107 protein-coding genes, 1 other RNA gene and 3 pseudogenes (1 of these 111 running past the window's edge) are annotated in these 112,652 nt (G+C 63.0%); 45 read left to right on the top strand and 66 right to left on the bottom strand.

The genetic code is table 11. The features are described from left to right. Nucleotides 1-40 precede the first annotated feature (40 nt). The 4 genes and pseudogenes from ASF04_RS28635 to ASF04_RS00015 form a co-directional block, all read left to right on the top strand. A pseudogene (locus ASF04_RS28635) lies at nt 41-380 on the top strand (IS3 family transposase); the annotation flags it as partial. A gap of 1 nt (nt 381) precedes the next feature. Next, nucleotides 382-1,692 (top strand): annotated as a pseudogene (locus ASF04_RS00010) (IS3 family transposase); the annotation flags it as partial. Between the two features lie 29 nt (nt 1,693-1,721). Next, a pseudogene (locus tag ASF04_RS28640) lies at nt 1,722-1,814 on the top strand (IS3 family transposase); the annotation flags it as partial. Nucleotides 1,815-1,913: 99 nt separating this feature from the next. Beyond that, nucleotides 1,914-2,228 carry a tyrosine-type recombinase/integrase gene (locus ASF04_RS00015; protein WP_229204870.1) on the top strand — a complete coding sequence of 105 codons (315 nt, stop codon included), beginning with the start codon at nt 1,914-1,916 and terminating at the stop codon, nt 2,226-2,228. A 30-nt stretch (nt 2,229-2,258) separates the two neighbouring features. On the opposite strand, the gene ASF04_RS27240 is transcribed toward ASF04_RS00015, so the two are convergent. From ASF04_RS27240 to ssrA, 3 genes are all read right to left on the bottom strand, one after another. Next, the gene (locus ASF04_RS27240) at nt 2,259-2,663 is read right to left on the bottom strand and encodes a hypothetical protein (RefSeq protein ID WP_156368493.1); all 405 of its coding nucleotides are present in this window, start codon (nt 2,661-2,663) and stop codon (nt 2,259-2,261) included. Between the two features lie 2 nt (nt 2,664-2,665). Then, nucleotides 2,666-3,280, bottom strand: a complete 615-nt coding sequence (locus ASF04_RS26420) for a Panacea domain-containing protein (RefSeq protein WP_082488363.1) — start codon at nt 3,278-3,280, stop codon at nt 2,666-2,668. Between the two features lie 208 nt (nt 3,281-3,488). Further along, nucleotides 3,489-3,849, bottom strand: a transfer-messenger RNA (tmRNA) gene (gene ssrA / locus ASF04_RS26425). A gap of 372 nt (nt 3,850-4,221) precedes the next feature. On the opposite strand from ssrA, the gene ASF04_RS00020 reads away from it, so the two are divergent. Genes ASF04_RS00020 through ASF04_RS00030 form a run of 3 tightly spaced genes read left to right on the top strand, consistent with a single transcriptional unit; the run spans nt 4,222 to nt 5,555 of the window. Next, nucleotides 4,222-4,869 (top strand): TetR/AcrR family transcriptional regulator, encoded by a 648-nt coding sequence (locus tag ASF04_RS00020; RefSeq protein ID WP_056138339.1) that lies wholly within the window; start codon nt 4,222-4,224, stop codon nt 4,867-4,869. Nucleotides 4,870-4,919: 50 nt separating this feature from the next. After that, nucleotides 4,920-5,219, top strand: a complete 300-nt coding sequence (locus tag ASF04_RS00025) for an antibiotic biosynthesis monooxygenase (protein WP_056137260.1) — start codon at nt 4,920-4,922, stop codon at nt 5,217-5,219. A gap of 33 nt (nt 5,220-5,252) precedes the next feature. Continuing rightward, nucleotides 5,253-5,555, top strand: coding sequence for a hypothetical protein (locus tag ASF04_RS00030; protein WP_019921752.1), 303 nt, complete (start codon nt 5,253-5,255; stop codon nt 5,553-5,555). A 70-nt stretch (nt 5,556-5,625) separates the two neighbouring features. On the opposite strand, the gene pncB is transcribed toward ASF04_RS00030, so the two are convergent. From pncB to ASF04_RS00050, 4 genes are all read right to left on the bottom strand, one after another. Continuing rightward, entirely contained in the window at nt 5,626-6,828 is a 1,203-nt protein-coding gene (gene pncB / locus ASF04_RS00035; protein WP_056137262.1) for a nicotinate phosphoribosyltransferase, read from the bottom strand. Nucleotides 6,829-6,866: 38 nt separating this feature from the next. After that, nucleotides 6,867-7,661 carry a hypothetical protein gene (locus tag ASF04_RS00040; protein ID WP_056137264.1) on the bottom strand — a complete coding sequence of 265 codons (795 nt, stop codon included), beginning with the start codon at nt 7,659-7,661 and terminating at the stop codon, nt 6,867-6,869. Nucleotides 7,662-7,667: 6 nt separating this feature from the next. Next, the gene (locus ASF04_RS00045) at nt 7,668-8,528 is read right to left on the bottom strand and encodes a hypothetical protein (protein WP_056137266.1); all 861 of its coding nucleotides are present in this window, start codon (nt 8,526-8,528) and stop codon (nt 7,668-7,670) included. Between the two features lie 102 nt (nt 8,529-8,630). After that, nucleotides 8,631-9,242 carry an FMN-dependent NADH-azoreductase gene (locus ASF04_RS00050; RefSeq protein WP_056137268.1) on the bottom strand — a complete coding sequence of 204 codons (612 nt, stop codon included), beginning with the start codon at nt 9,240-9,242 and terminating at the stop codon, nt 8,631-8,633. A gap of 114 nt (nt 9,243-9,356) precedes the next feature. On the opposite strand from ASF04_RS00050, the gene ASF04_RS00055 reads away from it, so the two are divergent. Beyond that, nucleotides 9,357-10,430, top strand: coding sequence for a LysR family transcriptional regulator (locus ASF04_RS00055; protein ID WP_056137270.1), 1,074 nt, complete (start codon nt 9,357-9,359; stop codon nt 10,428-10,430). Here ASF04_RS00055 and ASF04_RS00060 read toward each other — a convergent pair. Together ASF04_RS00060 and ASF04_RS00065 are read right to left on the bottom strand one after the other, a co-directional pair. Beyond that, nucleotides 10,408-10,725 (bottom strand): chaperone modulator CbpM, encoded by a 318-nt coding sequence (locus ASF04_RS00060; RefSeq protein WP_229204871.1) that lies wholly within the window; start codon nt 10,723-10,725, stop codon nt 10,408-10,410. The two genes, ASF04_RS00055 and ASF04_RS00060, sit on opposite strands and share 23 nt — an antisense overlap. Nucleotides 10,726-10,727: 2 nt before the next feature. Continuing rightward, nucleotides 10,728-11,666: a DnaJ C-terminal domain-containing protein gene (locus ASF04_RS00065; RefSeq protein WP_056137274.1), complete on the bottom strand. Its 939-nt coding sequence runs from the start codon at nt 11,664-11,666 to the stop codon at nt 10,728-10,730. A gap of 149 nt (nt 11,667-11,815) precedes the next feature. Here ASF04_RS00065 and ASF04_RS00070 point away from each other — a divergent pair, with 149 nt between their 5' ends. After that, nucleotides 11,816-13,207, top strand: coding sequence for an MATE family efflux transporter (locus tag ASF04_RS00070; RefSeq protein ID WP_056137277.1), 1,392 nt, complete (start codon nt 11,816-11,818; stop codon nt 13,205-13,207). 139 nt (nt 13,208-13,346) lie between these two features. After that, nucleotides 13,347-15,572, top strand: a complete 2,226-nt coding sequence (locus tag ASF04_RS00075) for a S9 family peptidase (protein ID WP_026637268.1) — start codon at nt 13,347-13,349, stop codon at nt 15,570-15,572. A 73-nt stretch (nt 15,573-15,645) separates the two neighbouring features. On the opposite strand, the gene ASF04_RS00080 is transcribed toward ASF04_RS00075, so the two are convergent. After that, the gene (locus ASF04_RS00080) at nt 15,646-15,837 is read right to left on the bottom strand and encodes a CsbD family protein (RefSeq protein ID WP_056137278.1); all 192 of its coding nucleotides are present in this window, start codon (nt 15,835-15,837) and stop codon (nt 15,646-15,648) included. Nucleotides 15,838-16,069: 232 nt separating this feature from the next. Between ASF04_RS00080 and ASF04_RS00085 the strand changes: the two genes are divergently transcribed. Continuing rightward, nucleotides 16,070-16,897, top strand: a complete 828-nt coding sequence (locus ASF04_RS00085) for an HDOD domain-containing protein (RefSeq protein WP_056137280.1) — start codon at nt 16,070-16,072, stop codon at nt 16,895-16,897. A gap of 162 nt (nt 16,898-17,059) precedes the next feature. Continuing rightward, on the top strand, nt 17,060-17,338 hold the full coding sequence (locus ASF04_RS00090; RefSeq protein WP_056137282.1) for a flagellar protein FliT: 279 nt from the start codon (nt 17,060-17,062) through the stop codon (nt 17,336-17,338). 67 nt (nt 17,339-17,405) lie between these two features. On the opposite strand, the gene ASF04_RS00095 is transcribed toward ASF04_RS00090, so the two are convergent. Next, nucleotides 17,406-18,632: an aminotransferase class I/II-fold pyridoxal phosphate-dependent enzyme gene (locus ASF04_RS00095; RefSeq protein WP_056137284.1), complete on the bottom strand. Its 1,227-nt coding sequence runs from the start codon at nt 18,630-18,632 to the stop codon at nt 17,406-17,408. Nucleotides 18,633-18,744: 112 nt separating this feature from the next. Next, entirely contained in the window at nt 18,745-20,676 is a 1,932-nt protein-coding gene (locus ASF04_RS00100; protein WP_156368494.1) for a hypothetical protein, read from the bottom strand. Between the two features lie 176 nt (nt 20,677-20,852). Between ASF04_RS00100 and fumC the strand changes: the two genes are divergently transcribed. Next, complete coding sequence (fumC, locus tag ASF04_RS00105; protein ID WP_056137287.1) at nt 20,853-22,241, top strand: class II fumarate hydratase; 1,389 nt, start codon at nt 20,853-20,855, stop codon at nt 22,239-22,241. A gap of 70 nt (nt 22,242-22,311) precedes the next feature. On the opposite strand, the gene ASF04_RS00110 is transcribed toward fumC, so the two are convergent. Further along, nucleotides 22,312-23,064 carry a hypothetical protein gene (locus ASF04_RS00110; protein WP_056137289.1) on the bottom strand — a complete coding sequence of 251 codons (753 nt, stop codon included), beginning with the start codon at nt 23,062-23,064 and terminating at the stop codon, nt 22,312-22,314. Nucleotides 23,065-23,234: 170 nt separating this feature from the next. Here ASF04_RS00110 and ASF04_RS00115 point away from each other — a divergent pair, with 170 nt between their 5' ends. Together ASF04_RS00115 and ASF04_RS00120 are read left to right on the top strand one after the other, a co-directional pair. Further along, nucleotides 23,235-23,453, top strand: coding sequence for an RNA-binding S4 domain-containing protein (locus ASF04_RS00115; protein ID WP_026637265.1), 219 nt, complete (start codon nt 23,235-23,237; stop codon nt 23,451-23,453). A 164-nt stretch (nt 23,454-23,617) separates the two neighbouring features. Then, the gene (locus tag ASF04_RS00120; RefSeq protein WP_056137291.1) at nt 23,618-23,911 is read left to right on the top strand and encodes a hypothetical protein; all 294 of its coding nucleotides are present in this window, start codon (nt 23,618-23,620) and stop codon (nt 23,909-23,911) included. Nucleotides 23,912-24,047: 136 nt separating this feature from the next. Here the strand turns inward: ASF04_RS00120 and ASF04_RS00125 are convergent, their stop codons facing one another. The 9 genes from ASF04_RS00125 to ASF04_RS00165 form a co-directional block, all read right to left on the bottom strand. Beyond that, nucleotides 24,048-25,841 carry a DUF692 family multinuclear iron-containing protein gene (locus ASF04_RS00125; protein WP_373922113.1) on the bottom strand — a complete coding sequence of 598 codons (1,794 nt, stop codon included), beginning with the start codon at nt 25,839-25,841 and terminating at the stop codon, nt 24,048-24,050. A 30-nt stretch (nt 25,842-25,871) separates the two neighbouring features. After that, entirely contained in the window at nt 25,872-26,144 is a 273-nt protein-coding gene (locus ASF04_RS00130) for a DUF2282 domain-containing protein (protein WP_056137295.1), read from the bottom strand. A 113-nt stretch (nt 26,145-26,257) separates the two neighbouring features. Next, the gene (locus ASF04_RS00135; RefSeq protein ID WP_019921731.1) at nt 26,258-26,458 is read right to left on the bottom strand and encodes a YjfB family protein; all 201 of its coding nucleotides are present in this window, start codon (nt 26,456-26,458) and stop codon (nt 26,258-26,260) included. Between the two features lie 52 nt (nt 26,459-26,510). Then, nucleotides 26,511-27,068 (bottom strand): molybdopterin-guanine dinucleotide biosynthesis protein B, encoded by a 558-nt coding sequence (gene mobB, locus ASF04_RS00140; protein WP_056137297.1) that lies wholly within the window; start codon nt 27,066-27,068, stop codon nt 26,511-26,513. 79 nt (nt 27,069-27,147) lie between these two features. Further along, nucleotides 27,148-27,351, bottom strand: a complete 204-nt coding sequence (locus tag ASF04_RS00145) for a hypothetical protein (RefSeq protein ID WP_019921729.1) — start codon at nt 27,349-27,351, stop codon at nt 27,148-27,150. A 155-nt stretch (nt 27,352-27,506) separates the two neighbouring features. Further along, on the bottom strand, nt 27,507-28,316 hold the full coding sequence (locus ASF04_RS00150; RefSeq protein ID WP_056137299.1) for a general secretion pathway protein GspB: 810 nt from the start codon (nt 28,314-28,316) through the stop codon (nt 27,507-27,509). A gap of 1 nt (nt 28,317) precedes the next feature. Beyond that, nucleotides 28,318-30,063, bottom strand: coding sequence for an AAA family ATPase (locus tag ASF04_RS00155; protein WP_056137304.1), 1,746 nt, complete (start codon nt 30,061-30,063; stop codon nt 28,318-28,320). Between the two features lie 37 nt (nt 30,064-30,100). After that, nucleotides 30,101-30,625 (bottom strand): hypothetical protein, encoded by a 525-nt coding sequence (locus ASF04_RS00160; RefSeq protein WP_082488378.1) that lies wholly within the window; start codon nt 30,623-30,625, stop codon nt 30,101-30,103. 4 nt (nt 30,626-30,629) lie between these two features. Continuing rightward, nucleotides 30,630-30,815 (bottom strand): hypothetical protein, encoded by a 186-nt coding sequence (locus tag ASF04_RS00165; RefSeq protein WP_019921725.1) that lies wholly within the window; start codon nt 30,813-30,815, stop codon nt 30,630-30,632. 143 nt (nt 30,816-30,958) lie between these two features. Here ASF04_RS00165 and ASF04_RS00170 point away from each other — a divergent pair, with 143 nt between their 5' ends. The 4 genes from ASF04_RS00170 to ASF04_RS00185 all read left to right on the top strand — a co-directional run bounded on the left by ASF04_RS00170 (nt 30,959) and on the right by ASF04_RS00185 (nt 35,929). Then, on the top strand, nt 30,959-31,873 hold the full coding sequence (locus ASF04_RS00170; RefSeq protein ID WP_056137306.1) for a BadF/BadG/BcrA/BcrD ATPase family protein: 915 nt from the start codon (nt 30,959-30,961) through the stop codon (nt 31,871-31,873). A gap of 14 nt (nt 31,874-31,887) precedes the next feature. Then, on the top strand, nt 31,888-32,985 hold the full coding sequence (gene nagA / locus ASF04_RS00175) for an N-acetylglucosamine-6-phosphate deacetylase (protein WP_056137308.1): 1,098 nt from the start codon (nt 31,888-31,890) through the stop codon (nt 32,983-32,985). Then, complete coding sequence (gene nagZ / locus ASF04_RS00180) at nt 32,982-34,508, top strand: beta-N-acetylhexosaminidase (RefSeq protein WP_082488383.1); 1,527 nt, start codon at nt 32,982-32,984, stop codon at nt 34,506-34,508. The genes nagA and nagZ overlap by 4 nt, the downstream gene beginning before the upstream one ends. Before the next feature lie 104 nt (nt 34,509-34,612). Next, entirely contained in the window at nt 34,613-35,929 is a 1,317-nt protein-coding gene (locus tag ASF04_RS00185; RefSeq protein WP_056137310.1) for a hypothetical protein, read from the top strand. Between the two features lie 51 nt (nt 35,930-35,980). On the opposite strand, the gene ASF04_RS00190 is transcribed toward ASF04_RS00185, so the two are convergent. From ASF04_RS00190 to ASF04_RS00210, 5 genes are read right to left on the bottom strand one after another with little or no spacing between them, the layout of a single operon-like run. Beyond that, the gene (locus ASF04_RS00190) at nt 35,981-36,898 is read right to left on the bottom strand and encodes an NAD(P)/FAD-dependent oxidoreductase (RefSeq protein ID WP_056137312.1); all 918 of its coding nucleotides are present in this window, start codon (nt 36,896-36,898) and stop codon (nt 35,981-35,983) included. After that, nucleotides 36,873-37,337, bottom strand: a complete 465-nt coding sequence (locus ASF04_RS00195) for an Rrf2 family transcriptional regulator (protein ID WP_056137314.1) — start codon at nt 37,335-37,337, stop codon at nt 36,873-36,875. The genes ASF04_RS00190 and ASF04_RS00195 overlap by 26 nt, the downstream gene beginning before the upstream one ends. 55 nt (nt 37,338-37,392) lie before the next feature. After that, nucleotides 37,393-39,258 carry a glycoside hydrolase family 15 protein gene (locus ASF04_RS00200; RefSeq protein ID WP_156368495.1) on the bottom strand — a complete coding sequence of 622 codons (1,866 nt, stop codon included), beginning with the start codon at nt 39,256-39,258 and terminating at the stop codon, nt 37,393-37,395. After that, nucleotides 39,255-40,025, bottom strand: a complete 771-nt coding sequence (otsB, locus tag ASF04_RS00205) for a trehalose-phosphatase (RefSeq protein ID WP_056137316.1) — start codon at nt 40,023-40,025, stop codon at nt 39,255-39,257. Before otsB ends, ASF04_RS00200 begins: the two co-directional genes overlap by 4 nt. Then, complete coding sequence (locus ASF04_RS00210) at nt 40,025-42,313, bottom strand: trehalose-6-phosphate synthase (protein WP_056137318.1); 2,289 nt, start codon at nt 42,311-42,313, stop codon at nt 40,025-40,027. The genes otsB and ASF04_RS00210 overlap by 1 nt, the downstream gene beginning before the upstream one ends. A gap of 181 nt (nt 42,314-42,494) precedes the next feature. Here ASF04_RS00210 and ASF04_RS00215 point away from each other — a divergent pair, with 181 nt between their 5' ends. Next, nucleotides 42,495-43,619, top strand: a complete 1,125-nt coding sequence (locus ASF04_RS00215) for a mechanosensitive ion channel family protein (protein ID WP_056137320.1) — start codon at nt 42,495-42,497, stop codon at nt 43,617-43,619. 41 nt (nt 43,620-43,660) lie between these two features. On the opposite strand, the gene ASF04_RS00220 is transcribed toward ASF04_RS00215, so the two are convergent. The 8 genes from ASF04_RS00220 to rpsP form a co-directional block, all read right to left on the bottom strand. Continuing rightward, nucleotides 43,661-46,399 (bottom strand): pitrilysin family protein, encoded by a 2,739-nt coding sequence (locus ASF04_RS00220; protein WP_056137322.1) that lies wholly within the window; start codon nt 46,397-46,399, stop codon nt 43,661-43,663. A gap of 95 nt (nt 46,400-46,494) precedes the next feature. Beyond that, nucleotides 46,495-46,830, bottom strand: a complete 336-nt coding sequence (locus ASF04_RS00225; protein WP_019921713.1) for a DUF3579 domain-containing protein — start codon at nt 46,828-46,830, stop codon at nt 46,495-46,497. A 189-nt stretch (nt 46,831-47,019) separates the two neighbouring features. Continuing rightward, on the bottom strand, nt 47,020-47,985 hold the full coding sequence (locus tag ASF04_RS00230) for a CobD/CbiB family protein (protein WP_019921712.1): 966 nt from the start codon (nt 47,983-47,985) through the stop codon (nt 47,020-47,022). A 93-nt stretch (nt 47,986-48,078) separates the two neighbouring features. After that, on the bottom strand, nt 48,079-48,747 hold the full coding sequence (locus tag ASF04_RS00235) for a CoA pyrophosphatase (protein WP_056137324.1): 669 nt from the start codon (nt 48,745-48,747) through the stop codon (nt 48,079-48,081). Nucleotides 48,748-48,828: 81 nt separating this feature from the next. Beyond that, on the bottom strand, nt 48,829-49,218 hold the full coding sequence (rplS, locus tag ASF04_RS00240; RefSeq protein WP_019921710.1) for a 50S ribosomal protein L19: 390 nt from the start codon (nt 49,216-49,218) through the stop codon (nt 48,829-48,831). A 121-nt stretch (nt 49,219-49,339) separates the two neighbouring features. Beyond that, nucleotides 49,340-50,086 (bottom strand): tRNA (guanosine(37)-N1)-methyltransferase TrmD, encoded by a 747-nt coding sequence (trmD, locus tag ASF04_RS00245; protein WP_056137326.1) that lies wholly within the window; start codon nt 50,084-50,086, stop codon nt 49,340-49,342. 21 nt (nt 50,087-50,107) lie between these two features. Continuing rightward, a complete protein-coding gene (gene rimM / locus ASF04_RS00250) occupies nt 50,108-50,668 on the bottom strand; it encodes a ribosome maturation factor RimM (protein WP_056137329.1) in 561 nt (186 codons plus the stop codon). Between the two features lie 18 nt (nt 50,669-50,686). After that, nucleotides 50,687-50,932, bottom strand: a complete 246-nt coding sequence (rpsP, locus tag ASF04_RS00255) for a 30S ribosomal protein S16 (RefSeq protein ID WP_019921707.1) — start codon at nt 50,930-50,932, stop codon at nt 50,687-50,689. A gap of 227 nt (nt 50,933-51,159) precedes the next feature. Here rpsP and ASF04_RS00260 point away from each other — a divergent pair, with 227 nt between their 5' ends. Both ASF04_RS00260 and ASF04_RS00265 read left to right on the top strand, forming a co-directional pair. Next, entirely contained in the window at nt 51,160-51,576 is a 417-nt protein-coding gene (locus ASF04_RS00260; protein WP_056137330.1) for an NINE protein, read from the top strand. Nucleotides 51,577-51,601: 25 nt separating this feature from the next. Beyond that, on the top strand, nt 51,602-52,192 hold the full coding sequence (locus ASF04_RS00265; RefSeq protein ID WP_056137333.1) for a glycine zipper 2TM domain-containing protein: 591 nt from the start codon (nt 51,602-51,604) through the stop codon (nt 52,190-52,192). Between the two features lie 114 nt (nt 52,193-52,306). On the opposite strand, the gene ASF04_RS00270 is transcribed toward ASF04_RS00265, so the two are convergent. From ASF04_RS00270 to ugpQ, 6 genes are all read right to left on the bottom strand, one after another. Beyond that, nucleotides 52,307-54,097: an acyl-CoA dehydrogenase gene (locus tag ASF04_RS00270; protein ID WP_056137335.1), complete on the bottom strand. Its 1,791-nt coding sequence runs from the start codon at nt 54,095-54,097 to the stop codon at nt 52,307-52,309. 105 nt (nt 54,098-54,202) lie between these two features. Then, nucleotides 54,203-55,141, bottom strand: coding sequence for an electron transfer flavoprotein subunit alpha/FixB family protein (locus ASF04_RS00275; protein WP_056137337.1), 939 nt, complete (start codon nt 55,139-55,141; stop codon nt 54,203-54,205). 10 nt (nt 55,142-55,151) lie between these two features. Beyond that, entirely contained in the window at nt 55,152-55,901 is a 750-nt protein-coding gene (locus ASF04_RS00280) for an electron transfer flavoprotein subunit beta/FixA family protein (RefSeq protein WP_056137339.1), read from the bottom strand. A gap of 196 nt (nt 55,902-56,097) precedes the next feature. Beyond that, complete coding sequence (locus ASF04_RS00285) at nt 56,098-56,325, bottom strand: sulfurtransferase TusA family protein (RefSeq protein WP_026637260.1); 228 nt, start codon at nt 56,323-56,325, stop codon at nt 56,098-56,100. 262 nt (nt 56,326-56,587) lie between these two features. Then, the gene (gene alaS / locus ASF04_RS00290) at nt 56,588-59,197 is read right to left on the bottom strand and encodes an alanine--tRNA ligase (protein ID WP_056137341.1); all 2,610 of its coding nucleotides are present in this window, start codon (nt 59,195-59,197) and stop codon (nt 56,588-56,590) included. A gap of 70 nt (nt 59,198-59,267) precedes the next feature. Continuing rightward, nucleotides 59,268-60,032, bottom strand: coding sequence for a glycerophosphodiester phosphodiesterase (gene ugpQ, locus ASF04_RS00295; RefSeq protein ID WP_056137343.1), 765 nt, complete (start codon nt 60,030-60,032; stop codon nt 59,268-59,270). Between the two features lie 106 nt (nt 60,033-60,138). Between ugpQ and ASF04_RS00300 the strand changes: the two genes are divergently transcribed. Next, the gene (locus ASF04_RS00300) at nt 60,139-61,368 is read left to right on the top strand and encodes a CaiB/BaiF CoA-transferase family protein (protein ID WP_056137346.1); all 1,230 of its coding nucleotides are present in this window, start codon (nt 60,139-60,141) and stop codon (nt 61,366-61,368) included. 8 nt (nt 61,369-61,376) lie between these two features. Here the strand turns inward: ASF04_RS00300 and ASF04_RS28545 are convergent, their stop codons facing one another. The 4 genes from ASF04_RS28545 to ASF04_RS00320 form a co-directional block, all read right to left on the bottom strand. Beyond that, complete coding sequence (locus ASF04_RS28545; RefSeq protein ID WP_056137347.1) at nt 61,377-61,670, bottom strand: type II toxin-antitoxin system HicB family antitoxin; 294 nt, start codon at nt 61,668-61,670, stop codon at nt 61,377-61,379. Between the two features lie 21 nt (nt 61,671-61,691). Then, a complete protein-coding gene (locus ASF04_RS00310) occupies nt 61,692-61,868 on the bottom strand; it encodes a hypothetical protein (protein ID WP_056137349.1) in 177 nt (58 codons plus the stop codon). 79 nt (nt 61,869-61,947) lie between these two features. Beyond that, nucleotides 61,948-62,286 carry a hypothetical protein gene (locus ASF04_RS00315; protein WP_056137351.1) on the bottom strand — a complete coding sequence of 113 codons (339 nt, stop codon included), beginning with the start codon at nt 62,284-62,286 and terminating at the stop codon, nt 61,948-61,950. A gap of 118 nt (nt 62,287-62,404) precedes the next feature. Then, on the bottom strand, nt 62,405-63,655 hold the full coding sequence (locus ASF04_RS00320; RefSeq protein ID WP_056137353.1) for an MFS transporter: 1,251 nt from the start codon (nt 63,653-63,655) through the stop codon (nt 62,405-62,407). Between the two features lie 104 nt (nt 63,656-63,759). Here ASF04_RS00320 and ASF04_RS00325 point away from each other — a divergent pair, with 104 nt between their 5' ends. After that, nucleotides 63,760-64,662, top strand: coding sequence for a LysR substrate-binding domain-containing protein (locus ASF04_RS00325; RefSeq protein ID WP_056137355.1), 903 nt, complete (start codon nt 63,760-63,762; stop codon nt 64,660-64,662). A gap of 22 nt (nt 64,663-64,684) precedes the next feature. Here ASF04_RS00325 and ASF04_RS00330 read toward each other — a convergent pair whose 3' ends face one another. Genes ASF04_RS00330 through ASF04_RS00345 form a run of 4 tightly spaced genes read right to left on the bottom strand, consistent with a single transcriptional unit; the run spans nt 64,685 to nt 67,212 of the window. Continuing rightward, nucleotides 64,685-65,575 (bottom strand): hypothetical protein, encoded by an 891-nt coding sequence (locus ASF04_RS00330; RefSeq protein WP_056137358.1) that lies wholly within the window; start codon nt 65,573-65,575, stop codon nt 64,685-64,687. 14 nt (nt 65,576-65,589) lie between these two features. Continuing rightward, on the bottom strand, nt 65,590-66,366 hold the full coding sequence (locus tag ASF04_RS00335) for a hypothetical protein (protein WP_056137360.1): 777 nt from the start codon (nt 66,364-66,366) through the stop codon (nt 65,590-65,592). A gap of 3 nt (nt 66,367-66,369) precedes the next feature. After that, the gene (locus tag ASF04_RS00340) at nt 66,370-66,870 is read right to left on the bottom strand and encodes a hypothetical protein (protein ID WP_056137362.1); all 501 of its coding nucleotides are present in this window, start codon (nt 66,868-66,870) and stop codon (nt 66,370-66,372) included. Nucleotides 66,871-66,918: 48 nt separating this feature from the next. After that, on the bottom strand, nt 66,919-67,212 hold the full coding sequence (locus tag ASF04_RS00345; protein WP_056137364.1) for a DnaJ domain-containing protein: 294 nt from the start codon (nt 67,210-67,212) through the stop codon (nt 66,919-66,921). A 173-nt stretch (nt 67,213-67,385) separates the two neighbouring features. Between ASF04_RS00345 and ASF04_RS00350 the strand changes: the two genes are divergently transcribed. The 4 genes from ASF04_RS00350 (at nt 67,386) to ASF04_RS00365 (ending at nt 71,963) form a co-directional block, all read left to right on the top strand. Further along, on the top strand, nt 67,386-69,152 hold the full coding sequence (locus tag ASF04_RS00350) for a glutamine--tRNA ligase/YqeY domain fusion protein (RefSeq protein ID WP_056137366.1): 1,767 nt from the start codon (nt 67,386-67,388) through the stop codon (nt 69,150-69,152). 139 nt (nt 69,153-69,291) lie between these two features. Further along, nucleotides 69,292-71,145: a CHASE domain-containing protein gene (locus ASF04_RS00355; protein ID WP_229204872.1), complete on the top strand. Its 1,854-nt coding sequence runs from the start codon at nt 69,292-69,294 to the stop codon at nt 71,143-71,145. A gap of 65 nt (nt 71,146-71,210) precedes the next feature. After that, a complete protein-coding gene (locus ASF04_RS00360; RefSeq protein ID WP_156368496.1) occupies nt 71,211-71,717 on the top strand; it encodes a glycine-rich domain-containing protein-like in 507 nt (168 codons plus the stop codon). Nucleotides 71,718-71,771: 54 nt separating this feature from the next. After that, nucleotides 71,772-71,963: a hypothetical protein gene (locus ASF04_RS00365; protein WP_019921687.1), complete on the top strand. Its 192-nt coding sequence runs from the start codon at nt 71,772-71,774 to the stop codon at nt 71,961-71,963. 71 nt (nt 71,964-72,034) lie between these two features. On the opposite strand, the gene ASF04_RS00370 is transcribed toward ASF04_RS00365, so the two are convergent. Together ASF04_RS00370 and ASF04_RS00375 are read right to left on the bottom strand one after the other, a co-directional pair. Further along, nucleotides 72,035-72,274, bottom strand: coding sequence for a hypothetical protein (locus ASF04_RS00370; protein ID WP_019921686.1), 240 nt, complete (start codon nt 72,272-72,274; stop codon nt 72,035-72,037). A gap of 289 nt (nt 72,275-72,563) precedes the next feature. Further along, nucleotides 72,564-73,445, bottom strand: coding sequence for an SDR family oxidoreductase (locus ASF04_RS00375; protein WP_056137369.1), 882 nt, complete (start codon nt 73,443-73,445; stop codon nt 72,564-72,566). Nucleotides 73,446-73,457: 12 nt separating this feature from the next. Between ASF04_RS00375 and ASF04_RS00380 the strand changes: the two genes are divergently transcribed. The 4 genes from ASF04_RS00380 (at nt 73,458) to ASF04_RS00395 (ending at nt 76,976) form a co-directional block, all read left to right on the top strand. Next, entirely contained in the window at nt 73,458-74,504 is a 1,047-nt protein-coding gene (locus tag ASF04_RS00380) for a CDP-6-deoxy-delta-3,4-glucoseen reductase (protein WP_056137371.1), read from the top strand. A 61-nt stretch (nt 74,505-74,565) separates the two neighbouring features. Further along, on the top strand, nt 74,566-75,816 hold the full coding sequence (locus tag ASF04_RS00385; protein WP_056137373.1) for an MFS transporter: 1,251 nt from the start codon (nt 74,566-74,568) through the stop codon (nt 75,814-75,816). A 10-nt stretch (nt 75,817-75,826) separates the two neighbouring features. Continuing rightward, nucleotides 75,827-76,486 (top strand): DUF1345 domain-containing protein, encoded by a 660-nt coding sequence (locus ASF04_RS00390; RefSeq protein WP_056137375.1) that lies wholly within the window; start codon nt 75,827-75,829, stop codon nt 76,484-76,486. Nucleotides 76,487-76,598: 112 nt separating this feature from the next. Then, nucleotides 76,599-76,976, top strand: coding sequence for an HPF/RaiA family ribosome-associated protein (locus ASF04_RS00395; RefSeq protein WP_056137377.1), 378 nt, complete (start codon nt 76,599-76,601; stop codon nt 76,974-76,976). Nucleotides 76,977-77,003: 27 nt separating this feature from the next. Here the strand turns inward: ASF04_RS00395 and ASF04_RS00400 are convergent, their stop codons facing one another. Continuing rightward, entirely contained in the window at nt 77,004-77,783 is a 780-nt protein-coding gene (locus ASF04_RS00400; protein WP_056137379.1) for a helical backbone metal receptor, read from the bottom strand. A 163-nt stretch (nt 77,784-77,946) separates the two neighbouring features. On the opposite strand from ASF04_RS00400, the gene ASF04_RS00405 reads away from it, so the two are divergent. Further along, on the top strand, nt 77,947-78,936 hold the full coding sequence (locus ASF04_RS00405) for a GGDEF domain-containing protein (RefSeq protein WP_056137382.1): 990 nt from the start codon (nt 77,947-77,949) through the stop codon (nt 78,934-78,936). Here ASF04_RS00405 and ASF04_RS00410 read toward each other — a convergent pair. Then, complete coding sequence (locus ASF04_RS00410) at nt 78,933-79,628, bottom strand: DUF5610 domain-containing protein (RefSeq protein WP_056137384.1); 696 nt, start codon at nt 79,626-79,628, stop codon at nt 78,933-78,935. The two genes, ASF04_RS00405 and ASF04_RS00410, sit on opposite strands and share 4 nt — an antisense overlap. A 79-nt stretch (nt 79,629-79,707) precedes the next feature. On the opposite strand from ASF04_RS00410, the gene sbcB reads away from it, so the two are divergent. Continuing rightward, complete coding sequence (gene sbcB, locus ASF04_RS00415) at nt 79,708-81,150, top strand: exodeoxyribonuclease I (RefSeq protein ID WP_056137386.1); 1,443 nt, start codon at nt 79,708-79,710, stop codon at nt 81,148-81,150. 27 nt (nt 81,151-81,177) lie between these two features. On the opposite strand, the gene pyrF is transcribed toward sbcB, so the two are convergent. Then, a complete protein-coding gene (gene pyrF / locus ASF04_RS00420; RefSeq protein WP_056137388.1) occupies nt 81,178-81,996 on the bottom strand; it encodes an orotidine-5'-phosphate decarboxylase in 819 nt (272 codons plus the stop codon). A gap of 110 nt (nt 81,997-82,106) precedes the next feature. On the opposite strand from pyrF, the gene ASF04_RS00425 reads away from it, so the two are divergent. The 3 genes from ASF04_RS00425 to ASF04_RS27245 all read left to right on the top strand — a co-directional run bounded on the left by ASF04_RS00425 (nt 82,107) and on the right by ASF04_RS27245 (nt 84,473). Further along, complete coding sequence (locus ASF04_RS00425; RefSeq protein WP_056137390.1) at nt 82,107-82,868, top strand: SDR family NAD(P)-dependent oxidoreductase; 762 nt, start codon at nt 82,107-82,109, stop codon at nt 82,866-82,868. Nucleotides 82,869-83,191: 323 nt separating this feature from the next. Further along, nucleotides 83,192-83,584: a VanZ family protein gene (locus ASF04_RS00430; protein ID WP_056137392.1), complete on the top strand. Its 393-nt coding sequence runs from the start codon at nt 83,192-83,194 to the stop codon at nt 83,582-83,584. A 340-nt stretch (nt 83,585-83,924) separates the two neighbouring features. After that, nucleotides 83,925-84,473: a hypothetical protein gene (locus ASF04_RS27245; protein WP_156368497.1), complete on the top strand. Its 549-nt coding sequence runs from the start codon at nt 83,925-83,927 to the stop codon at nt 84,471-84,473. A 12-nt stretch (nt 84,474-84,485) separates the two neighbouring features. Here ASF04_RS27245 and ASF04_RS00440 read toward each other — a convergent pair whose 3' ends face one another. Then, nucleotides 84,486-85,397, bottom strand: coding sequence for a TraB/GumN family protein (locus ASF04_RS00440; protein WP_056137396.1), 912 nt, complete (start codon nt 85,395-85,397; stop codon nt 84,486-84,488). A gap of 269 nt (nt 85,398-85,666) precedes the next feature. Here ASF04_RS00440 and ASF04_RS00445 point away from each other — a divergent pair, with 269 nt between their 5' ends. Continuing rightward, on the top strand, nt 85,667-86,677 hold the full coding sequence (locus ASF04_RS00445; protein ID WP_056138346.1) for an LLM class flavin-dependent oxidoreductase: 1,011 nt from the start codon (nt 85,667-85,669) through the stop codon (nt 86,675-86,677). 161 nt (nt 86,678-86,838) lie between these two features. Continuing rightward, entirely contained in the window at nt 86,839-87,987 is a 1,149-nt protein-coding gene (locus tag ASF04_RS00450) for an MFS transporter (protein WP_056137398.1), read from the top strand. A gap of 100 nt (nt 87,988-88,087) precedes the next feature. Here ASF04_RS00450 and ASF04_RS26430 read toward each other — a convergent pair whose 3' ends face one another. Continuing rightward, a complete protein-coding gene (locus tag ASF04_RS26430; RefSeq protein WP_082488387.1) occupies nt 88,088-89,902 on the bottom strand; it encodes a family 43 glycosylhydrolase in 1,815 nt (604 codons plus the stop codon). 153 nt (nt 89,903-90,055) lie between these two features. Then, nucleotides 90,056-91,687: a M28 family peptidase gene (locus ASF04_RS00460; RefSeq protein ID WP_056137400.1), complete on the bottom strand. Its 1,632-nt coding sequence runs from the start codon at nt 91,685-91,687 to the stop codon at nt 90,056-90,058. A gap of 105 nt (nt 91,688-91,792) precedes the next feature. On the opposite strand from ASF04_RS00460, the gene gluQRS reads away from it, so the two are divergent. Then, complete coding sequence (gene gluQRS, locus ASF04_RS00465) at nt 91,793-92,758, top strand: tRNA glutamyl-Q(34) synthetase GluQRS (RefSeq protein WP_056137402.1); 966 nt, start codon at nt 91,793-91,795, stop codon at nt 92,756-92,758. A 2-nt stretch (nt 92,759-92,760) separates the two neighbouring features. Next, nucleotides 92,761-94,275 (top strand): CYTH and CHAD domain-containing protein, encoded by a 1,515-nt coding sequence (locus ASF04_RS00470; protein WP_056137403.1) that lies wholly within the window; start codon nt 92,761-92,763, stop codon nt 94,273-94,275. A 178-nt stretch (nt 94,276-94,453) separates the two neighbouring features. Here the strand turns inward: ASF04_RS00470 and ASF04_RS00475 are convergent, their stop codons facing one another. From ASF04_RS00475 to ASF04_RS00485, 3 genes are all read right to left on the bottom strand, one after another. Beyond that, nucleotides 94,454-94,840 (bottom strand): hypothetical protein, encoded by a 387-nt coding sequence (locus tag ASF04_RS00475; protein ID WP_056137405.1) that lies wholly within the window; start codon nt 94,838-94,840, stop codon nt 94,454-94,456. A 47-nt stretch (nt 94,841-94,887) separates the two neighbouring features. Further along, entirely contained in the window at nt 94,888-95,487 is a 600-nt protein-coding gene (locus tag ASF04_RS00480) for a LysE family translocator (protein ID WP_082488395.1), read from the bottom strand. Between the two features lie 116 nt (nt 95,488-95,603). Continuing rightward, nucleotides 95,604-96,554, bottom strand: a complete 951-nt coding sequence (locus ASF04_RS00485) for a LysR substrate-binding domain-containing protein (protein ID WP_056137410.1) — start codon at nt 96,552-96,554, stop codon at nt 95,604-95,606. A gap of 217 nt (nt 96,555-96,771) precedes the next feature. Between ASF04_RS00485 and ASF04_RS00490 the strand changes: the two genes are divergently transcribed. The 3 genes from ASF04_RS00490 to ASF04_RS00500 all read left to right on the top strand — a co-directional run bounded on the left by ASF04_RS00490 (nt 96,772) and on the right by ASF04_RS00500 (nt 99,647). Then, entirely contained in the window at nt 96,772-97,509 is a 738-nt protein-coding gene (locus ASF04_RS00490; protein ID WP_056137411.1) for an HAD family hydrolase, read from the top strand. A gap of 100 nt (nt 97,510-97,609) precedes the next feature. Further along, nucleotides 97,610-98,167 (top strand): DinB family protein, encoded by a 558-nt coding sequence (locus tag ASF04_RS00495; protein ID WP_056137413.1) that lies wholly within the window; start codon nt 97,610-97,612, stop codon nt 98,165-98,167. Between the two features lie 94 nt (nt 98,168-98,261). Next, nucleotides 98,262-99,647 carry a DUF3422 family protein gene (locus ASF04_RS00500; protein ID WP_056137415.1) on the top strand — a complete coding sequence of 462 codons (1,386 nt, stop codon included), beginning with the start codon at nt 98,262-98,264 and terminating at the stop codon, nt 99,645-99,647. Between the two features lie 5 nt (nt 99,648-99,652). Here ASF04_RS00500 and ASF04_RS00505 read toward each other — a convergent pair whose 3' ends face one another. Continuing rightward, nucleotides 99,653-100,504, bottom strand: a complete 852-nt coding sequence (locus tag ASF04_RS00505; RefSeq protein WP_056137418.1) for an alpha/beta hydrolase — start codon at nt 100,502-100,504, stop codon at nt 99,653-99,655. A 156-nt stretch (nt 100,505-100,660) separates the two neighbouring features. Here ASF04_RS00505 and ASF04_RS00510 point away from each other — a divergent pair, with 156 nt between their 5' ends. Beyond that, on the top strand, nt 100,661-101,419 hold the full coding sequence (locus ASF04_RS00510) for an alpha/beta fold hydrolase (protein WP_255360897.1): 759 nt from the start codon (nt 100,661-100,663) through the stop codon (nt 101,417-101,419). Between the two features lie 73 nt (nt 101,420-101,492). On the opposite strand, the gene ASF04_RS00515 is transcribed toward ASF04_RS00510, so the two are convergent. The 5 genes from ASF04_RS00515 to ASF04_RS00535 form a co-directional block, all read right to left on the bottom strand. Further along, nucleotides 101,493-103,115: a methyl-accepting chemotaxis protein gene (locus ASF04_RS00515; RefSeq protein ID WP_056137422.1), complete on the bottom strand. Its 1,623-nt coding sequence runs from the start codon at nt 103,113-103,115 to the stop codon at nt 101,493-101,495. Nucleotides 103,116-103,241: 126 nt separating this feature from the next. Further along, a complete protein-coding gene (locus ASF04_RS00520) occupies nt 103,242-105,590 on the bottom strand; it encodes a glycoside hydrolase N-terminal domain-containing protein (protein ID WP_056137425.1) in 2,349 nt (782 codons plus the stop codon). A gap of 15 nt (nt 105,591-105,605) precedes the next feature. After that, nucleotides 105,606-108,482: a TIM-barrel domain-containing protein gene (locus ASF04_RS00525; RefSeq protein ID WP_056137427.1), complete on the bottom strand. Its 2,877-nt coding sequence runs from the start codon at nt 108,480-108,482 to the stop codon at nt 105,606-105,608. Between the two features lie 22 nt (nt 108,483-108,504). Continuing rightward, on the bottom strand, nt 108,505-110,151 hold the full coding sequence (locus ASF04_RS00530) for a DUF5597 domain-containing protein (RefSeq protein WP_056137429.1): 1,647 nt from the start codon (nt 110,149-110,151) through the stop codon (nt 108,505-108,507). Nucleotides 110,152-110,163: 12 nt separating this feature from the next. Continuing rightward, nucleotides 110,164-112,652, bottom strand: the 3' portion of a protein-coding gene (locus tag ASF04_RS00535; protein ID WP_056137431.1) for a TonB-dependent receptor. The gene runs 508 nt beyond the window's last position; the window shows 2,489 of its 2,997 coding nt (coding positions 509-2,997); the start codon falls outside the window, past its right edge; its stop codon occupies nt 110,164-110,166.

Here is a 112,652-nt window from a genome sequence, read left to right on the forward strand (position 1 = left end):
GGGGATGCGGACAAAATCTTGGACTATTTGGGAGTAGTCCATGTATTCATACGAAGAGCGCCTTCGGGCAGTAAAGCTTTATCTGAAGTACGGGAGGCGCCTTCAAGCGACCATCCGCGAGCTGGGTTATCCGACGAAGAATTCGCTCAAAGCTTGGTGCGCCGAATTTGAGGAAGGAGGATACTTACAGCAGAAATACATGCGCTCGCTTCCAAAATACTCGGACGAGCAGAAGAACACCGCCATCGAGCATTACGTCAATCACGGGCGGTGCTTTGCTTTTACCCGCCGGACGTTGGGCTATCCCTCTCGACAAAAGCTTTCCGAGTGGGTTGGCGAACGCTATCCAGAAACTAAGAAAACCGTTGTTGGCAAGGTGANCGGTGCTTTGCTTTTACCCGCCGGACGTTGGGCTATCCCTCTCGACAAAAGCTTTCCGAGTGGGTTGGCGAACGCTATCCAGAAACTAAGAAAACCGTTGTTGGCAAGGTGAACAAACCGGCAGCCTCATTGGACTCGAAGCGCGCAGCTGTCTACGAGTTGTGTACGCGCGAGGGCAGTGCGCAGRATGTAGCCTCAAAGCTGGACGTCGCCCGTGTGACGCTGTACAACTGGAAGAATCAGTTACTTGGCCGAGAGGCCCCGGCATCCATGAAACGAGAAAAGAGCCTGCCATCAGAATCGGACCAGAACGATCTGGAACAGCAGGTCGCCGCGCTCCAAAGTGAAATTCGCAATCTGAAGCTGGAACACGACCTTCTTACGAAAGCGAATGAACTCCTAAAAAAAGATCTGGGCGTCGACCCACGACTCCTGAGCAACCAGGAGAAGACAGTGTTAGTTGACGCCCTRAGAGARGCGTATGCCCTGCGAGAGCTGCTTGATCGGCTCGACCTGCCGCGCAGCTCCTATTTCTATCATCGGTCACCGYTACGCGTTGCCGATAAATACGCGGAAGTACGTCCGGCGATCACCGAGATCTTTGAGGATGCCCATCGCTCCTACGGCTATCGAMGGATTCAAGCTGAGTTGAAYAGACGGCGCGTGTTTATTTCGGAGAAAGTCGTGCGACGCCTGATGAAGCAGGCGGGCSACATTGCGGCTAGGCCAAAGCGCCGCAGGTATCGTTCCTACGTYGGAGAAATCAGTCCCGCCCCAGAGAACCTCATCAATCGCGATTTCCATGCGACGGCTCCCAACGAAAAGTGGCTCACGGACATCTCGGAATTCCATATCCCGGCAGGGAAGGTTTATCTGTCGCCGATGATCGACTGTTTCGATGGCATGGTCGTCAGTTGGTCGATTGGCACRAGCCCGGATGCAGAGCTTGTGAACACGATGTTGGATGCGGCCATCGATACCGTGACCGAGAGTGATGAGAAGCCGATCGTCCATTCTGATCGCGGTGGCCACTATCGATGGCCCGGCTGGTTAGCTCGGGTTGCTGATGCGAAGCTGACGCGATCAATGTCGCGCAAGGCATGCTCGCCCGACAATGCAGCTTGCGAAGGTTTCTTTGGTAGGCTGAAGACGGAGATGTTCTATCCTGGGGACTGGCGGTCGACGACGATCGAACAGTTCGTGGARGTACTCGATAAATACATTCGCTGGTACAACGAAAAGCGCATCAAGAGCTCTCTTGGCTATCTGAGTCCGATCGAGTATCGTGAAAGCTTGGGTTTAACGATGTAAACCAGTCCAAGAAAAGGTCCGCATCCCCNTACATTCGCTGGTACAACGAAAAGCGCATCAAGAGCTCTCTTGGCTATCTGAGTCCGATCGAGTATCGTGAAAGCTTGGGTTTAACGATGTAAACCAGTCCAAGAAAAGGTCCGCATCCCCGGTGGGTCAGTATTGGGTCGGCGCCAACACTGAAGGAACAGAAGCAGCACACCTGGCTCAAGGACACTGAGGTGTTCCAAAACCCGCAGACGGGTGAACGCTGGACTGGTGATCAATCGATCCGCAAAACCTTGTGGACGTGGGCGCTAAAGCGCGGCGGCGTACGCTACCGCAAACCGTACCAAACGCGCCACACGTACGCGAGCATGATGTTGTCCGCCGGTGAGCACCCGATGTGGGTGGCGAAGCAGATGGGACACAAGGACTGGACGATGATTGCTCGCGTGTATGGTCGCTGGATGCCAGATGCCGACATCAGCGCTGGCAATAAAGCCGAGTCTATATTTAGCAGAACCTCAGGTGAACTCTTGACCCGCACACTCTAATCGGCCTCGCTGCCCCGACTGCTTTCTACATTACCACAGCCCCCAGTCATCCTTAATATCTCGGCGGATACGACTTTTTTCTACTGAAAGGCCCTGCCGAATTCTTTCCAAAAGCGCAGGTGAAACAGCCTGCTTAGCCCTAAAATACCCGTCGTTTAGACGGGCAATAACATCAATCAAAGGATCAGACCGGCACTTTGAGTAAGCGATAAAACTTGCGTCAACGATAAAAGGATGCTCACCGGGACTGACAGGACAGGTCATATCATCAGTTGCGTGCCGGGCAGTACTAAAGCTAGCCAGCAGTAGGCTCTCTTTGCCATTGATAATCTTACCACCGAGAACCACTACAAATAAATGGTCGCCAGTGGGGCCACTTGGAATAAGAATAGTCGAGCCTGCCTGAACTCGGCTATCAGATGATAAACCGCCCATCGTTAAGATAATGCGAGGTTTATGCTTTCGAATGCCTTGATGCTTTCGACAAGCTGCTTTGCCTGCTCTTCACTGTTACCGAGAGCTAAAAATAAATCTTCAAGCTCTATGGGATTACTTCCATCTCCCCGCGACCATTGCCACTCTGGCGTGTGATCTGGATGATGAAGATAGCTCTCAAGCTGCTTGGACGACATCCCCCCAAATTCCTCCCAAACGGAATCAAGAAGCCCGACTTCTGCATCACTTAACTGACGAAGATCATCTACAGAGCGATACGGACAGTCTTCACGGATAGTCAAATACTGATGTTTATTGTTCTCGCGTACTGCGCTAACGACAGCACTAAATGCGCCATTACTACGTCGCTGCAGACTAGGTTTCTCAACCAAATACAAAGTGGACGAAAGCACAGGGCCGTGCTCCATTGAACAAAGAAGATCGCCGGTCAACGGCTCACCAAAGTTCGCATATGCCGCTCGCTCAGCGAGATAGAGCCATTTCATAAGACGCAGCTTAGTAACGTGGCCACGACGTTCCTTTGCACGCTTCAAGAAGTAAAACGTCACTTCTGCAGCTTTCGTCTCATTGTAATTTCTACGGTTCAACTCGGTCATATGTAAATTCTTGCGAAAACGAAGCTCAAAACAGATACGAGCGGGAGACAAGTATAGCACTTTGCCACTCGCTGATTTACGCCCTCCCGCAGGAATGGCGACGTAAAAAGGCTGTCATTTTGTTGTCATTCCGGAGCCAAAACAACCCCAAAACACCCCAACTAATGACAGCCTTCTCTTTCTAACTGCTTGATTCCAAAGTGTTTTTTGGTGGAGACGGCGGGAATCGAACCCGCGTCCGCAAGCACTCTACAGACAGTTCTACATACTTAGCACTATCATTTAATTTAACCAGTACAACACGGACGTGCACGTTTTGGACTAGCGATTCACCTTAGATTTAGCGCTCTTTGAAGTGACCCCTCCGAGCGCGAGTCCCTGTAAATGACTCCACAGCTTTTAACGGCCCACCCCAGGGACGAGGTGTTGTGGAGCTAACAGCAATTAAGCTGCCAGTGCGTACGAGTTATCGTTTGCAGTTAAGTTTTTTCAGGTTGTATTTACGAGGTAGCCCGCCCTCGGTATGCCCTGCTCTGCTTTGCAACCCACGTCGAAACCAGGTCGTCCCCACAGACTTGTGATTCTACTCCACTTTGGCGACGAACGCACTCACGACACGTCCTCCACGTCAAACGCCCGTCACAATCGGCCGCTATGATGGCTTCAGTTCTCACATGGAACGACTCATTAGCGCCCCCACGGGACGCTTCTACCGGCGCCGGCGGTCGGGAAATATACCGGCACCATCTTCCAGCAGGATCAGGTTCACGGCCTGATTCAGCTCTGCAAGGATCAAGACTGCGCAGTTGGCTGTTGCAATGCAACACAAACCGATCAACTTCTATGACAAAAGTGTCAAATTCGCGCTGATTGTTGATTGATTGGTGATTGCCTGCATTAGAATCAACGGTGACGCGACTCTCTTGATCGATTTTCCATATATGCAACTCCCCGACGTCATCGACGCATCCCGCCCGAAAAAACGCGGCAGGCCACTCAAGGGAGCAGGCGGGGGATTGCGCACCGAACTGATCGAGAAATCGGCCGAGTTGTTCCGCACCAAGGGTTACGAGAACACCACCGTGCGCGATATCGCGGCGGCGGCTGGCGTGCAGGCGGGTAGCTGGTTTTATCACTTCAAGTCCAAGCAGGACATCCTGGCCGCCATCATGGAACACGGCCTGGAACAGGCGCTGGCCGAGGTCGAGCGGATCGGCAACCAGCCGCTGCCGCCGTGCCAGATCCTGTCACAGCTGGTCGAGGCGCACTTGCACACCCTGCTGGCGCCCGATCATCACTATATTGCCGTGCTGCTGTACGAATGGCGTTCGCTCGACGAGCCGTCGCGTTCGCGGGTGGTGGCGCTCAAGGACCGCTATGAGGCGGTGTGGGATCGCGCCATCGGTGCGCTGCACAATTCCGGCGACTGGGTGGCGCCGTCGCAGTTTGACCGCTTGCTGATCTTCGGCGCTCTCAACTGGACTGTGCAATGGTACAAGCCCGATGCGGGCGCCGATGTGCCGGAGCTGGCGCGCCAGGCGCTGCGCTTCATCCTGCGCACGCCTCCAGCACCCGACGCACAGACGTAAAAGCTTGGTTTGAGGCACAATGGGATCCTCTCCACCAGGGAAGGACATCCATGATTTACGAAGTCGCCGAGCTCTATATCAAGCCCGAATCGCACACCGCCTTCCAGGCCGGCGCGGCCGAGGCAGTGCCGCTGTTCCGCGGCGCCAAGGGTTGCCTGTCGATGCGCCTCGATCGCGATATCGAAACGCCCGATACGTACCACCTGGTCATCGGCTGGGAAACACTTGAGAACCACACGGTTGATTTTCGCGGCAGCACGGATTTCCAGGCCTGGCGTGCGCTGGTGGGCGACCACTTTGCCCGTGCGCCCAAGGTGGAGCATTTCGCAACCGTGGTGGACGGCTTCTAAGCCCCATCACCCAACAATCATACGGAGGCCTTCATGACACGCACCATCCACCGCAACTTTACGGAAGTCACGGACGCCGAAAGCGCGCGCACCGCCTTGCTGTCCAAGGGTTTTCCACCGGCCAGCGTGACGCTCACCAGGCACAAGCCGCTGCCGCAAAACGGCGCCACCAGCACCGTCAGCCACCTGCTCGACAACCTGACGCCGGGCGGGCCGGATGCGGCCGAGCACGCGCGCGAACGCTCCGGCGCCATGCTCACCATCGACATCTACGATGACGACCAGGTGGAACAGGCTGACGCCATTCTTTCCAGCTTCGGCGCCCGCGCAGCCTGAAAACCGTGCACGGCAGGGGATGCGGCGCAGCTTGCGGCCGCCTCCCTGCTGCGGCAGGTTCTCAGCCGAACTACACGGCAGGATGGTGAAACACCTGCCGCAAGTAAGCGAGGAAGGTCTCGTCCTTGCACACGGTCTTGCCCGGCGAGTCGGACAGCTTGGCCACCGACTGGCCGTTGCAAGCGACGAGCTTCATGACGATATTGAGCGGCGCCAGTCCGACGTCGTTGGTCAGGTGCGTGCCGATGCCGAAGCCCGCCATGATGCGGTCGGCAAAGTGGCGATACAGCGAGATCGCCTTTTCCAGGTTCAAGCCGTCCGAAAACACCAGGCGCTTGGTCTTGGCGTCGATGCGCAGCGCGGCGTAGTGGGCCAGCGCCTTTTCGCCCCACACCACCGGGTCGCCCGAATCGTGGCGCAGCCCGTCAAACAGCTTGGCGAAGTACAGGTCGAAGTCGTCCAGGAACGCATCCATCCCCACCACGTCGGTCAGCGCGATCCCTAAATCGCCCCGGTACTCCTGCACCCACGCTTCGAGCGACGCCTTCTGAAAATCGCGCAGCCGCACGCCAAAGGCCTGGAACGATTGCATGTACTCGTGCGCCATGGTGCCGATCGGCACCAGGCCGAACTTCATCGCCTGATAAACGTTGGACGTGCCCTTGAAGTATTCGGGCACTTCGCGCGACAGGCGCTGCACCACCTCGTCGTGCCAGGCGCCGGAAAAGCGGCGGCGCACGCCAAAGTCGGAAAACTCGAACGGGTTCAAACGCTGCGGCTCGGTCAGGCCGAATTCTTTTAATAATGCGATCTTGGCGCCCAGGCGCTGGCGGCCTTCGGCCAGCGCGGCCTGCTGGTCGAAGCGGCGGAAGTACAGCTCGTTGACGATGTACAGCACGTAAATCTCGAAGCCCATCACGTGCACTTGCGGACCGGCAGCGTGGATCACCAGCGTATTGGTGGCGGCGTCGGCGCGGACATCGATGAACTTGCGCTGGAAGCGGAACACGGTCAAGAAGTCGACGAAGTCGCTCTTGATGTAACGGAGAGCGCGCAGGTAGTCGAGTTCCTCGTCGCGGAAACTCATCGAACACAGGTGGTCGAGCTCGCGCTCGATTTCTTCGATCAGCTCGGTCAGCGGATAAGCGGTCTGGTTACGGCAGACAAACTCGTACTCGGTGTGGGCGTTGGGATGGCCGTGCAGCAGGGCCTGCCACATGGTGAATTTGTATAAATCTGTCTCCAGCAGGCTGCGGACGATGGGCTGCTTCATTGGGTCTCCAAATTGCTTATGCCCATGATCTTACGCGATCATGGGCGATAGCGTGATTCACCCGTCAGAGCCTGGCCTTGTACGCGGCCAGGGCAGCGAGCAAGTGCCGCTGCACATCGCCTTGGCGCTTCAGGCGGGCCAGCCCGGCAGCCAGTGGGGGCGCCAGCGCCGCGCGCGACGCGTTCAGGTAGGCGTGGCCGGTGGTGGCCAGGACCACGCCAGCCTGCCGCATGGTGCTGGTGCCATGGCGCTGAGCGGGATCGAGAAAAAAACAGGTAATCGCCGACCGCCTCCTCCACGTCGAAGTACAGGTCGGTGCGGCCCAGCAGCAATTTCTTCACTCCCTGGGCGATGGTGGGTATGGCCGACACCTGCGTGGCCGGCAGCTCACGCAGCAGCATGCGCTCGAGTTCGACGATGCCGAGCCGGTACTCGCAGCGCACGCCGCCGGCGCGCAGCGCGTGCCAGGTGTCGAAGCGCAGGCTCGGGCGGGTAGCGTAGGCGGAAAAGCGCACGGCGTTATTGGGTTCCGGCACCCGCACCAGGGTCGGGTACAGCAACTGGTAATCGAAAGTTCTGCCCAGTTCGCCATCGACCTCGCCCAGCAGCACCAGGGCGGTTGCGCGCTTGGGCGGCACCTCGACAAAGGCAAAGCCCAGCCCCAGCTCCGTGGTGAGCTGGGTGTAAACCCGGATCAGCCATTGGGTACGCGGATTGTCCAGCGGGCGCGAGAACACGAAGCGCAGCACATCCGGCGCCGCCGGGACCGCCGGCGCGACCGCTAAAGAAGCCGACGCAGCCGAGGCGGCCAGCAGCTGGCGCCGGGTGATCATCAGGGATCAGGCGTTGGCCAGCAACTCGGGCAGCACGTCGCCCGACTGCATCAGCCGCACGCCGCGCGCGGCCATCGCCTGCAGGAAGGCCTGATACTGGGCGTCGAAGCCGTACACCGGGCTGATGCAGTCGGTCACCAGCACCAGCTTCGACGCCGCTGCGCCGAAATGGTCGGCAATGTGCTCGACCGTGGCTTTCACGCAGTGGCTGCCAGCCTCGCCTGCCACGTAAATGGTGTCGGCGGCGGCCAGGGTATCGACGAAGGCGGTGTTGAACTGGGTGGCGGGATCGTCGTCGTACGGTACTTCTGCCATCACGGCGGAATAGTGCTCGGTCCACGGATTGGAGCCCTTGGCCAGCTTGGCGACCAAGCCGAGCGCATGGTCTTCCCAGTTGTTGTAGGCAGCGCGCACGTCGTCGTGGACATTCTGGCCCCAGCTGCCGATTTCGCAGTGCACGGGCCAGACCATCAGCTTGTAGCGCCCGGCCGCTTCCAGGCGGTCGAGGTAATTCAGGGCGCGTTCCAGGTTGGCCGAATCGCGCGGCAGGTACTGGCCGCTACGCACCTGGGCGGCGGTGATTTCGGTGAAAGGTGCAACCGTCTGGCCGTCGCTGCCGGTCCAGAAGGTGGGATGAGCGATGTCGAAACGGTGGTGCGAGTCGAGTGTGACGCTGATGGCGGAGATGCCGTCGCGACCGTGGTTGATCAGCGTGGCCAGGCGCTGCATGTCGGCGTGGGCGCCAGGTACCGGCAGCGCCGGTGTGCGTGCTGCGCTGGTAACGGGGTGGACCGGTAAATACGCCGGTGGCAGATCGCAAAAATCGTTTTGCGGGTCGATGATCAACAGGTGCAGGTGGCGTTTCATGCAGGGCTCCAGGATACGTAGCCCCCATGATATATCAGCTCTCACGCGAAAACGACGAAGCCCCGTCCAGCGGGGCTTGCGTCGATAAAGCAGTGCTGAAAATTAGCCGGCGATCGCGCCGATCTGGCTGCGGGCTTTGGCAACGGCATCGGCCACTGCCGCTTCGCCCATGGCCACGCCTTCGGCCAGGATGAACGTCACGTCGGTCATGCCGAGGAAGCCCAGCGCGGCGCGCAGGTAGGTGGTGACGTGATCATAACCGGCAGCAGGGCCGGCGCTGTACACGCCGCCGCTGGCGACCACGACATACACTTTTTTACCGGTGACCAGCCCTTCCGGGCCGTTGGCGCCATACTGGAACGTGCGGCCGGCGCGGGCCACGTGGTCGATCCAGGCTTTCAGGCTCGAGCCCACCGAGAAGTTGTACATCGGGGTGCCGATGACGATGGTGTCGGCAGCGAGCAGCTCATCGACCAGCGCGTCTGAAGTTTTGATGGCGTAGGCCTGGTCGGCATTGCGCTGCTCGGCCGGGGTGAAGAAAGCGCCGATCAGCGCTTCGGTGATATGTGGCAGCGGGTTCTGGGCCACGTCGCGGCGCGCCACGGTGGCGGCTGGATTAGCTGCCTGCAACTTGGCGACGAGTTCGCCGCCCAGCTGGCGCGACAGGGAACCGGTTTGACGAGCGCTGCTATCGATATGAAGAATGGTTGCCATGATGGGCTCCTGGTAAGTGGTAAGTTGCATCCATCATAGAACGGGTTTAGTATCGAGGAAACACGCTAAATTTAAATGATATCTATCGATATTGTAGATATAAGGACTTGCATCATGCGCGACCCCGGCCTCCCCTCCCTCGACCAGCTCCGCGTGTTCATTGCCGTCATCGACCACGGCGGCTTCGCCCACGCGGCGCGGGCGCTGCACCGCACCCAGTCGGTGATCAGCTACACCATCGCCAACCTGGAAGAACAACTGAATATCGAGCTGCTCGACCGCAGCAAGCGCAAGCCGGTGCTCACCGAGGCCGGCAAGGCGCTGCTGGCGGACGCCCGCGCCGTCTCGCTCAAGGTCGATGGCATGCGGGCGCGGGCCAAGGCGCTGTCGTCGGGGCTGGAAGCGGAAGTGTCGCTGGTGGTCGATGTGATGTTTTCGACCTGCAAACTGGTGCGCATCCTGCACGCATTCCAGAAGGAATTTCCCACCGTCTCGATGCGGCTGCGCACCGAGGCGCTGGGCGCGGTCACGCAACTGGTGATGGAAAACACGTGCAAGATCGGCGTCAGCGGCTGGATGCCGGGCACGCCGGACACCATCGAGCGCCAGAGCTGCGGTTATGTGACCATGGTGCCGGTCGCCTCGCCCGACCATCCGCTGGCGCAGATCAAGGGCAAAATTCCAAGCGCAGTACTGCGCGAGCACACCCAGCTGGTGCTCACCGACCGCAGCACGTTGACCAAGGGACAGGACTTCGGCGTGATGGCGCTGCGCGACTGGCGCCTGGGCGACCTCAGTTCCAAGCATGCGCTGCTGCGCAGCGGCATCGGCTGGGGCAATATGCCGGTGGAGTTCGTGCAATGGGACCTGGACGCGGGCCGCCTGGTGCAGCTCGACGTCAGCGAGGGCAGCTCGTTCAGCTTCCCGCTGTACGTGATACGCCGGGGCGACGAGGAGCCGGGCCCGGCCACGCGATGGTTGATGCAGCAGTTCCTCGACCTCGAACATGCCGGCCACGAGATCGACCTGGCCGCGCACGCGATGCCGCACCACGCGCAGGAGGCGCCACCGCATTTTTACCGGCTGGGCAGCGACGCGCAGCCAGGCGGACATGGCCCACGGCCGCCGATGGCGGACACGCCGCCCGGCATCGCTGCGCCTGCGCCTATCGCACTCCGGCAGCGCTGAGCTTCTGGCGCAGCCGCGAGATTTCTTCGGTCAGGTCTACCACCAGCGCCGCAACGTCGTCGTTGGCTTCGAAATCGCGCTCGATCTGCCACAGGCGCCGTGCGCGCACCAGGTCGGCGCTGGTAAAGCGCCACACTGCATGATCGTCGGGCGCCGTCTCCAGCAGCACACCGGTACGCACGCGCTGCACCACCCAGCCCGGCTCCACCGCGCACGCGTGCGCCAGTTCGTCCAGGGTCAGGGCCACTTCGTCGATCACCACCGCCGTGACGATGGTTTCATTGCTTGTTGCCATGTTCATCCTCCTGCGCGCGGATTGAACGCCATGTCGCGCGCCATCTGCTGATACAGTTCTTTCGCCTTATCGGTAGTGGCCGGCGGCAGCGCCACTTCGAGCAGCAGGTACAGGTCGCCAGCCTCCTTGCCCGGGATGCCGCGCCCGCGCAGGCGCAGCTTGCGGCCCGTTTGCGACCCGGCTGGCACCGTCACATTGACCTTGCCCGATGGCGTGGTCACCTCGATCTCGCCACCGAGGGCCATTTCCCAAGGCGCCACCGGCACGGTCTGATAAACATCGCGGCCGTCGATGCGATAGCGGGCGTTGGCGCTGAACTGGATTTCCAGGTACAGGTCGCCCGGCCCCGCTTCGCCATTCTGGCCCTGGCCGGTCAAACGCAACTGCTGGCCGGCCGTCACGCCTTTCGGAATATTGACGCTGAGCGTGCGCTCGCGCGTGTGGATGCGGTCGTGCTCGTCGCGCTCGGCCACCATCAGGCTGATCTTGCGGGTGGCGCCCGTGTACGAGTCGGTCAGGTCGATGGTAATGCTGGCGTGGGTGTCGTCGCCCTTTTGCGGCTGGTAGGCCTGGCGCCGGCGTCCGCCGCCGTTGCCGAAGTTGGCAAACAGGTCCGAGAAGAAGTCGTTGGGATCGGCACCGCCGCCGAAGCCCCCTGCGCCCGGACGGCCGCCCCCTGCGCCCCAGCCCGGCGGCGGCCGGAATTCCTGGCCGGCGCGGAATTGCTGGCCGCGCCCGAGGTCGTCGTAGGCCGCGCGCTTTTCGGCGTCGCCGAGCACGCCGTAGGCTTCGTTGAGTTCCTGGGTTTTCTTTTGCGCGTCCGCTTCCTTGCTGACGTCCGGGTGGTACTTGCGGACCAGCTTGCGGTAAGCCTTCTTGATCTCGTCCTCGGAGGCCGTCTTGGCCACACCGAGGGTCTGGTAATAATCCTTGTATTCCACCTTGTTGCTCCTGTATGGGCTGTCCACCGTCCTGTCAAAACAGTCTAGCGCAGATTAAAGCTTTAATGAGTTCGTGATCCAAATGATAATCCGCAAGTTGGTGTATCTCACAGTAAAATCAAGGGTTTCTCCCATCAGGTCAGGTTTCCATGCCGCACTCGTTCACCGTTCGTAATATCCGCGCCGAAGTTTCCTCGCTGTGGCAGCTGGCCTGGCCCATGCTGATCGGCCAGCTGGCGACGGTGGGCATGGGTGTGGCGGACGTGGCCATGACGGGCCATACCAGCGCCGATGAACTGGCGGCGGTATCGCTGGGAGCGTCGATCTGGTCGATCATCCTGGTCACCGTGAGCGGCACCATGATGGCGATTAACAGCATCGTCGCGCACGATATCGGCGCCGGCCAGCTGGCGCGGGTGCCGCACGCGGTGCGCCAGTCATTGTGGAAGTCGCTGGGCGTGGGCGTGATCGCCATGGCGCTGGCCAACCTGGCCACGCTGCTGTTCGACCATCTGTACCTGACGCCACACGTCCAGCACCAGGCCGAGCTGTTCGTCCACATCATCAGCCTGGGCTTGCCGCCGTTTGCGGCGTACCGCGCGCTGTACGGCTACAGCACCAGCATCAACGAAACGCGGCCGGTAATGGTGATCGCCATCCTGGGTCTGTGCGTGAACGTGTTCGTCAACTGGCTGCTGGTGTTCGGCAACTGGGGCATGCCGCAGTTGGGCGGGGTCGGCTGCGCCGTGTCCACCGCGCTGTGCATGTGGCTGATGCTCGCTGCCATGCTGCTGTGGATACGCCGCGCGCCGGCCTACCGCGCCACCTATCCGTTCACCCACTGGGAAAGCCCGCACTGGCCCGAAATCGCTTCGATGCTGCGCCTGGGCGTGCCGATCGGCATCAGCTATTTTGCCGAGGTGAGCGCATTCGGCGCGGTGAGCCTGCTGGTGGCGCGGTATGGCGTGATACCGATTTCGGCGCACCAGATCGCGCTCAATTTTACGTCGCTGGTGTTCATGGTGCCGCTCAGCTTTGGCATTGCCCTGATCACGCGCGTGGGTCAGGCCATGGGCGAAGGCGAGCCGGCGCGGGCGCGGTTCATTTCGTGGGTGGGCGTGTGGATGTCGCTGGCCTTCGGCGTGGTGTCGGCCATTTTCATCGTGCTGTTCCGCTACCAGATCGCCCGGGCCTACACGTCGGACCCGGCGGTGCAGGACTTGTGCGCGCACCTGCTGCTGTTCGCGGCGCTGTTTCAGCTGTCCGATTCCACGCAGGTGGCGGCATCGTGCGCGATACGCGGCTACAAGGTTTCGCGCCAGCCGATGGTGATCCAGGTGACGGCGTTCTGGGGCTTCGCGCTGCCGATCGGCTGCTGGCTGGGGTTGGCGCCGCAATGGCTGCCGTTTGCACCGGCGCAGCCGATGGCGGCGTCCGGTTTCTGGATCGGGCTGGTGGTGGGGCTGACGGTGGCGGCAGTGCTGCTGAGCTGGGCCCTGCAACGGCTGTCGCTGGCGCGCCTGAAGGTGGCGCAGGCCTGATCCCCATGCTGGTGCGGTTCGCAAAAACCGCACCAAACTATAAACGGTATTGACCGTTTTATTCAGAACATTGCTACCTCGCCACGATTGGTACAGTCTGGTATCGTCACGGATTGCCCAATTTCCGAGACATTCTTCAATGCGCTTTATTCTCGCACCAATCACGCTTTGCGCCATGCTGGCCGGCGGCCACGCCACCGCCGAGAAACTCACCCTGGACCGCATCCACTCCGATCCGTCGCTCAGCGGCCCCGGCGTGCGCAACCTGAAAGTGTCGCCCGATGGCGCCCGCGTCACCTTCCTCAAGGGCCGCGACGACAACCAGTTCCAGCTCGACCTGTGGGAATACAACCTGAAGAACAAATCGACGCACCGCCTGGTCGACTCGAAAACCCTGGTGCCGGAAGAGAACCTGTCCGACGCTGAAAAAGCGCGCCGCGAACGCGCCCGCACGGCCGCCCTCAAGGGCATCCTCAACTACAGCTGGTCGCCGGACGGCAAGCAGCTGCTGGTGCCGATCGCCGGCAACCTGTACCTGATCGACGCCGCCAAGCCCGATGCCGCCCGCCTGGTCGCCAAGGGCAATGTGCTCGATCCGAAAATCTCGCCCAAAGGCCGCTACCTGTCGTTCGTGCGCGACCAGAACCTGTTCGTGATCGACCTGAGCAATAACCAGGAGCGCCAGCTGACCACCGACGGCGCCGGCACCATCCACAACGGCGAAGCCGAGTTCGTGGCGCAGGAAGAAATGCACCAGACCACCGGCTACTACTGGGCGCCGGACGATTCCGCCATCGCCTTCAAGCGCTACGACGAAGCGCAAGTGCCGGTGGTGCGCCGCTTTGAAATTTACGCCGACCGCACCGACGTGATCGACCAGCGCTACCCTGCCGCTGGCGACCCGAACGCCACCGTGCAGCTGAAAATCGTCTCGCCCAACGGCGGCGAAATCCGCAACGTCGACCTGGGCACGGAACAGGACATCTACCTGGTGCGCGCCGACTGGAGCAGCGACAGCAAAGCCCTGCTGTTCCAGCGCCAGAGCCGCGACCAGAAGAAACTCGAACTGATCTCGGTCGATGCCGCCACGCTGGCACAGCGCACCCTGATCACCGAAACCTCGCAAACCTGGGTCAACATTTTCGAAGACCTGCGCTTTTTGGCCAAGGGTAAAGGTTTTGTGTGGTCGTCGGAACGCACCGGTCGCAAGCACCTGTACCTGTACGACATGAACGGCAAGCTGCTGCACCCGATTTCGAGCGGCGAATGGGGCGTCGAGCGGCTGCTGGCCGTCGATGAAAAAACCGGCCGCGTGTTCGTGCAATCGAACCGCGACGCGGTGATCGACAGCCAGACCTACGCGCTCAAGCTCGACGGCTCCACTGCCGACAAGCCTACCCGCATCACCCAGGGCGACGGCTGGCACGATTCCAACTTCGCCGGCAATGGCGAAGTGTTTGTCGATACCTATTCCGATCCGAACACGCCACCGCAGGTCAGCATTCGCCGTCCCGACGGCACCATGATCAGCTGGCTCGAGCACAATGAACTGAACGCCAGCCACCCGTATGCGAAGTATCTCGACGCGCACCTGCGCCCCGAATACGGCACCATCAAGTCGAAAGACGGCCAGACCATGTACTACTCGATCACCAAGCCATCTGGCTTCGATCCGGCCAAGAAATACCCGGTGTACCTGTCCACCTACGGCGGTCCCGGTGCGCAGCACGTTTCGCGCAAGTGGGGCAACCTGTTTGACCAGTACATGGCGCAGCAGGGCTTCGTGGTGTGGCGCCTCGACAACCGTGGTTCGAGCCGCCGCGAACGCGCCTTTACCGACCCGATCTACCTCGACATGGGCCGCGCGGAAGTGGAAGACCAGCTGACCGGCATCGAGTGGCTGAGCCAGCAGAGCTTCATCGATCCGAAACGCATCGGCGTATTCGGCTGGAGCTACGGCGGCTTCATGACCTTGCGCCTGCTGTCGCAGGGTTCGGACAAGATCGCCATGGGCGTATCGGTAGCGCCGGTCACCGACTGGTCGCTGTACGACACCCACTACACCGAGCGCTTCATGAGCACGCCAAAACTGAACGTGGCCGGTTACAAGTCGGGCAGCGTGTTCTCGCACGTCGATGGGTTGAAATCGAAACTGCTGCTGGTGCACGGCATGGCCGACGACAACGTGCTGTTCACCAACACCACGCGCATGATCGACGCGCTGGTGGCGCGCAACGTGCAGTTCGACCTGATGACCTATCCTGGCGCCAAGCACGGCATCTCGGGCAAGGTGCCGCAGCGCCACGTGTACGGCATGATCGAAGCGTTCTTCAAGAAGAACCTGATGCCGGAAGCAACGAAATAAAGCTGAATAAACCAGCAGAACGACAAAAGGGCCGCAAATGCGGCCCTTGTTTTACCTGCACCCTAAGCGGTGCTTAGTTGCGGTTACCCTTGAGGGTGTCGTCGATGGCTTCCTTGGCGTCGCCAACGTTTTTCTGCAGCTTGCCTTCGGCTTGCTTGTTCAGGCCCTTGGCCTGCTGTTCGGACGAACCGACCATTTTACCGGCGCCTTCCTGGATTTTGCCGCCGATTTCCTTCGCCTTACCTTTGACTTGATCTTCGTTCATGATGCACTCCTTGGGTCAATGTTGAAGCTACGGGACACACAACGCTGTGTGCATGGGTTCCACTGTAGTCCGGTCGTGGCTGAGCTTCTGTGCGGTCGCCCACCCAAATGTAAAACGGCGGTCGGCAGAAAAGATACGGTCGGGCATCAAAAGGCTTCTTTCCGATGACGAATCGCTATATAGTTAACCTATAGCAACGTGCCCATAAACAGGAACAACCAGGAGATACCCGATGAAACTTGATGCACTGTTCCAGAATCCGACCGCGTTGCCCACCGCCCCGAAAGTCGTCGAAGAACTGATCAGCAGCTTCGACAAGGCCAGCGTCTCCACCGAGGAGATCGCCAAGAAGCTGTCGACGGACCCGGTGTTGAGCGCCAAGCTGCTGCGCCTGGCCAACTCGGCCTACTACCACGTCTCGCGCAGCATCGGCACGGTGGAAGATGCGGTGCTGATGCTCGGTTTCGTCACGGTGCGCACGCTGGTCATCAGCTCGGGCCTGGTCAGCGGCTTCAAGACCGTACCCGGCCTCGACCTCAAGCAATTCTGGCGCTACAGCCTGCACACCGCAGTGTCGGCCAAGTGGATCGCCAAGAAGACCAAGGAAAACACCGACCTCGCCTTCACCATCGGCATGATGCACGCGATCGGCCAGCTGGTTATCCATTCGGCCATGCCGGAAAAGGCGATGGCCCTCGATAAGGTGGCCGGTCCGATGGACTCGCGCCGCCTGGACGCCGAAGTGGCGTCATTCGGCTACACCTTTGCCGACGTTGGCGCCGAACTGGCCCGTCGCTGGAAATTCCCGGAAGCGTTTGCTGAAACCATCGTGGCCTTCCCCGAGCCGCACAAGGATGGCGAACTCAATCGCCTGGCTGCGGTCGTCTCGCTGGCCGCCTGGCGCGCACGCGTGGAGCAAGCTGGCTTGACCGCCGAAGAAATCGCCGCCTGCTACCCGACCGAACTGGCCGAAGAGCTGGGACTGGACGACGACGCCCTGATCGACGACATGCCATCACCGGACGAACTGTCGGCCGGCCTGGAAGAACTCGTGAAATAAGCGACAACATTTCATAAGCAAAGCTGCCTGATTTCGGTCCGGCAGCTTTTTTTTCATCTTTTTTCAAATTATTTCGATTTTGCCCTCAAGTTCCCGTTTAAGTGGACGTTAATCAAGACATGCGGTAATCCGCCTTGATGTCGCAACTTTCCAGGTGAACTGATGAACACTTCCGAAGTCCTCGCTATGTACGAAAACATTGCAGCCCTGAGCACCCAGATGGCTGCCGCCGCGCGCATGGGCGACTGGGACGGCGTCGGCAAACTGGAAACCCAATGCACCAGCGCGGCCCGCGCCACGGCCACCGGCGTCCCTGCCCTCGACGGCGCGCCGCGCCTGCGCAAGATCGACCTGCTCAAACAAATCCTGGCCAACGACCGCGAAATCCGCGACCTGGCCGATCCGTGGATGAACACCGTCCCCGGCATGGCCCGCCAATAAAATGGCCCGCCCAGCAAAAAGCGCCTCGTGAGGCGCTTTTTTCGTTTGGGCTCGCTGCTTCAGACCATCAGCCTGCCAACGCCACGCGCAACGACAACGCAATCCCCTGCGCGGCCTTGGTGATTTCGTCGAGCGACGGGAAGCTCGGCGCGATGCGGATGTGGCGATCTTTTGGATCGTTACCGTACGGGAAAGCAGCGCCGGCTGGCGTCAGGGTAATGCCCGCTTCCTTGGCCAGTGCGACCGTGCGCTTGGCGGCGCCGTCGGGGGTGACCAGGTCGATGAAGTAGCCGCCTTGCGGACGGGTCCAGCTCACGCCCGGCACATTGCCCAGGTATTGTTCGAATTGCGCCAGCACGGCGTCGAACTTGGGTTTCAGCAGCGCGGCGTGCTGCTCCATCAGCGCTTCCACGGTGGGCAAGTCTTTCAGCAGGCGCACGTGGCGCAGCTGGTTGATCTTGTCCGGGCCGATGCTGCGGATACCCGAATGTTTGGTCCACCAGGCGATATTGGCCGGCGACGACGCCAGCGCGGCAATGCCCGAACCGGCCCAGGTCACCTTCGATGACGACGCGAACACGAAGGCGCGGTCCGGGTGGCCGGCAGCGGCGCACGCTTCGAGAATACTCAACACTTCCAGCTTTTCAGCACCCAGGTGGTGGAAGCGATAGGCGTCGTCCCACATCAGGATGAAGTCGGGGGCGGCGGTTTTCATCGCGGCCAGACGCTGCACCACGGCGTCGGAATACACCACGCCGCCCGGGTTGCTGTACTTCGGCACGCACCACATGCCCTTGATGCTGGCATCCTCGGCTACCAGTTTTTCCACCAGGTCCATGTCCGGGCCGTCGTCATTCATCGGCACGTTGATCATCTTGATGCCGCGCGTTTCGCAGATGGCGAAGTGGCGGTCGTAGCCCGGTACCGGGCACAGGAAGGTCACCGGCTCGCGTACCCACGGCGCATTGCCAGGCGTGCCGTTCAGGAGCGCGTACATGATCACGTCATGCATCAGCGACAGGCTGGCGCTGCTATCGACCACCACTTGCGCGGCCGGCACATCGAGCAGTTCGCCGAACAGTGCGCGCGCCTCCGGCAAGCCCACGGTGCCGCCGTAGTTGCGGCCGTCGGTGCCGTCGGCGGCCTTGTAACCGTCCACGGCGTTCAACAAGGCATTCGACAGGTCGAGCTGTTCCGGCGATGGCTTGCCACGGGACATATCGAGTTTCAGACCGAGCTGTTTGAACGCTTGGTACTGTTGTTGGTCCTGCGATGGGAGGTCGGCTGCAGTCATGGGGCTCTTTCAAAATGGGAAGACGAAGCTTGGAAGCGTCGATAACTATACCCCAGTTCGTCAGAGCCTTGACAGAGATTCAAGTAATATACTTATGCGAAAAATGCTCGCATCAGGACTGCACGGCCGGTTCCGGGGCCGCTGATTTGGGCATCGGTACCTCGCGGAAATCGTCGCCCGCCGCATCGGTCGGGCCCTGCTTCTTGCGGAAGCCTTGCCAGATCTTCAGCGGCGCGCCCGACTTCTTGCGGCGCAGGTAGAACAGTGCACCAGCGCCAGCCAGCAGGGCAACGCCCAGGCCACCGATAATCAGCGGCAGCTTGCTTGGCTGCTCCTCGGGCGGCTTTTCCTTTTTGTACTTCAGCTTGGGCAGCACGCGGCGTTGCTGCACCGGCGCTGGTGGCGGGGCGGCGGCTTCGGCGCCGGCTGCTTCTTCGGAAGTTGATTCAGCGGTAGCTGCTTTGGCGGTGGCGGCTTCTGTCTTCGACGCCTCCCGTGGTGCGACATCCTTCGCTGCGATCGGCGTGCCTGGCGTCTCGGCTTGCTTTGCTGCGCCCCGTGAGTCTGGCGCCGCAGCCGCGTCTGGTGCCGCGGGCTGCTTCGCGGCCACCGGCACGTTCGCCGAGGCGGCCCGGGCATCGCTCATGCCGGAGGCGATAATCAAGGGCTTGGTGGCGGCAGCCGGCGCGGCGGGCTTGGCGCCAGCCGCCGCCGCCGGGGTGGCCTGCTTTGCCACCTGCGCCGCAGCCGCCGCACCGGTGGACCCGGCCAGCGCGCTTTGCAATTGCTTCACTTTGCCTTCCAGTTCCACCAGCTTGGTGGACAGCGCCTGGCTCTGCAGGTCGAGGGCTCGGCACTCTTTGGCGCTGGCGCCGGTCGGCGCGCAAGCTGCTGGCGCCGCCATTTTTTTCACACCGGCCGGTAATGGCAGGGGCGGCATCGGCAACAACGCCTGCGCCACTTGCGGCGGTGGTGCAGCGGTGGCGGTGATGGCCAGCTGACTGGCGCCTGGTCCGGCGACAACGGTCTCCGGCTTGACGCCATGCCTGGTGTCGGATTTTGACGCCAGTCCCGCCGCTGGCTTGCCTGCCGACTTGTGGGGGCCAGCCCCGGCAGGTGTTTCGGCCAGCTCAGGCGCTCCAATCACGGCAGGCTTGCCTGGCGGTTGAGGAGTACCAGCCCCGGCACGCTTGTCAGTCAGCTTAGGATCGCCCGCCCCGGCTGGCTTGTCAGCCGGCTTCGTCGCGCCATTCCCGACCGGTCTGCCGGCCACTTGGGGGAGCGGCGTCTCGGCAGCGACGGAGCGCGGCTTGTCAGCCACCGCGGCCGCACTGGATACCGGCGTCCCTGCCGCCCTGGGTGCAGGTTTTTCGGCTGTCTTGGCCGGCGCAATCACGCGCGAACCAAGCGCTTCGGAAATCCGTTCAGGAATATCGCGCACCGGCACAAGCGCTGGTGGCCGGGCCTGCGCCGCAGCAGCCTTCAAGCCGCCCGGCCCGCCCACTTCCGATTCGTGGAACGACGGCATCGGCGCCGGGCGCGTGCGATCGCGTACCAGCCGCGCAGCAGCGGCCGGTGCGGCGCTGTCGGCCACCTTTGCCGGCTCGGCGGCGGCAACCACGGCAGGCGCCGTTACCGCTGGCGCTACCCGGACCGGTGGCGGCGCCGGATTGGGATCGGGCTGCAACCAGACCGTGGCCAGGCGGATATCGCGCCGCCCGCCCGCAGTCAACTCCACGTACACGTGCACGTAATCGGCATTGACCGCACCAGCGGTGGAGATGTGCAGGACATCCTTCCCATCGCGCCGCACCACGGCCATCTTGACCGACGCCAGCGCCGGATTCATGGTGATGTTGGCGCCACGATAGACGTCCAGCTGCGCCAGCCGGGCTTGCACCGGGCCGCCATCGCCAGCCAGCAGTTCGACATCGGCCGACAGCGGCTGGCCGATGTAGGATCGCGCGGCGACGTCGCCCAGCTCGGCTGCGTGCGGCGTGGGCGCCAAGACCGCCAGCGCCAGCACGGCCAACAGGCGAAGCAAATTGTGAGTGAAGAAGCGTTGCATAATCGATAGGCCGCCAGGCGACATCTGGGAATCTTCTCTATTAACGGCTGGAAATCGAGTTTTTGTAGCCCTCAGTAAATTTTTCCGAAGTGCGCTACACTGTTTGATGCATGTCAGATGAGAATGATTGCCATTTCCAAAAAGGAACCTTTATGAGTACCCGTAGCGAAAAAGACAGCTTTGGTCCCATCGATGTACCGTCTGAACAATTATGGGGCGCGCAAACCCAGCGTTCCCTTGAGCATTTCCATATTTCCACCGAGCGCATGCCGCTTGAGCTGATCCACGCACTGGCCAGCGTCAAGCGCGCCGCCGCCCGCGTCAATCTCGACCTGGGCTTGCTCGACGGCGCCAAGGCCACCGCCATCACCAGCGCCGCCGACGAAGTGCTGGCCAATCAGCACCCCTCCGAGTTCCCGCTGGCCGTGTGGCAAACCGGCTCGGGCACGCAATCGAACATGAATATGAACGAAGTGCTGGCCAACCGCGGCTCCGAACTGATGGGCGGCGTGCGCGGCGAATCTCGCCTCCTGCACCCGAATGACGACGTCAACAAGGGCCAGTCCTCGAACGACATCTTCCCCACCGCCATCCACGTGGCCGCCGCCCTGGCGCTGGCCAACAACGTGCTGCCGGGCCTGCGCCAGTTGCGCGCCAGTCTGCACGCCAGGGCCGAGGCTTTTGCCGACATCGTCAAGATCGGCCGCACCCACTTGCAGGACGCTACGCCACTCACGCTGGGCCAGGAATTCTCGGGCTACGTGGCGCACCTGGACTTCGCCGAACACGCGATTCAGGCCGCCCTGCCCGGCGTGCTGCAACTGGCGGCCGGCGGCACGGCGGTAGGCACGGGCCTGAACGCCCACCCGGAGTACGCGACCCGCATCGCCACCGAACTGGAACACACGCTGGCGCTGCCGTTCCGCACCGCCGAGAACAAGTTTGCCGCACTGGCCGGCCACGACGCCCTGCTCTCGGCCCACGGCGCGCTGAAAACGCTGGCCGCAGCGCTGATGAAAATCGCCAACGACATACGCTGGATGGCCTCCGGTCCGCGCTCGGGCCTCGGTGAAATCACGATCCCAGAAAACGAGCCGGGCAGCTCGATCATGCCGGGCAAGGTCAATCCCACCCAGTGCGAAGCAGTCACCATGCTGTGCTGCCAGGTATTCGGCAACGACGTGGCGATCACCATGGGCGGCGCCTCGGGCAACTTCGAGTTGAATGTGTACAAGCCGCTGATCGCGCACAATTTCCTGCAAAGCGCGCGCCTGCTGGCCGACGGCATGCGCAGCCTGGAGGAACATTGCGTGCATGGCATCGAGCCGAACCGCGACCGCATTGCCGAACTGATGGAGCGCTCGCTGATGCTGGTCACCGCGCTGGCGCCGCACATCGGCTACGACAAGGCGGCCACCATCGCCAAGAAAGCCCAGCACGAAGGCACCACGCTAAAGCAGGCCGCACTGGCGCTGAACTACGTGACGGCGGAGCAGTTCGAGCAGTGGATTGTGCCGATCGACATGACGCGCCCGGGTTAATGGCATCCCTTCGAGTAGCGGACGCTAGCCGATCGACATAACTCGCCCGGTCTGATCGTTATTCATTGACTCAAAAGCCGTGCGAGTAACGCACGCCGGCCAGCCAGTCCGGCGCGGCGTTGGCGTCGTGACCGGGGTTGAAGCGCAACATCACGGCGCCGGTCACCTTGCCGCCGCGCCCATCGCGGCTGCGGCCAACCATGGTGCTGTAGCCGAATTCGATATCGCGCTCGGTGGCGGTCGGTTGCAGATTGAGGGCCGGGGCGCCGAAGGCTTGGCTGCCCATGTAGGCGGCCTGGCCGCTGCCCTGCTGGACGCCGGTGCGCACCTTGGCCGGCACCGACACCGTGATGCCGATGCGGTCGCGGTTATCGAAAATTTCGCGCGTGGTCCAGCCGACGCTGAACGCCACCGTGCGCACCGAAGACACTTGCGCCATCAGGCTGTCCGGGCTGCCGTAGCCGTCGGTCTTGCCGTAGGTGGCCATCGCCATCACCGAACTGCGCGGCGTGACCGAATACCCCATCGATAACGAAGTAAAAGCCGTGGTGGGCCGCGCTCGCAGCGCCAGCGCCGTGTTGCGTTCGGCGCCCGGGCCGGTTTCGCGCAAGATGCCGGCGGTCACCGCGCCTACCGCTCTGCCCATATGGGTTTCGAATTCCGCGATGCTCGAATAGCGACGGTTGCGATCGGCCAGCAGCGGCCGGAAATCGGCGCGCGCCTCGCTGGGCTGGACCAGCAGCGGTAGCGGCGTATCGGCCGCCGCTGCGGTGCCACAGCAAGACCAGCCGGCCACGGTGATGACCATCGAAAGCTTGTTCATGATGCCACCTCAAGGGTAGAACAGCACTCAACGTAAAGAGGTATAACTCAGACTACCAGTTTTTCTTGCTGGCAAATACGAGTTGCACGGTAAACTGTGCGCCTGTCGGAATACCGCTACACTATCCTGGCGGAAGCCCGTACTTGAAAACCATGGTATCAGAGGAAAAAATGCAGAAAGTCAGTTTTGAGTTGAATGGGGAATTTGTTGAGTTGAATCAGTTGCTCAAGCTAGTGGGGCTGTGCGACAGCGGCGGCGCCGGCAAGATGATGGTGGCCAGTGGCGACGTCAAGGTGGACGGCAAGCAGGAACTGCGCAAGACCGCCAAGATCCGCGCCGGCCAACAGGTCACCGTGGGCGACATCCGTATCAGCGTCGATCCCGTATAATTTATCTTGCATTATGGCAATAATGCGCTAAGCTGAAAACGCTGCGCGGTCCATGACACCGCGTAACGCGGCCAGCGTCCCCATCTCGTATAGTGTGGGGTCGGCTGCGGTCTGTGGCGGGCGCCAACGTTGATATTGAAACGCTTATTGAACAGGGGGACGTCATGGACGGTCCACAACCAGCCAAGCCCACCCAGGAACGCTTGCTTGGCGATCTGCGCGAAGTAATCGAAAATGCCGAAGAATTGCTGAAGAACACCACGCAATACAACGGCACCTTGTACGAAACTGCCCGCACCAAGCTGGCGCAGGCGCTGCTGGCCGCCACCGAAGAGCTGGCCCGCTTCGAGGACGCCCATATCGGCCGCATGATGGAACTGACCGCACGCGCCAACCAGCTGCACCAGGATCTCACGGGCGAAGCCCGCCTGCTGCGCGCGTTCCACCGGGAAACTTAAAGCGCTTTCCCCCTTTGTGCAAGGCGCAGTAATGCTGACGGTATGACGTACAGCGCAGCAAAGCGACGCAGACGGTACGTACTACAGCGAAGCGCAGTGACGCAGACGGTATGCACGGTAAGGAGCTGCAACGCAGCTATGAAGGTTCAGTCAGGAGCTCTATTGCCACGATCAGTTGCAGGTCCAGCCACCGGCGCAACTGCGCCGCCACATCGAAATCCCCGTCCACGTCGAACGCCGCGTCGAGCGCAGCCCCGAAAGTGCCGCCCGCGCGCAACACCGTCAGCGCGGCATAACCGCCAGCCCCGAGCGGCAATACCTGCACGCGCCAGCCGGGGCGCGCCACCACGCCAGCTTCCTGCACTGCCATGTCGGCGGGAAAATCATTGGCGGGCGCCGGCTGGTGCGCCAGCCACAGCGACACCACCGCCCAGTCGAACCGCATCGGTACGCAGGCGTCGTGCAGGCGCAGTCGGGCTGCTTCCAGCTGCGCCGGCGCCAGCTCGCCCAGTTGCTGCGCCGTCACAGGTTTCGCGTCGGCCGCGTAGTGGGCGCGGTGCACGCCCCATTCCAGGCGCGCCATGTCGGCCAAGTATGGCAATTGGGCCGCGTGCGGAAAATCGTCGAGGAATTCGCCCAGCTGGCCGCCGAAGCGATTGAGGTCGCCATCGTGCGACGGCCGGGCCCGCACATAGGCATGGGCCAGCGCGCCGAAGAACTCGGCGCCGACCAGCGCGGCCACGACGGGATAGGCAGCCGCCAGCGCCTTGGTCGCGGTGGCAGCCAGGTTGCCGCGATACAGCGCCAGCCGGTGCCGATTGTGTGGATGCTCGCGCCATAACGCCAGCGCCGGCGGCGCGGCGTCCGGGTTCAGCAAAGCGTCGGCAAACAGTTGCTGGTTCGAGGAAAGTGTGGCGGAATTGACGTCTGCGCCCGGACCGGCTGTGCTTCGGCCCACACCCGAAGCAGCCGCACTATCGCCCGCACCATGTCCAACCAAGGTGACGATATTCTGTTGCGCCACCGGTGCAAGCAAGTAGCTGTGCTGCGGCGACATATGGTGGCTGGGAAACGCCGCCGCTTCGACCAGGTGGTTGTGCTGCAGCGCCCTCGCCTTCGCCGCCTCGTGCAGCAACACGGCCAGCGGCGGGATATCGGTGTCCCATTCGATCAGGGTCGGTACGGCGCCGAAACGCTCCAGGGCAGCGGCGTACAGCTGCCACACGGGCTCGGCGACGGCGGCGCCGTGGTGGTCGATCACTGCCTGCGGTGTGACCAGGTGGCCGCCCAGGTGCAGCTCGCCTACCGTGCCGGGGGCGATCGCGAGCAACGCTTCGAGCGCGTCTTCACCGTGGTTGCACTGGTTGACGTACAGGTTGTTGATGTCGAGCAGCAGGCCGCAGCCGGTGCGTGCTGCCAGCGCGGCCAGGAATTGCGCCTCGCTCATGCTGTCGCCATGGAACCTGGCGTAGGTGGAAACGTTTTCCAGCAACAGTTGCCGTTGCAATGCGTTTTGCACCTCGTCCACGCGGTCGCACAGCAGGTCGAGCGCGGCGCCGTCCAGTATCAAAGGAAGCAGGTCGTTGAGGTGACGGTCGCCGACCGCGCCCCAGCACAAGTGCTCGGATACCAGGCACGGTTCAATGTTGCGCACCAGCGCACGGACGCGCTCGAGGTGCTGCATGGAAAAGCCGCGCGCCGAACCCAGGCCCAGCCCCACGCCATGCAGGCTGACCGGATAATCGCGCCGCAACTGTTGCAGCACATGCCAGTCGCGGCCCGATTGGTCGAGGTAGTTTTCGGTATGAACTTCGAGCCAGTCCGCCGCCGGCCGGTCGTCGAGAAACTGCCGGTGGTGCGGCGCGCGCAAGCCGACGCCCACGCCGAGGGCGCGTGATCCAGAAGCAAGCGCGGCGGAATTACTGGCCAACTTATTGCCGGTTAAACAGGCAGGGACTGCTTACTTGGCAGGTGGCGTGGTCTTGCCACCGACTTTATCGCACGTTCCCTTGGGAACGTTTTTCCATTCGACCGGGGCGTTATCGGTCGTGGCCTGGCCTGCGCAGGAATGCGAGCCGTCCGCCGCGGCGCAATCGTTCTGGCCGGCCTTGGCAACGCCATAGCATTTTTCGGTATCGGCCGAGCCGGCCATGGATGGGGTGGCAGCAGTGGCCGTGCTGGCGGTGCAAACAGCTGCCAGGGCGGCGGCGATCATGGCGTGGCGTTGGTTCATGGTCGGTTCTCCTCGAAGATAATGGTGTGCAGACGCAGCGTAGCAGCAATCACGCTGCCACGGCTAGCCCCGCGCGCCCTGTCCGCATGGGAGGCCCGACGCTGGCACCGCTGTCAGGCGGTGGTATTGATGGTGTTGCCGAGGTTGGAAGGTAGTCGCGGCGCCGATGGCACCGGCGGAATCGCCTCGATCAGCGCATTGGCGCTGGACGCCTGGATATCCTGCGCCTTTTTCAAAACGGCAATTCCCACCGCCTGTTTGTTGCCGGTGTCGGAAATGCTGGTTGCAAGCTGGGCAATGTTGGAAACGTCCATGGTGTCCTCCTTTAAGGCGTATCCCTTATTTACGGAAGACCGCGCCGGAACTTTAGGCCGGCGGCGAGATTTCAACACGCTTTTTTTCCACCAGCGCCAGCAGCCAGTCCAGCACGTCTTGCGGCGCGTTCAAGTCCAGCCAGGCTGTACTGTCCGGCAACTCCTGCGGACGCGGCAAATCGGACGCCACCGCCACCACGTGCGCATCGTGCGGATACAGCGGCTCGCGTCCCTGTTCGCGGCGATACACTTCCAGCTTGTCGATCGGGTATTTTTTAAAGCCTTCGAGCAGGGTCAGGTCGGCTGGCGACAGGCGCGCCAGTTGCTCCTCCAGCGTCGGTTCGGGGGCGCCCCGTAACTCGTGAACGATGGCGTAGCGGAACGGCGACGCCACCATTACCTCGGCCGCGCCCGCCATGCGCAGGCGCGCGCTGTCCTTGCGCGGTGGTTCCAGCTCGAGGTCGTGGTGGCTGTGCTTGATCACGTTCACCTTGAGACCCCGGTCCGCCAGTTGCGCGATCAGGAATTCCAGCAGCGTGGTCTTGCCGCTGCCCGATGTGCCGATCACCCCCAGCACCTGGCGCAGCGGTGCGGAACTTGCTTGATGCATGAAAAACTCTCCCCGCAACGTCATTGCTATTGCCGCACATTATACGCAGCAACATTCAACGCGACAGGTACCGTAAGACCTATTGCTCTTCGTCCAGATGGCGAAAGCGGTCGTTGTGCGAGCGGCCATTCGCCAGCAGGATCAGCAGCAGGCACACCAGCGCCGTAATGTAGGTGCTCGGTTCGCTGTCGATGGCGGTGTACACCGTGTGGACCGCCGCATGGGCACGCGGCATGGTCATGGCGGCAGCGATCAGGAAAGGCAGCAGCGTCAGGTATTTCATGGTCACCCCCTGCAATGTTTGCAATGGGATCAAGTTATCACCGCACCGTGACGCTTTGATGACAATTTAGAATCTATTCCGGTAGGGAGGAGGTAGCGGATCGCGATGCCTCGGTAACGTGGGCAAGCAGCGCCTCATTCCTGCGGGGAGATTCTTCAGTATGGAACGCGGTACCTGTAACCTTTGTAATTGAACACGGCTTCTTTCGGGTTCAGCTTTTCCAGCAACAGGCCCGGCGCTACCTCTTCGCCTTCGCGGCGCAGGATCTTGTCCACCAGCAGCAGCCGGTCGGCGGCATTCCTGGAATAGATGTAGCCGCCCACCGTCACCGGGGGAATTGCGCGCTGTATCGGTTCAGGCAGTTCGCGCAGATTGAGTACGGGCTCCTCCACCCTGGCGGCAGTGGCTGGCGCAGGCGTGGCAGCCACGGCTGGGGAGGCTATCGATGCGGCCGCCTGCGTCGAGAGCCTCCCCTGCGGGGTGGGCGATTGCGTCGGCGGCATTGGCGACTGCGCCAGGGCGGCTGACGATTGCCCGAGCGAGGTCGAGGATTTTGCCGGCGACGTCGAAGGTTGCGCCAGCGGCGTCGTCACCGTGGCGACCGGTGGCGGCAGCGCGGTAACTGGTTCCGGCAGCGCCGTGACCGGTTCTGGCAGTGCCGCTGGCGGTTGTGGCGCCGGCCCCGGTTGCTGCGGCGTGGAGGCAATAGCGTCCACGGAACCAGCCGGCATAGCCGGTGCGCTGGAGACAGCAGGCGCCACCAGCGATGCCTGCCGCAACATCAAGACCAGCAACACCACGATGACAACCGCCATCGCCACCAGCGCCAGCACCACCGGCTTTTTGAGGCGGCCGGAAGCAGCGGTGTGCGCACCGGCCTGCAAGGTGGGCGCGTGGATAGTGGGCGAGCTGCCGAGTTGACGTTCGGCTTGCGCTTTTTTTAGCGCTTCCAGGATGTAAGACATATTATTTCCCCGCTCCGGCCGCAGACTGCGCCAGCAGGCGCGGCTCTTGCACGCGGCCCAGTTGGTACAGCCTGATAAATGTTTTCGGACCGGCCACGCCGTCCGCCTTGAGCTGCTGCGCGCCCTGGAACTGGCGCAGGCGCTGGACCAGCGCAGTGTCGAGCGGCTGGTTTTCCCTCGGCGCGGCCAGTTCGTACAGCTGCGCCAGGCGCTGGGCCAGCCAATCGACGTCGGGGCCACGGTCGCCCGCCACCACCTGGTCGCGCCAGTTGGCAGGAGCGCGCCAGTACGTCGTGAATTCGCCGTCGAGTCGGGCAGCCAGCGCGGCCACGCTCACGCGCTCGGGCTGGCCACCGGGCGCGGTGATGGTGGCGTTCTTCGCATCGAGCGCGGTCAGCAGCACGTAGCCGGGGATGACCGGGTTGTCGCGCAAGGTCAGCACGGCGGGCCGGTCGAGCTGGCGCAATTCATCCAGGCCGCCACGGGTTTGCAGGCAGCGCAGGTTCAGGCGCGCAGCGGCGCTGCAGGGGTCGCTGTCGGTCAGCGTGAGTCCCCACAGACCGGCCAGTTGACGCAAGGCGGCTGCCTTGTCGGTCGCTACACCAGACTCGGCAGGAGAAGTCGCCGTCGCGGACGCAGCAGCGGACAAGGATGCCGATGCCAGCGCGCTCGTGGCCCCTGTCGTCGCCCGCGCGGCGCCCGGGCCGGGTTCCTGCCCATTGTCGCTGGCCTTGCCGTGACCGGCTGCCGGCGTGCTCGGCGCCGCCACGGCCGCCACCTGGGGCGGCGCGCTGGTTTTCTGCCGCTCGGCAAACTGCAATAGCAACACGCTGAGCACGACACCACCGGCCACGCCGGCAGCCACCAGCGGCCAGCGCGCACCGGACGCAAAAGCGCCGCCCGCCCCACCCGACCCGGCACTGTCGGCACCGGCAAACACTTCGGCGGCAGCGCGCCGCAAGATGAGGCGCGACACTTGCGGCTGGTTTTCCACGTAGGCCCCAAGCAAAGCGCGGTCGCACAGCAAGTTGATACGGCGCGGCACGCCCTTGGTCAGGGTGTGCACCAGGCCCATCAACCGGCGTGGGAACGGCGCAATCGCCGCCGCGCCGGCCACCGCCAGCCGGTGCTCGATATAGGCCGATGTCTCGGCCTCTGATAGCGAACCCAGGTGGTAACGCGCGATTACGCGTTGCGCCAGTTGCTCCAGCTCGGGCCGGGCCAGCATGGTGCGCAACTCGGGCTGGCCGATCAGGATGATTTGCAGCAGCTTGCGTTCGCTGGTTTCCAGATTGGTCAGCAGGCGCAGTTGCTCGAGCACCTCGGCCGACAGGTTTTGCGCCTCGTCGATGATCAGCACATTGTTCTTGGCCTGCGCGTGGCTGGCCAGCAAATACGCGTTGATGGCATCGACATAGCCCTTGACGCTGACCGCACCAGCACCCTGCGGCGGCAAATCGATGCCGAACTCGTCGCAGATGGTCAGCAGCAGTTCCTCGACCGTGAGCTTGGGGTTGAAGATATAGCCAAGCTTGCAATTCTCGGGGATCTGCTCCATGAAACAGCGGCAGACCGTGGTCTTGCCGGCGCCGATTTCCCCGGTGAGCAGCACGAAACCGCCGCCGCTGCCGATGCCATAAAGCAGGTGCGCCAGCGCTTCGCGGTGGCGTTCGCTCATGAACAGGTAGCGCGGGTCGGGCGCGATGGAGAACGGCGATTGTTTCAGGTTGAAGTATTGCGTGTACATGAAAACCTTGAGAGTGCGCGTGCCGGTATTCTAGCTCCTACTTGGGGCGTGAGCGCACTGGGGGAGGTTGCACCGGGGGCAGTGGCTTGTATTTGGCGCAGTAGATTTTCGATTTGGTGTCGAAATAAACGATGCGGCTGGCCGGCTTGGCCTCGCGCACCGGGTAGGCGGACGTGTCGATGCGGATGTGGTGGACACCCACCTGGGTGATGATGGCCTGCTGCAGTTCTTCGGGCGTGGCTTCGGCCACGGCGCCCACGAAAATATAGGTGCTGGTATCGTCGCTGACCATCACTTCGGAAATCTCGCGGCCCCACAGGCTGGCGCCGTCGGTGCGGAACCAGAAGGCGCCGCCTTCGTGCTTGTAGGCCGGGCCGAAATGCTTGACCAGGTAATCGTAATAGTAAAAATTGGCGGTCTGGTCACGGCACAGCAAACCGTTGCCGATGATGGTGCCGAACGTGGTGGGAACGTTTTGGGCCAGCGCCGAACCACCGGCCAGGCTCAACATTGCAACGAACGCCAGCGCGCCGCGCCGCAGCAGGAAGGATGGAACAATCACCGGCTCAGGTCTTCGACAGCCAGGCACGGTTAGCGCTGATGCGGGCCTTGGCCGTGGCCGGCAAGGCATCGTAGCAACCGGGATACTGCTTGAGCGCGGCTTCGCGGATTTCTTTTTGCAAGCCGTTAATCAGGAAAATATACAGCACCCCACCATCCTTGGTATTTTTGGTTCCCAGGTATTTGATCATCTGTGGTCCTCCGTCCTTGGCCCATGGCTATGCGGTTTCATTATGACATTATCGGCGCCGCGCACGAGAAATTGAATCGCTTGCCGTTCAAACCCGGCCAAACACCTTTTGACAGCGCGCTTTGCCACACTCTATAGTGCCGCATGATCGCATTTCTCATCGGCGTGGACGGCGGCGGCAGCGGCACCCGCGCCTGCCTGGCCCACCTCCCCCACCAAGCTTCCGGCGTACCGGTCCATCTCGGCGCCGGCATGGCCGGCCCTTCCGGCCTGTCGCTCGGCATCACCAACGCCTGGACCGCGGTCGAACAGGCCATCGCCGCCGCCTTTGCCAGCGCTGGCCTGCCGCTGGCGCCACGCGCGGCGATCGCGCTCGGCCTGGGCCTGGCCGGCGTGCACAACCGGCAATGGGCGGCGCAGTTCACCGCCGCCAATCCCGGCTACGCCAGCCTGGCGCTGGCATCGGACGGCCACACCACCGTGCTGGGCGCGCATGACGGCGCGGCCGGCGCCATCATTGCGCTGGGCACGGGCAGCGTGGGCGAAGTCAGGCTGGCCGATGGCCGCCACCTGGAAGTGGGCGGCTGGGGTTTTCCGTCCGGCGACGAAGCGGGCGGCGCCTGGATCGGACTGCACGCCATCAATCACATGCAGCAAAGTTTCGACGGCCGGCGGCCAGCAGACGCGTTTGCCGACGCCGTGGCGCAAGCGTGCGGCGTGGCGCCAGGCGGGCGACGCGATCCGGCCGCACGTGAAATCCTCCAGCAATGGCTGGCCGGCGCCTCGCAAACCAGGTATGCGCAACTGGCGCCGGTGGTGCTGCAACTTGCCGCCTCGAACGACGCCGCCCGCGCCATCCTGCTGGCAGCGGGAACCCAGGTGGCGCGGCTGGCCCACGCATTGGATGCCGACGGCATGCTGCCGATCGCGCTGTGCGGCGGACTGGCCGCGCCGCTGCGCCCGTATTTGCCGCCGGCGCTGCTGGCGCGCGTGGTGCCCGCGCGCGGCGATTCGGCCGATGGCGCGCTGCGGCTGATCCGCCAGCATCTGAACCAATAACCGGAGTGCTTCCCATGCGCGCTGCAATCACAGGCAATATCCTCACCCCCCAGGGCTGGGTGCACGGCGACATCGATTTCGATACGCATATCGCCGCCGTCAAAGGCGGCGCAGTCGATCCGGCGTCGAACACCGACGACTATATCCTGCCCGGCTTTATCGACCTGCACGTGCACGGCGGCGGCGGCAAGGACGTGATGGAAGCGGGCGACGCCGTGCGCACCATCGCCGCCCTGCACGCCCGCCACGGCACCACCAGCCTGCTGGCCACCACCATGACCGCCCCGCCCGACGACATCGAGCTGGCGCTGGCCGCCATCGGCCGCGCCGCCGCCCGGCGCGGCGCCGGCGAGGCACGGGTACTGGGCGCCCACCTGGAAGGGCCGTACATCAACCCCGGCAAGCTCGGCGCGCAACCCGACTACGCGCGCGCGGCCACGCTGGCCGACGTGCGCGCCCTGGCAGCGCTGGCGCCGTTAAAACTGATCACGGTAGCGCCCGAAATTGCCGGCCACCTGGACCTGGTCAAAGCGCTGGCGGACGCCGGCATGCGGGTACAGCTTGGCCACACCGCCGGATCGTACGAAGACGGCAAGGCGGCGCTGGAACACGGCGCCCACGGCTTCACCCACCTGTTCAACGCCATGACCGGCCTGCACCACCGCGAACCGGGCATGGTGGGCGCGGCGCTGGCCCATGCGCAGTACGCGGAACTGATCCCCGACCTGCTGCACGTGCACCCGGGCGCGATCCGCACCGCGCTGCGCTGCATCCCGAAACTCTATTGCGTGACCGATTCCACCGCCGCCACCGGCATGCCCGACGGCGAATACATGCTGGGCCGGCAAGTGGTCATGAAATGCCTGGGCGGCGTGCGCCTGCCCGACGGCACGCTGGCCGGCAGCGCGCTCACCATGGACCAGGCGCTGCGCAACCTGGTCAAGATCGGGCTCGACCTGGCGGACGCCTCGGCGCGCGTATCCACCTACGCCGCTGACTACCTCGACCTCCCCGACCGGGGCCGCCTGGCGACCGGCGCCTGGGCCGACCTGGTGGTGCTGGACCGCGACCTGCAACTCAAAGCCGTGTACATAGAAGGCGAGCGACTGTGACCGACCTAAACAATTTACACCAAAACAATTTACGCCAACTGGCCGGCCAGCTGATCATGATCCGCTTCCCCGGCACCGAGCTCGATGCCGCCACCGCCAGCTTCATCAAGGCCAACGGCATCCGCGCCGTGTGCCTGTTTCGCGGCAATATGTCCGACGCCGCCCAGCTGTCCAAACTGACGGCCGACCTGCGCGCCGCGATGGGGCCGGAGTCGCTGATCGCCATCGACCAGGAAGGCGGCGCCGTGGTGCGCGCCACCTGGGTGCCGGCGCCGCCGTCGGCCATGGGCCTGGGCGCGGCCGACGATGCGGACCTGGCGCAGCGCACCGGGGCGGCGGTGGCGCGCGCCATCAGGTCGCTCGGTTTCAACTGGAACTTCGCGCCGGTACTGGACCTCAACAACAACCCGTACAACCCGGTGATCGCCGAACGCTCGTTTGGCGCCGATCCGCAGCGCGCCGCCGAACTGGCGCTGGCCTGGATGGCCGGCAGCCATGCGGAAGGCGTGGCCTGCTGCGTCAAGCACTTCCCCGGCCATGGCGACACCAACGTCGATTCGCACCGCGACCTGCCCACGGTGGACAAGCCGGTGACTGAATTGGAGCGGCTGGAACTGGCGCCGTTCCGCACCGCCGCTGCACATGCGCCAGCCATGATGACCGCGCATATCGTCTATCCGACGCTCGACGCCGATAACCCCGCCACCATGTCGCGCGCCATCCTGCACGACCTGCTGCGCGACCAGTGGCAGTATCGCGGCATCATCATCACCGACGGCATGGACATGCATGCGATTGCGCACCGTTACGGCGTGGGCCACGCGGCCGTGCGCGCGCTCACGGCCGGCGCCGACATGGTGATGGCGCTGGGCACACCGCAAACGCAGGAAGAAACCCTGGCGGCGATTGCCGCCGCCATCGCCTCGGGCGAACTGCCGATCGATGAGGTGCAGCAGCGGCTCGCGCGGCTGGCCGCGCTGGCATGCGACTACCCGTGCGGCCAGCCACCTTATTTGGACGACGCCGCCGACCGGGTGGTAATGGCCGAAGGCTGGCGCCGGGCACTGACCGCGCATGGCGATCCGCAGCGCCCCGCTCCGGGCGCCAAGCTGCGCCTGGTGGTAAGGCAGGACGTGGTCAGCGACGGCGTGTCGGAAGCGGGCGTGCCGGCGGCGCGGGTGGCCGACTCGCTGCGCCGCCTGTACGACGTCGAACTGCTGACATACGCCGATGCCGACGCCTTCGACTGGACCGCGCTGCCACAGGACGGCCGTTTTACCCTCCTGGCGTCCACCTCGCGCCTGCGCTATGGCGAACATGCGCGCCGCACCTGGCGTCCCGATTTGCACCTGGCGCTGTGGAACCCGTACCAGGCGCTCGACATCGCCGCCCCGGCCCTGCTCACCTACGGCTTCGCGGCGCCCGCGCTCGACGCCGTCAACGCCTGGCTGGCGGGCGAACTGCCAGCGTCCGGCCGCGCGCCGGTGCCGGGCTTCGGCGCGCCCCCGCCGGCACACACTTGAAATCGGCGCGGAAGGCGTTTTTTATGTAACAATACGCGCGTTTGGCCGCTGTGCCTGCGCCAGCGCCCTTGAGAAAACCAAAGTCTATGATTGAAGGATTACACATGTCCCACATTCGTCTTGCTCGTATCAGCCTGATCCTGGCCGCCATCGGCCTCAATGCCGCTCCCGCCATGCTGGGCATGAACATGGTCCACGCCCAGGACAAGGAAAAGGCCGCTGCGCCAGCGCAGGCCGATACCGTCCGTCCCGAGATCTTCAAGCTGATCGAAACCAAGCAGATCAAGGAATTGCTGGACGCCAAGAACTACGCCGAAGTCAAAACCCGCATCGATACCGCAGCGGCCACGCCCAACCTGACGCCGTACGAAACGTTCGTGCTGAACCAGCTGCGCGCGCAACTGGGCCAGACCAGCGGCGACCAGCAAATGACGGTGCAAGGTCTCGAAGGCATGATCGACTCCGGTCGCCTGACGCCGGAACAAAAGCTCAAATTCATCGATGCCGTGGGCAGCATTTACTACAGCAATATCAAGGACTACGACAAGGCCATCGTCTGGTTCAACCGCTATGGGGCCGAGTCGGGCGACACCGCCAAGCAGCGCCAATTCGTGATCCGCTCGTACTTCCTCAAGGACGACTTCGCCAGCGCCAAGACCGAAGTGCTGAAGGATATCGCCGCCGCCAAGCAAGCCGGCACCGCGCCGTCGAAAGACACGCTGAACCTGCTCGGCAACATCGGCATCAAGACCAAGGACACGCCGCTGTACCTGAGCGCCGTGGAAGAGCTGGTGCGCTACTACCCGAGCGAGGACTACTGGTTCGACCTGCTGAACCGCACGCGCGGCAAGAAGACCTACGCCCAGCGCCTGGACCTGGACATGGCCCGCCTGAAAGCGGTAGCCGCCCCATCCAAAATGGAAACCGAAGACTACCTGGAGCAAGCCGAGCTGGCCTCGCTGGGCGGCTTCTTCACCGAAGCGAAAATCGCCATCGACAAGGCTTACCCGAACGGCACCATCCCGGCCGGCAAGGACAAGGCTGCGATCACCAAGATCCGCGACACCGCCACCCGTGGCGCTGCCGACGATGCCAAGAACATCGATGCAGGGATCGCTTCCGCTCAAAAATCGAAAGAGGGCGTCGGCCTGGTCAACCTCGGCTACAACTACATCACCCTGGGCCAGTTCGACAAGGGTATCGACCTGATGAAGCAAGGTATTGCCAAGGGCGTGTCGAAAAATCCTGAAGACGCCAAGCTGCGCCTGGGCTACGCCCTGGCCATGGCCGGCAAGAAGGATGAATCGATCAAGCTGCTTGAAACCATCCAGGGCGACGACGGCCGCGCCGACCTGGCCCGCTTCTGGATCATGTACCAGAACAAGCCAGCAGCAACCGCTGCAGCACCAGCTGCCAAGTAAGCAGCCGCAACAAAACAAAAGCCGGCTAACCGCCGGCTTTTTTTACGCCCATTAGGCGGCTTGGGCGCCGAAGATAGTGAGGCGGTGGGCGGCGACGCCGGCCATGGCGCCGTCGGCAACGGCCATGGCGACGTTGCCGGCGGCGCGGGCCGAGTCGCCGCAGGCGAAGACGCCCGCCACGCTGGTCGCCTTCATGGCGTCCGTGCGCACGAACAGGCCGGTTGGGCCCTCGTCCATCTCGCAGCCCAATTGCTCTGCCAGCGGGCTGCCGCTGTGGGTGCGGCTCACCACGAACAGGCCCGCCATGTCGAGCGCCCGGCCGTCTGCCAGTTCCACCGTGGCGTGGCCCGCGATACGCCGGACCGCCGTGCGCTCGATGGTCACGCCGCGCCTGGCCATCGACGCCAGTTGTTCTTCGTCCGGCTCGAACGTCTCGTTGAGGAACAGCGTGACCTGCCCCCAGTCGGGCAGCATCAAGGCGTGGTGCATCGACAGCGGGCCGACCGCCATCACGCCGATATGCCCTTGCATCAATTCATAGCCGTGGCAGTACGGGCAGTGAAACACGCTGGTGCCCCAGCGTTCGGCCAGGCCGGGCAGCGCCGGCAGTTCATCGACCACGCCGGTGGCCAGCACCAGCGCCTCGGCGTCAAAGCCACGGCCGTCGTTCAGCGTGATGCGAAACCCCTGGTCGAGGCGCGTGGCCTGGGCGGCGGCGCCCTCCAGCCACTGCACCGTCGGATACTTTAAAAGCTGCGCCCTGCCCTCGGCGGCAATCGCCGCCGCCTCGCGGCCGTCCTGGCCGAGGAAGCCGTGCGAGTGCTGCGCATAGCGGTTGCGGCGCTGGCCGGCATCGATCACCAGCACGCGGCGGCGGGCGCGGGCCAGCTGGGTGGCGGCCGACAGGCCGGCATAACTGCCGCCGACGACGATAACGTCGAACTCATTCGACAGGTGTTGGATGCGCATGGAGGGTTCCCTGGTGGTTGGCATAATCGCGATTGAAGCGGGCCGACAGATCGGCCAGCGTGACGTCCTTGAAACGCTCGATCAGCAACGCCTCCGCTTCGTCGAAGGCGCTGGCCAGGGCGTCGTTGACGGCCCGCTCGACCAGGCATTGCGGCTGCTCGCTGCGGTTGCCCATGGCGAACACGGTAGGCGCACCGACCGCCTCGTAAATGTCGCGCAGGGTGACCGAATTGAGGTCGCAGGTGATGACCCAGCCGCCGCCATGGCCCTTGCCGGAACCGACATAGCCACGCTCGCGCAGGCCGGCCAGCACGCGCCGCACCAGCACCGGGTTGGTATCGAGGAAGCCGGACAGCTCCTCGGACGTGAACGGGCGGTTGGCCTGCGCCATGTGCAGCAGCACGTGCAGGATGGAAGATAGTTTGCTGTCTCGTCTCATGTAACTAATGATAGTACATAAAACGGGACCGCGCACGCCAACCGCTGTTTTTACATCAAATGACGCTGTCCCACGGGGCGGACAGCCGCATGGCGCAGTTGATCAGCCCCACCATCGAATACGTCTGCGGGAAGTTGCCCCACATTTCGCCGGTAACCGGGTGCGTGTCTTCCGACAGCAAACCGAGGTGGTTGCGGGCCTTGAGCATGGTCTCGAAGATTTCGCGCGCTTCTTCCTTGCGGCCGATGCGCGCCAGCGCGTCGATGCGCCAGAAGGTGCAGATGTTGAACGCGGTTTCGGGCTTGCCAAAGTCGTCGGGCGCTTCGTAGCGGCGCATGTACGGGCCGTCGCACAGGGTCTTTTCCAGCGCTTCCACGGTCTTGATGAAGCGCGGGTCCATCGGGTCGATGAAGTTCACTTCGGCCATCAGGAGCACGCTGGCATCGAGATCGCGGCCACCCAGGCTTTCGACGAACGCCTGGCGTTCCTCGCTCCAGGAGTCGCGCAGCAGCGGTTCGCGGATCTGGTCGGCGCGGCCCTGCCAGTAGGTGGCGCGATCCGGCAGTTCCAGCACGTTGGCGATTTTCGACAGGCGGTCGCACGCGGCCCAGCTCATCAGCATTGACGACGTGTGCACGCGCGCACGGGTGCGCAGCTCCCACATGCCGGCGTCGGGCTGGTCGTGCACGCGGAACGCCTGTTCGCCCACGGCTTCGAGCAGCGCAAATTCGGCCACGCCGGCGCGGTTGAGCAGGCGATGGTCGAGGAAGGCTTGCGCCGCACCGAGCACCACGTTGCCATACACGTCGTGCTGGAAGTGTTCCTGCGCCTGGTTACCCACGCGCACGGGCTTGTGGCCGCGATAGCCGGGCAGATGGTCGAGCGTCGATTCCGGCAGGTGTTCTTCCAGGCCGATGCCGTACAGCGGCTGGATATGGCCGCCCTTGGAGCTGGCGACGATGTTGGAGAGCCAGCGCAGGTACTCCTCCATCGTGCCCACTTCGGACAAGCTGTTCAACGCGCGCACCACGAAGAACGCGTCGCGCAGCCAGCAGAACCGGTAGTCCCAGTTACGCTCGCTGCCGGGCGCCTCGGGAATGCTGGTGGTCATGGCGGCAATAATGGCGCCGGTGTCTTCGTACAGCGACATCTTGAGCGTGATCGCTGCGCGGATCACCACGTCCTGGTACTCGTACGGCAGCGCCAGGCGGCGGCTCCAGTTGCGCCAGTAGTTGATGGTCTCTTTCTCGAAACGGCGGCAGATGTCCTCGATGCCTTCGTTGAGCGTCTCGTCCGGGCCCAGCGTGAAGTTCAGCGATTTGTTCACAAGGAACCACGATTCGGACAGCAGGTGGCTCAGCGACGCGTCGGTATTGAGGCGCAGCGTCTGTTCCGGTCCCACGTAGCGGATATGGTGGCTGCCGCGCGTGATTTGCGGCGTCACGCGGCCCCAGTCGAAGCGCGGGCGCACGCGCACACGGATGCGCACGGCGCTGTTCAGGATGCGGATGCGGCGGATCAGCATCAGCGGGCGGAACATGCGGTCGCGGCTCAGGAAGCGCGGCGCGAAGTCGGTGATCTCGATGCCGTGGTTGTCGGCGTCGGTCAGGCGCGTGCGCAGCACAGCGGTGTTGGGATCGTAGAACTGCTCGGTCTTGACGCAGTTTTCCAGCTCGATGCTCCACACGCTGCCATTGTCGGAGTTGTCGAGCAAGGCGTTGAACACCGGGTCGCCGTCAAAGCGCGGCAGACAGCACCAGACGATGTTGCCGCTTTTATCGACCATGGCGTTGTACGAGCAGTTGCCGATCACGCCGCAGTTGAGCGATGCTTCGGGCGTAACAGGGGTGCTGACGGGGCCGAGCGCGGTCGGTGCGACGGGGATGCCGGGTGTAACGTGGGTACCGGTGGCTGCGGTCATGGCGTGTCTCCTGTGCTGGGTCTAGGTATGGTTTGTGCGGCATCGGCCAGCTGCGCGTGCAGCGCCTGCGGGGAGTCCAGGCGGCAGCGGGCTGCACTCGGTCCCGCGCCGACTTTCACGCCGATGCCGCCCAGTTCCTGGGCGTAGGCGATGCCTGCTTCGTCGGTGGTGTCGTCGCCGACAAACACCGGCTTGCGTCCCTTGAATGGTTCTTCCTGCAAAAATTCGGCCACGGCGCTGCCCTTGTTGGTGGCAGCGGGCTTCAGTTCCAGCACCATTTTGCCATGCAATAGCACGGTGCCGGGCGCGGCTGCCAGCGCGGCTGCCATGGCCTGCTCGCACTGCACCCGCAGGCCGGGCGCCAGGCGGTAGTGCAACGCCAGCGCGCCGCGCTTCTCTTCCAGCAGCAGGCCCTCATGGGCCAGCACCAGCGCGCGCAGGATCAGTTGTGCGGCGTCGAGCGACGGCGCGGTGGCGATATGCAGCTGACCGTTGTAATCACGGCGCTCGGCGCCATGGACGCCGGCCACCGGCAATTTTAACGGCGCCAGCATGGCGTCGATCTGCGCGATCGGACGGCCGCTGACAATCGCCAGCCGGCCTTGCAGCCGTTCGCCCAGGCTGGCCAGCACCGGCACCAGGCCCGGCGCCACCACCACCGTATCGGGCGTTTCCGCCAGCTCGACGAGGGTGCCGTCGAAGTCGAGGAATACCGCGCCATCGAGCCACTCGGCGAGGGCAAATTTTTCCACTTCAGCAGCCATCATCAGCCCACCCGGCGCAGGTTGGTGCGACTGTGCGCGCGGATCTTCTGCATCACTTTTTCGCGCTTGCGCAGGCGTGCCGCGTCAAGCAGCATGTGACCCGCCCAGCGGTACACATTGAAGCGGCGCACGCGGTCGCGCATGCTGCGCATGCGCTCGACCTGTTCCACCGATGGCATGGTCAGGCCGCGATACAGCGCTTCGGCGCCCTGCTCGATGTGGTACGGGTTGATGATCAGCGCTTCGTGCAGTTCGCGCGCGGCGCCCGTGAACTGCGACAGCACCAGCGCGCCGTGTTCGTCGTCGCGGGCGGCGATGAATTCTTTTGCCACCAGGTTCATGCCGTCGTGCAGGCTGGTCACCATGCACACTTCGCTGGCGCGGAAGTAGCGCTGCAATTCGTTCTGGTCGTGGTGCTCGATTTTCAGGATGATCGGCAGGTAGCCGTCCTTGCCATAGCGGTCGTTGATCTTGTCGGCCAGCTTGCGCACGCGCTGCTCGAAGTTCATGTACTCCTCGAGGTCGGAGCGGCTCGGCGCGGCGATCTGCACGAAGCTGAATTTGCCCACCATGGTCGGATGCATTTCCAGCATGCGGTCCACGGCCTGGAAGCGCTCCAGGATGCCCTTGGTGTAGTCGAGGCGATCGACGCCAAACGCCAGCAGGTGGTCTTGCGGCACGCCGAGGATCTGGCGGATCTCGGTGCGGCACACGTCCACCGGCACGGTGTCCGGGTAGTCGGGCCAGGCGATCGAGATCGGGTAGTCTTCCACTTGCGTGAGCTCGTTACCGTACGAGATGGTCGAGGCTTCCGGCTCGATCCGGGTTTCCAGGTAGCGGTCCACGGTGTCGAGGAAGTTCTTGCGGTGGAACGGCGTGTGGAAGCCCAGGATGGTGCTGCCCAACATGCCTTCCAAGATCTCTTCGCGCCACGGGCAAATGCCGAACGACTCCGAGTTGGGCCAGGGGATGTGCCAGAACGTGATAATCGTCGCCTTCGGCAGTGCTTCGCGCACCATGCGCGGCAGCAGGGCGAAGTGGTAATCCTGCACCAGCACCACCGGGTTGTCGGTGCGCGCTTCCTTGATCACGGCGTCGGCAAAGCGGCGGTTGACTTTGACGTACTCTTCCCAGTCCGACGAGCGGAATACCGGGCGCACGTGGGCGATATGGCACAGCGGCCACAGGCCTTCGTTGGCGAAGCCGTAGTAGTAGCCCTTCTCTTCTTCTTCGGTCAGCCATACGCGGCGCAGCGTGTAGCTCGGATTTTTTGGCGGCACCGGCACGTGGTCGTTCTTGTCCACGGTTTCGCGGTCGGCGCTGCCGGCGCCGTGGGCAATCCAGGTACCGGAGCAGGCGCGCATCACCGCTTCCACGGCCGTCACCAGGCCGGACGCCGGACGGCGTACCTTGACGGTGCCGTCGGCGGCTTTTTCGTGGATGTACGGCTCGCGGTTGGAGACCACCAGCACCTGGTCGCCGGCGAGATCCTGCTGCAGCAGGGCCTTGAGTTTTTCAGGCGCCCAGTCCGAGCCGTTGGCAGTGTAGCTGCCGCCGTCGCTGTGCTGGCGCTCCTGGTGGTATTCCTCGAGCAGGCTGCGCAACTCGCCGATCAGCGGTTCCATCTCCGGTGGCGGTGGCGGAGCGTCGGGGTCGGGCTTGGCGGTGGCGCGCGGGATCAACTGGCCGCGCAGCACGTCGTTCAAGCTGGCCAGCCAGCCGCGCCAGCTCAGGTGCGACACCAGCAGGGTGATGAAGGCGATCGCCGCCGCCAGCAGCGCGAAGAAGCCCAGCACGTACTTGGTGGTCTCGGCGCTGCGGCGTTCGATAAAACTCATGTCGTGCACCAGGATCAGCCGACCGAGCTCGGAACCGGCATCCATGATCGGGGTTTCGGCCACGTGCACCGGGCCACGCGGCAGCTGCACCAGCGACTTGCGCGCGGTGCCATCGGCCGGCGGATTCCAGCAGCCCAACGAGGTCGGATAGGTGTAGGTCTTGTACAGCAGTTTGCCCGACGCATCGCAAAAGCCCAGTGCGAACAGGCGCTCATCCTCGATGGCGCCGTCGAACAGGCGCTTGATGTGGGCGCTGTCGTTGAGCAGCACGTCTTCGCGCAGCGGCACCTGCAAGGTGGTGGCCAGCAGCTGGGAGCGATTGTCGAGATCGCGCAGCGACCAGCGCAGCGTGAGTTTGTCCATCAATGGCACGACGATGTAGGCAAACAGGCAAAGCAGTATCGCCAGGGGCAATATGAAGCGTAAAGATAGTTTTACAGAGCGTGACAACATGAAGAATTCCTCTCAGGAGATTGCAGAGTGGCAGTGAATCGCTACATCTTCGGGTGGATGCGTACAATCGACCTCAGCCCGCCTATTGTTTCATTATTGACGGGAAAGCATTTGTTCGTTAGCGCACGCATAAGGGTAATTGTGCGACGCAATATGTGACGTTTCTTTAAAATCTCTACTCATGGAAATAGAATATTTTACGGATTTACAGCAGGGACCGTGGCGCGCCGCAGCAGTGGTCGCCATTACCGCCGTCATCTTCGTGGCCATCGCGCTGGTGCTGCACCGCGCCGGCCTCGAGTTGCTCAAGCGCATCGCCCGCCACCGCCCCTACACCACCAACGCCATCAAGTATGCGTTCCGCCCGAGCCAGATCGTGGCGGCGCTGTTTGCGCTGCGGCTGGTGCTCACCGGCGCGCCCGAGACCACGCCGTTCCTCGCATCGCTCTCGCGCATCGTCAGCGTGCTGCTGATCGTCTGCCTGACCTGGCTGGCCATCGCCTGCGTCAATTCGATCAAGAAGACCATCTCCGAACTGAACCCGGTCGATGTGCTCGACAATATGCGCGCGCGCCGCGTGCTCACGCAAACGTCGGTGCTCACGCGCAGCGCCAATGCCATCATCGTGCTGCTGGGGATCGGCTTCATGCTGCTCACCTTGCCCGGTGCGCGCCAGTTCGGCGCCAGCTTGCTGGCCTCGGCCGGTGTGGCCGGCCTGGTGGCCGGTATCGCCGCCAAGCCGGTGCTGGGCAACTTCATCGCCGGCTTGCAGATCGCCTTTTCGCAGCCGATCCGCATCGACGACGTGTTGATCGTCAAGGGTGAATGGGGGCGCGTGGAGCGCATCACCGGCACCTACGTCGTGGTGCGCATCTGGGACGAGCGGCGCATGATCGTGCCGCTGCAATGGTTTATCGAAAACCCGTTCGAGAACTGGACCCACACGTCGGCCAGCATTTTGGGCACGGTATTCCTGTGGCTGGACTTCAGCGTACCGGTGCAAAAAGTGCGCACCGAGTTCGAACGCATCACCCACGCGTCCACGCGCTGGGACAAGCGCGTGTGCGTGCTGCACGTGACCGACGCCAACGAGAAAGGCATGCAATTGCGCCTGCTGGTGAGCGCAGTCGATTCCGGCACAGCGTTCGATTTAAGGTGCGAAATCCGCGAGGCGATGATCGCGTTCGTGGCGGCCAACTACCCCGATTCGCTGCCGCGCTTGCGGCCTGTGCTCGATTCGCCGGGGCCGCAGGATGATACCTTGGGCATGCGGCCGGTGAAGGTGGCCGACAGTCCGCCGCCTTGATGGCACGATGAATGGACCGCAGCTGCGGTCCATTTTTTTGCCTACTTCCCTGCCTTCTTCTCATCGCCGACCACGACCACCGTCAACTTCGCCGGATCGACCGCCTGGCGGAATGCCGCATTGACCTGCTCCAGCGTCGCCGCCTGCAATTTGGCCTCGTAGTCCTTGCTCCAGCTGTAGGTCTGGTTCAGGTACAGGTTGCGGGTCCAGCCGCCGGCCACCACCTTGTCCTGCGAACGGTTTTGCACGCGCTGCTGCAGCAGTCCCGACTTGGCCTGCGCCAGTTCCTGTGCCGTGAAGCCCTGCTTGACCGCGCGATCGAGCTCCTCGCGGATTGCCGCTTCGAGTTTTTTGAGGTTCTGCGGCGCGGCGATGGCGTTGATGGTGAAGCTGCCGGCGCGGTCGATATCGCCCGCGTGCACGGACGCTCCACCGCCGTACGACAGGCCGTCCTTCTGGCGGATGCGGTCCATCAGGCGCGACTTCAGGCTGCCGCCACCGAAAATGTAGTTGGCCAGGTCCAGCGCCGGATACACCGGATCGTTCACATTGAGGTCCAGGTTCAGGCGCGCGGCAAACATGCCGTTTTCCTTTTCCGGCGCGTCGATCGCGCGGTGCACGGACGGCTTGTCCGCTGCCGTGTCCTTCAACGGAGAATACGCCACCTTGCTGTTCCAGCCGGTGAAGCTGTCGTCGATGGTTTTGGCGATGGCCGCCTTGTCGAAGTCACCGACGATGGCCAATTCACCGTGACCTGCGCCATAATAATCGCGGTGGAAGGCCACCACGTCGTCGCGCTTGAGCGCCTTGACCGCCGCCAGTTGTTCATCGACCGTCATGGCGGCGCGGAAGTCGCCTTTCGGGTGGGTGTCGAAATATTCTTCGATGGCGTTATGGGCCAGGGACTCCGGCTCGTTGCGCGACGATTCGATCCCGACCAGCCATTGCTGGCGCAGCTGCTCGAATTCGTCCTGCGGGAAGCTGGCCTCGCGCAGCACGTGGGCCACCAGGCGCAGTGCCGCATCGAGGTTCGGACCGGTGGTCTGGAAACCATACACGCCGCCCGACATCTTCAACTTGGCAAAGGCATCGGCCAGCTGCTCGCGCGTGTACTTGCTGGTGCCGCGCATCAGCATCTCGTCGGCAAAGGCGGCCACCATCTGCTGGTTGAACAGGTTTTTCTCGTCGCCCCAGTGCAGCTGCAAGTCCACCGATACCGCCTCGCCGCGGTTCTTCTTGGGCAGCAGCGCCACTTTCAGGCCGCCGATGGTCGTGATCTCGGTGCGGGCGTTGATATTGTCCTGGCTCGGGTCGAACACTTCCGACGTCAGCACGCTTTGTTTGGCCTTGAAGTCTTTCATCACTTCCGCCACCGGCGGCGCGGCGGTGATCTCGGCGCGCTGCGGCTGGTCGTCGGGGATAAAAGTGCCCACCACGCGGTTGTCGCGCTTGAGGTAGCGGGCAGCGGCGGCGCTGACCTGTTCGGCGGTCACCTCGGGCAGCTTGTCGCGGTTCTGGAACAGCAGGCGCCAGTCGCCCAGCGCGATTTCCTCCGACAGCGCCACGCCCACCTGCTGCGGATCGTTGAGCGATTTTTCCACGCTGTTGCTGTAGCTGCGGCGCACGCGCTCCATTTCTTCCGCCGTGGGCGGGGTCGCGGCAAAGCTTTCCACCGCCTGCGTCAACGCGTCGCGCACGGGGTCGAGCGGTTCGCTCGCCTTGACCACGGCGCCGATGATTTCCAGGCCCGGCGCATAGCCGGTCTGGCCAAACGCAAACACTTCGGCAGCCTTGCCGGTGGCCACCAGCGCCTTGTGCAGGCGGCCGGACGGCGTATCGCCGAGGATCTCGCTCATGATGCCCAGCGCATTGGCATCGGGGTGCAGCGCCGACGGGATTTTGTAGCCGAGCATGACGATCTGCATATCGCCCTTGCGGCGCACGACGAAGCTGCGCTCGCCGTCCTGCTGCGGCTCCACCGTCCAGAACGGCGGCAGCACGCGCTTCGGTTTCGGGATGGCGCCGAACGATTTGGTGATCCACGCCAGCGTTTGCGCCGGGTCGAATTTGCCGGCGACAAGCAGCACCGCGTTGTCGGGCTGGTAGTAGGTGCGGTAGAACGCCTGCAGGTTCTCGATGCGCACGTTCTCGATGTCGCTGCGGTTGCCGATGGTGGAGCGGCCGTAGCTGTGCCAGTCGTAGGCCACGCTGTCCATCCGTTTGAGCATGACCGAGAACGGGCTGTTCTCGCCGCTCTCGTATTCGTTGCGCACCACTGTCATTTCGGAATCGAGATCCTTGCGGGCGATGAAGGAATGGACCATGCGGTCGGCCTCCATGTCGAGCGCCCATTTCAGGTTATCGGGGCTGGCCTGGAACACTTCGTAGTAGTTGGTGCGGTCGTACGACGTGGTGCCGTTGAAGTCCATGCCCCGGCTGGCGAATTGTTGCGGGATGCTGCGGTTCTTCGGCGAGCCTTTGAACATCATGTGCTCAAGCAGGTGGGCCATGCCGGTCTCGCCGTAGTTTTCGTGGCGCGAGCCCACCAGGTACGTGACGTTGACGGTGACGGTGGGCTTTGATGCGTCCGGGAACAGCAGCACCTTCAGGCCGTTGGGCAGGCGGTATTCGGTGATGCCTTCGACGGCGGGGCCCCGGACCACGCCGGCTGGCAGCGCGGTGGTGGCAGGGGCGGCCCAGGCGGTGCCGGTGGCGACAAAAGAGAGGCCGCACAGCAGCATGCTGGCAGCGGCAAGGTGTTTCAGACGGCTGGCGTTCATGGTGTCTCGCGAGAATACGGAAGAACACAGCATACGCCCTGGCCTGCCCTGCCGGGGAGAGCCCTCAGGGAAATTTACTGAGGACGAACTTAAATTTATTTTTTCTCGGGGACCAGGCAGGCATCGACCACTTGCAGATCATTGTCCTTGGCGAACGAGATCACGAAGTGATAGGCCATCGGTTCGAGGTCGCGCAGCTTGCCATTGACCACCACCGACTTGACGCCATTGACCACGGTAGGCGTGACGTAAGGCGAAAACTGCAGGTGGGAATCGCGTCCGCCACCGATGCCGGGCGGCTTGAAGCAGGCCATCACGCCGCACAGACGCTCGGCCCAGTCGCTGGGACGGAACGCCCGGCCATTGCTGGTTTGGCCAAGGATGAAGAACGAATCCTGCTGTTCTACCGGTTTTTGAACTGACTCTGCCATGGGCGGCTGCTCTGCGATGAGACGTGTGGGTGAGGAACATACGTATTATATCTTATAGAAGACCTGAATACGTAAGCCCTTGATTTGACGTGGAGTTTTATCTGAAACATCCACAATGGTGCAGAAAATGCGCGCCCTGCACCACCGAACACCGCTATTGTACCGCGCTATCGCCCGCTCAAGTGATCCTCAAGGTGTGGCGCCGAGCCATACCGCGCCGGAGAGCAGCAGCAGCAACATCATCCACAGCAGCAGCGCGCGCCACACCAGGCCCACCGTGCTTTGCAGCGACCGCACGCTCGGCTCCTCGCCCGGCAGGGTGTCGGCCTCGACGTCGGAGATGTCCACGGTGGCCGAGTCGATCAGCGTCACCCGCACCGCATGTTCGGCCGGGGAACCGAGGCGCACGCCCATGGCGCCGCCGCCGGCCGACAGAATGATGCCGATCGCCTCGTCGGCCCAGCGGCGCGAGAAATTGCGCCAGGCGTAGATGGCGTCCTCGAAGTTGCCCACCACGGCAAAGGCCACGGCGGTCAGGCGCACCGGCAGCCAGTCGATCCAGTAATAGGCGCGGCCGGCGAACAGGCCAAAGGCTTCGTTGCGCATGTGTTCCGGCTCGTTCCAGGCGCGCGCCACGTATTCCGACACGCGATACAGGATGGCGCCCACCGGGCCCAGGATCAGAAACCAGAAGAACACGCCGAACACGTTGCGGTGGGTGGTGATCAGCGCCTTTTCGACGGCCACGCGCGAAATTTCGTTGGCGTCCATGCCGATGGTATCCTGGCGCGTCCATTCGGCGAGCAGTGCTCTGGCGGCGGTTTCGTCGCCGGCGTTCAGGGCCAGCTGGATCGAGGTGAAATAATGGCTGTAATGGCGAAAGCCCAGGGTGAGGTACACGATCAGCACGTTCCAGGCGAACGACGCCAGGAACCAGTCGTAGTAGTGCAGCACCCACGAGATGGTAGCGACCGGTACCAGCAGGATCGCCATCATCAGGAACCAGCCGATGCGCCCGTGCGTGGCCTGGCCGGCATTGAACCAGGTCTCCATTCGCAATGCGAGGGCCTTGATCTCCGCGTAAATAAAATTATCCGCCCGCAGCGGTTTCATTTGCTCGATCAGCAGCGCGCACAGAATGGAAAGAAATGTCATCAATAATCCTTTTGGTCGGTACTACGTGCAGCCATACCTCAATGCCCGTTACGATAACCTAGACGTGTAACAGAATCAAACATTAAGAAGGCGTCAGGCGCGCAGGAAGTGGAATAAATTCCTGAGCATGCCGGCAGTCGCGCCCCAGATGTAATAGGTGCCATACGGCATGGCGTAGAAGCTGCGGCGGCCCGACGGCAGTTCGACCGACAAGCGCTGGTGGTGCAAGCCGTCCATCAGGAACGCCAGCGGCACCTCGAAAATCTCTTCCACCTCGCCTGGATCGGCCTGCAGGGTGAACGGTGGCGTCACCAGCGCCACCACCGGCGTGACGCGGTAACCGGTGCCGGTGTAATAGTCGGGCAAGCTGCCGATCACTTCCACGTGGGTGCGATCGAGGCCGATTTCCTCCTCCGCCTCGCGCAGCGCAGTCTCGACCGGGCTGGCGTCGTACGCTTCGGCGCGGCCGCCGGGAAAGCTGATCTGGCCCGGGTGGTCGGTGAGGTCGGCGTTGCGCTGGGTGAGCACCAGGCTCAAACCCTCGGGACGCTGCACCAGTGCGATCAGGACCGACGCGGCGGTGGCGGGCGAACCGTCCGCCCGCACCGCATAGCTGGTTTCAGCCGCTTCGGGCGCCCACTCGGGCTGCTCCGCAAAGCGATGGCGCAGCCAATCGGCGCTCAGGCGTTCGCGCGCCAGCGCCGGTTCGCCAGCGATCGCGTCGATCGGTAATATGCGGGGGTCGAACAGCAGCTTGGCCAAGTGGGCTCCGGAATGATGTAACCGACTAAAAAAAGAGGGGCACCAACTTGGCGCCCCTCTCTCCAAACACAATCGCTGCTATTAAGCGGCGACTGCTTTTTTCGCCGCTGGGCGACGGTTTGGCAGTTTTTCCTTGATACGTGCCGATTTACCGGAACGATCACGCAGGTAGTACAGTTTAGCGCGACGTACGTCACCGCGGCGTTTCACTTCGATCGAAGCGATCAGCGGGGAGTACAGTTGGAAGGTACGCTCAACGCCTTCGCCGGACGAGATCTTGCGAACGATGAAGTTCGAGTTCAGGCCACGGTTACGACGCGAGATCACGACGCCTTCGTATGCCTGGGCGCGCTTGCGGGTGCCTTCGACTACGTTTACGTTCACGACCACGGTATCGCCAGGTGCAAAATCAGGGATGGTTTTGCCCAGGCGAGCGATTTCTTCTTGCTCGAGTTGTTGAATCACGTTCATTTTATAAACTCCAAAAGCCATCATGCCGGCGCGCTGTGGGGTTGAGCCCGATGCCCGGTAGAGGATGGTGCACTACAATAAAAATAGACAGGTTTACCTGCCCGGGGACTACAACAGGTTTTTATAAACCTGCCAAAAACTTTTCATCGATCTTGCTCAGCTGCCCTGCCGCGCGGGCCTTGACCAGCAGGTCGGGCCGCTTGCGCGCGGTCGCTTCCAGCATGCGCTGGCGGCGCCATTTGCCGATCTCGGCGTGGTTACCGCCCATTAAAACCGGCGGTACTGCCACGCCTTCGTACGACTCGGGGCGCGTGTAATGCGGCGAATCGAGCAAACCGTTCACGAAACTGTCCTCAACTGCCGAGGCATCCGTGTTCAACACGCCGGGAATCAGGCGGATCACGGCATCCATCAAGGCCATTGCCGGCAACTCGCCGCCGGACAGCACGAAATCGCCAAGGCTGATTTCTTCGTCGATGCAACGGTCCAACAGGCGCTGATCGACAGCTTCGTAGCGGCCGCACAGAATCACCAGGCCGGGTTCCTGCTTGAGCTGTACCACGCGCTCGTGCGTCAACTGCTTGCCCTGGGGCGACATGAACACCACGCGCGGCGCCGGCAAACCGGCTGTAACTTGCCGCGCTTTCGCTGCGTTGATCGTCGCTTCCAGGGGTTTGGCCAGCATCACCATGCCGGGGCCGCCACCGTACGGGCGGTCATCCACGGTGCGGTGATTGTCGGTGGTGAAATCACGCGGATTCCACAACGACAAGCCACATTTATTCTGTTCGAACGCGCGCCGGGTGACACCCGACTGCGTCAGTGCGGCGAACATTTCGGGGAACAGGGTCACGACATCGAATTGCATGGCGGGCCGCCCTTATGTTCACTAGTAATCAAGGCCCCAATCGACAGTGATTTTTTTCGCCTCTTTGTCCACCTTGATGATGAACGCTTCGACAAATGGAATCAGGCGCTCTTGCGCCGCGTCGTCGGATGCCGCCTCTGCGGAAGTTGCCGGCTTGATGCGCAAGATCGACTGTGGACCGTTGCTCATCATGTCAGTCACCGTACCGAGGGACTCACCTTGCAGATTTTCTACTTCCAGACCGATCAACTCGGCCCAGTAAAACTCGTCTTCCGACAATACCGGGAAGCGGCTGCGCGGAATGGAAACAGCGGCGCCCTTGAGCGCTTCTGCGACATTCCGGTCAGTGACGCCGACCAGCTGTGCGACCACGTCGCCGCCATGCAGTTTGCACTGCTTGACATCGACATCGTGCAAGGTGGGCTTGTCGATCCACCAGGTTTTCACCGAGAGCAGCGCATCCGCATCTTCCGAGAAAGGACGGATCCTCACCCAGCCAGCGACGCCGTAGGCACCGAAGACAAAGCCTACCTGTGCCAGATCGTCGGGGACTTGCACCCCGGATGCTTGCTTATCGGTCAAACCGGCAACCTCAGCTAATTAAGCTGCTTTGTTCGAAGCTACCAGGCGAGCCACGGTTGGCGACAGTTGCGCGCCGACCGATTGCCAGTGAGCCAGACGGTCAGCGGTGATGCGCAGTGGCACTTCGCCGCCTTGCGCCATCGGGTTGTAGAAACCGATGCGTTCGATGAAACGGCCATCGCGACGATTGCGCGAATCGGTTGCAACGATGTTGAAGAACGGACGCTTCTTGGCGCCTCCACGAGCTAAACGAATAACGACCATAATATTTCCAAAAAGTGTGCTAGGACGGAAAAAGCCGCAAATTATAGCGCGCCTGACCGCAAAGCAGCAAGCGTTAATGAAATAATCGGGCAGATTGGGGTAATCGAAGATTATCCCCCGTTCCGGCCAACGGGGCAATACCTGGATTCGGTTCTTGCCAAAAAAGTAGGCCGGGGGCGACATTATGACCGATACTGGCCGCCTCCGGACTTTTTTGCCGCATTCCAATGACCGCACGCCACAAAAGCAAGACCACCGCCACCCTGCTCGCCTTCCTGTTCGGCGGCCTCGGCCTGCAACGCCTGTACTTGCGCGGCTGGCGCGATCCGTGGCTCTGGTTGCACCTGGCGGCCCTGCCCGCCGCCTGGCTGGTGGCCACGCTGGCGCCGCAAGCGGACGGCTTCTACAAGCTGTTACCGATTATGCTGTCGGGACTGGCAGGCTTCCTGGAAGCGCTGGTGCTGGGCCTGATGCCGGACGACAAGTGGGATGCGCGCTTCAATCCGCATTCCGGCAAGCTGTCGAACACGCGCTGGCCCATCGCCATCGTCCTGGTTGCCACCATGACCATCGGCGCCGCGAGCTTGATTGCCACAATCTCACGCTTTTTCGATCTGCTCTACACAGGCGGCGCCTACGGCTAACTTTACAATTAACGAGGAGAACAATATGAACAAGCACTCCATCCTGCTGGCAGTGGCGCTCGCTACTCTGACATCGACGTCATATGCCCAGATGAGCAAATCGGAATACAACGCCGAGACCAAGCGCATCGCCACCCGCTACGCGGCAGACAAGAAACTGTGCGCGGAAGAAGGCAGCTCGAGCGCCCGCATGCAATGCCTGCGCGACGCCCAGAGCGAATACACGCAGCACAATGCCGACGCCAAGGCGCGCTACAACACCAAGGCGCCCAAAGCGACGGCTTGCCACGACTGCGGCCGCGTCACTTCGGTCGTTGTCGGTGAAAAAGCCGGAGAAGGCGGCGCCGTGGGCCTGATCGCTGGCGGCGTGGCGGGCGCCCTGCTGGGCAACCAGGTAGGCAGCGGCGGCGGCAAGAAACTCGCCACCCTCGCCGGCGCCGCCGGTGGCGCCTATGCGGGCAAGCAAGTGGAAGGCCACGCACGGACCACCAAGCAGTGGACCGTCCACGTGCGCTACGACGACGGCAAGCAGGACAGCTTTGTGTACGACAATGACCCGCAGATGGTCAATGGCGACCGGGTGCAGAAGCAGAACGGCACCTTGGTACGCCGCTAAGAGCATCCGATAAAACCTCCATCGCGGCGTTGCAGCGCCTCGCTCTGAAGGTTTTCTCGGGTACTCTACATCGCAAAAAAGCAGCCGAGGCTGCTTTTTTGCGTCTAAGGCCGCTTAGAACTGCGCCTCATCGAGCGCCAGCACGCCGGCGCTGCCATCGACAATCGCCGTGCGCAGAGTTGAGGACTGCGACAGGATGTGGTCGGCAAAGAAGCGTGCCGTGCCGATCTTGGCCCGGTAGAAGGCGGCATCACCCTCGGCCGCTTCGAGCTTGCCTTGCGCAATTGCCGCTGCGCGCGCCATTTGCCAGCCCCCCAAGACCACGCCGGCCAGTTTCAGGTACAGCACGCTGCCGGCAAACACGGCTTTGACGTCGCTCTTGACGTTGGCCACCACGAAGTCCACCGCTGCCGCCAGGTCGTCGGCGCCGGCCGCCAGTTGTCTGGCAATCGCTTGCAGGTGGGCGTCGCCCGATGCGGCCAGTTGCGCCTGGGTGGCCCGCACTTGTTCGACCAGGCCCCTGGCCACGGCGCCGCCGTCGCGCACGGTCTTCCGGCCCACCAGGTCGTTGGCCTGGATTGCGGTCGTGCCTTCGTAAATCGTCAGGATCTTGGCGTCCCGGTAGTGCTGGGCCGCGCCCGTCTCTTCGATGAAGCCCATGCCGCCGTGCACCTGCACGCCATCGCGCGCCACATCCTGCGACATTTCGGTGGACCAGCCCTTGATGATCGGCACCAGGTATTCGTACACGGCCAGGTTCTGCTTGCGCACCGCCTCGTCGGCATGGCTGTGGGCGATATCGGACAAGCCCGCCCCCACGTAAGCCAGCGCCCGCGCTGCCTCGGTTTGCGAGCGCATATTCATCAGCATGCGGCGCACGTCCGGGTGATGGATGATGGCGACCGGGCCGGCGGAACCAGCCACATCGCGCGACTGCACGCGGTCGCGCGCAAACGCCACGGCTTTTTGATACGCGCGCTCGGCCAGCCCGATGCCTTGCAGACCGACGCCGAAGCGCGCCGCGTTCATCATGATGAACATGTATTCGAGGCCGCGATTTTCTTCGCCGACCAGGGTGCCGATGGCGCCGCCGTGGTCGCCGAATTGCAGCACGGCGGTCGGGCTGGCCTTGATGCCGAGCTTGTGTTCGAGCGAGACGCAGTGGGCGTCGTTGCGCGCGCCCAGCGTGCCGTCGGCATTGACCAGGAACTTCGGCACGATGAACAGCGAAATACCTTTGACACCGGCCGGCGCATCGGGCGTGCGCGCCAGCACCAGGTGCACGATGTTGTCGGAGAAATCGTGCTCGCCGTAGGTGATGTAGATCTTGGTGCCGAACACTTTATAGGTGCCGTCGCCCTGCGGCTCGGCGCGGGTGCGCACGGCGGCCAGGTCGGAGCCTGCTTGCGGCTCGGTCAGGTTCATGGTGCCGGTCCATTCGCCCGACACCAGCTTTTCCAGGTAAATGGCTTTTTGCTCGTCGCTGCCAGCCGTCAGCAGCGCTTCGATGGCACCGTCCGACAGCAGCGGGCACAGCGCGAACGAGATGCTGCCCGAGTTCAGCATCTCGATGCACGGCGTGGCCAGCAGCTTGGGCAAGCCCTGGCCGCCGAACTCGACCGGATGCTGCACGCCCTGCCAGCCCGCCTCGCCGAATGCCTTGAACGCGGCTTTAAAACCTTTCGAGGTCGTGACCTGGCCGTCGTGCCAATAACTTGGCTCCTTGTCGCTGGCATGGTTCAGCGGCGCGACCACGCCGCTGACGAACTTGCCGTTTTCTTCGAGGATGGCTTCGGCCGTGTCGAGGGTGGCGTCTTCATTGCCGGGCAGCGCGGTGACGGCTGCCAGGTCGGCCAGTTCGTAGATGACGAACAGCATGTCTTTGAGGGGGGCTTGGTAGGGCATGATGTCTCCGGATTCTGATGTCGGGTAGGGAAATTCGGGTAAAAAAAAGCCACGATGGTCAGGCGTCCAGCGCGCGACCAGCGTGGCTCCTTGCAGCAGGGAGGATTAGCCCAGCTCGGCCACCAGTTGCGGCACCACTTCGAACAGGTCGCCCACGATGCCGTAATCGGCCACCGAGAAGATCGGCGCTTCCGGGTCCTTGTTGATGGCCACGATGACTTTCGAGTCTTTCATGCCGGCCAGATGCTGGATCGCGCCCGAGATACCGACAGCGATGTACAGGTTAGGCGCGACGATCTTGCCGGTCTGGCCCACTTGCCAGTCGTTCGGCACGTAGCCGGCATCGACTGCTGCACGCGAGGCGCCCATGGCGGCGTTCAGCTTGTCGGCCAGCGGCTCCAGCACTTTGAACGCTTCGCCCGAACCCATGCCACGGCCACCGGACACGATCACCTTGGCGGCGGTCAGTTCCGGACGGTCCGACTTGGCCAGCTCGCGGCCCACAAAGCTCGACCTGCCCGAATCGGCCACGGCGGTGACGGTTTCGGTAGCCGCCGAACCACCGGTGGCAGCGGCAGCATCGAAGCCGGTCGCGCGCACGGTGATGACCTTGATCTTGTCGGACGATTGCACGTAGGCAATCGCATTGCCGGCGTAGATCGGACGCTCGAAGGTGTCCGGCGAATCGACCTTGGTGATCTCGGAAATCTGCGCCACGTCCAGCTTGGCGGCCACGCGTGGCAGGATGTTCTTGCCGTAGGCGGTGGCTGGCGCCAGGATGTGGCTGTAGGCATCGCCCTGCGCCAGGGTCAGGATTTGCTCGGCGACGTTTTCGGCCAGGCCGTCGGCAAAGTGCGGCGCGTCGGCCACGATGACTTTCGACACACCGGCGATTTGCGCGGCAGCCGCAGCGGCCGCGCCGGCGTTGGAACCGGCCACCAGCACGTGCACGTCGCCGCCGCACTGGGCAGCTGCGGTCACGGTGTGGAGGGTGCTGCCTTTCAGGCTGGCGTTGTCGTGTTCTGCGATAACTAATGCGACCATGATGATTCCTTTAGATGACTTTGGCTTCGGTGCGCAGCTTGGCGACCAGGGTGGCGGCGTCCGGCACGATGATGCCGGCCGAGCGCTTGGCAGGCTCGACAACCTTCAGCGTTTTCAGGCGCGGGGTTACATCGACGCCCAGGTCTTCCGGCTTGGTCACGTCCAGCGGCTTTTTCTTGGCCTTCATGATGTTCGGCAAGGTCACGTAGCGCGGCTCGTTCAGGCGCAGGTCGGTGGTGATGATGGCCGGCAGGGTCAATGCCAGGGTTTCCAGGCCGCCGTCCACTTCGCGGGTAACGGTGACTTTGCCGTCTTCCAGTTCCACTTTCGACGCGAACGTCGCTTGCGGCCAACCAAGCAAGGCAGCCAGCATCTGGCCGGTCTGGTTGGAGTCGTCGTCGATGGCCTGTTTGCCCAGGATGATCAGTTGTGGCTGTTCCTTGTCGGCCAGCGCCTTGATCAGCTTGGCTACTGCCAGCGGTTCCAGTTCCACGTCGGTCTGCACCAGGATGCCGCGATCGGCGCCGATGGCCATGCCGGTGCGCAGGGTTTCCTGGCACTTGTCCACGCCGCACGAGATCGCCACCACTTCGGAGACCTTGCCCGATTCCTTGAGGCGCGTGGCTTCTTCCAGCGCGATCTCGTCGAACGGGTTCATCGACATTTTGACATTGGCGATATCGACGCCGGTGCCGTCCGATTTGACGCGGACCTTGACGTTGTAGTCGACCACGCGTTTGACGGGTACCAAGACTTTCATAGCTGTGCCTTTGGGAAAATAGTGAATAACGGACTAAATTAGTGGGCTAGATTATATGAGAAATCCGCCGGACACAATAAATTAAAGCACGATCGTGCGATTTTTAGTTAGTGGAAGTCGTCTAAAAAGCTTCTTAGACGATCATTCCATTTGCAATGCTGAATAAGGACTTGGTGAGAAAGAAGGCGCCGGACGCTTATTTGCGGCGCATCAAAAAGACGAATTCGCGGCCCGTTTGCACGTGCGAGAGCAGTGCATTGCCGGTTTGTTTGGCGAAAGCCTGGAAGTCGCGAACGGAGCCAGGGTCGGTTGCCATGATGCGCAGCACTTCGCCGCTTTGCAGTTCCGCCAGGGCTTTTTTCGCCTTGAGGATCGGCAGCGGGCAATGCAGTTCGCGCGCATCGAGTTCCATGTGGAATTCCATGATTTCGTTGTCTAGTATCGTGTCGGTCATCTTGAACCCGCTAGTTAGCTAGGAAGTAGTGCAGCATTTTCGCAATACTACTCCTTTTCAGTGCTCTTGACGCGCTGCACCAAAATAGTTCGTAGCCCGTTGCAATTCTGCAACGGGAACTTGCAAGTATACAATCAAGTCGTTCAAACAATAACGGCCCGCGCTTGACACGCGGGCCGTCGATACCCCTGATTTTACAGGGTTACTTGCAATGCAGGACTATATTTTGCCCTCAGGCTTTGGCGCCCACCCAGGCCACCACGCCTGCCAGGGCAGCTGGCAAACCACTTGGATCGGTACCGCCGGCCTGCGCCATATCGGGGCGTCCGCCGCCTTTTCCGCCCACTTGTTGTGCAACGAAGTTCACCAGTTCGCCGGCCTTGACCTTGGATGTGGTGTCCGCCGTCACGCCTGCAATCAGGCTCACCTTGCCGTCGTTAACGGCGGCCAGCACGATGGCGGCGGTTTTCAGCTTGTCCTTGAGCTTGTCCATGGTCTCGCGCAGGGTCGCCACATCGGCGCCTTCCAGCACAGCTGCCAGCACCTTGATGCCGTTCACCTCGACTGCCTTGGTGGCCAGTTCGTCGCCCTGGCCCGAAGCCAGCTTGGATTTGAGTGCCGCCAGTTCTTTTTCCAGCGATTTCACTTGATCCTGCACGGCGCCGATCTTGACCAGCAGCTCGTCCGGGTTGGATTTGAACGCCGCTGCAGCATCGCCGAGCTTGCGTGCCAGGCCTTGCACCAGCGCCAGCGCGCCCTCGCCCGTCACCGCTTCCACGCGGCGGATGCCGGCAGCAACGCCGCCTTCGCCGATGATCTTGAACAGGCCGATGTCGCCGGTACGCTGCACGTGCACACCGCCGCACAGCTCTTTCGAGGTGCCGATGTCGAGCACGCGCACTTCGTCGCCATACTTCTCGCCGAACAGCGCCATGGCGCCATGCTTGACGGCGTCGTCGAACGACATGTGCTGCGCTTTGGTGGCGTGGTTTTCCAGGATCTCTTTATTGACCTTGGCTTCCACTTCGGCGATTTGCTCGGCCGTCAGCGGTGCGTTGTGGCTGAAGTCGAAACGGGTTTTGTCCGGATCGACCAGCGAACCTTTTTGCGCCACGTGGCCGCCCAGCACTTCGCGCAGGGCTTTGTGCATCAGGTGGGTGGCCGAGTGGTTGCGGATGGTGCGGCCTCGCTTGTGCAAGTCCACTTCTGCCGAGACGGCGTCGCCCACTTTCAGGCTGCCCTGGGTCAGCACGCCGTGCTGGCCAAAGACGTCGGCCTGGATTTTCAGCGTATCATCCACCTCGAACAGGCTGCCAGCGGCCTTGATCGCGCCCTGGTCGCCCACCTGGCCGCCGGATTCGGCGTAGAACGGGGTGGTGTCGAGCACCACGATGCCCGCTTCGCCTTGCTTGAGTTCCTGCACCGACGCGCCATTGGCGTACAGCGCGATGACTTTGGCGTTGACGCTCAGGTCGTCGTAACCGACGAATTTGGTTTTTTCGCCCGAGTATTCGACATTGGCAGCCATCTTGAACTTGCCGGCGGCGCGCGCGGTTTTCTTTTGCTGTTCCATGGCGGCATTGAAACCTGCTTCGTCGAGCGTGATGTTGCGTTCGCGGCAGATGTCGGCGGTCAGGTCCAGCGGGAAGCCGTAGGTGTCGTACAGGGTGAACGCGGTACCGCCGTCGAGCTTGGTCGGATCCTTGGCCAGCTGCGCTTCCAGGATCTTCATGCCGTTTTCCAGCGTTTCGCCGAAACGCTCTTCCTCGGCTTTCAGGGTGGCAGCCACGCGGTCCTTGGCTTCGGCCAGTTCCGGATACGCCACGCCCATCTCGATGTTCAAGTCTTCCACCAGCTTGTAGAAGAACGGCTTGGTCTGGCCCAGCTTGTGGCCGTGACGCAGTGCGCGGCGGATGATGCGGCGCAGCACGTAACCGTGGCCTTCCGGGCCCGGGATGATGCCGTCAACGATCAGGAACGACGCGGCGCGGATGTGGTCGGCGATCACGCGCAGCGACTTCGATTCCAGGTCGGTGGCGCCGGTTTCGCGCGCGGCAGCCTTGATCAGGTTCTGGAACAGATCGATTTCGTAGTTGCTGTGCACGTGTTGCAGCACGGCAGCCAGGCGCTCCATGCCCATGCCGGTATCGACGCACGGCTTGGGCAGCTTGTTCATATTGCCCGCTTCGTCGCGGTTGAACTGCATGAACACCAGGTTCCAGATTTCGATGAAGCGGTCGCCGTCTTCTTCGGCCGAGCCCGGAGGGCCGCCCCAGATGTCGGCGCCGTGGTCGTAGAAGATCTCGGTGCACGGGCCGCAGGGGCCGACGTCGGCCATCTGCCAGAAGTTGTCGGACGCGTAGCGCGAACCCTTGTTGTCGCCGATGCGGATGATGCGCTCTTTCGGCACACCGATCTCGTTGGCCCAGATGTCGTACGCCTCTTCATCCTCGAAATACACGGTGACGGTGAGTTTTTCGGCTGGCAGGCCATAGACCTTGGTCAGCAGTTCCCACGCGTATTGAATCGCATCGCGCTTGAAATAGTCGCCAAAGCTGAAGTTGCCCAGCATTTCGAAGAACGTGTGGTGACGCGCGGTGTAGCCGACGTTTTCCAGGTCGTTGTGCTTGCCGCCGGCGCGCACGCAGCGCTGCACGGTGGTCGCGCGCGAATACGGGCGCGTATCGAGGCCAAGGAAAACGTCCTTGAATTGCACCATGCCGCTGTTGGTCAACAGCATGGTCGGATCATTGCCAGGTACCAGCGGGCTGGAACGGACAATCGTGTGACCCTTGGATTCAAAAAACTTGAGGAACTTCTCGCGGATTTCAGATGATTTCATGTCGTATGCAGGGAGGGTAGCTGGCAAATGCAAAGGGTTGATTATATATGACCTCCACGTTCACATGGTTTTAGGTAAAGGCCGGACCGATCAAATCCACTCGATCGGTACAAAAGCCGTCCACGCCCCACAACAGGATTTCCCGGGCGCGGTCGGGATCGTTGACGGTGTAGCAAAACAGGCCGTAACCGGCCGCCTTGATGGTCGCGGCCAGTTCCCGGGTCAAATGTTTGTGGTTGGTGTTGATGGACACGGCTTGCAGCGCCCTGGCCTGTTGCTGCCAGTCGGCCGGAATGCGGTCGAGCAAATACGCGCGCGGCACCTCGGGTGCGCTATCGCGCGCGGCGGCCAGGGCCTCGAAGCTGAACGACGATAACAACGGTACCCGGGCGAAGTTGCCATCGGCCTTGCTGGCGGCGATCTCGTCGGCATAGGCGTCGCGCGTCACCCGCGCCACCCAGGCGCCGGTAGCAGCTTCAAAACCTTCGGCCGGCTTGATTTCCACGTTCATCCAGATACCCTGCTGCTTGCAGTAATCGATGAACTGGGTGTAGTACGGCACCGGCTCGCCCTTGAATGGGGCGCTGTGCCAGCTGCCCGCATCCATCGCCGCCAGGTCGCGTGCCAGGGTGCGCGCTACCGCTCCGGGTCCGGCCACGGTGCGGCCGAAATCGGGGTCGTGCATGACCATGCCGATACCGTCTTTCGACAGCATGACATCGAACTCGACAGCGCGGAAACCGTAAGCGAGGCCGGCGCGCAAGCCGGCTACCGTGTTTTCCGGCGCCAGGATGCCGCCGCCGCGATGCGCAACAATTTTAGGATATGGCCACATGATGCCGAATTAGTGATGGAATTGGGAGGGACGGAACCACGACACTATCACGATCCCGGCACAGACACTACACTGGCGGACGAGACTTCCCACAAGAGAGATAAAGATGACTTTACCGAAAGCGCTGGGCCATATCCGCGTGCTGGACCTGAGCCGCGTGCTGGCCGGCCCGTGGTGCTCGCAAAACCTGGCCGACCTGGGCGCCGACGTGATCAAGATCGAACGCCCCGGCAACGGCGACGACACCCGCGCCTGGGGCCCGCCCTACGCCAAAGATGCCGATGGCAACGACACCACCGAAGCAGCTTATTACCTGGCCGCCAATCGCGGCAAGCGCTCGGTGACGATCGACATCGCCAGTCCCGAAGGCCAGGCCCTGCTGCGCGAACTGGTGCAACACTGCGACGTGGTCCTGGAAAACTATAAGGTGGGCCAGCTGAAACGCTACGGCCTCGACTACGATTCACTGAAGGCCATCAAGCCCGATATCGTTTACTGCTCGGTGACCGGTTTCGGCCAGGACGGCCCGTACGCGCACCGCGCCGGCTACGACTTTCTGATCCAGGGCATGGGCGGCCTGATGTCGGTCACCGGCGAACGCGACGACCTGCCCGGCGGCGGCCCGCAAAAAGCCGGCGTGGCGTTGACCGACCTGATGACAGGCATGTACGCCACCATCGCCATCCTGGCGGCATTGACCCACCGCGACCGCAGCGGCGCAGGCCAGTACATCGACATGGCGCTGCTCGACGTGCAGGTGGCCATGCTCGCCAACATGGGCAGCAACTACCTCAACAGCGGCAAGCCGCCCAGGCGCTGGGGCAATGCCCATCCGAACATCGTGCCATACCAGACCTTTGCGTGTGCCGACGGCTACATCATCGTCGCCACCGGCAACGACGGCCAATACCAGAAATTCGTGGAGGTGGGCGGCCGCGCCGACCTGGCCTTGCACGAGCGCTACGCCACCAATCCGCTGCGCGTGCAACACCGCGAAGAACTGGTGCCACTGCTGGCCGAAATGGTGTTGCGCCAGAACCGCGACTTCTGGATCGAACAACTGGAGGCAGTAGGCGTACCGTGCGGCCCCATCAACAACCTCGACGACGTGTACAGCAACCCGCAAGTGCTGGCGCGCGGCATTGTCACCGAAGTACCGCACCCGACCGCCGGCACCGTCAAACTGGTACGCAACCCGATGCGTCTGTCAGCCTCGCCGGCGGACAATGCCGTCGCGCCGCCATTGCTGGGCCAGCACACCGACGACATCGTGGGCGATTTACTGGGCCACAGCGACGACGAGATTGCCGCGCTGCGGGCCAAGGGAGTGCTATGAGCGACGGCTCAAGCCTGGAACGCCCCCAACCCCTGCCGCCCCAGCGCAGCATTCGACGACCGTACCCGCTCGGCCAATTCCGCCGGCAAGGCGACCAGTCGCTGGCCGAGTTGGGGACGTGAAGGCGCGGGTACTTGCCGGTGGTCCTCGAAATAAAAGTCGAGTGCGGTGACCAGCGCGTCCTCGGCCATACAGATGGCTTCGGCTTCGGTATCGCCCTGGGTGATGGCCTCCGGGATATCGGGAAAAGTAACAACGTAACCGCCCGAGGGATCAGGGGAAAAGACAGCGGGATATTGCATGGCAACCTCCTTGGTGAAACATTAACTGAGCTTCAGTTTTTTCTTGACCGCGTCGACCAGTGCCTGCTTGAGTTCTTTGGACGGATGGCGCGGCAGTATGGTTTGTTCGCCGTTGGCGTAGAGTTTCAAGTGCTTCGAGCCTTGTTTGACGTGCACGCCGCGCTGCGTGAGCCAGCACAGGAATTCGCTTTGCTTCATGGTCTCTCTCCGAACATAGTCGGTTTTTCTCGTCCGCTCAAGCAAGCAGAGCGGTTCCTGGACTGGCGCGTCCAGCCGACTATTGCAAGTCCCGTTTCAACTCCTGGATCTGGCTGGCCATATGACTGACCGCGCCCCGTATCTGGGCCGATAGTTGCGGGATGTTGGTGCACACGCGGCGGGCGCGTTCGGCGGAGGCGGTCATGTCGGTGACCAGCTTGCGGATGCGGGCCTGGTCGCCCGATTGCAGTACTTCGCGCGCGGTGTCGCCCAGGCGGTCCACGCGCTGGATGCTGTCGCGCAGTTCGCTGGGCAGGTGTTGTTCGGCCGAACTGGCCTCGGAAGCCTGGCCGATCGCTTGTTCGACCAGGTGGAAACGGCGTTGAATATCGTTACTGCGGTCAGTATTTGGCTGCATGATGTCGCTCCAGAAAAAAGAGGGAACGAACAACGTTCCCACCTTGATTCGACACCTGCTGCGGCCGACAGATTCCGTACTATTTATTGACGTGGATCAGGGCGCTTCTCGCGGCTTCTTACTTCTCGGCCGCGCCCAACGGCGCCAGGCTGCGCAGGCGTAACGCCACCAGCAAGCCCAGGCCCAGCGCGGCGCCCAGCACCATCACCACGCCCGGCCAGCCGCTGCGCTCCCACATCACGCCGGTGGCCGAACCGACCACGCTCGAGCCGAGGTAGTAGAAAAACAGGTACAGCGCGGAAGCGAGCGCCTTGTTCGAGAGCGCGCGCCGCCCCACCCAGCTGCTGGCCACCGAGTGCGTGGCGAAAAAGCCGTAAGTGAACAGCGCCACGCCGGCGATGATCAGCGGCAGCCAGTTCGACAGCGTGAGCAGCAGCCCGGTGAGCATCATCGCCATCACCGCCCACAGCACGTGGCGGCGGCCATAGCGGTCGGCCAGCTTGCCCGCCCATACCGAGCTGTAGATACCGAGCAGGTACAGGAACGACACCGTGCCCACCAGGCTCTGGCTGAGGCCAAACGGCGCCCCCAGCAGGCGATAGGCGATGTAGTTGTACAGGCTGACGAACGCGCCCATCAGCAGGAACGCCAGCGCGAACATCCAGGGCAGGCCGGCATCGCTCAGGTGCAGCTTGAAGCCGGCCGGCAAGGTGCGCCAGCCGCCGTTCGATGGCGTAAAGTGACGCGACGGCGGCAGGCTGCGCCAGAATTCCCACGCCGCCATGATGCCGGCCACGCCGACGATGCCGACCGCCAGGCGCCACGAAAAATGGTCGCTGAGCACCGACGTGATCACCCGGCCCGCCATGCCGCCAAACGCGCTGCCGCTGATGTACAAGCCCATCGACAAGCCCAGCGACGTCGGTTCGATCTCTTCGCCCAAATACGCCATGGCAATCGCCGGCATGCCGCCCAGGGCCACGCCCAGCAAGGCGCGCATGGCCAGCAGCTGGTGGTAGTTATGGGCAAACGCACACAGCACCGTCATCACGGCGGCAATTGCCATGGCTCCCACCATCAGCGGTTTGCGGCCCAGCCGCTCGGAAATCGCGCTGGACACCACCAGCGACACGGCCAATGCGGCAGTCGAGATCGACAATGCCAGACTGCTTTGCGCCGCGCTCAGCGCGAACTCGTGCGACAACAACGGCATCAAAGGTTGCACGCAGTACAGCAGCGCGAAGCACGAAAAACCGCCGAAGAACATGGCGCGGTTGCTGCGCTTGAAGTCGGCGGTGCCGGCGGCAATGCGCGGCGCCGGCTTGGGCAGCATGGGCAAAATAGGCGTGGCGGTGGCTGCGGTGGACATGGCAAGCAATCTGAAGCAAAGGTGATAAACCATCTTAGGATTGCACGATACGACTGTCCAATATATATTTAAGACGTTAGTCATACTTTAAAACGATAACAGCCATGGAACTTCGTCACCTTCGTTACTTCGTCGCCGTTGCCGAGGAACTCAGTTTTACGCGCGCGGCCGAGCGGCTGCACATCGGCCAGCCGCCACTGAGCCACCAGATCCAGATGCTGGAAGCGGAGGTCGGCGCGCAACTGCTCGAGCGCAGCAAGCGCTGGGTGCGGCTGACGGAGGCCGGCAAGCTGTTTCTCGACGATGCGCGGCGCATCCTGGCGCTGTCGCACCAGGCGGTACAAACGGCGCAGCGGGCCGAGCGCGGTGAAGCCGGCGAATTGCGCGTGGGTTTTACGTTTTCCACGCCGCTCACGCCCTTGTTTGCCACGGTGATCAACCGTTACCGCCAGCGCTATCCGGGCGTGACGCTGACCTTGCACGAAATGTCCACGTTCGAACAACTCGACGCCATCGGCGACCGCCGGCTGGACCTGGGCCTGGTGCGCCCGCCCGAGCAGGCGCTGCCCGACAACGTGATCTTGACCGTGCTGCGGCGCGATCCGCTGGTGCTGGTGCTGCCGGTCGGGCACCCGCTGGCGCACAAGCAGGCAATTGCCATCAGCGACCTCAAGGGGCTGCCGCTGGTGATGTTCCCGAAGACGGCCGGCACCGGCATCCATCCGCAGATTTTCCGGCTGTGCAAGGAGGCGGGGTTTGTGCCGAACATCGCGGTAGAGGCGGCCGAGGGTTCGACCATCATCGGCCTGGTGGCGGCCGGCAGCGGGATTTCCGTGTTGCCCAGTTCGTTCGAAATTATCCGCATGGGCGGCGTGTGCTACCGGCCGCTGGCCGATCCCGAAGCCAATACGGCGCTGCTGCTGGCGCGGCGCACGGATGAGATTTCGCCGCTGGTGGCGGGGTTTGTGGCGGTGGCGGAGGAGGTTGCAGAAGAAGCTGCGGGCTGAGCCGCAGCCTCAGGATGGATACTTACGAATAATCCGCATCGAGCTCGGAACCGGCATAGTTCTCCAGCTCCGCAAACAAGGTTTTCATGGCCGTGCGGCCCTTGATGTGCTGCAGCACGGTGCAGGTTGCGCGGTAGCTGGCGATGCGGTCGAGCAGCACCGGGTGGTGTTGCACCGGCACGGCAGCCACCAGCGCGGCCCAGCCCTCTTCGAAGTCGGGCTTGTTCTTGCGCACCGATTTGACGAAGCGCTCGAACTCTTTCTGGCCGGTACGCGCCATCACCCTGCCCCCGCCTTCCACCGCGAAAATGATCGCCAGCGCGATCACACCTTCGGCGTTGAGGTCGGTGTCGGACACCGGGCCTTCGCTGTGGTGGCGGCGCAGCCAGTTGGCCAGGCGCACAATCGCCTGCACTTCCTTGCGCTGCTTGAGCATGACCACGTAGCGGTCGCTGCCGTTCCAGTTCTGGTTCGGATCGGTCTGGCACAGGTCGATGAACAGGTCGCGCAGGCGCCTTGCCGCGTACACGGGATCGGTATCGTATTCGCCGACCAGGGAATCCTCCGGCAAGGCCGACAACTCCTTGATCAGGCGGAAACCGATCTGGAACGCGTGCTCGGCGCCCTCCTCGATCAACAGGTCGAGGGCATCGAGGTCCGGATCGTCGCTGTCGAGTTCAGCTTCGGGCAGCGCATGATCGAGGCCCAGCGATACCGCGCCCACCGTCAGCTGCAACGCCTTCTGGATGCCGTCGGCGGTGCGGTCGTTGGTGAACTTTTCGGCCACCATGGCGGTGATGCCGGTCAGTTCATCGGCCAGCGTGTAGGCGGCGTCCTCATCGGGCTCGGCAGCCAGTTTCTGGATCGCGCGCGTCAGGCGCGGCAGGTTTTCTTTGACGATTGCTGGCAGCATGGGTCAGCGTTCCATCACGAGAAAATGCCGGTGCCGACGCTGCGGCGCGACGCCTTGACCACGCGCGTGGACGGCACTTGCTTGCGCAGGCGGTACAGCAGTTCCTTGGTCGAGCGTTGCAGGAAGTTCTGCTCTTCGTCCGGGTCGTCGTTGAACTCGGCATCGGCCAGGTCGGCGCTGTGGCGGAACTCGGGGAACAGCTCGAACAAGGCGCGGTCCCAGCCGTCTTCCGAGGCCTGTGCCAGCGCGATCGCCAGCGGGACCACGTCGTTGTCGGACGAAGTCTGGCCGGTCAGGTACGGGCCCTTGGCAATGATCTCGCCGGCCACTTCGAGAATTTCCTTCGGCGCCATCGAGAACAAGATCGCGAACATGGTCGCGCCATGGTCGGGGGCCGAAGCGGCCGCCAGCAGCTCGTTGCGGCGCTCTTCGTCGTCGGTGGCAAACACCACGCCGTGCACGTGGGCGAACAGCGACTCGGCGATGCGCTCGGGATCGTCCTCGATCTGGTCGTCGGGCCAGGTGGCGGCGATGAAGGCCAGGCTGTCGGCCCAGGCCTTGGGCGGCACCAGCAAGGTGGCCAGCGACATCTTGCCGCCGTCAAAGCCGGCCATGTGCAGCGCGGTCACTTGCGGCGGGATGTTGGACAGCACTTCCACCACGGCCAGGTCGCCGTACTGGTCGGCGGCATCGGCAAACGCCTGCTCGGCATGGCCCAGGGAGCCGGCCAGCACCAACTCGGTCACTTGCTTGCTCAGCGCTGGCAGATTGCGGGTTTGGTCGTCGGACATGGTTTAATCTCCATCCTTGTCGAACATTTGGGCAAAATCGTCGGTCGCGTTGTCTTCGTCTTCGATATCGTCGCCATCGTCGTTGGCCGACAATTGCTCGAGCGACTGGTCGTCGTCGTCCCATTTGCGCGGATTTTTAAACAGGAAGGCGGTGATGATGGCCTGGCGCGCCAGGTCGGGCAGGTTTTCCTGCAGCGCCGCGTACATGCGGCCGGCTGCCTCGCCCTTGCACGACGCCATGGCGAACACGCGCGCGGCATCGCCGAACTCGTAGTCGCCTGCTTCGGCCAGCAGGCCCTTCGGGTCGGAAAACTGCAGGTGATCAACCAGCGCGAAGGCCAGCATGTTGACGTCCTCGATGCCGCCGCCGGTGGCGTACTCGTCCACCAGTGCGTCGATCATGCGCTGGTAGTTCTTGCGGTCGGGCGGGTCGCCCAGGATGCCGTCGATCTGGCCTTCGAGTTCGCGCGACTGGTAGGCGAACTCCGGGTGTACTTTTCTCATGTTCCTGCTTTCGTGATGATGTTATATCGGCCGCGGTCAGTTCCAACCTCAGGCAGCGGGCAACGTGGTGCCATGCAGGCTGAACAGGGAACGCCACAGCTGGTAAGCCTCGGCCTCGGCATCGATGATGATGCGGTGGTTCACGCTCTGGTTGTATTCCTCGCGCTTGACCGGATCCGACAGGATCTCGTACGCCTTGGTGATGGCCTTGAAGCGCGCTTCGGCGCCGGGCGCCTGGTTGCGGTCCGGGTGAAAACGCATCGCCAGAGAGCGGTAGATCTTCTTGATCTCGTCCTCGGTGGCGTTCGGCGCGATTCCCAGCGTATTGTAGTGATTTTCCATTTGGGAAACTCCGAAACAAAATAGATGAACCAAAGGCGAATTATACCTGTCGCGCCACACCCGCCCCCGGGTTCGCCGCTGACCACCCATCGCAATGCAGCATTTCCCCTAGGCGCGCACGGGGGATACGGTAAAATGGTCTTTACACGAACTTCTCCAAGTCAATCTTTCAGATGAGCAACGATAAAAAAAGCGCGGCGCCAGAACTCCCTTCGAACTTCCTGCGGGCCATCATCGACCACGACCAGGCGGCCGGCACCTATGTGCGCGACGATCTGCCCACGGTGATCACCCGTTTCCCGCCGGAACCCAACGGCTACCTGCACGTGGGTCACGCCAAATCGATTTGCCTGAACTTCGGCCTGGCGCGCGACTACCAGGGCCGCTGCAATCTGCGCTTCGACGACACCAACCCGGCCAAGGAAGAGCAGGAATACGTCGATACCATCATCGACAGCGTCAAGTGGCTGGGCTTTAACTACGACTACCCGGCCGCCGATGGCAGCGTGGAGCGCCACTTGCACTACGCTTCCGACTATTTCGACCAGTTGTACGAAATGGCCGAGTACCTGATCGAAGAAGGCCACGCGTACGTGGACAGCCAGTCGGCAGACGATATGGCGGCTAATCGCGGCAATTTCAATACGCCGGGCGTCAATTCGCCGTTCCGCAACCGTCCCGTGGACGAATCGCTGCAAATCTTCCGCGACATGAAAGCGGGCAAATACGCCGACGGCGAGCACATCCTGCGCGCCAAGATCAGCGAAGATGCGATGTCGTCGCCCAACATGAATATGCGCGATCCGGCCATCTACCGCATCCGTCATGCGCACCACGTGCGCACCGGCGACGCCTGGTGCATCTACCCGATGTACGATTACACGCACCCGATCTCGGACGCGCTGGAAAACATCACCCATTCGATCTGCACGCTGGAATTCCAGGACCACCGCCCGTTCTACGACTGGCTGCTGGAAACATTGTCCAGGGGCGGCTTCTTCAAGCTGCCGGTGCCGTGCCAGTACGAGTTCTCGCGCCTGAACCTCACCTACGTGGTGACATCCAAGCGCAAGCTGCGCCAGCTGGTGGACGAACACATCGTCGATGGCTGGGACGATCCGCGCATGCCCACCATTGTCGGCCTGCGCCGCCGTGGCTACACGCCCGAAGCGATCCACCTGTTCTGCGAACGCATCGGCGTCACCAAGTCCGACGGCTGGATCGACATGAGCACGCTGGAAGGCTGCCTGCGCGAGGATCTCGATCCGAAGGCGCCGCGCGCCACTGCCGTGCTGCGTCCGTTGAAACTGATCATCGACAACTATCCGGAAGGTCAGAGCGAGGAATGCACATCGCCGGTCCATCCGCACCACCCTGAAATGGGCGTGCGCACGTTCCCGATCACGCGCGAACTGTGGATCGAGGCAGAAGACTTCATGGAAGTGCCGAGCAAAGGTTATTTCCGCTACTACCCGCCGATCGACGACAAGCCGGGCAGCCGCGTGCGCCTGCGCCATGGTTATGTGACCGAGTGCACCGGGTACGACAAGGATGAACACGGCAACGTGGTGGCCGTGCACGTGAATTACTTCCCGGATTCGAAATCGGGCACGCCCGGCTCCGATAATTACAAGGTCAAGGGCAATATCCACTGGGTGTCCGCCGCGACCGCGTTACCGGCCGAAGTGCGGCTGTTCGAACGCCTGTTTACCGATCCGCATCCCGATGCCGGCGGCAAGGACTTCAAGGAAGTGCTCAATCCGAACGCCAAGGAAGTGATCACCGCCTACCTCGAGCCAGGCATGAGCGCGGCGCTGCCCGACCAGCGCTACCAGTTCGAGCGCCACGGGTACTTCGTGGCCGACCGCGTCGATTCGCAACCGGGCAAACCGGTGTTTAACCGCATCGTCACGCTCAAGGACAGCTTCGTGGCCAAGTAAGCGACGCCCACGACAAGCCGGCGCCCTCCAGCAGGATGAGCCGGCTTTTTTACATCCATAAATTTACTTGACTTGCAGATCGAATATTTTTTATAGTCAATAATCTATGGACTGGCGGGGCGTCTGAAAGGCAGTGGCAATGGGGCGATTACTCGCGCAACGGCAGTGGTTCTCACCGTCGAAGCCGGTGTGGTGGGCGGGCATCCTGCTCTCGCTGGGGGTGGGTGCGCTGTGCTACGTGGCAGCCGACCGCGCGGTCGAATACGACGGCAACGCCCGCTTTATGCACCAGGCGCGCAATGCCCAATACCATATCAGCTCGTACATCGATTCCTACACCAATGTCCTGCGCGCCACGGCCAGTTTTTTTGATGCCAGCGACAACGTCACACCCGCCGATTTCCACCGCTTCGTGAGCGGACTGCAGCTGCCATCGCACTACCCTGCCCTCGACGGCATCAACTACTCCCCCTACCTCACCGACGATGCCCGCGACGCCTTCGAGCGCGCCGCACGCCACAGCGGCGATGGCACGGCCAACGGCTACCCCGATTTCGACATCCGCCCGCGCGAACGCCGGCCCGATTACTCGGTCATCACGATGATCGAGCCAATTGCCACGTTCCGCGACCGGGTGGGCCTGAACATCGCCGCCCGTCCCGCCGTGGCCGCGTCGCTGGCGCGCGCGCGCGATACGGGCGAAGTGAGCACGTCGGGCCAGTTGATTGAAATGAACAGCCTGGGCAAGGGCGGCGGCGGCATGGCAATCCGGCTGGCCGTGTACCGGCGCGGCATGCCGCGCGCGACGGTCGAACAGCGCCGCGCCAATTTTATCGGCTCGGTGGGCATCGGCTTCAGCGTGCCGCGCCTGGTCCAACTGGCCATGGAACAAATGCAGGTGCGCGACGTGCGGCTGCGCCTGTACGACGGCGGCAGCGCCAGCGCCCCGGTGCCGCGCGCGACCCTGCTGTTCGACAGCCAGCCGCACGGCAAGGATGAGCGCACCGCGCAACTGTACTCGGTGGTGCTGCCGCTCGACTTCCACGGCCGCCAGTGGCAAACCCGGTTCAGCGCACCCAAGCGCGCATGGTCGAGCCACTTCGACCTGTTCCTGCCGTGGCTTGCATTGGGCACCGGTTTTATCGGCACCCTGATGTTTTACCTGCTGTTCCACACGCTGTCCTCGTCGCGCCTGCGCGCCATCAAGATGGCCAAGGAAATGACCAGGGAATTGCGCGACAGCCAGGCCAGGCTGCAGCAATCGCACCACAAGCTGCGCCGCCTGGCCGCCCATGCCGACCAGATCAAGGAACAGGAACGCAAGCGCATCGCGCGCGAAATCCACGACGACCTCGGACAAAACCTGCTGGTGCTGCGCATCGAGGCCGACCTGCTGGCCACCCGCACCCGCCATCGCCACCCGCGCCTGCACGCGCGCGCCATGGGCACGCTGCACCAGATCGACAGCACCATCAAGAGCGTGCGCCACATCATCAACGATTTGCGGCCTACCGTGCTGGACCTGGGGTTGAACGCGGCGGTCGAATGGCAAATCGCCCAGTTCCGCACGCGCTCGGGCATGGTGTGCGAGCTCATCGAGCATCAACAGGATATCCGCGTGGACGACCGCTGCGCGACCGCGTTTTTCCGCATCCTGCAAGAGTCGCTCAGCAATATCGCCCAGCATGCCCGCGCCAGCGTGGTGCGGGTGGAGCTGGCCGAGGCGGACAATATGCTGACCATGACCATTACCGACAACGGCGTGGGCCTGCGCGCCAACAGCCGCAACAAGGTGGGATCGTTCGGCCTGGTCGGCATCGAAGAGCGCATCATCCTGCTGGGCGGCACCTGCACCATCGAGGGCGGCGCCAACGGCGGCACCGTGGTATCGATCGCAGTCCCGCTGGGACGCGAACTGCCGGCAGGCACTCGCGCTACGGAGAACTCTCACCGCGTTAGGAGTTTCCTTACGGCCATTGATAAAAATCAATAGGCATTGCTTCGGCATGGGCAAAATCGACTTGTTGCCATTTTCCTCAACCCAAGCAAAGGAACGTCATGAATGCCATCGCCGCGCTGGACCTGGAGCCGATCAAAGTCAAACTGATGCACAACAAATCTGGCGAAGGCTGGACGCTCGAACGCGCCAACGCGGTCGAGCTTGAATATCGCCGGTTTCTGACTCTGATGAAAAAATTCCCCGACGAGCAAACCTCGCCGCTGGTCGATGTCGATACCTTTTGGCATTATCACATCCTCGACACAATGAAATACGCCGCCGATTGCCAGGCCGTGTTCGGCTACTTCCTGCACCACTTCCCGTACATCGGCATGCGCGGTGAAGAAGATGCCGCCACCCTGGCGCGCATCGGCAATCGCATGAAGGAGTTGTACGAGGAGGAATTCGGCATTGCCTACGGCAGTGTCGCCACTAACCTTGGGGCCGCCTATTGCGGCAGCACGACTATCCAGGCCGGACAATACGCCTACTGCGGCTGGACGCCGGGGGCATATCGCGGCAGCGCGACCGCGTCGCTGTACACCGAAAGGCCACGCCTGAGCTGACATCTGCCAAATAAAGTGGCATACTCTGGATTCAATCGATGTTGGGAGCACGTCATGGCCGTCAATTCCGTCGCATCCAGTAACGTTAATATCCAGACCACGCCACCGCCGCGCCAGGCGGAACCGGTCGCGCGCCAGGCCGAGCCAGTGGCCCCGCCACCGCAACAACAGCAGCAACCGCCACCGCAGCCGATGGTCAACACCAGCGGCCAGCGGCTCGGCAGCATGATCAATACAACTGCCTAGTCACTGCCCAGCCAAGCAAAACGGCGCGTCCCCGCAAGGGTGACGCGCCGTTTTATTGAGCGGTGGGCAAATTAATTTGCCATCATTTCGCGCAGTTCGCGAATGCTGAAATCGCTGATTTCATGCATGCGGATCAGGATGGTGGCACCGATCGGCAGCGTGTTGTGGCGGATCTTGCTGATCACCGGGGGCGCCACTTCGAGCGCGCGCGACAGGGCTGCATCGTTTTTCAGTTGCAGTTTTTCAATGATCGCATCGAGGACGCGGTTAGGGTTGTAAGTTGGGGAGGAGGTAATTTCTTTAATGGACATGATATTTAGCAGGTTCGGGGTCGCCCGTTGGAAGAAAGCGACACATTGACTAATAAAATTATCGGTGCAGTTAGAGAAACCATGCGCCCACGATAGCCGCCGATCCCGCTACTACACATCTTTGTTATTTAACGGATAAGCAGAAATACACTCTCCGTGACAATGTGTGAGATTCTAACCCGATTTCTTGTGCTAGATCAAAAAATAATTGTAAAAAAAGGTATAGAAGCCTGTAATATTAACCTGAGGCTGCTTAAATTGCATAAATGCAACGCATCCTTGCAAAAATTTACAACGTTGCCAATAAAGATGCCACGGTGGCATGGCGTAGCCGCACGCCCAACTCGCGCTTGATGCGACCATTGGCCAACCGGCGCGACTCCGACATGAACGACAGCAGCGCTGGCGTCACCACCTGCTGCAACTGCGCGCGCGGCAACCGTGGCGGCCGCGCCAGTCCCAGCGCATCGGCCACGGCATCGAAATAATCGGCCATCTTCATATTGCTGTCATCCACCGCATGGTAGAGCCGATTGGGCTTGCCGTGCCGCAGCGCGCGGACAATGATGGCAGCCAGGTCGTCGGCATGGATGTGGTTGGTATACACGTCGTGTTCGGCGATCAGCGCTGGCGTACCCTGCTCCAGGCGCTTGCGCGGCAGCCGTTCCGCGCCATAGATGCCGGGCACGCGCAGGATGGACAGCGTCGAATCGCTGCGCACGGCCCAGCGTCGCAAGACACCTTCGGCATCCACCCGCCGCGTGGCGCGCGGATTGCGCGGCGCCACCGGTCGGGTCTCGTTGAACAGGGCGCCGCCACAATCGCCATAGACGCCCGTGGTGCTCACATAAACCAGTCGGGCGTGCTCAGGTAAAATGGCGGTGAGATTGCGCGTGCGGCGGTCCAGCGGGCCCTCGCCCTGCGGCGGCGCCAGGTGCACGATGGTTGATGCCAGGCCAGCCAGGCGGCGCAGGCTGGGCGGCTGGTCGAGATCGGCAACGATGGGCACGGCGCCCAGCGCCCGCAGTTCGGCGCAGCGATCAAGGCTGCTGGTGGTGGCAAACACGCGATAGTGGGCGCGCAACAGCGGCAGCAGGCGCTTGCCGACGTCGCCGCAGCCCACGATCAGCAGGCGCGGCAGGTTGAATGTAGAACGATTAGGGTTTTTCATCTGAAGGATTGTATGACGTTTCAAATTACTGTACAGCCTAGCGGCCACCAATTCCACTGCGACGAGGATGAAACCATCCTCGCGGCTGCCATCCGCGCCGGCGTGGGACTGCCCTACGGTTGCAAAAACGGCGCTTGCAGCTCCTGCAAGGGCAAGATAGTCTCGGGTACCGTTACCCACAAGGCACACCAGGAACGGGCGCTGAGCCTGGACGAAGAAGCGGCCGGCTTCGCGCTGTTCTGTTGCGCCACCACCGCCGGCGACCTGGTGATCGAGGCCCGCGAAGTGGCTGGCAGCGCCGAATATCCGATCCGCAAGATGCCGTCGCGCGTATCCACGCTCGAAAAAGTCGCGCCGGACGTGATCGTGATGACCTTGCAACTGCCGGCCAACGAAACGCTCAAGTTCCGCGCCGGCCAGTACATCGAATTCCTGCTGCGCGACGGCAAGCGCCGCAGCTACAGCATCGCCACCGCGCCGGGTGCGGACCAGCCGCTCACGCTGCACATCCGCCACCTGCCCGGCGGTCTGTTTACCGACCAGGTATTTACCACCATGAAGGAGCGCGACATCCTGCGCTTCGAGGGTCCGATGGGCTCCTTCTTCGTGCGCGACGACAGCGACAAGCCGATGGTGCTGCTGGCCTCCGGCACCGGCTTCGCGCCGATCAAGGCCATTGTCGAACACCTGCGCGCCGAGGGTTCCACCCGCCCGATGATCTTGTACTGGGGCGGCCGCCGGCCGCAAGACCTGTACATGGACGCGCTGTGCCGCCAGTGGGAAGCGATCCTGCCCAACTTCACTTATGTGCCGGTAATCTCGAATGCCCTGCCAGAAGACAGCTGGACCGGGCGCACGGGCTTCGTGCACCAGGCCGTGGTGAACGACCTGCCCGACCTGTCGGGCCACCAGGTGTACGCGTGCGGCGCGCCATTGATGGTCGAGGCGGCACTGCGCGACTTCGTGGCCCGGTGCGGCCTGCCCGAGGACGAGTTCTACGCGGACGCCTTCACCACCGAGGCCGATCTGCACCAACCAGGTTTGATCCAGCAACCGTAATCGCATCCACCAGCAGGGCCCGGGATGCAGAGTCCCGAGGCTCTGCTCCCTGAAAGCCTTCATGTCTGACAGTCCCGCCATCTCCAACGGTTTCAGCGTCCTGCGCCACCGTAACTTCACCTTTTACCTGTTTGCCCGCACGCTCGGCACCCTCGCCGTGCAAATGCAGAACGTTGCCATCGGTTGGCAAGTCTATTCGATGACCGGCAACCTGTTCGACCTGGGCCTGATCGGCCTGGCGCAGTTTGCGCCGTTCCTGCTGCTGATCCTGATCGCCGGCCACGCCGCCGACCGCTACAACCGCCGCAACCTGATCGCCCTCGCGCTGGCCGCGCAGCTGCTGTGCGGCCTGTCGCTGCTGGCCTTTACCTATGCGGGCCTGACGCAGGTGTGGCCGGTGTTCGCGGTACTGGTGCTGTTCGGCAGCGCGCGCGCCTTCATGGGGCCGGCCACGCAAGCGATCCTGGTCAACCTGGTGCCACCCGAGAGCTTCGCCAAGGCGGTGGCGCTCAGTTCTTCCAGCATGCACGTGGCCGTGATTCTGGGCCCTACCCTGGGCGGCCTGTTCTACCTGGCCGGTCCGAAAACCGTTTATATGGTTTCCTCGAGCATGCTGGTGATCTCGGTGATCCTGATGTGCCTGGTCAAGTCGGTCAAGCAGCCGAGCAACCGCGCGCCAGCCACCTGGCACACGGTGCTTGAAGGCTTGCGCTTCGTGCGCTCGCGGCCGGTGGTGCTGGGCGCCATTTCGCTCGACCTGTTCGCGGTGCTGTTCGGCGGCGCCACTGCGCTGCTGCCGGCGCTGGCGCACGACGTGCTGCACGTGGGTCCGCAGGGACTGGGCATGCTGCGCACCGCGCCCGGCATCGGCGCGGCGCTGTGTTCGATCGCGCTGGCGTTCTTCCCGATCACGCGCCGGGTGGGCGCCTGGATGTTCGGCGGCGTGGCCATCTTCGGCGTGGGCACGCTGGTGCTGGGCGCCACGTCCACTTTCGTGGTGGCGCTCGTCGCCCTGTTCCTGATGGGCATGGGCGACATGGTGAGCGTGTACGTGCGCCACCTGCTGGTACAGTACGAAACCCCGGACGAAATCCGGGGCCGGGTCAGTGCCGTCAACTCGGTATTCATCGGCGCCTCCAACGAACTCGGTGAATTCGAATCGGGCGTGACTGCCGGCTGGATGGGCCTCACGCGCGCGGTGCTGTTCGGCGGCGCGGCGACCCTGGTGGTGACCGGCCTGTGGGCATACCTGTTCCCCGTGCTCTCGCGCATGGACCGCTTCCCGCACGACCAGAAGAAGGTGACCAAATGAAGGTAAACAAATGAGATGGCGCCCCACGCTGCCGCGCATCATCCACAGCCGGCCGCACCTGAGCCTGGCGGTAGCGGTCGGTGCGCTGGTGTGGCCCTTCCTGCCGGACGACTGGCACTGGCTCACGCGCGTGCTCACGGCGTGGGACGTGGCGGTGTGGCTGTACCTGGTGACGATGGTCTCGATGATGCTGCGCGCCGACCATCACGACATCCGCCGCGCCGCCAGCCGCCAGGACGAAAAAGGCCCGGTGATCCTGGCCACGCTGTCGGTGGCGATCCTGATTTCGCTGGCCGCCATCGTGCTGCAACTGGCGTCGCTGAAAAGCCATCCCGACGACCTGCCGCTGCAATACACATTCGTGGCGCTGACCGTGATCGGTTCGTGGCTGATGGCGGGCGTGATGTTCTGCTCGCACTATGCCCACCTGTATTACACCAACCAGGAGACCGAGCCGCTGCTGGGCTTCCCGGACCAGCACCTGCAGCCGAACTACTGGGACTTCCTCTACTTCTCGTTCACGATCTCGGTGGCGGTGCAGACGTCGGACGTGACCGTGCGCAGCCGGCGCATGCGCAAGGTGGTGCTGGGCCAGTCGGTACTGTGCTTCTTCTACAACCTGGCCATCCTCGGGCTGTCGATCAACATCGCAGCGTCGCTAATCAACTGAGCTTATCAACTGCCGCGTATGGTTGTTATCGAAGGTGGGGTATTTAACGCGAACCTAAGCATAAAAGGAGTAATATGATTTCGCAGACAAACAAAAAGACAGGAGCAATCGTATGCAAATCAATGTTAATTCCGATAAGACCGTCGCCGTTCATGCAGGCCTCCACGACCATGTACGCACCGTCGTCAGCGATTCACTCCACCGTTTCGGCGAACAGATCACCAGCGTCGAAGTTCACCTCAGCGACAACCTGGGCCAGAAGTCGGCCGATGGCGACAACCGCTGCCTGATGGAAGCACGCATCACCGGCTACAAGCCGATTGCCGTCAGCGACCATAGCGCCACCCTGCACCAGGCCATCGGCGGCGCCTCCGCCAAGCTCAAGCGCGCCATCGACAGCGCCCTGGGCCGTCTGCAAGACAAGGACAAGCACCAATCCGCCAAGGATGCCGTGCCAGCAGAAGATGACGTCGAAGAAGACATCAAGTAATACCACTGCGCAGGCAGCGGCCCGGCATCACTCCCGGGCCAGTTGCCGCAAGTAGCGCAACCCCGGCAGCGCGCGACTGCCATACCACGACAACATTTCCCCATCGACCAGCAGCACCGGCTTGCCGATCTGCTGCTCGAGCGCATGCACATGCGCTTCGGTGAACCGGTACGGTTCGCTCGACAGCAATACCCCATCGATACCCTGCACCAGCTCCGGCGACCAGCGGAACTGCGGATAGCGCACGTCGCCCAGGTCCGGCACTTGCCAGCCGATTTCGGCCAGCATGCGGGCAATATAGGTGTCGGGCGAAATCGTCATCCACGGGTCTTGCCAGATCACGTACAACATGGTTTGCGGCGGGCCTTTCGGACTGGACTGCAGCGCCGCGTATTCGGCCTCGAAGTCGGCGCACCAGCGCGCGGCTGCTTCCTCGCGGCAAAACACGCCGCCCAGCAGGCATGCCAGCGCCAGGTTGTCCTGCGGCCCCAGCGGATGGGTGACGATGATGTTGGGAATGAACTCGGCCAGCAGGTCGACCGTCTCTTCCTCGTTCTCGTCGATATTGACCACCAGGTGGGTGGGGGCGAGTTGGCGGATCTTCTCGATATTGACGTCCTTGGTGCCGCCCACCTTGGGAATGTCGCGCACCAGGTCGGCCGGATGGATGCAGAAGCCGGTGCGCCCCACCAGTTGCGGCGCCAGGCCCAGGTCGCACAGCAGCTCGGTAATCGACGGCACCAGCGAGACGATGCGGGCGTTCGGATCGGCCTGGTGCTGAGTGCCGATGGCATCGGTGTAAACCATGCAAACTCCTCAATGTTTCAGTGTTGAATAGACTACATCATGCAACAACTACCTGTGTAAAATTTACACCAGTTTCAGGCCCTGGCGTGACCGCCCGCCTGCCTTTGGGCTATCATGAGAAATGCTTGCCAGCACTCATCGCTGCGCCATTGAAAGAACCACCTTGAAACAGATTAGTACCTTCGGCAAGTCTGGCTACCGGCCCGGCAACTTGCAACTCCTGCGCGACGCCAATGACGATGCAACCGTCACCAGGTTGCTGGCCAACTGTCCCGTCATGCGCCTGGAAGCAGGCAAGGCCATCCCCGAATCGAACCAGGCGCAGCTTTACATTGTATTGCGTGGCGTGCTTGCGGTGGAAACCGACAGCAACACCGGCGTGGCCGACGGCAATGGCAGCGTCAGCAAGGTGTTGCCCGGCGAGAGCCTCGGCGAACAGTCGGTGCTGGACGAGGAGGCCAACCTGTCGCGCATCACGGCGCTGGAAGACAGCGAGATCCTGGTGATCGAAGCGGACCTGGTATGGAAACTGATCGACCGGTCGAACGTAGTGGCGCGTAACCTGCTGCGCCTGCTGTCGTTCCGCATCCGCGCCGCCAACGCCCAGCTGCGTACGCGTCAGAAACTTGGCGAGTTCTACCGCCGGTTGTCGATGAACGATGGCTTGACCGGGCTGTACAACAGGGCCTGGCTCAACGACCTGCTCCCGAAGCTGGCGGCGACGGCGCACAACTCGGGGGCGCCGCTGGCGCTGATCATGATCGACCTCGACCACTTCAAACGCTTCAACGACACCCACGGCCACCTGGCTGGCGACCAGGCGCTGCGCACCGCTGCGCAAGTATTGAGCGGCGCCCTGCGGCCGACCGATTTCGCCGTGCGCTACGGCGGCGAGGAAATGATGGTGCTGCTGCCCGACACCAACGGCAAGATGGCGGTGGCGGTGGCCGAACGGCTGTGCGAACGCATGCAGCAGGCGGTCGTGTTTGCCGACATGCGCCAGCCGATGCCGCACATCACAGCCTCGTTCGGCGTGGCCACGCTGCGGCCGCAGCAAAGCGAGCAGGACCTGATTGCCAGCGCGGATGCCGCGCTCTACCGTGCCAAGGAACTGGGCCGTAACCAGGTAATGCAGGAAGCGCTTACCGATTAAACCTTGGGTGGATCGATCTGGAAGCCGCTGTCGTTGTCGGCGGCCTTGGGCGTGGTGGTAATGGCAGCGCTGGCGTTGCCGGTGGCCGTGGCGCTGGCAGCGTTCTCGGCTGGCGGCGGCGCCTTCTGGGCAGCGACAAAGTCGGCAAAACCTTGCTGGATCAAATCGTAGGTCTTGTCGATATTGGACGACAGATCGCCGCTCAGCACCTTGAAGCCCTCGAGGATGCTGCGCGCTTCCTTGAAGCCCTGCTCCACGCCCTTCTTGATGGTATCCATGAAGTTATTGAGCGAGGTCTCGTCGTCCTGGCCCGGGTTTTGCCGCTTGTACGCTTCGTAAAAACCGGTGGACAGCGATACAATGCGGTTCGCGGTAGCCTCGGGCGAGTTGTCCTGCGACGACGCGTTCTGGATTGCATCCTTGCCGAAGTCGGCTTCGAGCGCCTCGTTGATGCCGGTCAATGCGGTCTTGAATACCACCGACATCGGATCGTTCCCCGATTTGAGCGACACCGTGAGCGACGCTTCCACGATCGATGCATTAAGCTGTGCTTTTGCCTTGGCCGCCGGCGACATGTCCGCCGCTTTGTCAGTGGATGCGGTCGCCGCGGTGGCAGCCGTATTGGCCTTGAGCGGACTGATGCTACTGCTGCTACTGCTGCTGCCTGGAGTAATAGAGACTGGAGTAGCCATGATAGTGCCCCCTGTAGATGCCTGAATACCGATTATCGGCAGTTTTACCAATAACTGTAGCCCCCCTGAATACGCCTCCATGACCACACAGACTTTCCTTTGGCACGACTATGAAACTTTCGGCGCCATGGCGCGCCGCGATCGCCCGGCGCAATTCGCCGCGATCCGCACCGACGCCGAGCTCAACGAGATTGGCGATCCGATCATGCTGTATTGCCAGCCCGCCAACGATTTCTTGCCTGATCCGCAATCATGCCTGATCACCGGCATCACGCCGCAGCAGTGCCTGGAATGGGGCGTGCCCGAGCACCAGTTCGCCCGCACCATCGAACAGGCGTTTTCGGAACCCGGCACCATCGGCGTCGGCTACAACACCATCCGCTTCGATGACGAGATCACCCGCTTCATGTTCTGGCGCAACCTGATCGACCCGTACGCGCGCGAATGGCAAAACGGCTGCGGCCGCTGGGACTTGCTCGACGTGGTGCGCATGACCTATGCGCTGCGCCCGGAAGGCATCGAGTGGCCGGTCAAGGAAGATGGCAAACCCAGCTTCAAGCTCGAACACCTGGCCAAGGCCAACGGTTTGCTGCACGAAGCGGCGCACGATGCGCTGTCCGACGTGCGCGCCACCATCGCGCTGGCGCGCCTGATCCGCCAGCACCAGCCCAAGCTGTTCGATTTCTGCTTCGCGCTGCACAAGAAAGACCGCGTGGCCGACGAGATCGGCATGCACCTGGCGCCGCAACTGCGCGCGCCGTTCCTGCACGTGTCCGGCATGTTCCCGGCCGAGCGCGGCTGCCTGGCGCTGGTCTGGCCGCTGGCCACGCACCCGACCAACAAGAACGAAGTGATCGTCTGGGATTGCACCTACGATCCGACCGAACTGTTCACGCTCAATGCCGACACCATCCGCACCCGCATCTTCAGCCGCGCCGACGCCCTGCCCGAGGGTATGACGCGGCTGCCGGTCAAGAGCATCCATTTAAACAAGTCGCCGATGCTGGTGGCGAATTTGAAGACCTTGTCGCCGGCCATGGCCGCGCGCTGGGGCATCGATCTCGAACAGAGCAAGGCCCACGCCGCAATCGCCGCCGCCGGCCGCAACCTCGACGCCGAATGGGCGCAAGTATTCCACCGCCCGCCGGGCGAACCGCTCGACGTGGACGAAGATTTGTACAATGGTTTTGTCAGCCGCGACGACCGCCGCTTGCTCGATACCCTGCGCAAGGAAAGCCCGGCGCGGCTGGCCGTGGCGTCACCGTCGTTCGGCGACGCGCGCCTGGCCGAGCTGGTATTCCGTTACCGCGCGCGCAACTACCCGGAGACCTTGTCGGAAACCGAAATGGAGCACTGGGAACAGCATCGTGCGGCGAAGTTTTACGAAGGTACCGGCGGCGCCCGCACCATCGACCAGTTCTTCGGCGAGATCGATCACCTGCAGCAAGATGCCGATGAGCGGGCCGAGCAGATCCTGGCGGATTTGTATGAATACGCGGAAATGGTGGCGCCGGCGCATTGAGCACCAGCGTCACCGTTACCGGGAAAATCAGCGATACAGGTTAATCGCGTCGCGCGTCTCCAGCGCAACCCGGCGGGCGGCACTGGCAAAGTCTTCGCCCGCCTGCGGCGCCGCGTACAGGATCGCCCGCGACGAATTGATCATCATGCCAGCGCCAGCAGCTGTCTTGCCCGACTGTACGGTCGCGGCGATGTCGCCGCCCTGGGCGCCGATGCCTGGCACCAGCAGCGGCATGTCGCCCACGATGGCGCGCACCTGCGCCAGCTCTTCCGGATAAGTAGCCCCCACCACCAACGCGCATTGGCCGTTGCTGTTCCACTTCTCCGCCACCAGGCGCGCCACGTGCTGGTACAGCGGCTGGCCGCCGACGTCGAGGAATTGCAGGTCCGAGCCGCCCGCGTTCGAGGTGCGGCACAGGATGATCACGCCCCGGTCGCTCCATTCCATGTACGGCTCGACCGAATCGGAACCCATGTACGGATTGACGGTCACCGCGTCGGCGCCGTAGCGGTCGTAGGCTTCACGTGCGTACTGGCGCGCGGTGGCGCCGATGTCGCCGCGCTTGGCGTCGAGGATCAGCGGAATGTGCGGATATTGTTCGCGCACGTAGGCGCAGATTTTTTCGAGCTGGTCTTCCGCCGACAGTGCGGCAAAATAGGCGATCTGCGGCTTGAACGAGCACGCCAGGTCGGCGGTGGCGTCGATGATCTCGCGGCAAAAGTGATAGATGCCTTGCGGGTCGTTCTGGAACTGCGCCGGCAGCTTGGCCATGTCGGGATCGAGGCCCACGCACAGCAGCGACTCGTTGCTGGTCCACGCGGCGGACAGTTTGTTGATGAAATTCACGGCGCATCCTTGTAGTCTGTTGCAAACCCTCTATTGTAACGCGGCCGCAGTTACCTCCTTGCGCTCCGCTGTTAAAATTTGCCCCGTCACCCCCTATTGAAAGCTCTGCCATGAAATTATCCGGAAAAGTCGCCATCGTCACCGGCGCCACCCAGGGCATCGGCCTGGCCTGCGCCCAGCGCCTGGTTGCCGAAGGCGCCAGGGTCATGCTGGTGGACATCAAGCCCGACGGCAAGCAAGCCGCTGCCGCACTCGGCGCCGCCGCCCGCTTCTTCGCTGCCGACGTCAGCCAGAAGGTGGACGTGGACGCCATGGTGGCCGACACCCTGGCCGCGTTCGGCCGCATCGACATCCTGATCAACAATGCCGGCGTGACGCACGCTGCCGACTTCCTCGACGTGACCGAGGACGACTTCGACCGCGTGCTGCGCATCAACCTGAAATCGATGTTCCTGTGCGGCCAAGCCGTGGCCCGCGAGATGGTCAAGCAGCAAAGCGGCGTCATCATCAATATGTCGAGCGTGAACGCCGAGCTGGCGATTCCGAACCAGGTGCCGTACGTGGTGTCGAAAGGCGCGATCAACCAGCTGACCAGGGTGATGTCGCTCAACCTGATTCCGTACGGCATTCGCGTCAACGCCATCGGCCCCGGCACCATCCTGACCGAACTGGCGAAACAAGCGGTCATGTCCAGCCCGGAAGCACGCCACACGATTTTGTCGCGCACGCCGATGGGCCGCTGCGGCGAGCCGGAAGAAGTCGCGTCAATCGCAGCGTTCCTGGCGAGCGACGAATCAAGCTACATGACGGGGCAAACCCTGTACGTTGACGGCGGTCGAATGGCCCTCAATTACACGGTGCCGGTGAAGTAAATGCGCCACAAAAGCAAGTTATGCACAAACCTGATGTCTGGTATCTAAAACATCAATTAGACACATATCTAGCGGAAGCCCATAATTACACCTGTCTCCACTATTCTCCTCCAAGAAAATAGTTTTAAGCCCGCTTTCACCAGCGGGCTTTTTTTTGCCCGCGATTTACCTTTCTTGTGCATTGTCATAACCGTGTCATATTGACGGCCTATACTCGATTCATCTTGAGTACATGCAACCGATAGGCATGACTGAAGAAAGGTGCACCGGCAGCCCCGGTGCACCACTCCCCAATTCCTGCTGTGCGTGGTAAGGTTTGCTTTATGATCAAGCAAATTTTTCTTTCTTCCTCGCACGCACGCCTGCGTTACTGGACTGCCATCCTCCTCTTCCTGATGATACTGGTGCTGGGTTCCCTGCCCGGCGCCCGGCAGGAAATCGGACAGGTGGCGTCCGGTGTGCTGCTGCACTCCATTGCCTACGCCGGACTGACTTTCCTGTTGTTTACGGGTAGCACTGGTACGCTGGTGCAGCGCGCCGTCAAATCCGTGTTGACGATTGCCGCCATGGGCGCCCTGGACGAATACGTGCAGAGTTTCTTCCCGTATCGCCACGGCGCCGTCTCCGACTGGCTGGTCGATTGCAGCGCTGCCGTGCTGGCCACCGTGGTCATGTGCGTTTTGTGGTCCCGGTATCGCATCCAGTCGTCAGACTGACCTCACTGCCGGGGCCGCTGCCGCTGGCCCGCGCCACATCTTGCCGCATTTGAGCAAGCTGCTCCACCTGGGCCACGCGTACCAGGCTGTGCAATGCGTGCGTCATCAAGTGCTTGCAACGGGGATCTTGCTGCTCACCGCAGGTTGAAACTATTAACTCTTCGATAATGGTATCTGTCACGCGTGTCAACATATCGATGTCCTTTAGAAGTGATACCGGACAATTATTGCCTGTGGGTAGCATGTTTCAATTGATGTACATCAAGCGACGAAGCGCAGGTGTGAACGAAATATGGAGGTTCGACTCTGACCTGTTTTGATTATTTCAACGGAGGCAGATATGAACCGTGCAACATTCGGCAAACAGGGCAAATGGGCAGCAATGCTGGGGGTGCTGGTCATCGTGGGACTGGCGGGGTGCGCTTCGGATTCAATGGACAGCAATCGCGGCTATACCTCGAGCGGCAGCAGTGGTTCGGGAACCGCCGCCACGGGTACCGGTCCAGGCGGCGGTGGCGGTGTACCGGCGGCAGGCACTGCAGGGGCCGGTACCAGCAGCTCGGGAAGTACGGACAGTTCCGGCATGAGCAGCACGAGCAGCTATGGCTCGGGCACCAGCGGCAGCATGGGCAGCAGCACGGCCCAGGCCACGTATGGCGTGGTGCAAGCTATCGATCCCATGCCGAGAGACATGGCCGGCTCCACGGGAGTCGGCGTGAGCGGCGCGGCGGTCACCGGCGGCACGATGAACACCAGCAGCGAATCACCATACCGCATCACCGTGCGCATGGACGACGGTACCAGCCAGAGCATCGTGGTCGATACCATGCCGCCCTACAAGATCGGTGACCGGGTGCGCTACAGTAGCGGCGTACTGAGCGCTTACTAACGCGGCAAGCGCCTAATAAAGCTGCTCGACCTGGTAGCCGCGGCGCTTGAGCAACTGCGGCAGGCCGTCATCGCCGATCAGGTGCAACAGGCCCACGCCCACGAAGGCTACCTGGTCCTGCTGCATGATGCGCTCGATATTGGCCGCCATTTCCGGATTGCGCTTACCCAATAAAACGCGCTGCATGAACTCGGCGCCTATCGAATTGCCGCTGGTAGCGGTACGCCAGGCGGCCTGGATGCCGGGAATGTCGGCAGCGTTCCACGCCTCGATCAACGCCAGCGATTTTTTCATGGCCGTGCCGCTTTCCAGGTCGGCCAGGCTTTCGACCAGGTATTGCTCCTGCTGGCGCGCGTCCAGCGTGTCGAACAAGCCCAGCTGGTACTCGGCGCTTTCCAGCTGGCGCACGGCCTTGTCCTGCTCCTGTGCGGCCGCCAGCAGTGCGTATTCCACCGCCTGGGCGCGCTTGAAGCCGCGCGCATCGAGTTCCACCCCCACCAGCAGGTTGGCGATCAGCCAAGGCTTGAATTGCTGCACCGATTGCAAGGACATGCCAGCCCTGGCCAGCGCTGGCGCCAGTTTCTGCAAGGTTTCCGGCTGCAAGTGGTTTTGCACCTTGTCGCCAGCCGGGTAGCGGCCGTGCAGCGCCATGGCTTTCTGGAACGAGGCGTTTTCACGGATATCGAGCTCGATCACCAGCGCGCGGGAATTTTGCAGCGCGCGCGAGGCCTCCGCATCGAGAGGATAAAAGCCGTCCTTGCCCACGTGGATGGTGCCGAACAAGTAGCTGGTCTTGCCGTCCAAAGTGACCTTATATAACTGCCCACGGCGCGGCACACTCGCTTCGCTCAGGCCGGCAGCCTGCGCCACCTGGCCCCACAGGGCAGCAACAAATACAAACAAGACAATCATTTTGACAGGCATGCGAATTCCCGACGATGACAGAGGATGCCATCGAAATAACTTTATTTGGTGGAGTTTGGATCGGTGCGGCAGTCTGCCGTTCTGTTTCCCATAGTAAAACAGGAAAGCGCCGGGGAAAAACTATTTGTGACTTTAAGCGAGCCAAGCGTCTGATTTAATACACTTTAATAACAGGTCGACAAGTGTATCGCCACTTCACGCTGCCGCAATAACCACACCGAGTGCGGGGGCTAGGTTGAAACTGTCGGTTACGGCCCGATATGGCTTCCATGATCCCATTTTCCATCCTCGACCTTTCGCCGATCGCCGAAGGCAGCAACGCTTCCGCATCGTTCCGCAATACCCTCGATCTCGCCCAGCACGGCGAGCGCTGGGGTTTCCAGCGCTACTGGCTGGCCGAACACCACGGCATGCCCGGCATTGCCAGTGCGGCCACGGCCGTCTTGCTGGGGCACGTGGCGGGCGGCACGTCCACCATCCGGGTGGGCGCCGGTGGCATCATGCTGCCCAACCATTCGCCGCTGGTGATCGCCGAGCAATTCGGCACGCTCGAAGCGCTGTACCCGGGCCGGATCGACCTGGGCCTGGGCCGTGCGCCCGGCTCCGACCAGGTTACGGCACGCGCCCTGCGCCGCAATCTCGAATCCGACTCGGATGCCTTCCCGCAAGACGTGCTGGAACTGCAGGATTACATGAGCGACACGCCACGCCAGCGCGTGCTGGCCGTGCCCGGCAAGGGCGCCAAGGTGCCGATGTGGATACTCGGGTCGAGCACGTTCGGCGCGCAACTGGCCGCCCACCTGGGCTTGCCGTTTGCATTTGCCTCGCACTTCGCGCCGTCGATGATGCAGCAAGCCATCGCCCTGTACCGCAGCAACTTCCAGCCGTCGGCGCAGCTCGACAAGCCGTATGTGATGCTGGGCTTTAATGTTTTCGCCGCCGATACCGACGAGGAAGCGCACTTCCGCGCGACGTCGATGCAGCAGGCGTTCGTCAACCTGCGCACCGGCAACCCCGGCAAGCTGCAACCGCCCCGGGCCGGCTACCTGGAATCACTGGGCGTATCCGAGCGCACCATGCTCGACTCGGTGCTGTCGTGTACGGCCATTGGCGCGCCGGATACAGTACGCCAGCGCCTGCAGGAATTCATCGCCCGCACCGGCGCCGACGAATTGATGATCACCTCGCAGATCTTCGACCACCAGCACCGCTTGCGGTCGTACGAGATCACGGCGGAGGTCCGCCAGTCCATGCAACGCTCGGAAGCCGGATTCGTTTAAGCGAATTCAAAAACCTGCTGCGCGACCCGCTACCGCTTTTGAGTTCGCTTGAAAGCTGCCGCCAGCACCAAACACCGGCTCACTGTAGAATTGCCGCCTTTTCAAAAGAGGAGCAATCCCCCGTGAGCCAGTCCCACGCCCAGCAAGAACTTACTCCCGGCATGGTCTGGTTGTTTGCCGTTGCGACCGGCTTAATTGTCGCCAACCTGTATTACGCCCAAACCCTCATCGGCCCCATCAGCCGCGCCACCGGGCTTGATCCCGGCGCTGCCGGCCTGATCGTCACCCTCACCCAGCTCGGCTATTGCCTCGGACTGCTGTTCATCGTGCCGCTCGGCGACCTGGTGGAAAACCGCCGCCTGATTTTCATCTCGCTGGTGGTCTGCGCGCTGGCCCTGGTGGCTGCCGCCGTGGCCGCCAATCCGCTGGTGTTCCTGGCCGCCGCGCTGTGCATCGGCCTCGGTTCCGTTGCCGCGCAAATCATTGTGCCGTTTGCCGCCCACCTGGCGCGCCCCGAGGAACGGGGCCAGACCGTGGGCAAGGTCGTCAGCGGCCTGCTGATGGGCATCATGCTGGCACGCCCGGTCGCCAGCCTGGTGGCCGACGCCTTCAACTGGCACGCGATCTTCGTGCTGTCGGCGGTCGTGACCATCGCCCTCGCCTTTTTGCTGCGCGCGCGTCTGCCGCAACGCCAGCCCGAAGGTGGTATGCATTATTTCCAGCTGCTGGGATCGATGTGGCACTTGCTCAAGACCACGCCCGTGCTGCGCCGCCGCGCTGCCTACCAGGCCTGCATGTTCGGCGCGTTCAGCCTGTTCTGGACTTGCGTGTCGCTGGAATTGACAGGGCCGAATTTCGGCATCAGCCAGACCGGCGTGGCGATCTTCGCGCTGGCCGGCGTGGCCGGCGCCATCGCCTCGCCGATTGCCGGCCGCCGCGCCGACCAGGGCAAGAGCCGCTCGACCACGCTGATCGCCCTGCTGCTCGGTGCGTTGGCTTTCATGGCGCCGCTGCTGGTCGATGCCGGCCGCATCGCCAACCTGGCAATCCTCGTGTGCTGTTCGATCGTGCTCGATGCCGGCGTTTCGGCCAGCCTGGTCACCGGCCAGCGCGCGATCTTCTCGCTGCCAGCCGACGTGCGCAGCCGCCTGAATGGTTTGTACATGGCGCTGTTCTTCATGGGCGGCGCCATCGGCTCGTCGCTGGGCGGCTGGATGTTCGCCCACCATGGCTGGCACGGCGTGCTGCTGACCGGACTGGTCTTCCCGCTGGTCGGGCTGGCGGTATTCGCCACCGAGCCGCGCAAGTAGCCAAGACCGTCGCCTGCGGCCTGCTGTCGTGGCAGCGTGCGCCGGCCCTACCGCCGAGGCGCGCAAGCAGCGCCTGATTTCCTGCCGGGACAGGTTCTTGCTACGGCTTGAGGTTGATATATACGGGCGCATCACGGTCGGTGGTCAACCAGCCATCGACCAGCTTCAGTTCCGTCACCTGCATCGAACTGCGCTTGTTGTCCGGCACGCCCGGATGGACGAAGTAGAACAGGTAGGCGCGGTCGTTGCTGATCACCACTTCCGGGTGGTGGCCGCCGTTCTGGTCGTCAGTGCCCTTGCCCGGCTTGTCGAGCAGGCTGTGCGGCTGGCGGCTCCAGGTTTGCGCATCGTCCGAACGGTAGGCGCCCAGTCCTTCGTTGCCGAGCAAGTCGGTCAGCAGCCAGTACTTCCCTTTCCACACGAACGGCAGCGGCGCCTCGCCGCGGTCGCGCGGCAGTTGCGCCGTGCCCTTGTCGGTCCAGCCATATAAATCCTTGCTGTCGGCGTAGTAGATCGACTTGCCGGTAGGCTCGTTGTTGTACCACATGCGCCAGGTGCCATCTTTCAGCCGCAGCACGCCGGCATCGATCACGCGGTCGCTTGAGAGCTTGAGCGTGCTTTCATATTTCCATTGCTTGAGATTGGCGCTGGTGAGATGGACGATGGCGCGCGGATGCTTCCAGTCCTCGAACACACCGGGCACCACGGTCAGGTACATATGGTAGGTGTTCTCGTGCTTGAGCACGGCCGGCGCCCAGTAGGTGGCCGTACTGCTGGTATTCGGAATCTCTTGCGGGAAATCGACCGTGCCGCGATAGGTCCAGGCGCGGCCGTCAAGCGAATCGGCCACGCCGATCGGCGTGCCATGCACCCAGCTCACGCTCGACAACCCCGGCACATTGGCGCGGCGGTTGGTATAAAACATTTTCCACTTTTTCTCGGCGTCGTCGTAGATGATGGACGGATCGGCCGCACCGTCGAACACCGGATCGCGGAACAACGGTTTGGGCGCCGGGATCTGCATGCTGCCATCGGCGCCATAAGCGAGCTCCGTCATCAGGATCGAGCGCCGGTGATCACCGCCGCCGGGCAGCACTTTGTCGTGGTAAAACAGCAGCGACTTGCCATCGCGCTCGAGTATCGCGTGGTGGTTGGTGGAGATTTGCAGGAAGTCGATCAGCACGCCGCGATACGTGAACGGCCCCAGCGGCGAAGCGCCGGTGGCATAAACGATTTGCCCGGGCCAGCCGGTCGAGAACGAGAAATAATACGTGCCGTTGTGCTGGTGCAGGAACGGCGCTTCGCCATAGCCGGTCTTGGCCGGGAAGTTGTTGACCGTGACGTTCTTGATGCCGCCCACGGAGGCCTTGAGGTCGGCCGACAGTTGCACCACTTTCGGCACGCGGGTGCCGAAGTACAGGAACACGCGGCCATCGTTGTCGCGGAACACGGCCGGATCGATCGGCTCGTCGCCGGCATTGGCATCGCGCGGCGTTTCCACCAGTGGTTTGCCGATCAGATCGACGAACGGGCCGAGCGGGTTGTCGGCCACGGCGATGCCGATCTGCTTGCCGCCAACGGGTGCGAAAAAGTAATACTTGCCCTGGTGTTCGAACGCTTCGGGCGCCCAGGCCTTGGCGTCGGCGCTTGCCCATTTGAAGATATTGGCCGGCAGAATGGGGCCGTGATCTTTCCAGTTGGCGAGGTTGCTGGACGTGAGCACGCGCCACGACGTGGAATCCCAGTATTTGCCCGAGTTGTTCTGGTCGTCGGTGGCGTACACGACGTATTGGCCAGCAAAGTAATGGGGCGACGGGTCGGCGCTGAAGTTGTTGGTCAACAGTGTTTGCGCGCTGGCGGTCGATGCCACAGCAGCAGCCAGGGACAGCGCCAGGCCGGCAAATACAGCGTTCATAGGATCTCCATTGTAGTGTTATGGAGGTTATGGTAGGACTGACAGTTGGTACGGTGCTATAAATTTATTGGCGGCAGCTATATCAAAAAGAGCACAAAAAAACGCCCGGGGATGCCGGGCGCTCGGTTGCCATTCAGGTGATCAATCTATTGATTATTTCGCGTTGCGTGGCTTGGCAAATGCATCGCCCGCCTTCCACTCCGGCAGCTTCGGACTGTTGGCGATGATGCGGCCCAGGTTCAGCGTGTACTGCGCCGTCTGCACCATGCCCGACAGATCCCAGCTGGCATCGTATTCGTCGCTGGCCTGGTGGTAGCGCTTGCCGTAAGCCTTGGCTTTTTCTTTCGATCCGGCCGGGTCCTTGATGTACTCGTTGCCCGAATCGATAGAGAACGCCGGCACGCCATTCTTGGCAAAGCTGAAGTGGTCGCTGCGGAAGTAGCCGCCGGCCAGGTCCGGTTCGGCCCTGGCGATATGCATGCCCATGGCTTTGGCGGCCGTCTCGGCCATCTTGCCCAGCTCGGTGCGCTCGCTGCCCTGGGTGCCGATGTCGCGCGTGGCGCCCACGAAGTTCAGGCTGTCGAGGTTGAGGTTGGCGGCGGTTTTCGCCAGCGGCCACAGCGGCGACGACGCGTAGGCCGCGCTGCCCAGCAAGCCCTGCTCTTCGGCTGCCACCCACAGGAACATCTGGCTGCGCTTGGCCGGTGCACGTCTGGCTTCCTGCGCCATCGCCAGCAACGCTGCCGAGCCCGAGGCATTGTCCACCGCACCATTGAAAATGGTGTCGCCGCTCTCGCCTTGCTTGCCCAAGTGGTCGTAGTGGGCGCTGTAAATCACGACTTCGTCCTTGAGCTTGGGGTCGGTACCGGGCACCACGGCGGCGATATTGAATTGTTCGACCTTGCGCACGGCAGCCTTCATTTCGCCGTTCACCTTGGCTGCCAGCGGCACCGGTTTGAAGTCGGCGCGCTCGGCCGCAGCGCGCAGCGTGTCGAGGTCCTGGCCGGCAGCCTTGAACAGGGCGCGCGCCATGTCGTCGGTCATCCAGCCCTGCAAGGCGGTGCCCAGCGTACCGGCGGCCAGCTGGAAGCGCTCCACGCCCGACCAGCTGTTCTGGATCACGCTCCAGCCATACGACGCGGTGGGCGTGGTGTGGATCAGGATCACGCCGGCCGCGCCCTGGCGCTGGGCCTCTTCGAATTTATAGGTCCAGCGGCCGTAGTAGGTCAGGCCCTTGCCGTTGAAGCGGTTGGGCTGCTCGGCGGTCGGTTGCGGATCGTTGACCATCGCCACCAGGATCTTGCCCTTCAGGTCCACGCCCTTGAAGTCATCCCACTTTTCGTCGTCGGCCTTGATGCCGTAGCCCACAAACACCAGCTCGGCGTTCAACTGGTGCACGGCGGTGGCGTCGCCGGGCGCAAACACCCAGTCCTTGCCGAAGGCGGCCGGCAGCGCCTGGCCGTTCGCTTCCAGTTTCAACGTGCTCTCGGCAGGCAGGGTCTTGATGCCGGCGATCTGCACCGGCTGGCGGAAGCTGTTGCCGTTGCCGGGCGCGAGGCCCAGCGCCTGCGCCTGGGTTTCCAGGTACAGGGCGGCCAGGTCGGCGCCGCGCTGGCCGGTACCGCGGCCTTCGAGCAGGTCGTTGGACAGGAACGCGAGGTGGGCGCGCAGCGGCGCTTCCTGCACCAGCGGTGCGGTAGCGGTGCTGGCTGCATGGGCCGGGAATGCCAGCGCCAGGCTTATGGCCAGGGCGGAGGCAACGAAGGAAGGGGTCATTTTGTGCATGATGTCCTGATGTGTTGGTCGCGGCCCGGTCAAAATTTGCCGCGCGCACATTGTATGACATTTGGTCACACTGCCCGGCGGCGCCGGGCGCGCTAAAATGATGGCATGACAGACCGCAACTCAGACCGTAATCCGGACGCCAGGCCAAGGGGCAAATACGTCGGCCGCTTCGCCCCGTCGCCCACCGGCCCGCTGCATATCGGCTCGCTGGTGGCTGCCATGGCCAGCTACCTCGACGCCAAAGTCCACCACGGCCAGTGGCTGGTGCGCATCGAGGATGTCGATGGCGACCGCAACGTGGCCGGCGCCGACGAGCACATCCTCGCCTCGCTGCAACGCTGCGGCATGGCCTGGGATGGCGATGTCACCTGGCAAAGCCGCCGCACCGGCCTGTACGACGCCGCGCTGCGCCAGCTTGGCGACCTGGTCTACCCGTGCGGCTGCTCGCGGCGCGAGATCGCCGATTCGCAATTGAGCCTCACCGGCCGCCAGGCCCAGGCGCTGATTTATCCCGGCACCTGCCGCCATGGCCTCGCGCCCGGCAAGACCGCGCGCGCCCTGCGCCTGAAAGTGCCGCAATCGCCGCCATGCGTAATTGCTTTCGAGGACCGCTGGGCCGGCCACATCCGCCAGGATCTGACCGACGAGGTGGGCGACTTCGTGATCAGGCGCGCGGACGGTTTCTGGGCCTACCAGCTGGCGGTGGTGGTGGACGATGGCGCGCAAGGCATCACCGACATCGTGCGCGGCGCCGACCTGCTCGACTCCACGCCGCGCCAGCTCTACCTGCAGCAGGTGCTGGGCTTGCCGCAGCCGACCTACCTGCATGTGCCGGTGGTGGTCAATCAACAGGGCGAAAAATTGTCGAAGCAGACCGGCGCCCAGGCTTTCGATACGGGCTCCGCGCCAGCCGACCTGTTGCAGCAGGCGCTGTTGCCGGCGGCCCGCTTTCTCGGCATGGAATTGGCTGCCGGTTCGCTAGACGATTTCTGGCGCCAGGCGGTACCGGCCTGGGAAAATATCTTAGCGGATACGTGCGCCAGCGTGCGCCGATTTCCTTCTACACTGTGACCATGGAAATCGAACTCAAACTGCTGCTCGACCAGGAACACAACGCCACCCTGATGGCGCTGCCCCTGCTGGCCGACCACGCCGACGGCGCCCCGCGCCGCCAGCACCTGTCCGCGCATTATTTCGATACCCCCGATCTGCACCTGCTGCGCCACGGCGCCGGCCTGCGCGTGCGCAAGGAAGACGGTCTCTGGATCCAGACCATGAAGGCGGGCGGCAGCGTCCAGAGCGGGCTGCACAGCCGTAACGAGTGGGAATGCCCGGTGGCGCGGCCCTGGCCGCAACTGGGCAAGCTGCGCAAGCTGATAGCCAAACACGATGACGCCGAACCATGGCTCGACATGCTGGCCGCGCCCGAACTCAAGCAACGGCTCGAAGCGCTGTTCGTGGTCGAAGTGGAACGCCATACCTGGGATCTCGATTTCGAAGGCAGCCGCATCGAACTGGTGCTCGACCATGGCCATATCGAACGCCATGGCCGCCAGGTGTCCGTCAACGAAATCGAACTCGAGCTCAAGGACGGCGATCCGTCCGCGCTGTTCTCGTTCGCGCTGGAATTACACGAACATATTCCGCTGCGCATCAGCAATATCAACAAGGCCCAGCGCGGCTACCGGCTGTGCCGCGAAACCGGCACCGAACCGTACCGCGCCAAGGCGCTCACGCTCGACGCCAACGCCACCGTGGCGCAGGCGCTGCAAGCCATCCTCGGCAACTGCCTGCAACATATCCAGAACAACGAGCAAGCCATCATCGACGGCGACGACCCGGAAACACTGCACCAGATGCGCGTGGGCCTGCGCCGCATGCGCTCGGCGCTGAAACTGTTCGACAACGTGGCGCCGTGCCCGCCCGCGCTGGCCGACGACATTGCCTGGCTCGGCGGCGAACTGGGCGCCGCGCGCGACGCCGACGTGCTGCTCACCGACACCCTGCCCTTGGTGCAAGCCAACCCCGGTGGCAAGAACGGCCTGATGGCGCTGCAACAATTGGCGCTGGACGCATCGCAAACCCACCGCCGCACGGCAGCGCAAGCGCTGCTGTCGCCGCGCTACACGCAATTATTATTGAGCATGGGTGTGTGGATGCAACACCTGTCCACCGACGTGCCCGATGCACCGCTGGCCGACTTTGCCCAGGCCACCTTGCAGCGCCTGCACAAGCGTTTATTGAAACGCGCCGCCCGCATGGACGACGCCGACCCGGCATCCATCCACGACACCCGCATCGCAGCCAAGCGTGGCCGGTATGCACTGGAATTTTTCCACGCCTTGTACCGTGAAAAATCGACGCGCCAGTATCTGAAAGCGCTGGCGGCGATCCAGTCGGCGCTGGGCCAGCATAACGACCTGGTGGTGGCCGAAACGCTGCTGCTGGAGATGGCCGAACAGCATCCGGATGCGCTGGACACGATCAGCTTCGCGCGCGGCTACCTGCAAGGGCTGCAAAGCGGCGAGGCGATCGACCTCGACGCCATCCGCGCCACCTTGCAGGCGTTGCGCCTGCCGCGCAACTAAAACCTGCCCCGGCTGCTTGCGCGCCGCGACAGCGTAGGGAGGACGCAGCGGATTGCGATGCCTCGTGAGCGGGGCAAGGCGCGAGGAAAAAGCATGGCAGGCCATGCGATGACAAGCAATGCCGGCCCCGCTGCCGAGGCGCGCACGCAGAGCCTCACTCCCTAACCGTGATAGCTTCTTAGCGTGCGACGGGCTTGGCTACGACAGCCCAGCTCACCGACGTCTTGCAGCCGGCCTGCTGCACGGCAGCGAGCGCATCGTCCGCTTCGGTCGTCGCTTGCGTATATTCCTTGTTGCCTTCGATTTTGAAGTGCAGTTGCGGCCGGGTGGAGCTCGCCATTTTCGACAGCACCGGCGCAAAGCCGCGCTCGGCCAGTACCTGGCGGCACGGCGTGATCGCTTTCAGGTCATCCGATTCGAGCCGGATGGTCAGGGTCCAGCGTTCGACGATGCCGTGGGTGGCCAGGTCGGGATCGGGCAACATCAGGTTGGACGGCAAGGTGGCGGCGCTGGCATTCGCCAGCGTGAGGGCCAACAACGCGGCCAGGGACAATCGACGGTACATCGGCATTCCTAATAATGAAATCAAGCTGCCATGGTAGCAGCCTTGCTCTAGGTGCGCAGGATCGGATACAGCGACGCCAGCAGCAGCAACGCCATGCTGACATTAAAGATACGTACCGAGCGCGGATCTTGCAGAAAGCCGCGCAGCACCACGCCGAACAGCGCCCACGCCCCCACGCAAACAAAACCGATCAGCAGGAACACCAGCGCCAGCAAGAATACGTCAGCCAGGTGCGCGTGCGGTGGCAAATAGGTGCTCATGGCGCTGAGGATCATCACCCACGCCTTGGGATTGATCCACTGGAACGCAGCCGCACCCCAGAAACCGAGCGGCTTCGACAGCTGCGCCTGCTCGGCACTCATCGGCGCCGCGTGCGCCAGCTTCCACGCCAGCCACAGCAGGTAGATCGCGCCCAGGTACTTGAGGATCAGCTGCAACATCGGCACGGCCTCGAACACCGCCTGCAAACCGAAGCCGATCGCCACCACCATGAACGAAAAGCCGCCGCAAATGCCGAACAAATGCGGCAGCGAACGCTTGAAGCCATAGTTCAGGCCGGAAGCCAGGATCATGGTGTTGTTGGGGCCGGGCGTAATGGAACTGACGACGGCAAAGGTACACAGCGGCAGCAGCAGATCGGGGGACATGGCGTTTCCTGAAAGAGTTTCAGCCATTGTACGCGCGGGTGTACTGGCGTGTACCAGTACAATTTTACATTTACCCCACGATTCTGTACTGGCGATATTGCCATCACACCCGGCCATCACACCTTCTTGCGCCGCCCCAGCAGTTTATAGACGCTCTCCAGTTCGCGCGCCACCAGGTCTTGCCCGTTCTCGATCACGAAATCCTGGAACGACGCCGCCACCTTCGGGATCGGCTGGTCGGTCAAGTGCATGATCTGCCAGTCCGCTTCGACCGGGTTGCCGGCCATCGGCAAAATTGCCAGCAGGCCCGCCTCGAATTCCAGCCCGCACGCGTGCACCGACAAAAAGCCCAGTCCCAGCCCGGCCGAAACCATGCGCTTGATCGCCTCGTTGCTCGACACCTCGGAGCCGAATTCCAGTGGATGACCGGCGTCGCGCAGCAGCCGTTCGACAGCGGTGCGGGTGCCCGAGCCGCGTTCGCGCACCATCAGGTTGGCGCCCTTGATGTCGGCCAGCGTGAGCCGCTTCTTCTTCATCAAAGGGTGCGCCGGACTGGCCACGAAGGCCATCGGGTGGCGCGCAAAACGGGCCGCGTTGGTGCGCAGCTCGCGCGGCGGCGTGCCCATGATGGCCAGGTCGATCTCGTGGCGCGCCAGCATGCTGATGATCTCCGCGCGGTTGCCCACCTGGAGCTTTAAATGGACGTCGGGGCGCTTGAGCGTAAACGGCACCAGCAGCGGCGGCAGCAAATGCTCGGCGGTGGTGACCGCGCCGATGCGCAGCGTGCCGCTGGTGACGCCTTGCAGCGCCGCCAGTTCTTCCTCGGCCTGCTGCCAAAGCCGCAGCATGCGCTCGGAAAAATCGAGCATCACCTCGCCCGCAGCGGTGAGCTGGATATTGCGGCCGACCTTGCGCGTGAGGGCAATGCCGGCGATCTCTTCGAGCGTGCGCAGTTGCAGCGAAATGGCCGGCTGCGTGACGTGCATCGCATCCGCCGCCCGCGACACGCTCTCGTGCCGCGCCACCAGGACCAGCGATTGCAGCTGGCGGAAACTCGGGTATTGCATAAGCCTGTCCTTATCAATAACTAAAAATCTTTAATTTTTCTTTTGATTATATTACCTTTATATTGTTGGCTTGAGGGGGCTTCGAAAACCGTAGCGAGCGGCTTGTTATTGTCTTGAGTAGCGGAAGCGTACGGAAGTACGCTGAGCAACGGAAAGGCGATAGCAGGACGCGCAGTAGGTTTGCGAAGCTCCCGGACACTGTTTAGCGAGATTAAATATGAGCATAGACGTGATCTTCCTCGGTCTGGACGGCGTACTGTTCGACACCGAAACCCCGCACCTGGCGGCCTGCAACGCGGCCTTCGCCACCGCCGGCCTGTCGCTGCGCTGGGACGCGCGCGCCTTGCGCCACGCCGTCGCCACCCACGGCTACGCCCGCGCCATCGAGGGCGCCCTGCCGCCGTCGCTGCCTGCACGCGACCGCAAGCGCGCCGCCGAGATGGCACAGGACAAGCACCGCGAATTCCACCACGCGATCGTCACCGCGCCGCCGAAAGCGCTGCCGGCCGCGCTGGCCCTGATCGACGACGCCATCGCCGACGGCTGCAAGATCTGCATCCTGACCGACCTGCCGGCAGCCACCGCCTCGGCGCTGTTATCGAACGCCTTCGGCACCGACGTCAACAGCCTGTTCACGGTGGTTACGGGCGGCGCCAACTTCGACGGCCCCACCGGCACCGGCCCGTATGCCCGCGCGCTGCACGCCATCGGAGTGCAGGCGTCGGACGCCATTGCCATCGATGCCGGTGCGCCGGCCCTGCGCGCAGCGGAAAGCGCTGGCCTCTGGACCGTCAGCATCGCCCCGGCCAGACACGGCGCCGACGTGGTGCGCCCGCGCCAGTTCATCACCTACGATGCGCTGCGCGAACTGCACGGCGGACCTTACAGCCACCAGGCGCCGCAAGTGCCGCCGGTAGCGAAGCAAGCCGCCGCACCGCGCCAACTGGCCGCCTGAGCGGCCGGTCGTGGTTCGGCGCAGGGACGGGCTTATAATAGTTTCATGAATACGATCAATCCCCTGAGCCGGACCGGCATCGCCGCCACCACGCCATCCCATGACCGCGCCTGAGTACCTCGCCGTGCTGGCGGCGTACAACGCCGACATGAACCGCCACGTGTACGACGCCGCCGCGCGCCTGCCGCCCGGCGCGTACACCGCCGAACGCGGGGCTTTTTTCGGCTCGCTGGCCGGCACCCTGAACCACCTGCTGGCCGGCGACACCATCTGGCTCGGTCGCTTTGCCGGCTTCCGCCCCGCCTGGACCGCGCTGGCCGGCGTGCGCGACCTGCCGCAACCGGGCGGCCTGGCGCATCATTTCAGCAACGACCTGGCCGCGCTGCGCGCCCAGCGCGAACGCCTCGACGCCATCATCACGGCCTGGGCGCCGCAGGTAACAGCGGGCGATATGACCGATACTTTCGAATACTGCAGTCAGAATGGCGACACTTATCGCAAGAATTTCGGCCTGGTCGTGACACATTTTTTCAACCACCAGACCCACCATCGCGGCCAGGCCAGCACCCTGCTCACGCAGGCCGGCATCGATATCGGCGCAACCGACCTGATCGGCTGGGCGCCCGACATTGGCCCGGAGCCCGCATCACAACGCTGAGCATTTGATTTCCATCGCGTAAGGAAGGTTGTGCCGCTCCTTTTCGCGTCATATACTGCACTGCAACATATTCATTTTACTCCCAAGGAAGGTCATGTCCCTCGCATACCGCGCCACCGCCGATTTCGCCAAGCTCAATCACCCGATGCGGGTGCCGCTGTCGGCCGAAATCCATTCCCGCCCGTTCCTGCAATTGCAGGCGCCGGAAAGCCTGACCCATTTCGCGCTGTACGTGCAGCAGGACCATCCTTCGCAAAAGCTCCACCGCAGCACCCAGCACGAGATTTTGCAGCAGCTGTGCGCCCACTACGGCGTGGCTGCGCCGGGCGCGCAGGCGCGCTATTTCTTCCACGACTTCGGCCGTTTCCGCCTCAAGTGGGAGTGCCATACCGAGTTCGCGACGTTCACGTTTGTCGAGCGGGCGGACACCGATCCCGATTTCCGCCAGTCGTTCCAGAAGGTGCCGCTGCAGCACGTGCCGCAAGAGTGGCTCGCCGGCCTGCACGGCAAGATCATCGTGGCCGCCCACGTGCTGTTATGTTCTGGCGTGGCAGGCAGCGACAAGACCGAGGCGATTGCCGCCCTGTTCCAGGGCAAGTCGCTGGTGGGCAGCAATGTGGCCGGCGCCGCCGAGGTGTGGACCGATTTCCTGATCCAGCCCGATGGCTTTTCCCGCTTCGTGGTACGCGACATGGGCCTGCGCGAGTTCCAGTCCGGCCGCCTGGTGGGCCGCCTGCTGGAAATCGAAACCTACCGCATGATGGCGCTGCTGGGACTGCCGAACGCGGAAGCGTCGCAGCCGCTGTTGAACGGCATCGAGAACGAGCTGGCCGACCTCACCGCCACGCTGGTGCAGGCCGATCAGCCGGCGCAGGACGCGCGCATCGACGCCCGCGAAGAGGGCCACCTGCTGCACCACATCACCAGCCTGGCGGCGCGGCTCGAGAAGATCTCGGTCAACAACAGTTATCGGTTCGCCGCCTCGCAGGCGTATTTCAGCCTGGTGCAGGCGCGCATCCACGAGTTGCGTGAAGTGCGCATCGCCGGCATCCAGACCCTGGCCGAATTCATGGGGCGTCGCCTGGCGCCGGCCATGCACACGTGTACGTCGGTGGCGCTGCGCCAGGAAGCGCTGGCCAAGCGTATCGGCCGCAGCAACGACCTGCTGCGCACCCGCGTGGGCATCGAGCAGGAAGGCCAGAACCGCAAGATCCTGCAATCGCTCGACGCGCGGGCAGCCCAGCAACTGCGGCTGCAACAGGCGGTGGAGGGATTGTCGGCCGTGGCGATTTCGTACTACACGCTGGGACTGATCGGCTACGCCGGCAAGGCCATGAAGGCAAGCGGCCTGGCTGTCAACCCGGACATCCTGCAAGGGGTGGCGGTGCCGGTGGTGATCGCGGCCGTGTGGCTGGGACTGCGCCGCGTGCACCACCATATTGCCGAGCGCAGCCAGGCCGGTGCGCGCCAGGTGGCCTGAGACACTTACACTGGGAGGACCGGCTGCGGATAGAAACGGTCGGTGAGGAAGTAGGCGATGCGCTCCTGCGTCTCCGGCAGGTAGGGGATGTTGATGTGGTTCGAACCGGGCACGATCTCGTCGGCCTGCAAGGTGCCCAGCTTTTGCACCAGCAGGTCGGTGTGCGAATGCGGCACGATGTCGTCATGCTCCGAGCGCAGCACGTACACGGGGGCGTTGATCTTCTCGGCGTACTTCACCGACTCGAACTTGTGGCGCAGGACGTATTCCACCGGCAGCGTGCGGAATTTGCGCTTGGCGATCGCCAGGATAGAATCGTAAGGCGTGATCAGCACCATGGCGCACGGCTCGCGGTCGATGGCCACCTGCACGGCCACGCCGGAACCGAGACTGCGCCCCACCACCGCCATGCGCTTGGGATCGACGTCGCGGCGGTTGGCCAGCCAGTCGTAGAGCATGCGGCCGTCTTCGACAAAATGGATTTCGGCCGGATCGCCGTGCGAGTCGCCGTAGCCACGGTAGTTCACGGCCAGCACGGTCATGCCTGGGAACAGCTTGCCGGCGTCGCGCGCCACCCACGACACTTCCTCCGAGCGGCCGCCGAAGTACACCACGCCGGGGTGCGGGCCGGCCAGGCGCGGCGTCATCAGCCAGCCGGACAGGCGGGTGCCGTCTTTGGCGCGGATCACGACCGCGCGGGTGCGATGCCCGGCGCTGTAGGGCTTGAGCACTTCGCGCCGGCTGCCCAGCGGGTTGAATAACAGGCGGTTCTGGCTCGCTGCCACCGCAGCCGTCAATCCGATCCACAACACGCTCAGAATGCCGGCCACGCCGGCGACTTTTTTTGTATGCTTCATACCGATACTGTACACTTTTTGGCCCGATGATCTGTTCCCAAACGAACAAAACGATTTGCCAGTGGTAAAGAACGTACGTGGGGCCAGTTTGCCTCCTGCACAAGGGAGAGACACGACTCGGTATAATCGTCGCTTCCTCTTTATCGCGTGCGCACCATGAAACCGGCCATCGTCCTGCTCCACAGTTCCATGAGTTCCAAGGCCCAATGGGCCGCCTTGTCCACGCAGCTGGCTGACAGGTACCGCTGCATCCCGCTCGACCTGCTCGGCTACGGTGCCGCGCCGTTTCCCTCCGCTGCCGCCGGCGCCGGTTACGTCCACACGCTGGCGCACGAGGCAGAGGCGATCAACGCCGCATTGTCCACCGCGCTGGCGCCCGGCGAACCGTTCCACCTGGTGGGCCACTCGTACGGCGGCGCCTCGGCACTGCACCTGGCGCGCCAGGCGCCCGAGCGCATACTGTCGCTGGCGCTGCACGAGCCGGTGTCGTTCCACCTGCTGCCGGCACACGACGCATCCAAGCAGGAAATCACCGGCGTGGTCGATACCATCCTCGCCGCCCCTAGCGACCGCGACGCCACCCGCATCTTCATCGACTACTGGAACCGTCCCGGCTCGTTCGACGCCGCGCCGCCGGCCGCGCAGGACAAGATGATCGCCATGATCGCCAAGGTAAAACTGGACTTCCAGGCGCTGCTGGGCGAGCCGGTGGCATTTGCCGACCTGGCGGACCTGAAGGTACGCACGCTGGTGATGGCCGGCCAGCACAGCCCGATTTCCACGCGCGGCCTGGCGCCGCAGCTGGCGGCTGCGCTGCCCAATGCCACGGTGCTGGAGACACGCGGCGCCCACATGGGACCGATCACCCATGGCGACGCCATCAACCCGGTGATCGCCGCGTTTATCGGCGCTTGATCGACGGATAACCAGCGCCGGACTGGCGTTGGGCGGGCGCCCGACGAGCGCGGCGCCGCCCGGTCAAATCAGATCACGTCAACCGCAGCGGCGCCGCGCGGGCAACGCCCAGGCTACGCTGGCCGCCCTGCCCTGCCTGGCGACTATCGGCCACCGTGAACTGTCCCACCTGCGCCAGCAGCGCCTGCGCCTGTTCGCGCATGCTGGCCGCCGCTGCTGCTGCCTGCTCGACCAGCGCCGCATTTTGCTGGGTCATCTCGTCCATCTGGTTGATGGCCTGGTTGATCTGCTCGATGCCCGAGCTTTGCTGTTCGCTGGCCAGCGTGATCTCGCCCATGATGTCGGCCACCTTGCGCACGCTATCGACCACCTCGCCCATGGTATGGCCAGCCTGGTCCACCAGCTTGCCTCCCTCGTCAACCTTCCCCATCGAGTCGTCGATCAGCGTCTTGATTTCGCGCGCCGCCGATGCCGAACGCTGGGCGAGGTTGCGCACTTCGGTGGCCACCACGGCGAAGCCGCGTCCCTGCTCGCCGGCGCGCGCCGCTTCCACCGCCGCGTTCAGCGCCAGGATATTGGTCTGGAAGGCGATCCCGTCGATCACGCCGATGATGTCCGCCATCTTGCCGGAGCTGGCCTTGATCGAGCCCATGGTCGCTACCACCTGTCCCACCACGGCGCCACCCCGCGCGGCGACGTCGCTGGCCGACAGCACCAGCGCGTTGGCCTGGCGTGCATTGTCGGCATTCTGGCGCACGGTGCCCGTCATTTCTTCCATCGAACTGGCGGTTTCTTCGAGCGCGCCGGCCTGCGCCTCGGTGCGAGCCGACAGGTCGGCATTGCCGGCGGCGATTTCCTGCGCCGCCACCGTGATGGTGTCGGTGGACTGGCGCACGTCGCCGACCAGCTGCGACAGGTTGCCGTTCATCAGGCTCAACGCGTCGAGCAACTGGCCGGTTTCGTCGCGGGCCTGGTTATCGACTTGCGAGGTCAGGTCGCCAGCGGCCACGCGGCGCGCCACGGCCACCGCGCGCTCGAGCGGCGCCACCACCGAGCGTCCCAGCAGCACGGCCAGCGCGCCGCCCAGCAGCACGATGGTGGCCGCCAGCGCCAGCATCAGGGTGCGGCTCGCTTCGTTGATCTGCTCGATCTCGGCGGCGGCAACCTCGATCTGGCGGCGCTGCTCCTTGAGCAGCGCTTCGGCGGAAGCCAGGTAGGCGGCGCTGTCGGGTACATAGACGTCGCGCATGCGCTGCTGCGCCTCGTCGAGCCGGCCCTCTTTCTTGAGCGCCAGGATGCCGTCGCGGGCGCTCAGGAAGGCCTTGCGCCGTACGCCGATATCAGCGAACAGCTTTTTCTCGATGTCGGTGTCCATCCGCGCCTCGACCTGCTTTTGCAGCAAGGCCGAGGCGTCGGTAGCAGCCTTGATGCTGTCGGCGAAATACGCGCCCAGGCTCATGTCGGCACTGATGATGATAGCAGTGGTGCGCGGTATGCCCGAGTACATATTGCGATACCAGTCTTGCAGCATGCGCTCGGTGGCCATCGGCTCGTCCACCATCTGTTGGGTGGCATTGGCCACGTGGTGCAAGCGGGTGATGCTCACGGCAATGGCGACGACCGCCAGGAACAGGATGCTGGCAAAGCCAAAGGCGAGCCGGCGCTTGATGCTGAGGTTGCTGAAAAAGTGGCGCAATTGATAACCCTGAAAGAAGACGGAAATAGGCACGCATGGAAAATGCCTTCAGGCAATTATCATAGCGCCAACTTCGTCGCTTGGCGACCTTTCAGTGACTGCCTGCTACTTTATTCCGACTTTCACTTACAAACCAGCATCGAGGCGGCGGCTTGCACCGGCGGTCAGCAGCAGTGGCCGCACCCGGTCGCCATAACGCACGCGGACCTCGCCGGTGCCGGCAAGGCGGCGAATGGTGGCGGCGATAAGCCGGCCATTGCGCCAGGCCATATCGACCTCGTACCCGCCGCGCGCCCGCAAGCCCTTTACCGAGCCATTGCGCCATGCGGCCGGCAGCGCCGGCAGCAAATGCAGTTCGCCATTCTGCGACTGCAACAGCATCTCGCTGATCGCAGCGGTAGCGCCGAAATTGCCGTCGATCTGGAATGGCGGATGGGCGTCGAACAGGTTGGCGTACGTGCCACCGGCGTTGTTGACTTCCGTGCCCTGCCCTGTCTGCAACGCCGCCCGCGCGCCGGGCTTGGCCAACTGGCCGCGCAGCATGGTGTACGCGTGGTCGCCGTCGAGCAGCCGCGCCCAGTAGGCGATCTTCCACGCCATCGACCAGCCGGTGCCGGCGTCACCCCGGCTTTGCAACGACACCCGGGCGGCAGCGGCCAGTGCGGGCGTGGTGGTCGGCGAGATCTGCCGGCCCGGGAACAGGCCGAATAAATGCGAGACGTGGCGATGGGTGTCGCCCGGCTGGTCGAGCACCGGGTCGCCCTTCTTCTCGTCCATCCACTCCAGCAGCTGGCCCCAGCTGCCCACGCGCGGCGTCACCAGGCGGTCGCGCAGCGCTGCCACTTCAGCACCGAATGCGGTGTCGCCCAGCACCCCGGCTGCTTCCACCGTGTTGTTGAACAGGTCCCAGATGATGGCCTGGTCGTAGGTCACGCCGTCTTCGATCGGGCCGTGCTCGGGCGACCAGCCCAGCGGCGCCACCAGGCGCCCGTCCGGCAGCACTTTCAGCGTGTCCTGCCAGAAGTGCACGGCTTCCTTCATCATCGGATACGCCACGTCGCGCAGGTAGGCGCGGTCCTGGGAAAACGCGTAGTGTTCCCAGAAGTGCTGGGCGTACCAGGCGTTGCCGGTCTTGTTCCAGATATAACCCATGGCGCCGAACGGGTTCGACTCGGTACGCAGGGTCCAGCCGCGCACCGGCTTGCCGGCAGCGGTGACGAATGTTTCTTCGCGCTGCACGGCCGCGCCGCTCAGGTCCGGCGCGGCCATGACCACCGAGTCCGGATGGGCAATCGCCTTGGCCGCCGTGTCGGCAATCAGCTTGCGGTACACGGGCGCCACGCCCTGCACGAAGTTCAAAAATGGCAGCGCATGTTCGGAGAGGTTGCCTGGCTCGGCCGGCCAGTAATTCATCTGGATGTTGATATTGGTGTGGTAGTCCGAGTTCCACGGCGGCGACAGGCTGTTGTTCCACAGTCCCTGCAAATTGGCCGGCAGCGAACCGCGCGAGCTCGATATCAGCAGGTAGCGGCCGTACTGGTAGAACAGCGCTTCGAGTTCCGGGTCGTTGCCTTGCGCCGTATAAGTTTCGAGACGCTGGTCGGTGGGCAGCGCGCGGCGCGCGGCCGATGAACTGCCGAAGTCCACGCTGACGCGATCGAAGCGGGCGCGGTAGTCCTGCTGGTGCGCGGCCAGCAGCGCCGGCCAAGCAGGTGCTGCGGTGACTTGTCCGGTGAGGCGCTTGAGCGGTGGCGCCCCCTGGAACTTCTTGTCGGCGTCGAGCACGTAGCTGGTGCCGGCGCCCAAAATCACGGTCACCGCATCGCAATCTTTGAACGTGATCCGGTTGCCGTCGATGGCGATGCGGCCACCCTCGTGGCGTACCTGCACCTGGCTGGCGTAGTCCATCGCGTTGGACGATGGCGCCGGGCCTTTGCCGCGCAGCGAACCGATGGCCGTGATGCGGTCGCCGCTGGCCTCGATGCGCGCCTGGTGCATGTCCGCCAGTTCGATCGAGCCGGTGTACTGGCCACGGCGGTCGGCAGACAGGCGCACCGCGATCACCTGCGCCGGATAGCTGGCCAGGGCTTCGCGCTGGAATGTGACGCCGTGGTGGGTGTAGGTGACGCGGTGCAGGCTGCGGCCGATGTCGAGCTGGCGCGTATAGCCAGTGGCCTGGTCGTGGCCTGGCAGGTTGATATACACGTCGCCGAACGGCTGATACGCGCCCATCACCTTGTGGTCGCCAGTCCACAGCGTGATGTCGTTGAACTGGATGCGTTCGCGCGCCAGTTGGCCGAACAGCATGGCGCCAATGCGGCCATTGCCGATCGGGAGCGCTTCACGCTCCCAGCCGGCATCGGTGTTCGGCGCCGGCTGCTGGTAGCGCAAGGTCAAATCTGCGGCAGACGCCGTCCCGGCAAGTACAAAGGACAGCGCCAGCCACGGCGCCGCCTTGATCAAGAGTTTGAACAAAGCGGCTCCGGCTGATTAACGCTTGATGGTGACGGCTTTGCCTTCGTAGGCCACCACCTTGTCGGACGCATCGAAATTGTCCGAGCTCGACACGCCAGGCTTGATGAAGCGCACGCGGAACTCGCGCTTGGCCACCATCCCCTTGTAAGAACCGGCGCGCGCACCGATGGTGACGGTGCCGGTCTTGTCGCTGTAGGTCACCGGGATGCGGCTGAACTCCTTGCGCAGGTAGCCGTTGGACACGCCGTCATCCTCGTACAGGCTGAAGGTGCCGTCGGCGCCCGCATACACGTTGAAGGTGATCGGCGCATCGGGTTTTTCGTCCACGTACTGCGTGACCGGGCCGACGGGGATGATGGCGCCGGCCTTGACCAGCAATGGCATGCGCGTTTCCGGCGCCTTGACGATGGCCGTGGTGCCCCCCTTGTGCAGCTCGCCCGTGTAGAAATCGTACCAGTCCGCACCCTTGGGCATGTACACCTTGCGTTCGCGCGCGCCGTATTCGTACACGGGCGCCACCAGGAAGCTGTGGCCGAACAGGTACTGGTCGGCGATGTTCTTGACCGCGTCGTCCTCGGGGAAGTCCATCACCAGGCCGCGCATGATGGTGCCCGACTCGTGGTGGGTGGTGGCGGCGGTCGAGTAAATGTACGGCATCAGGCGGTAGCGCAGCTTGTCGTACCAGACCATCGATTCGCGCATCGGCGAGCCTTCCGGCGAGATGATGTGGATCTCGCGCTTGACCACTTCGCCGTGCGAGCGGAACAGCGGCGAGAACGCGCCGAACTGCCACCAGCGCAGGTTCAGCTCACGCCATTCCTTGAGGTCTTCCGGCGTGCCCTGGTTGGCGGCCACCACGCGGTTTTCCTGGGCCGAGCCCACGTCGCCGGTCTGGAAGCGCACTTCCTGCGCATAGCCGCCGATATCGTGGGTCCAGTTCGGGATGCCCGACATCGAAATCTGCACACCGGCCGAGATCTGGTCGTACAGGTTGTTCCAGCGGCCGACGGTGTCGCCGCTCCACAGCGCAGTACCGTTGCGCTGGATACCGGCAAAGCCCGAACGCGACAGGATGAACTGGCGCTTCTGCGGCTGATCCTTGATCAGGTGGTTGTAGAAGCCCTCGGTGTGCACCAGGCTGTACGGGTTGAACGTGACTTCACCGGCGCCATACACGGTCGGTCCGATCAGCTTTTTGAAGTCTTCCAGGCGGGTGTTGGACAGCACGTCAGGTTCGGTATTGTCCATCCACCAGGCGTCGAAGCCCAGGTCCACCAGCTTCGGCTTCATCTGGCGGAAGTACATGTCCTGCGCGCCCTTGGTGTACGGGTCGTAGTGGCTGTTCTTGTAGCCCGGTCCCACCCAGTCAAGGTCGCCGTTTTCGACATTCTTGGTCCACATGTAGCCGGCTTTGTTCAGTTCCTGGTAGTTCTTGGTGTTCTCGTAGAACTTGCCCCAGATCGAAATCATCACGCGCGCATTGTTCTTGTGGACTTCGTCCACCATGCCTTTCGGATTCGGGAAGCGCGCCTTGTCGAAGTCGTGCGAACCCCAGCCGTCCTGCGGCCAGTAAAACCAGTCCTGCACCATGTTATCGATCGGCCAGCCCTGCTTGCGATACTCTTTGAGTACGCCCAGCAGCTGCTCCTGGGTCTCGTAGCGCTGGCGCGACTGCCACAGGCCGTACGACCATTTCGGCATCATCGGCGCTTCGCCGGTCAGGTGGCGGTAGCCGGCGATCACCTTGTCGATGCTGGTCTCGCCATTGATGACGTAGTAGTTGATGCTCTGCGCGACTTCCGACGAGAAGGTCAGCGAGTGGCGTTCCGGCGCCGGCAGCGGATCGTTGTGGGTCATGGCGATCATGCCGCCCGACGGTTTCCATTCGAGGTGCAGCTTGACCGGCTTGTTGGCTTCGAATGTCAGTTCGAAGTTGTGGTACCAAGGGTTCCAGCCCTGGCGCCACACGTCCATGATCTGCTTGCCGTCGATATCGAGCTTGGCATAGTCCGACGAATACAGCTGCATCTTGTGCACGCCCGGCTTGTCGGAGGTCAGCGTACCGTCCCACACCACTTTCACGCCGACTGCTTTTTTCGGGTCACCCAGTTCCTTCGGCCAGTTTTCGGCCACATCCTTGAGGTACTGGTAATCGATGTCCTTTTCCTGGCGCGTCAGTACCAGCTTGTCGTCCACGTAGTAGCGCGCGGTCAGACCGCCGGCCTTGCCGTCGGCGTCCGCCAGTTTCAGGTCGCGCGACAGGAAGCCATACGGCTTCGGATCGCCGAAGCGCGAGATCGAATTGTTGTCCCACAAAACGCCGTAGTTTTTATCGGAGACCACGAACGGCACGGCGATGACCATATTGTGCTGCATGAGCAGCACGTCTTCACCATTGAGGTTCATCTGGCCGTTCTGGTGCTGGCCCAGGCCGTAGTAGGCGTCCTTGGTACCGTGGTTGAAGCCTTGCGTGACCGCCATGAACGGCTTGCCGCCCACCTCCACCGGCGTCATGTTCTCCGCAGCTTGCGTCAGGAACGCTTTGCCGGCGGCGTTGAAGAACTGCACCTGGCCAGTGGCCAGCGAGACCGCCACCGAAATTTTCTTGGCCTTCAGCGTGACCTTGTCCTTGCCTTGCGCGGTGACTGCAAAGTTACCGCTAACAGGAGCGGCCACGGTCATCAGCGACGGCGTGAGCTGCTTGCCCGCCTGGTCGGTCTTGACGACGTGGATGATGTTGTCGTTCATGACTTCGAGGCGCACTTCCTTGGCGCCGCTGTCGGGCTTGACGACGACGCCGGTGGCGGTCTTCTCGAAGGTGCCGGCCATTGCGTGGCCGGAGATCAGCACCGCCAGGCAGGACGCCGCGGGCACGATTGCTTTGAATTGCATGTGTTCTCCTGAGTTTTTATAGTTAGTACGTACCGACCTTGACCTTCAACACCACCGGATTGCCGGTCAGGTTGAGGCCATAGTCGGTCTGGTCGCCATTCCAGTTACGTTCCATGATCCACTTGCCGGAGGCATCATACCGCCCCTCTTCCACGCGCGCCCACATGGTCGGCTTGCCTTCCGCGTTGTCGATCTTTACCCGCGCGTGCTGGCCGACGATGATGAATTCATTGTCGGCGATCTGCGCGATCGCCACGCCGCCGTTGGGCTTCTCGGTATTGGCCGGCAGGTCCTTCACGTCCTTGAAGTACTGCGCTTCGCCGAACTGCCATTCGCGGAACGAGATGGTGGCATTCCAGCCCTTGAGCGCGAGCTTTTGCGGCTGGCGGTCGTCACCCTCGGCCACGCCGTAAGTGCGGCCCTCGAACGCCCACTTCGACCACTGGCGCTCCATCGGCCGGAACGCGCCGAAGATCTTGCCGTAGGCAGCCGTCATGGTCTTGTCAGTGGCCTTGTGGCCGAGCGGGAAATTGCTGTAGTCGGCGTAGTCGATACCGAACGGCGAAAAGTTGATGGCGCCGCGGCCGATCACCAGGTAGGCATAGCGCACGTAGTCGGCGCCGTTGCTCATCTCCGGCACGGCCAGCGCGTTGTCGGGCCGCTGGAACTTGTCGAGCGTGGCGACGAACTTGCGCCATTCCGGGTTGTAGATGTCGGGCGCGGCAAAGTCGATCGCCGGCGCTGCAGCCTTGTAGATGTCGATCACGTCGAACGTGGGACCGCCGCTGGCGAAATTCTTGTTCCAGGGCTTGACCGGCTCTTCGAGCGAATCGCGGATCGAGTTGTTGACGTACATGGGCAGGTTGTACACGTCGCGGCCCGCCTTGGCGATCTCGCCGATGTACCTGGCCACCGAGTATGCGTGGAAGTACTCGTCGGCGTAGTCGCCGTACACCTGCTTCCAGGTGCCGGTAGCCGCCAGCGCCACCGGCGACTTTTTACGTTTTAACACTTCGGCAGGCACCGGACCGTTGAACTGCGCCTCGGCCTTCGCACCATAGTCGCGCGCATAGCCGTAGGTGCCCACCTCGTTCTGCACCTGCATCATGATCACGGTGCGCTGTACATCGTCGATCTTCTTGATGTGCGCCATCAGCGCGACAAACGCCTTCTTGTCGGCCTTGAGGGTTTCCTCGCCTTGCGGCGACAGGCAGTAAATCGGTTTGCCCTGCTGATCGACCATGCGCGGGAAGCGGGAGTTGTCGAACTTGACCCACTCCGGCGTATAACTGGGACTAGTGTTTTTCCAGGTGCCAAACCACAGCAGCACCAGGCGCACCTTGTGCTTGCGCGCCTGGGCCACCAGGGTATCGACATAGCTGAAATCGAACTTGCCTTCGACCGCTTCGATCTGCTCCCACGCCACCGGGATTTCCAGCGTGTTGGCGTTGGCGTCCTTGATGGCCGCCCACACCTTGTCCAGCGCCAGCGGATAATTGCTGGAGTTCTGGGCCTGGCCGCCAAACATGACAAACGGCGCGCCGTCCACCATCAGCGCATGGCGGCCATCTTTTTGCACCAGTTCCGGAATCGGCGCGGCCGCCGCGCCAGCTGCGACCCATATTGTCAAACCAAGCGATACGACTAGCTGGCGGGCGGTTGTTTTCATGCGGTGCGTTCCTTATTCGAAGTTGTAGGTCAGACGGGCGGTGTAGCGGCGGCCCGACGAGAACCATGAGCGGCCCATCATACCGGTACTCTGCTGCATCAGGATCTTGTACTTGGAATCGGTCAGGTTCTGCGCTTCGAGGCCGATCTGGATGCGGTCATTGATCTTGTACGACACCGACGCATCGGCCTGGCCGTAGTCGTCCGCCCAGGTAGGCAAGCCCCATGCCACGTTGTGCTGACCGACGGTCGGGCTGGCCGGATTGGTGTCGGTACCATCGGTGCCGTTGGTGCCGCTCACGTTGACCGCCTGCAGGCTCTTCGAACGCCAGTTGTAGGCCATGCGCGCCGACCATGGTCCCTTGTCGTACATCAGGGCCACGTTGTACGACTGGCGCGACAGGTTTTCCAGCGGCAGGTTGCCGAAGGTGGTGCCGTTGGTATCGCAGCCGTTCAGGTTCAGGTTCAGGTTGGCCGCGCCAGCGGTGCTGGTGCAGTACTGCGAGTACACGCCGTTGTACAGGGTGCGTTCGCTGTCGACGAAGGTGAAGTTACCCTGGATGCCCAGGCCCGACCAGGCGCCTGGCAGCTTGTCGAAGTACTGCTGGTAAGCCAGCTCGAACCCGCGGGCACGCCCCTTGGCGCCGTTGACCGGCGACGTGGTGGTGAAGTCGTGCATCACGCCAGCGGTGTCGGGCAGCTGGTTGATGGTGGTCTGCTTGACGATGACGTCCTTGAGGCGCTTGTTGAACACGGCCAGCGTTATCGAGCCCACCGGCGAGAAATACCATTCGGCGGTCAGGTCGACCTGCTTGGCGGTGATCGGCCGCAGGTTCGGATTGCCATCGGCTTCGCCGGTGTAGCTGACAACCTGCGAGTTGTTGTCCACGCTTTGGGTGAGCTTGGTGTACGCCTGCAGCTGCGACGGATCGGGACGCGACAGCGCCGAAGCGAAGGCGAAACGGAACTGCAGCGTGTCGGTCGCTTTCAGGCGCAGGTTCAGGCTGGGCAGCCAGTTGCGGTACGAGTTGTCGAAGTTCTCGGGACGGGCAAACGGCACGATGACCGGGATGCCGGGGCCTGGCGCGGCAGAGGAGCTGAACAGCGTGTAGCCGTTGGCGTGCGAATCGGTCTTCACCATGCGCAGGCCGACGTTACCGTCGATCGGGTATTTCAGGTCGTCGAAGCCGAAGCGCGTTTGCACGTACAGGGCCTTGGTTTTTTCCGACTGCTGGTTGACACCGCGCGGATCGCCGCCGAACGTGGCCTGGTTCCACGGGTCGCAGGTGGTGCCGTTTTCCGCGCACAGGATGCCACGGTACGAGTGCAGCTTGGCATAGCTGTCCGGGTAGCCCTGGGCCAGCGAAACGTCGGGGAAGGCCACGGCCGGCACGTCGATTTTGCCGTTGAAGAAATTGTTGAACGAGTGGACGTTGGTCGAGCCGGAGAAGCGCGGATCGCCCAGGTAGGCCAGCTTGCCCTGCAGGCCGCCCATCCAGTCCTGGGTAATCCCTTGCCAGTTGTAGCTCGGGTTCGAATTCTCGGTCGTCGAATCGCGGTCGGTCAGGCGCGCGCCGAAGCGGACGTCGCGCAGGATCGGACTGTCAAAGTCGTACTTGAGGTCGATCTTGCCTGCCTTGGACTCGGCTTTCGCGCGGTCCAGGTGCTCCATCGTAAACGCCCAGTAATAGTTGTTCGGGTTGGCCAGGTAGGCGCGGTCGGCCGCATCGAACGTGATCGACGGCACGCTGCCGGTCAGGTCCAGCTGCTCCTTCGGCATTTTCAGGCCGGTGGCAACGGTCGAATCCACACTGCGGGTGTTGGCGCGGATCTTCTGCAGGTCGGTAACGATGGTCCAGCGGTCGTTCGGACGCCAGCGCGCGTTCCACGAAATGTCGGTGGTGTCGGACTTGCGCCAGGCGGTACGGGTGTCGTTGTTGAAGTTGATTCCCTTGGCCGGGTCGGTGTTGGTCAGTGTGCCCTTGAGCAGTGCGCCGTTGTCGCCATACTCGCCATCGATGACCTTGATCGCATACGGATCGGCCGAACCAAAAATTGCCTGCTCGTCCCACTGCATCTTGTACTTTGACTTGAAGAAGGTCAGTCCGGTGGTCAGGGTGCTGCTTGGCTTCCACTGCAGCGCGCCGTACGCGCCTTCGCGGGTGCGGTCGAAGTTGAGCGAACGCCATTGCGCGCCCTTCGGCACCCACACGGTGCGGCCATTGTCCTGGATCTGGTAGTACGGCTCGACCTGGACGGCGTCGGTGCGGGTGGCCGATTCCGAATACGCCAGGTCGACCAGCGCGCCGATTTCACCGATCGGGGTTTTCCAGCGATTGGAGACCATGCCCGAGTACGACGGCGAGGCTTTGCCCTTGCGCAGTTCGGAGTGGGTCGCGGAACCGGAAATGGCGGCCTTGAAGCCCTTGTAATCGAACGGCATGGCGGTGCGCAGGTTGATCAGGCCACCGATCGCGCCCTCCACCTGTTCGGCCGAAGGGT

It is taken from the genome of Duganella sp. Leaf61, from assembly GCF_001421905.1.
GTDB lineage: Bacteria > Pseudomonadota > Gammaproteobacteria > Burkholderiales > Burkholderiaceae_D > Rugamonas > Rugamonas zoogloeoides.

Bases quoted from the DNA above. Each gene is read 5' to 3' on its own strand.
- ASF04_RS27240 (WP_156368493.1), bottom strand. From the start codon at position 2,663: ATGGGCGGTTTATCATCTGATAGCCGAGTTCAGGCAGGCTCGACTATT.
- ASF04_RS26420 (WP_082488363.1), bottom strand. From the start codon at position 3,280: ATGACCGAGTTGAACCGTAGAAATTACAATGAGACGAAAGCTGCAGAA.
- ASF04_RS00020 (WP_056138339.1), top strand. From the start codon at position 4,222: ATGCAACTCCCCGACGTCATCGACGCATCCCGCCCGAAAAAACGCGGC.
- ASF04_RS00025 (WP_056137260.1), top strand. From the start codon at position 4,920: ATGATTTACGAAGTCGCCGAGCTCTATATCAAGCCCGAATCGCACACC.
- ASF04_RS00030 (WP_019921752.1), top strand. From the start codon at position 5,253: ATGACACGCACCATCCACCGCAACTTTACGGAAGTCACGGACGCCGAA.
- pncB (WP_056137262.1), bottom strand. From the start codon at position 6,828: ATGAAGCAGCCCATCGTCCGCAGCCTGCTGGAGACAGATTTATACAAA.
- ASF04_RS00040 (WP_056137264.1), bottom strand. From the start codon at position 7,661: ATGATCACCCGGCGCCAGCTGCTGGCCGCCTCGGCTGCGTCGGCTTCT.
- ASF04_RS00045 (WP_056137266.1), bottom strand. From the start codon at position 8,528: ATGAAACGCCACCTGCACCTGTTGATCATCGACCCGCAAAACGATTTT.
- ASF04_RS00050 (WP_056137268.1), bottom strand. From the start codon at position 9,242: ATGGCAACCATTCTTCATATCGATAGCAGCGCTCGTCAAACCGGTTCC.
- ASF04_RS00055 (WP_056137270.1), top strand. From the start codon at position 9,357: ATGCGCGACCCCGGCCTCCCCTCCCTCGACCAGCTCCGCGTGTTCATT.
- ASF04_RS00060 (WP_229204871.1), bottom strand. From the start codon at position 10,725: ATGGCAACAAGCAATGAAACCATCGTCACGGCGGTGGTGATCGACGAA.
- ASF04_RS00070 (WP_056137277.1), top strand. From the start codon at position 11,816: ATGCCGCACTCGTTCACCGTTCGTAATATCCGCGCCGAAGTTTCCTCG.
- ASF04_RS00075 (WP_026637268.1), top strand. From the start codon at position 13,347: ATGCGCTTTATTCTCGCACCAATCACGCTTTGCGCCATGCTGGCCGGC.
- ASF04_RS00080 (WP_056137278.1), bottom strand. From the start codon at position 15,837: ATGAACGAAGATCAAGTCAAAGGTAAGGCGAAGGAAATCGGCGGCAAA.
- ASF04_RS00085 (WP_056137280.1), top strand. From the start codon at position 16,070: ATGAAACTTGATGCACTGTTCCAGAATCCGACCGCGTTGCCCACCGCC.
- ASF04_RS00090 (WP_056137282.1), top strand. From the start codon at position 17,060: ATGAACACTTCCGAAGTCCTCGCTATGTACGAAAACATTGCAGCCCTG.
- ASF04_RS00095 (WP_056137284.1), bottom strand. From the start codon at position 18,632: ATGACTGCAGCCGACCTCCCATCGCAGGACCAACAACAGTACCAAGCG.
- fumC (WP_056137287.1), top strand. From the start codon at position 20,853: ATGAGTACCCGTAGCGAAAAAGACAGCTTTGGTCCCATCGATGTACCG.
- ASF04_RS00110 (WP_056137289.1), bottom strand. From the start codon at position 23,064: ATGAACAAGCTTTCGATGGTCATCACCGTGGCCGGCTGGTCTTGCTGT.
- ASF04_RS00115 (WP_026637265.1), top strand. From the start codon at position 23,235: ATGCAGAAAGTCAGTTTTGAGTTGAATGGGGAATTTGTTGAGTTGAAT.
- ASF04_RS00120 (WP_056137291.1), top strand. From the start codon at position 23,618: ATGGACGGTCCACAACCAGCCAAGCCCACCCAGGAACGCTTGCTTGGC.
- ASF04_RS00130 (WP_056137295.1), bottom strand. From the start codon at position 26,144: ATGAACCAACGCCACGCCATGATCGCCGCCGCCCTGGCAGCTGTTTGC.
- ASF04_RS00135 (WP_019921731.1), bottom strand. From the start codon at position 26,458: ATGGACGTTTCCAACATTGCCCAGCTTGCAACCAGCATTTCCGACACC.
- mobB (WP_056137297.1), bottom strand. From the start codon at position 27,068: ATGCATCAAGCAAGTTCCGCACCGCTGCGCCAGGTGCTGGGGGTGATC.
- ASF04_RS00145 (WP_019921729.1), bottom strand. From the start codon at position 27,351: ATGAAATACCTGACGCTGCTGCCTTTCCTGATCGCTGCCGCCATGACC.
- ASF04_RS00150 (WP_056137299.1), bottom strand. From the start codon at position 28,316: ATGTCTTACATCCTGGAAGCGCTAAAAAAAGCGCAAGCCGAACGTCAA.
- ASF04_RS00155 (WP_056137304.1), bottom strand. From the start codon at position 30,063: ATGTACACGCAATACTTCAACCTGAAACAATCGCCGTTCTCCATCGCG.
- ASF04_RS00165 (WP_019921725.1), bottom strand. From the start codon at position 30,815: ATGATCAAATACCTGGGAACCAAAAATACCAAGGATGGTGGGGTGCTG.
- ASF04_RS00170 (WP_056137306.1), top strand. From the start codon at position 30,959: ATGATCGCATTTCTCATCGGCGTGGACGGCGGCGGCAGCGGCACCCGC.
- nagA (WP_056137308.1), top strand. From the start codon at position 31,888: ATGCGCGCTGCAATCACAGGCAATATCCTCACCCCCCAGGGCTGGGTG.
- ASF04_RS00185 (WP_056137310.1), top strand. From the start codon at position 34,613: ATGTCCCACATTCGTCTTGCTCGTATCAGCCTGATCCTGGCCGCCATC.
- ASF04_RS00190 (WP_056137312.1), bottom strand. From the start codon at position 36,898: ATGCGCATCCAACACCTGTCGAATGAGTTCGACGTTATCGTCGTCGGC.
- ASF04_RS00195 (WP_056137314.1), bottom strand. From the start codon at position 37,337: ATGAGACGAGACAGCAAACTATCTTCCATCCTGCACGTGCTGCTGCAC.
- ASF04_RS00200 (WP_156368495.1), bottom strand. From the start codon at position 39,258: ATGACCGCAGCCACCGGTACCCACGTTACACCCGGCATCCCCGTCGCA.
- otsB (WP_056137316.1), bottom strand. From the start codon at position 40,025: ATGATGGCTGCTGAAGTGGAAAAATTTGCCCTCGCCGAGTGGCTCGAT.
- ASF04_RS00210 (WP_056137318.1), bottom strand. From the start codon at position 42,313: ATGTTGTCACGCTCTGTAAAACTATCTTTACGCTTCATATTGCCCCTG.
- ASF04_RS00215 (WP_056137320.1), top strand. From the start codon at position 42,495: ATGGAAATAGAATATTTTACGGATTTACAGCAGGGACCGTGGCGCGCC.
- ASF04_RS00220 (WP_056137322.1), bottom strand. From the start codon at position 46,399: ATGAACGCCAGCCGTCTGAAACACCTTGCCGCTGCCAGCATGCTGCTG.
- ASF04_RS00225 (WP_019921713.1), bottom strand. From the start codon at position 46,830: ATGGCAGAGTCAGTTCAAAAACCGGTAGAACAGCAGGATTCGTTCTTC.
- ASF04_RS00230 (WP_019921712.1), bottom strand. From the start codon at position 47,985: ATGACATTTCTTTCCATTCTGTGCGCGCTGCTGATCGAGCAAATGAAA.
- rplS (WP_019921710.1), bottom strand. From the start codon at position 49,218: ATGAACGTGATTCAACAACTCGAGCAAGAAGAAATCGCTCGCCTGGGC.
- trmD (WP_056137326.1), bottom strand. From the start codon at position 50,086: ATGCAATTCGATGTCGTGACCCTGTTCCCCGAAATGTTCGCCGCACTG.
- rpsP (WP_019921707.1), bottom strand. From the start codon at position 50,932: ATGGTCGTTATTCGTTTAGCTCGTGGAGGCGCCAAGAAGCGTCCGTTC.
- ASF04_RS00260 (WP_056137330.1), top strand. From the start codon at position 51,160: ATGACCGCACGCCACAAAAGCAAGACCACCGCCACCCTGCTCGCCTTC.
- ASF04_RS00265 (WP_056137333.1), top strand. From the start codon at position 51,602: ATGAACAAGCACTCCATCCTGCTGGCAGTGGCGCTCGCTACTCTGACA.
- ASF04_RS00270 (WP_056137335.1), bottom strand. From the start codon at position 54,097: ATGCCCTACCAAGCCCCCCTCAAAGACATGCTGTTCGTCATCTACGAA.
- ASF04_RS00275 (WP_056137337.1), bottom strand. From the start codon at position 55,141: ATGGTCGCATTAGTTATCGCAGAACACGACAACGCCAGCCTGAAAGGC.
- ASF04_RS00280 (WP_056137339.1), bottom strand. From the start codon at position 55,901: ATGAAAGTCTTGGTACCCGTCAAACGCGTGGTCGACTACAACGTCAAG.
- ASF04_RS00285 (WP_026637260.1), bottom strand. From the start codon at position 56,325: ATGGAATTCCACATGGAACTCGATGCGCGCGAACTGCATTGCCCGCTG.
- alaS (WP_056137341.1), bottom strand. From the start codon at position 59,197: ATGAAATCATCTGAAATCCGCGAGAAGTTCCTCAAGTTTTTTGAATCC.
- ugpQ (WP_056137343.1), bottom strand. From the start codon at position 60,032: ATGTGGCCATATCCTAAAATTGTTGCGCATCGCGGCGGCGGCATCCTG.
- ASF04_RS00300 (WP_056137346.1), top strand. From the start codon at position 60,139: ATGACTTTACCGAAAGCGCTGGGCCATATCCGCGTGCTGGACCTGAGC.
- ASF04_RS28545 (WP_056137347.1), bottom strand. From the start codon at position 61,670: ATGCAATATCCCGCTGTCTTTTCCCCTGATCCCTCGGGCGGTTACGTT.
- ASF04_RS00310 (WP_056137349.1), bottom strand. From the start codon at position 61,868: ATGAAGCAAAGCGAATTCCTGTGCTGGCTCACGCAGCGCGGCGTGCAC.
- ASF04_RS00315 (WP_056137351.1), bottom strand. From the start codon at position 62,286: ATGCAGCCAAATACTGACCGCAGTAACGATATTCAACGCCGTTTCCAC.
- ASF04_RS00320 (WP_056137353.1), bottom strand. From the start codon at position 63,655: ATGTCCACCGCAGCCACCGCCACGCCTATTTTGCCCATGCTGCCCAAG.
- ASF04_RS00325 (WP_056137355.1), top strand. From the start codon at position 63,760: ATGGAACTTCGTCACCTTCGTTACTTCGTCGCCGTTGCCGAGGAACTC.
- ASF04_RS00330 (WP_056137358.1), bottom strand. From the start codon at position 65,575: ATGCTGCCAGCAATCGTCAAAGAAAACCTGCCGCGCCTGACGCGCGCG.
- ASF04_RS00335 (WP_056137360.1), bottom strand. From the start codon at position 66,366: ATGTCCGACGACCAAACCCGCAATCTGCCAGCGCTGAGCAAGCAAGTG.
- ASF04_RS00340 (WP_056137362.1), bottom strand. From the start codon at position 66,870: ATGAGAAAAGTACACCCGGAGTTCGCCTACCAGTCGCGCGAACTCGAA.
- ASF04_RS00345 (WP_056137364.1), bottom strand. From the start codon at position 67,212: ATGGAAAATCACTACAATACGCTGGGAATCGCGCCGAACGCCACCGAG.
- ASF04_RS00350 (WP_056137366.1), top strand. From the start codon at position 67,386: ATGAGCAACGATAAAAAAAGCGCGGCGCCAGAACTCCCTTCGAACTTC.
- ASF04_RS00355 (WP_229204872.1), top strand. From the start codon at position 69,292: ATGGGGCGATTACTCGCGCAACGGCAGTGGTTCTCACCGTCGAAGCCG.
- ASF04_RS00360 (WP_156368496.1), top strand. From the start codon at position 71,211: ATGAATGCCATCGCCGCGCTGGACCTGGAGCCGATCAAAGTCAAACTG.
- ASF04_RS00365 (WP_019921687.1), top strand. From the start codon at position 71,772: ATGGCCGTCAATTCCGTCGCATCCAGTAACGTTAATATCCAGACCACG.
- ASF04_RS00370 (WP_019921686.1), bottom strand. From the start codon at position 72,274: ATGTCCATTAAAGAAATTACCTCCTCCCCAACTTACAACCCTAACCGC.
- ASF04_RS00375 (WP_056137369.1), bottom strand. From the start codon at position 73,445: ATGAAAAACCCTAATCGTTCTACATTCAACCTGCCGCGCCTGCTGATC.
- ASF04_RS00380 (WP_056137371.1), top strand. From the start codon at position 73,458: ATGACGTTTCAAATTACTGTACAGCCTAGCGGCCACCAATTCCACTGC.
- ASF04_RS00385 (WP_056137373.1), top strand. From the start codon at position 74,566: ATGTCTGACAGTCCCGCCATCTCCAACGGTTTCAGCGTCCTGCGCCAC.
- ASF04_RS00390 (WP_056137375.1), top strand. From the start codon at position 75,827: ATGAGATGGCGCCCCACGCTGCCGCGCATCATCCACAGCCGGCCGCAC.
- ASF04_RS00395 (WP_056137377.1), top strand. From the start codon at position 76,599: ATGCAAATCAATGTTAATTCCGATAAGACCGTCGCCGTTCATGCAGGC.
- ASF04_RS00400 (WP_056137379.1), bottom strand. From the start codon at position 77,783: ATGGTTTACACCGATGCCATCGGCACTCAGCACCAGGCCGATCCGAAC.
- ASF04_RS00410 (WP_056137384.1), bottom strand. From the start codon at position 79,628: ATGGCTACTCCAGTCTCTATTACTCCAGGCAGCAGCAGTAGCAGCAGT.
- sbcB (WP_056137386.1), top strand. From the start codon at position 79,708: ATGACCACACAGACTTTCCTTTGGCACGACTATGAAACTTTCGGCGCC.
- ASF04_RS00425 (WP_056137390.1), top strand. From the start codon at position 82,107: ATGAAATTATCCGGAAAAGTCGCCATCGTCACCGGCGCCACCCAGGGC.
- ASF04_RS00430 (WP_056137392.1), top strand. From the start codon at position 83,192: ATGATCAAGCAAATTTTTCTTTCTTCCTCGCACGCACGCCTGCGTTAC.
- ASF04_RS27245 (WP_156368497.1), top strand. From the start codon at position 83,925: ATGAACCGTGCAACATTCGGCAAACAGGGCAAATGGGCAGCAATGCTG.
- ASF04_RS00440 (WP_056137396.1), bottom strand. From the start codon at position 85,397: ATGCCTGTCAAAATGATTGTCTTGTTTGTATTTGTTGCTGCCCTGTGG.
- ASF04_RS00445 (WP_056138346.1), top strand. From the start codon at position 85,667: ATGATCCCATTTTCCATCCTCGACCTTTCGCCGATCGCCGAAGGCAGC.
- ASF04_RS00450 (WP_056137398.1), top strand. From the start codon at position 86,839: ATGGTCTGGTTGTTTGCCGTTGCGACCGGCTTAATTGTCGCCAACCTG.
- ASF04_RS26430 (WP_082488387.1), bottom strand. From the start codon at position 89,902: ATGAACGCTGTATTTGCCGGCCTGGCGCTGTCCCTGGCTGCTGCTGTG.
- ASF04_RS00460 (WP_056137400.1), bottom strand. From the start codon at position 91,687: ATGCACAAAATGACCCCTTCCTTCGTTGCCTCCGCCCTGGCCATAAGC.
- gluQRS (WP_056137402.1), top strand. From the start codon at position 91,793: ATGACAGACCGCAACTCAGACCGTAATCCGGACGCCAGGCCAAGGGGC.
- ASF04_RS00470 (WP_056137403.1), top strand. From the start codon at position 92,761: ATGGAAATCGAACTCAAACTGCTGCTCGACCAGGAACACAACGCCACC.
- ASF04_RS00475 (WP_056137405.1), bottom strand. From the start codon at position 94,840: ATGTACCGTCGATTGTCCCTGGCCGCGTTGTTGGCCCTCACGCTGGCG.
- ASF04_RS00480 (WP_082488395.1), bottom strand. From the start codon at position 95,487: ATGTCCCCCGATCTGCTGCTGCCGCTGTGTACCTTTGCCGTCGTCAGT.
- ASF04_RS00485 (WP_056137410.1), bottom strand. From the start codon at position 96,554: ATGCAATACCCGAGTTTCCGCCAGCTGCAATCGCTGGTCCTGGTGGCG.
- ASF04_RS00490 (WP_056137411.1), top strand. From the start codon at position 96,772: ATGAGCATAGACGTGATCTTCCTCGGTCTGGACGGCGTACTGTTCGAC.
- ASF04_RS00495 (WP_056137413.1), top strand. From the start codon at position 97,610: ATGACCGCGCCTGAGTACCTCGCCGTGCTGGCGGCGTACAACGCCGAC.
- ASF04_RS00500 (WP_056137415.1), top strand. From the start codon at position 98,262: ATGTCCCTCGCATACCGCGCCACCGCCGATTTCGCCAAGCTCAATCAC.
- ASF04_RS00505 (WP_056137418.1), bottom strand. From the start codon at position 100,504: ATGAAGCATACAAAAAAAGTCGCCGGCGTGGCCGGCATTCTGAGCGTG.
- ASF04_RS00510 (WP_255360897.1), top strand. From the start codon at position 100,661: ATGAAACCGGCCATCGTCCTGCTCCACAGTTCCATGAGTTCCAAGGCC.
- ASF04_RS00525 (WP_056137427.1), bottom strand. From the start codon at position 108,482: ATGCAATTCAAAGCAATCGTGCCCGCGGCGTCCTGCCTGGCGGTGCTG.
- ASF04_RS00530 (WP_056137429.1), bottom strand. From the start codon at position 110,151: ATGAAAACAACCGCCCGCCAGCTAGTCGTATCGCTTGGTTTGACAATA.